The organism is Sporolactobacillus shoreicorticis, from assembly GCF_024125445.1.
Taxonomy (GTDB): Bacteria; Bacillota; Bacilli; order Bacillales; family Sporolactobacillaceae; genus Sporolactobacillus; species Sporolactobacillus shoreicorticis.
In genome coordinates, this window is record NZ_JAMXWM010000002.1 from 57,672 (window position 1) to 171,574 (window position 113,903).

A 113,903-nucleotide genomic window follows, 5' to 3' on the forward strand; every position below is an offset into this window, starting at 1 on the left:
GGGTTACGGACTAATCATTCTCTTTATCGTGGTATGGGGGGGTTCGTACTTCATTTGGAAATGTCTCCATATTAGTCGGCGCTGGAAGCAATACTATTTCTGACCGATTGCGCCAAAGTGGTTATCACGTAAAAGAAAAGCTGCTCTCTCATGGATTAAGGGCAGCTTTTTTTGCATTCCTTTTAAGTGGCCAAAGCCTGATCTTTGCTGCTCACAGAAAATACAATAGCTTCACGCTGCTCTGTTTTGCCAAGTGCATAAACTTTACTGTAATTCTCCTCATTAAAAAATCGGAATGGAACTTTTCGATTATAGGCATAAGGAAATCCATCAAGCAGTACGATTCCATCCGTATACTTCAAGTTTTCATCCAGGTAAGGATCAAACAAATAGAGATACTGTTCGGCGATGGCTGCCTTCGTAGCCAGCGCATAGTGTTCACCACCGTAGTTTAGCCGGAGAATGGCTACGCTGCCATTCTTAATCGCAGCAATGATTGCGCTGCTTTCACTTAGATAAACCTGCTTCCCAGCATAATAGGTTCCATTGATGGGCAGTCCTTTAATGGGGCCATTATGATTCAGCCACTGGGTGATAAATTTCATTGCCGCTTTTGATGTGCCGCTCTTGCCGATTTCACCGTCTGTGTTATATGTATCAAGGGAATACGTTGTAATTGCCTTGATTATATCAGGCGGAACCACTTCTCGCGGAAAAAGGTAGTTAACTGCATTTAACAGTGTTACTGTGCCGCAGTCATACTCAGACATTTGATAATAGAGTGGTGTCTTCATGCATTTTCCTCACTTATAATGGTTATTTGGGTTAAAGCTTTCTTCAAAGGTCACCAATGAAATTGCTTGCCAGCACGAGCAGAATGATTGCAACGCCGGGCGATCTTCAAAGCAACAACGTTTCAGTTCGAATGGTCAGGCTTTCCGCACTATTGAGCATGGTGGTGAGGATCATTAGCTAAATTATAATTCATAGTGAATGAATGTAAATAAGTCGGATGAAATTACTTTTTTTAGGCTTCGGATGCCATCAAATTGTCAAAGATTAAAATGTTGGGTGCTACTGTTTTTTTTAGGTGATCCGTAAACTCATTTGGTAAAAGATGACTATCCCTTTCATGTTCAAAAGTCGCAACCATTTCAGTGCGCCTAAAAAAACTGTCCCTATTTAGCTGTACCGTGGGCAACTTTTTTGTTACCATAAAACAGTTAATAGCTAAAGATACTGCATTCATAATAGGACAGCTGGTCAAGTTTCGGACACCTGAGCGGAGTGGATTGTGTTGTGGGGAAGAAGTATTGGCACAAATGTGCGCTATAATTATATTTATAATTTCTGTTCTTTTTTTGGGGTGGCGGCACTTTGGGTGCTTTATCTGACACATCGCGGGATGTCGCTGGTCGAAGTAGGGCTGCTTGAGAGCATCTTTCATATAAGCAGTTTCATTTTTGAAGTGCCGAGCGGGGCGCTGGCCGATCGTTTGAGGTATCGTACAGTATTGATTCTGGGCCGCATCTGCGCAATCGTGAGCAGCTTCATCTTAATTTTTGCCCATGACTTTATTTGGTTTGCTGTTGGGTTCATTGTTTCTGCATGGTCTTATAATCTTAACTCTGGCACGAATGAGGCTTTGGTCTATGAGTCGCTGCGCAATCTGAAGCAGGCAAGGAAATACATCAAGGTATCAGCGAATATCAATGCGATCTATGAATTTACGGACACATTGGGCATTTTTGTAGCAGGCTGGTTTGTCAATGTTTACTTTGAAGGTGTGTACTGGATCCAGATCGGCATTTCATTGCTGGCGATTCTATCCGTTATGATGATGGTTGAACCGGAAAAATTGGAACGAAAGACTGAAAAAGTAACCGGTTATTTCGCCATTTTGAAGAGTGCTGCCGTTTTTCTGAAAGAAAATGCTCAGCTGCGCTTTCTCATGTTTTTCCTTGCCCTGTTTCAAGGAATTGCTGCAACCTACTACTTTTATTTTCAGTCATTTATGGATGGACATGGGTTCAAAGGAATTCAGATCAGCTTGCTGATGATCGTTTCAGCTGTATTTCAAATCATTGGAGCGAAAATCTCACCAACAATAGAAAAAAAGATCGGTCAAGTCCGACTGATCAAGTATTTTTCCATTCTGTTGTGTTTGCTGCTTATCCTTTCCTTTGTGAACCAGCTGGCAATGCTGCTCGGCTGCTTCATCGCAATGAACACGCTTGTGGCGATCAGTGCGCCAATTTTCAGTAACTATTTCAATAAATTGATCCCATCCTCCAGTCGTGCAACCCTGCTAAGCGTTTCCAGTATGATGTTCAGCGTGACGATGATTCTCTTGTTTCCGCTTACCGGATGGATGATTGAGAAACTGAGCTTTACGCTGAGTTTTGGAGTAATGGGCAGTATGGCAGCAGTTTTGTTGATAGGATTTCCACAACTGACGAAGAACAGGTGAAATCAGCAGTGATTGATCAAGGAAGATATCGCTGCCATTTGATTGCGTCAAGATAGGCTTCCATATATGCCCGTTTTGAAATTGCGGATTGCTCTAAATAGTCGTTAAGTGCGGTCCAATTCGCTTGTTCGAGTAAGAGAACGCCATTAAGATGGATTCTGAGTTCATTTTCTTGGCCCATCAGTGCTTCTTTTACATCGACAGGAAAAGGGAGTGTAGCGAGAATCGTTTCCATCTTTTGATTTGTAAGCGCATCAATCGAGGAAAAGAGTCCAACGAGACAGTAGTTGTCCTCGTCTTGTGCATTCAAAAGCGTTGCCAGTTTTTCCAGCATGCGTCCACGAATGATGCACGCCTTGATTAACTCTGCATTAGGCAGAGTTTGAAGCTCTTGAAGGAGAAAGAGGTGCATCCATTTTGATAAATCCTTTACGCCGATCCGTGTGAGAGCATTCTGAATGGACCGGACCGGAATCATCGCGCCGTAATGAAGCGTGTTCGCAATCCGCATGATTTTATAGGCAAGTCCAAGGTCATGCTGAAAATGTTTGGACAGTGATCTTAAGTTGACATCCTTTTTTTTCAATTCTTTAATGATATGCAGCACATGGTGATTGAATGACGGGATGTCGGTACCGTTAAGCATCGCAGGTTTGCTGAAAAAATAGCCTTGAAAGAGATGGTAGCCGACCCGCAGTGCTGTGTTGTATTCTTTTTCCGTTTCAATTTTTTCAGCTAAAAAAACTTTTTGCTGTCCGTATTTCTTGATCAGGCGAATCTGCTTATGCAGCGCGTGCCGATTGAATTCAATCTTAATTATATCGGCAAGTGACATCAGCGGGGAACGCATCATTTTCGGATCAAAAGTAAAGTCGTCCAGAGCCAGTATATAGCCGTCTTTTTTTAACCGCTTGCACGCATCAATGACCGCTTGAGTCAAGGGAACGTTTTCCAGAATCTCCACAATGATTTTATTGGGAGGCAGCAATCTTGGAAAGTCATTTGTGAGAAAATTTTCCGAGAAGTTGATGAACCCTCTTGTTCCATCAATGAGTTGGTCGAAGTTCATGACCAGTATGGAGTTTGACAGCAATGCTGCTGTAGCCTGATTGTCATCAGTACCTTCAAAATAATTATTCATGCTTTTTCGATAAAGCAGTTCATAACCATACAGATTTATTTTCCGATCGAAAATCGGTTGTCTGGCAACATAGACGTCCATCAATTCTCAGCTCACATTCAGACAGCGCAAAGATGCAATTCTCTATCTATATTAGCTTGAAAAATAGAAAAAGACAATGATTGGTATGGCGTAGGGAGAAGCTGATTTTGAGAAATGTATCGGATCCGGAACGGGTGAGGAAGCGCGCTTGCCTGGTGAAAAGCAGCGTTCACAGTCGTTTCACTTTTCATGTCATGGTAGCAAAAATGCGGATCGTGTTGAGGGATGCAGGCGGAGTCTGGATTTGATTTTGGCGTCATAATCCGCATTCATGGAATTGTCGGATTTATAGACAGGATTCGCGGATTTTGACGCCGAATTTTTTACACAATAGGTGCAAAATTTTTGAAGGTCGCCCGGCAAATAAGAGACACTAGTCCACGTTCGGTGACGCGGTAGTCGCTGCATTTTGCGGAAACGCTTTCTCCGGCCCAACAGATACCTGACCGCTTTGCCAGTGACTCGGCAGAGCCAGGTTTACTAATGAAGTGAGGCGATGAATTGTTCATCAATCCCATCTGAATCCCCTACCACATCCGGCAGTATGAGGTGCTGACCCATCGAATGAAAGCAGACAGCAAACGCGATTATGTGCTTTCGCTTTACAAAAGACTAATGGCCGGTACTGAGGAGAGCAGTCTATGGACTATGCGCTCAGCCATCTCCCCGACAAAGACTTCCACATTTTTCACAATCTCCGTTTGTACGATCATGTGGATTATTTTCAAATCGATTTTCTTGTACTTTGTGATCGCTATGCACTAATCCTTGAGGTGAAAAGGCAAGTTAACTTTTGACACGGAGATGCGTCAGCTTATTCGTAAATTGGGTGATGATATCGATATTTTTGATGATCCAATTACTCAGGCACAGTATTTAATGGGGGCGCTGCAACAGTGGCTGAGCAAACTCGGCTGTTCCGGCATCGCGGAATGCGACAACAAGATGATTATTGTTGACAAAACGGGCAGTCCATATATTTATCGTTATGCCCGAGGCAGCCAAGAAGCGGGTGAGTCACTGCTCGACATGCTCCACAGAGAATTTAATGAGGAAACCGGCATGACGGTTTCCGGCTGCATGCAAATTGGCACCTTCGATTTCTTTTTGCCGTGGAAATGAAAGCAGTATACGCATGTTCATCATGTCGCGGTCTTCTATCAGGTGACTCAGATGAGCGGTCAATTTAAGGTCTTGCTGAATTTGACGGGCAGGACTCGGTGGGTGCGCACTGGGTCAGCATTGATGCTGAACATCAATAATGCGTCCCCGCTCGCGTTGAAGGCGGCCGACTGGCTGCGCAACACGACACGGCCTGATCAGGCGACCATTTACCAATCATGGACGGTGCTGTAACTGCGCCCAAGCTTCCTGAACGGCCCATGCCTGGTGTTCGTGGAATAACAGCTGATCACATGCCAAGACATCAATCCATTCTAAGAAGTTGTCGTGTTCAGTCGGCTGCTGCACTTGCTCGCCAAGCCGTGCGGTATAAAAATAACCGTCGCCGACCATCGGCCGAGCAACGGGCAGCGTTGACAGAAAATAACGTTGTGCATAGCCAAGGTAGCGAATCTCATCAATGGTACAGCCTGTTTCCTCAAGCAGCTCGCGCTTTAGGCACTGCTCATTTGTTTCTCCGCACTCAATTCCTCTGCCGGGAAGAAAATATTGATCGCCGTTTGCGCGAATCAATGCGGCATGGTTTCCTTTAAATATTACAGCATAGGCGCCTTTTCTCAGCATATAGCTCACCCGCTTTTCTTGATTCCGAAAATGCGCACCGTTTTCACCTCATGAAAAAACAAGATTAAGTTCATAATAGCATAGAGAATATGTTGTGGAGGGCTTGCCATGGTCTTTTTTAAACCATTAACCGCAGAAGACGCGAAGCAGTATCGAGCGCTGAGACTCGAAGCAATGACAAATAATCCTGAGGCATATGCATCTGACTTGAAAACCGAACAGAATCGAACCATGGATCAGATTCGTGAACATCTATCTGATCCCGATGTTTTGACAGTGGGAGGATTCGACGGAGAGCGACTGATCGCTATTGCATCGCTGCATCGGGAAACCTTGCCGAAAATGGCGCACCGGGCGACGCTTACCAGCGTTTATGTCGCGCCCGAATACCGAGGCCAGCGCATTTCCCGGAAAATCATTGAATTTATGATTGACGATGTGAAAAGGAGTGGTGTCACCAAACTTTATTTGTTTGTCGTTACAACCAATGAACATGCGATTCATGCCTACAAAAAATTCGGATTTAAAATCTACGGTGAAGATCATGACGCGATGAAGGAAGACGACGGATTCGTCGATGAATACCTCATGGTGAAGTATATCTAGGCCCATTGAGCGGCCGCTGCTGAACCGTTCAGATCAGCATTGGATGACCAATAATTGCGCATGGTCCCGGAATAAAGGATTTCCGCCTCATTCAGTTTGAGAAAATCAGAGGGCTTGATAAAACAGGCGGGCTTGCTGAAGCAGTACGCACCGCTTTTTTCCAGCAGCGTTGAAACAAACTGGGAGCAAAAATAGGCGTTTTTTCCGTTTATCTTGCGATGAAGCATGATGCCGACAATTCCTTTAAAATTATAATGATAGCAGTCGCTGTAATCTTGAAAATAGGCAAGCAGAATACGTGCCCGGTAATAGGCTTTTTGAGTCATTGGAAGACGCAGGATGCTGATTTGTGTCTCTGGGTCCATAGTGGCGAACTGTTCCTCAATAAATCCACCGTTAAGAAAATTCAATTTGCTTTTCCGGCCGAAACTGTAGGCAATCATTGGCGAATCAAGAGAAACAGCTACATGCGAATAGACATCGCCGGTCCAGAGCCGGACGAGTTTTGCCGGTACTGTGTTTGAATGAGTAAGTAAAATATAAGCATACATAACTTGGCAGTCCTTTCAATTCGTGTATGTATACTTTACCGTGCAGGAGGGACTCTGGCAATAAGCTTCAGTCATATTTTCCGCTAAGACTTAAGGTCGATAGCTAAGGGTATCATACCTGCCCGAATTTAAAATACCGACCGGCAGAACCGATCGGTATCCATTGATTAATGGGTCTTGCTAAAGGCGGATTCATCCTTTATTTCTTCACGCAGTCCTTTGACACTTTCATCGCGACGCTTGTTCTTTTCACGCAGCTGACGCTTCTCTTCCTCGTCCATTTTATCACCGTGTGCCTTTAAATAGTCATTAGTCTCGTTTATGTTTTGTAATGTGTTGCCGATGTTGCGGCTAATTTTCTCCCAATTGTCGGAACGATCATCCGGTTTTGCCATTGTTCTCCCCCCTCTCCGTCCTTATTATGTGATCGATAACTAGGTCGATACCTACCAAACATGGCCATTACCGTTGGACGCAGAAAAATTTTCATCATATAATTGTCCGTCTTATTCAGCTGAAAAAACATAAACAAACTATTGACCGGGTGGTCAACGCATGCTATAGTGTCATTGACCAAGTGGTCAATGCACTATTTAAAGGAGGTTCACTGAGATGCCGGTTATTGAATTGAGTCATATCAGTAAACGTTTTGGCAAGTTTGTTGCTGTAAATGATCTTTCTTTCTCTGTTGAACAAGGCGAATTTTTCGGATTCATCGGTCCGAACGGAGCAGGCAAGTCGACAACGATGAATATGATGCTGAATTTTATTAAACGAAACGGCGGGGAGATCTCGCTTCTCGGGAAAAGCGTTCCGCAGCATGATCTTGATGTAAAAAAAAGAATTGGATATGTACCGAGTGACGTGCGTTTTTATCCGCAACTGCGTGTTCAGGACCTGATCCGCTATACGCTTGACTTTCATCATATGGAAGGTGATCAGGCAGAGATTGATCGTTATTGCGAGCTGTTTCAAATTGACCGCAAGAAAAAATTCGGTGATCTGTCTTTGGGAAATAAGAAAAAGGTCGCGCTGGTTTGCGCGCTCATTCACCATCCAGAGTTAATTATTATGGATGAACCGACAAACGGGCTTGATCCGCTGATGCATGCTCGGCTGTTCCGAGTGCTGAAAGACAAGCAGGAGCAAGGAGCGACCATTTTCCTCTCCAGTCACAACCTGAAGGAAGTTGAAGATTATTGTTCCAAAGTTGCGTTTATTCGCAGCGGTCAGCTGGTCGGCGTTGAAGATTTATCTCAGGTCAATAAAAAAATGAAAATCGTGACCTTGAAAGGAAGCAAGCTGCCATTCGATAAAATGAAGGCGATTGGTGCGACCTGTATCAAAAAAGAGGAACAAGAAGCGCGTTTTCTTTATGAAGGCGGTCTGGCACAGCTGTTCTCAACCTTGTCAAATCTGTCAACGGATCTTGAAGATGTGACTGTTGCGAACCGCGATTTGGAAGAACAGTTCATGTCTATGTATGAATGTCAGGAGGGTGAACGGTTATGACCTTATTCAGACTTGAATGTAAAACGCATATAAAAACACTATTGACTTGGATTGTTGTGGTTGGTGTACTGACTCTTGGACTCGTGTCGTTATTTCCGGCGATGAAGGACATGGGGCTGCAGCAAATGGATTTGAAGTCAATGCCGAAAGATATGTTGAAAGCATTCAATTTATCGGATATGGCGGCTTTGGCTACAATCAAAGGCTATTTCGGTTATGAATACCAATACGTTATGATTGCCACCGGCATTTTCGCGGCGATGCTCGGAACGAATGCGCTCGCCAGAGAAGAGGCGGAAGGAACGATCGGCTATCTCTATGCTCAGCCGATAACGCGTCTTTCAATCGTTGGATCGAAAATGCTCGCAAATAGCTTGCTTTATACATTATACTGGGCAGTATCAATGGCAATTGCTTTTTTGGGGTGTATCCTCTTCAAGGAGTCGGGAGCATCCGTTCATGAACTTTTTAAGAGCTTTGCACAATTAGCTTTTTCCGGATGGGTCATGGGTCTTACTTTTCTTGTGTTCGGCTTTCTTATATCGGCGTTCCTGTCCACAAATAAGTCTGCGACTTCGTTGTCTCTCGGTATTGTATTTCTCACATTTATATTGGGTGTCGTGGGTAAGATGAATGATGATTTTCAGGCGCTTGTTTTCTTCTCACCGGTAGACACGGCGCTCCCAAGCACTGTCTTTAAGAATGGAATTGAATGGAAATACATTGTGACCGACTTGATTGTCATCATTGTTTCCTGTCTGCTTACTTTTTGGAGTTATAAGAGGAAGGATTTGAAGGTGTAATGGATGAACCGAAAGAAAAGGCAATTTTGGACGCGGCGATTCATGAATTTGCGATAAAAGGATTTGACCGGGCATCGACTAATCAGATCGCGAAATCGTCAGGCGTTTCAAAGGGTCTGATCTTTCATTATTATGATTCTAAAGAAAAACTCTTTGAAGAGAGTGTGGATTACGCCATTCGTTTTACCATGAAGGAGATGGATTTCGAAAACTGGAAATTATCCTCCGATATGCTTGCGGATATCCGGAAAATATGTCAAATGGAAATTCGCGTTTATAAAAAATATCCTGACATTTACCAGTTTATGATGAATGCATTCGCCCAACCCCCGGAACGACTGACGGACAAAATGATCAATTTGTATAATGAATTGAACGCGATGACTCCGGGATTTATTGAAGGTATGATCGGAAGACTTGATTTGAAGGACGATGTGAACCGTGATCTGTTAAAATCAGTATTTCTCTGTCTTTTTAATGATTACAGTAGTCAGACAATGGCTTATTTAAAGAAAAACCCGAATTCAACTATTGACGATCTCAGACCGATCATCGACAGGATAATTTCCATGATTGAAATGATTTTGCGTGGGTTGACAAAAAATAATTAAAATGGAGTGGGACAGAATAATCGCGCGCGGCGTGGTTACAGTTCCGCTTCTTTTACTTTTCGCTTAAGGCGTTGAACATCTAATGAAGTGTTTAAAGTATCTTCACGCAGAAGATCAATGTGGTCCAGTACATCAAAATGCTTGTCTTTAATCTCTTGTTTCAATGCTGAAAATCCGGAATGCATCTCCTGTTCTATGTGGTCCATTCTCTGTTCAAGTTTGCCTATTTTATGCTCCAACTTGCCTATCCGTCCATCGAGCGTGCTGATGTTGTTTCCCAGCTCTTTAATGGCTTGCATCACCATTTGCAACTCGTTTGCCATGTGATCGTCTCCTTGCTTTCCCACCATTATAACAGTGAATTGATCCACTGAACAATATGAAAATGAGATCGTTTGACGAACAAACGATCTCATTGAACATGCTTTTTGTGCTTATTTTATGGGCTGTTCAACGCGGTTCTTACTTGTGCCGGTTTCCAGAACTTCAACCACGCAGTCGAGTGCACCTTCAACAATATTTTGAATCGCAGTTTCCGTAAAGAAACCAATATGCGGTGTCAGCAGGACCTGATCCATAGCAATCAGCTTGGAGAGAAGTGGATCATTAAGCGACTGTCCGTTCAAGTCTTTGTTAATCACGGTTTCATTCTCAAATGTATCAAGTGCTGCCCCGGCAATTTCGCCGCTTTCAAGCGCATCAATCAGATCCTCTGTGTTAATGAGCCCTCCGCGTGCGATATTGATGAGAAACGCGCTTTTTTTCATCAGCTTTAACGTATTTCGATTAATCATATGATGGGTCGAGTCAAACAGCGGCGTATGCAGGGACACGATGTCTGCTTCCTTCAGTACTGCCTCCAGCGATGGGCGATACTCGAGAATCGATTTAACGTGATCATTCGGATATTGATCGAAACCAATGACTTTTGCCCCGAGTCCTTTGAAAAGCTGGGCAGCGGTTGCTCCGATGCGTCCCGTGCCGATAATGCCTACGGTTAATGAACGAATTTCTTTCGAAAGCAAACCTGACCAGCGAAAATCCTTATTGACGATTCGTTTCTGAAATTGCGGAATGTGGCGGACGAGCTGCATGGCCTGAGTGACTGCAAGTTCTGCGACCGCATAAGGTGAATAGGCCGGAACATTTGTGACAATCAGGTCATTTTTCTCCGCCTCATTCAAGTCAATCATGTCATAGCCTGCAGTGCGTGTTGCGATCTGCTTGATTCCATAACTTTTCAACTGTGCATACAGCGTTGATCCGCCGAGCGCGATCGGCTGTTGAATGCAGATACCGTCAAAACCCTTTGCCTGGGCGACTGTCTGTTCGGAGAGAAAATCAGGTGTGGTTGCGATTTTGGCTTCATGGGACTCGGCCCAATCCGCGATAATCTTCTTTTCATGATCTTGTACACCATACATTAAAATGTTCATGAGCTTGATTCCTCCTCGTTGCACTTCGCTGTTGCAATAATGGCTGGTTCCACAATTATTCTAGCCGATTTATCTATTTGTGTAAACGATTCCAGTTTAAAGCATAGCCGCTGTTATGTGGTAAAGTTCGGATGTTAGTTAAAATATGACAAAAAGCGCCTGGTCCTTACTTTCACAGGATGTGATAACTTTCGCGTTGCATACAGAGGACGTATGCGTATTTAGCGAAAGTTCCCTTTACAATTGCGAAAATCCCTTTGCTCCACATGCAGTTTTGAATCATCAACCTTGTGTTTGAACAGAAAACATTCCCTTCTTTATTAAGTAACGGGTAAAATAAGCGAAATTTTTCCGGTTATCTGCACCATGAGACTTCTTTCACGGATGAATAAGGGTGATTTTTCCGCCTATTCACAGAAAAACCCTCCATTTTTACGTTTTTCGATTCGATAGGCGGAATTTCTCCGTCTATTCAAGCGATTTTTTCATTCATTTTTTAATTAAGGGTAATTTCTCAGATTGGGCGCTAACCTGATTGTCTAACCGAATTTTATGACGCTGATCATCGTACCAGCAAGACAAAAAACGATAAATTTTTTTACCCGTTAGGAAACTTGGTTTCATCAAACCTTTGGAAAAGGCGAAGTCTTAGCAGCACTTACACTAAAATTCCTCTTATTGTGTCAAAAAAACCACCCGCTAAAGAGAGCAGGTGGTGAAAAACTGATTTCAATCAGATGCCTTTAAACGCCTGACGGTAAATTGCTGCGAGTTCGGACACGAGCGGCATCTTCGGATTGGCGGTGGTACATTGATCGCCAAAGGCACGGTCGGACATCTTGCTCACCGCTTTGTCGAAGGCGGCTTTGCTGACGCCGTTTGATTCAATGCTCATCGGCATATTCAATTCCTGAGTCAGCTTTTTGATTGCCTGAACTAAATTTTCCACACTTTCTTCAGTTGTCTTGCCGCCGACACCAATGATCCGCGCGATTTCTGCGTAACGCTCATCAGCGATGAAGTGTTTGTATTTCGGGAATGACGTGAACTTCGTCGGCTTTTGCGCATTGTAACGGATCACATGCGGCAGAAGAAGCGCGCAGCAGCGGCCGTGTGCCAGGTGAAATTCATTGCCCAGCTTGTGCGCGAGACTGTGATTGATTCCCAGAAACGCATTGGAGAATGCCATGCCGGCGATGGTCGACGCATTGTGCATCTTCTCTTTTGCTAATTTGTCGCTGCTATCTTTATAGGAGCGCGGCAAGTATTGAAACACAAGCTGGATTGCTTTGATACAGAGACCGTCGGTAAAGTCATTGGCCATGTTGGATACATAGGCTTCGATCGCGTGTGTGAGCACATCCATTCCGGAATCGGCGAGGACGCGCGGCGGTACGGTCATGACGAATTCCGGATCAATGATCGCCACATTCGGTGTCAACGCGTAATCGGCGAGCGGATATTTCATATCATTCTCTTTGTCCGTGATTACGGAAAAAGAAGTCACTTCCGATCCGGTTCCCGACGTGGTTGGAATCGCGACAAATTTCGCTTTTTTACCGAGATCGGGGAATTTAAAGACGCGCTTGCGGATATCCAGAAATTTTTGTCTGAGGCCAAAGAACTCGGTTTCCGGGCTTTCATAGAACAGCCACATGCCTTTTGCCGCATCCATTGCTGAACCGCCGCCGATCGCAATGATCACATCAGGTTTAAAACTGCGCATCATTTCTGTTCCCTTCATGACTGTTGCAACGGATGGATCCGGTTCTACATCGGAAAACATTTCGTAGTGAATCGGTTCGTTGCGTTTTCTCAAATAGTGAACGACGCGGTCGACATAGCCGAATTTAACCATTCCCGGATCAGCGACAATAAAGGCGCGTGTGATATCCGGCATCACAGACAAGTACTTGGTTGAATTTTTTTCAAAATAGATTTTCGGTGGAACCTTGAACCACTGCATGTTGTTGCGGCGATTGGCCATCGTCTTAATATTGATCAGATTTGCTGTGCCAACGTTTGTGGCCACGGAGTTGCCGCCGTATGTGCCGCAGCCCAAGGTGAGCGACGGAATAAAGTGGTTGTAAATATCTCCGATACCGCCGAGTGAAGACGGCGCATTGATGATCAGACGTCCGGCTTTCATTTTCATAGCAAATGTGTCAATCACTTTTTGGTCATTTGAATGAATCACCGCCGAGTGCCCAATCCCGCCGAATTCGAGCATTTCTTCACAGCGCCGCAACCCTTCTTCCGTCGTTTTTACCTTGAAGCAGGCCAGCACCGGACTCAGTTTTTCACGTGAAAGCGGCGATTCAGGGCCGACACTGCTGAGTTCGGCGATGATCACTTTGGTATCATTCGGAACCGTAACGCCCGCGAGCTTGGCGATGTATGCTGCCGACTTGCCGACAATTTTCGGATTGACGGCACAGCGCTTTTCATCAATAACGAGCTTCTCTACTTTTTTCTTTTCTTCATTATTTAAGAAATAGCATTTATTCGCGATCATTTCCTGCTTTACCGTTTCATAGATTGCCGCGTCTACGATGACTGCCTGCTCCGATGCGCAGATCATGCCGTGGTCAAAGGTCTTGGAAAGAATCAGATCGTTAACCGCCTGTTTAATATCGGCTGTTTTTTCAATGTATGCAGGCACGTTTCCGGGACCAACGCCGATCGCCGGTTTGCCCGAACTGTAAGCGGACTTTACCATGCCGGAGCCCCCGGTTGCGAGAATGAGGGAGACGCCGGGATGGTGCATCAACTGCTGAGTCGCCGCAAGTGACGGCGTCTCAACCCATTGAATGCAGTTTTCCGGCGCACCGGCACGTATCGCCGCGTCGCGAACGACACATGCGGCCACACTGCTGCATTTTTGCGCAGACGGATGGAAGGCAAAGATAATCGGATTCTTAGTTTTAATTGAGATCAGGGACTTGAACATCGTCGTTGATGTCGGGTTGGTCACCGGCGTAACACCAGCGATGACACCAACCGGTTCGGCGATTTGGACAATTTCTTCGTAAGGGTCCTCGTTAATGATGCCAACGGTTTTGTTGTTTTTTATTGAGTTATAAATGTATTCCGTTGCAAAAATGTTCTTAATCATTTTATCTTCGTAAACACCGCGCCCAGTTTCTTCAACAGCCATTTTGGCCAGCTGCATATGCTGATCAAGTCCTGCCAGAGCCATCTGTCGCACAATCTCGTCAATTTGTACTTGGTCAAGCGCTTTAAATTCATCCAGTGCGGTCTGAGCATTCGTCACCAATTGATCGATCATTGTTTCCAACGTTTCTTTTTTCGAATCTTTTGGGTTTAGTGATTGTTCTTCAATAGCCATAGGATGTTCCTCCTTCAGAAAATAGAAATCAGAATCTTTGTGAATTGTTTCACATATATAACTTACTTTATAACCAACGGATTGGCAACAATTACGAAAACGCTGTCACAAAGTAGCCATCTGATTTTGTCTGATTTGTGTCGAGCAAATAAATGAGGTTTTAAGTGAACATAAAGTGGGTTAATCCCAGACTGGCTCATTAGCAGAGTTATTGGAGTATACTTTTATTAATAAAGAGAGTTTGTTTATTATGGAGGCTTGCGAATGAATAAAAGAAGTGAGCAGCTTATTCGTCTAGCAAAGGAAATGACCGATGAATGGCCTGATCGAATCGAGTATGCGTCAGTCAGCGGTTCTGCTGCCCGAGGTGATGCAGATAAATATAGTGATCTGGACATTCATATTTTTGGGAGACGGTTCACCGGTGAGCAGGAGCAAAATCATTTATACCATGGGGAAATTGTACAAGTGCATGCCGGACTGCTTCCGAATCGTGGACAAATCATCCGCTCACCATGGGAGGAGCGGGCATGGGCCGAATTAATGATTATTAAGGACAGAGACAATCGTTTAGGCAAAATAAAAAAAGATGCACTCAATTATTTTTTCTCATCGGCCGGGAGAAAGAAAATTCTGGGACAAGTTGCGCAGATTGTAGATCAGCGCATTCATTTTGCTTATTCATGTCTTGGAAAAAAGCAATGGTTTTCAGCAACGCATGCGGCAATGGGAGCATGGTCCGAAGCAGCGTTTTGCCGCATGTTTTTAAAGACACATCAATTATCGACGGGACAGTTGATTCCTTTTTACAGGAGGGAAGGGTTGTATCAGGAGTTCCTTGACTGTTCGATCATAAATGGGCTCAGGTATGAAAATTTATCCTCTGTTCTGTGTAAACTCAGGAATTATCTCAAAGATAAAGGGAGTTTGTCCCCCTTCAATAAAGATCCGTTGCAACATGAATTATGTAAGCGAAAAAACGAACGGTTCGTCAATAAGGGTGATTTCGTCAATCTTCAGTGGCAGATGTATGGGGAAGCGCTGTGGCTGTTTTTTGATTCAGCGGGGAAAGAAAATTTTGAAATGTTTCATCAAAAATTACCCGATTCTTTGAAGCACGAATTGAGAAAAGTAGGTTTTGTTCCACTTGACAGATCGAGGGTTGAGCTTTTATGTGGACTGAGCAGGAAATTACTTACACTATAGAAAAGAGTGGGGAGGCCGAATGATGAAACAATGGATTGTCACTGTTGTCATATTGCTGTTTCTCACCGGTTGCGGTGCTGCTTCGCAAAAAGAGAACGGACAGAATCTAAAGATGTCTCCCTATACGCAAAATGATTTTAAGCATGTTAAGGGCATCCGGATTTATATGAGTCAAGGCAATTATCCGGTAAAATCAAAAGATTTCACGCTGATTATCGAGAATAACACGGAACAGAGCGTCATATTCGGTGTTGATTATACATTTGAAATAGAACGGAATAGAAGTTGGTATGCTCCATTTCGTAAAGATGCGGCTTTTATTGAAATAGGACAGCAGCTGAACCCGTATAAAAAGGTTAAAAAAAAATATCGATGGATCTTTTGACTGATCACCCGAAAAAAGGAAACTACAGGGTCATTAAGAAGATCGGCACGCAGCTGTTTGCAGCACCGTTTCATTATAAACTAAAATCTGCTTGAAAAATCAGCACACATGAATTGATGAGAGCTTAAACTTGATCATCGAAGAGTTGAAACGTTTCTAAGTGGCTTGTCTGACAGGATAATCGCAAAAACCGAATTGAACCTATGTCCGCTCAATTCGACCTTGTCTCATGAACGATTGCTAACTTTAATAGCCGCCGGTCATATCGCTGAGTAGTCCCTCGCAATCGTAATTGACCGTACTCTTTTGAGAATCTACCTTCCATTTGTTTCCTTCTTTTTGCGGCTTGATCTTGTAGCTGTCTTCGGATGTCTGTGCGTCGGTATTTTTAAATACTTCTCCGATATTTTTAGCCATGTACACGTACCAGCCTTTGAGCGCGGCATCATGGTTTGAGTATTTGCCGCGGTTGTCCTCAATAAACTGATCCTTCAATTTCTCAATTTCATCATACATGTCATCAAGGAAAAGTACTTTGGGTGTCACTTCGACCACAGCAGAGTCCGGGAGCACGGTGTCAACCTTTAGGGTGACGCTCCCCTTCTCACGATTGGCACGTTCAAATGCTTCATAAATTTGATTGGTTTGCTCATCAGATAACTGCTCATCGAGCTCGCTGCCCATATTTTTTATGAACACGCCTTTCATTTGCGCTTTATCTTTATTTGCGTCGTTAGCGACAAGTGCCATATACTTTGTGTCGTCTTTTCCAAAGAAAACGGTTTGCACATAAGCGTTCATCGCGTCCTTGATCTGCTGTTGATCGTCCTTAAAGTTCTTAGTGTTGATTTTTACAATAATTTCATCAGCCTTTTTATCATTTTTATAGACATTCGGCTGATAGTGCAGTTCGTAAGTTTTGTTCTTCGCGACTTGAAATGGAATGTAGCCGATTACGGTCTTATCCTTAGCGCGAGAGTCCGTTTCCAGCATGGCGGAGTTTGCCAAACTGACGGATCGGCTCGATGAAATACAATCCGCCTATTTAGGAATGGTGATCGATCCGGACAGTCTGACGCTGACGCATTACGGCGACTCCTATCAGCGTGGGATCAAATTCCGGCTGGTTTATGATAAAAGTCAGAAACAGTGGCTGGTTGACGGCATTTCCGATAATTATATAACGTGGCATACAGCTTCATTTTGGACACATAAAAAGGAGCTGACTGTTCCGAATCCGATTGTCCGCACATGGCCCGCAAACAAGCAACCGAATTTGTAGGAACAGAAGCACCTTTTATCCATGATTATAAAAATGTTGAATCGAACGGTCGATATACGTCCAGCCCATGGGACCGACATGCATGGTGTCTTGCAAAAAGAACGGTTTGCTATCATAGCGTGTAAAATCTGCCAAATGGAATCCATTTTTGCGGATTTCATGAGCTATCTTTTTATAACACCGTTCACGTCGCTGTCTCGGAACACCCGCATAATCGTACCATTTGCCATTGAACGGAACAGAGACAAAGAGAACATCGGCATGCTTTTCTTTTAAGAGATCCATAACAAGCTGTAAGTCCTTATATTCTGGAGAAACTGAGTAGTTCTCATTCTTGCGGTAATTTTTAAAATGCCTGAGATGGTGCCTGATGAATGCATTATAGAGCCGTGTATCAATATGAAAACGATTGGAACGTGTTTCCTGAACCGCGATCTTTTTTGCGGATTGCCGTAGCTGCTGCCAGCTGTCCTGGCGAAGATGCGGGTCCGGCGGCTGATACTGGCTTTTTTTGTACCCTGGATGAATGCGATGCGTCTCTAAAAGATCATGTAGCGTGAGCACTTTATATGTCGCACGGCCCATGAGCTGATCGGCAAGACGCAGAGTCGGAGCACGCCGCCATGGATCGGCCGTGTCTTGGATCAGTCTGCCTAGATTGCCGTCCTTGCGAATAAATGAAAAATGAAGCAGACGCCTTGCTGCTTTCTTTTTCAGGGACGGCGATATGGCTGAGCTGAAAACAAATTGATACGCCTGCTCTTTTGAAAAATTGGGCTTAAAATGCAAATGATCCAGTCCGGTTTGCGTAAACCATTCAGGCGATAGGATAAATACTAATTTACGATTCTTCAATTGATCGGCATTTGCTGAAAGACTGAGAAAATGAACGAGTGAGTACATGCCGCCACGCCCCACCAGAAACGGTGTAAATCCATCCGGCTTCACCATGAAATAATTGCTTGGGTGATAGCGGTCCAGCCGGTACAGTTCGGAGGAACCGTAGATGGGCAGATACTTCTTGTCGGCAAGCATTTTCTGCTGTGCAAAAATGCCTTGAAAGACATCAGGATCCAGACTGCTTGCAGCCTGAGCCACATCATGGTCACTGATCATTGCCTGTTCAATTGATGTGGGCATGAAAACAAAGGCAGAGACAATCAGAACGGCAAGAAGCATCGGACCGAATCGGCTGAATGTCATTGCAGCTTCGCCAACTGCGTAATGATCATTGCCGGAGTTGCCCACTCGTCTCGATTGAAATCGGAAATCGGAACAGAAATCCCCAGCTCTTGTTCAAATGCGACAATCAACGAGATTGTGCTGAACGAGTCGAGCAATCCTTCATCAAAGAGACGAATGTTGGGATTGGACTTAATTTCATTACAATCACACGCATCTTCTAGTATCGAATAAACTTTTTGTTTGAAGCTGTCTTTTACTTCTTTCATCATATACCCCCGCTTTTTTTAGTGAATGTCGGATTACCAGAGAAAATTAAGCCGCCCTGAGAAAATCAGGAAACCAAAACAGATCACATGGAACGTAATAATGACCGACAGGCCATGCACCCATGGGTTGTCCTTCATCCAAAAATGATGTGCCTTGTTGAGACGTTCAAATTTGTTAAAAAGAATGAACGCTGCTGCGTGATAAAGGCCATAAATAATGTACTGAGGTAAAAAGCCGTGCCAGAATCCCATGATGAGAAAATTCACTGCAAGGCCGATATCGGAAATAAAATATCGGTTGCACAGCCATTTATTTTTAACGGCTGTATAAACGAAACGCATATAGACGTAGTCGCGGAACCAGAAGGAAAGGGTCATATGCCAGCGATTCCAAAAATCTTTGATATTCCTGCTGAGAAACGGTTTATTGAAATTTTCAGGTGTCCGAATGCCTAGTAAATAGCTGACGCCAATCGCAAATTTGCTGTAGCCGGCAAAATCGAAAAAGAGATACATGCTGTAGCCGTACATATAAAGCCAAATACTTGAGATTGAATTCGCATCAAGAAACGGAGAACCCAACCAGTATTTGTGAACCAGATAGCCGATAATATACTTATACAAAAACCCAAGAAATACGTTGTGCAGTCCCATTTCAAGCAGACGGTGATACTCTGCCGATGTCGACACATGGTCGGCATCTTTTTTAAAACGTCGGTAGCGGTCGATTGGTCCGGACGAAATAGTCGGGAAGAATGTAATAAACCGCAAGAAATTGATCATCGGTATTTCTTTTAACAGCCCGTCTCGAATATCCATAAGGATCTGAATCGATTTAAAGGTCACATAAGAAATGCCGAGAAATCCGAGAATACTTAGTGTCGGCAGGTCAGCTGAGAGTTTGACGAGAAACAGAGGCAGGATCGAAAGACCAACGGACAGATAAAATTCAAGAATCTTATTGGTTTTTCTTCTCTGCGCAAGATAAAAGCGAATTAACAGTGCCTGCCAAAGGATAAAAACAATGAGTGAGATGAGCTGATTCGGCTCGGCCGCAAAAATGAGAAAAGTCATCAGAATGGCGACGGAATCATTATAAATTTGGCAGCGCCTGCCCAGCAGGCCAAGGGTAATAATAGGAGCAAGCAGCAAAGCAATTAGTCCGAAAAAACGAAAAGAGGCATAGGGAATAAAAGAAATCATCGAGAAACCTCTTTTAGCGGCGCACCGCGATCGATTTTTCCATTTGCCGTCATCGGCAATGATCGGCGATAGATGAATTTTCTTGGGATCATATAGCTGGGAAGAACCGATGAAAGTGCTTTGCGTAGCACTGCCGAAAACGCGTAATCTGAATCAAACGGGTGCTTGCCGGCAACGACTACCGCAGCAAGATGATCATAGCGATCACCGCGTTTTATCGGAGTGACAATCGCGTATTTGACATAACGGCAGGATGAGAGCGCGTGTTCGATCTCTTCCAGTTCCATGCGGAATCCGTGAAGCTTTATTTGATGATCGATTCTCCCGAAATAATAGAGCATACCCTCGCACATGATACCTAAGTCGTGCGTATGGTAAGCAAGCATTTCATTTAATGTGTCAAAGCTTGCTCTCGTTTTTTCCGGATCATTCAAGTAACCACTGCCGACACTTGGTCCGCAAATCACAATTTCTCCTTTTTGCCCATCCTTTTTGGGCACGCCGTCTTCGCCCAGAATGTAAATACGGCAGTCTGGTTTGCAGCGGCCGACGGGGAAGGGGGATTTGCAATTGATCATCTTCTGAGTAATGGACACCTTGGTTACGGCTACTGTTGTTTCTGTCGGACCATAGGTGTTGATGATTTCTGCCTCTGGAAAACGCTGCTTCAGTCGGGAGGCAACGGAAAGAGGCAGTGTTTCACCGCAAAATAAGAACTTCTGCACATGTGGCAGCATCGTTCTGGAAAAGCTCGGTTCCATCAAGCACATTTCTGCAAACGATGGAGTCGATGTCCAGATGTTGATTTCAGACTGAGCGAGTAATGTAAATAGTTCTTTCGGATTGGCAATCATTTGTTTATCAACCGCCCATAAAGTGCCCCCTGTAGTGAGCGAAGGATACAGATCCATAACCGAAAGATCGAATGAGTACGGTGCCTGATTCATGAATGTCAGCCCTTCTTCAAGTCCGAAGTCGTGCTGCATCCATTCAGTGAAACTTGTGAGTGCCCGACGAGAAATTTGTACCCCCTTTGGCCTTCCCGTGCTTCCGGAGGTGTAGATGATGTAAAAGGTGTCTTCATTTTTCACTTCATAACTACGGGCAGGCACGCCTTCATTTTGGATGATGATCTGATCGAGCTGGCCGAAAGCGATCACTTCTGTCGCATTTGTTTCAGGGAGCTGCTTTGGTGCAGCACTGAAGATCAGTTTTGTTTTTGCGCCTTCAGTAATCATTCGGATGCGTTCGGATGGTATGGATTGGTCTGCAGGTATATAGGCGTGACCCGATTTTGCACAGGCAAGGAAAAGTACCAGCATCATCGGCTGCATATGTCCGTGCACAATTACTGGGGAGTGATCGTCGCCAAACCGGTTGATTAGCCAGCAAGCCAAGGCATCGGAACACTTTTTCAGCAAACCGAAAGTCAAAAGCTCCTGACGGTGGGTGTAGCAGATGCGACGGGGTGTTTTAACGGCCTGATTTTCTATTTGATCAAGAATGTCAATCACGAGAATCCCTCCTTAAAAATCACTGTAAATAAAAGTACCGGTGTGTGCTGCAGAAAAACCGTAAATAATGATTAAACCTAATAAGACAGCAGTGTAAAAAAGCGTATGAAAGAGCCACAAAAACAGTGGCCTGTTTAGGCATTCTTTGAACATTTTCATATAATCGCCTGCCTTTACTGATCCAGGGTTTGAATAATGAATTGATTCAATTTGCGGAATACAACTTCAGATCGTTTCTCATTGGAGAGAAGTACGATGTAATTCTGCTTGTTTGCAGAAATTGCGTTGCTTCCGTTCCATCCTCCGAGAACACCATGACTGGTATATGTATCCCGTCCCCACCCTTTGCGGTTCAGATACCAGCCGCAGCTGTAAGAAACATCTGAGAAATGACGACTGAAAATCTCTCTTGTCGCTGCCTTGCTAAGCAGTTGATCATGTGCAAGCGCATGATCAAACAGATACAAATCCCAGACGGTAGTGTATACGTCACCGCATCCGAGGAGCTGCGAGAACGAAGGAATGCGTTCTTGAAAGGCGTTGGCTCCTTCAATGATATATCCTGAAGATGGAGAGACGGCCTGATCCATTTGTTCCCCGAATCCTGATCGCAGCATACCTGCCTGTTGAAAAATGTATTGCCGAATATAAGCATGCAAGGTTTGATGCAGATGCTCTTGTGTCAGCTGATCAAGTATCGCCGCAAGCAGCGCATAATTCGAGTCTGAGTAATGCCAAACGGTACCGGGTTTCGAGGCAGGATGAAGCGAATGAAGTGCAATTCTGTTAACAAGCTCGTTTCGCGTCATGAACTTGGCTGTTTCAGTTGTATCTCCAATTCCGGAAACATGGCAGAGCAGATCGATCATCGTGATTCTGCGTCCATTTGGAAAATGGGGAATAAACTGCGACACCGGATCATTGAAATGAATGAATCCGCGTTCGCGCAATTGCATGAATGCAACGGCAGTGATCGATTTGGTAATGGATCCAATGTAGTATGCTGTTAAAGGCGAATTATTTCTTCGATCACGAATAGTGCTGAAATAGTAGCCTTTGCTCAGAATGACTTTTCCATGGCTGACGACAAGCACACTGCCGGAAAATCCTGTCTGCTTCAGCCTTTTGTCAATGGCATCATGCTTTTCTTTGACCGAATCAACTGTCCATTTTGTGATTTCTGATGTCTGGGCAGATGCCTCCTTCCTCCTTGTTTGCAAGGCACTGTGCTGTGCATTTGTTTTTGCTTGATGAACAGTTAGAAATGTCGCGAAAGCCCCGCCCCCCAGCACAAGAATACAGATTAAAGCAATAAAATACTGTTTTTGGTTCATTTTCTTCCTCTCTCAGCACATGTACCCGTAAATACAGATATTTTGAGACCTTGAGCTTCATCAGCCACAACATACATTAGTCAGCTCAGCTCGGAAAATGTCTTAAATTCGAAGATCGTAACTTTTTTGTTACCCATTTGTACGTGATTTTCTTTATGATGAATACTGAAAAATTCTGAGATGTTGACGGTCTTACGGCGCAACGATACATTTAGAGAAGGAGTAGTGATCGGAAACGTGGATCTATTTAGGCACTCTCTTTATTGTGCGGATCAATCGATTAAAAGGAAAATGGAAGATGATCAGTGATGAGAAACGTATGTTGCAGGATTAGTGTTCTTGTTTTGACGTTTCTTTTACTCACAGGCTGTGCTCTGACTGATCAGCCGCGACAGCTGATCAGTCAGCCCAGACTGTCAGCTCAAAATCAGGACTTGCTGCATGCAGTGGCGCGGATTGTTCCCAAAAAGGCACGGCTGATCACTCCTGTACACTCAAATGAGAAGGGAAAGGTTCTTGTTGCAAATACAGACGGCTTGGGAAGGATGGCTGCGCTTTTTTTTTATCAAACCGATCAGGACCTGATTCATATAGCCATAATGGAAAAAGGCAAACGGCAATGGCATAAGATCTATGATGAAGCAACTGAGGCAGCTGGTATTGCTAATGTGGCAATTACAAATTTCAGCGGTCACGGCACAGTAGCAATTTTCGTTGCCATGACCCATGCTCCAATGAATCAGTTGAATGTCTATACATTGAACCGAGAAGGGGTTGTCAAACGGCTTACAGAACCATTCATCGGGATGATTGCGGAACAAACAAGTACAAACCCCTTTCTTCAGTTTGGGCTTCTTAGCTTAAACACACGCACGGATACATTGAATACGACTGTCTACCGATTTGCCCCGAATGATGAACTCGTCTTAATGAAGCAAAGCCGCTCAAGGCATTCATTTGATCAGTCGGAGAGACCACTGAATCTTTTGAGAAATCAATTGAATGACGGCTTTGTGATTCGCAGCCTCTCAACAGAACTATTGAATGATCCGGAAGAGCCACCTGAATCAATCTTTAATACAAAATCTGCGGTAATGTTTTGGGAGGACCCCTTTCCGATGCAGCGAAATTCTTTGCTCAAACATAATCGTTACATAAATGGAACGATGCCTGTTATTGAAAGATATTATGACAGTTTGAACCATTTTTTTATTGATTTGCCTATTGGAACGGCAAGAAAAGTTAAGGCGGTTAGATCAGACGGTAATCATGTCACGTTTGAGTCGCACGATGGCTCGACGATGTTTGTCGTGTATCGGTTCAGGATACACACGAGAGAATCCGTAAATAGGTCCGCATGGGTACGGATCGGATCTTCCAAACATTATATCTATGAGATTCGTGATAAAGATCGCCAAACAGCGGGGCAAGTAAGAGCCGGCTCTTATTTAGGGCAATGAACAGTTAATTACTTCTGAGGTGATGAACATGGATAAGATCATGGTTGTTGAAGATGAAGCGTCCATAAGAGACTTCATTGTGCTAAGTCTGAAGCATGCGGGTTACGAGGTCTTGACGAGTGAGAGCGGTGAACTGGCGCTTCAGCTTTTTTCTCAGAACCCGGATATAAAAATAATTCTGCTTGATGTAATGTTACCGGGAATAGACGGATTTGAAGTGTGCCGACGTCTGCGCGTCGCGTCAGATTCTATCGGTATTATTTTACTTACGGCAAAAATACAGGAAAGCGACAAGGTCCAAGGTTTGGGACTCGGCGCGGACGATTATATTACAAAGCCGTTCAGTCCGGCCGAAATGATCGCGCGACTTAAGGCATTGAGGCGCAGACTTGGTCTTCAGGGAAAAAAAGATCAGGCGGAGACTATTGTTTCCTCCATATTTCGCTTATGTGAGGATAACGAACAGTTCTTTAGGAACGGTCAATTGATTGAACTGACGCCAACTGAGTTCCAGCTGGTCAAAGTATTAATGCAGCATGCGGACCAACTGCTTTCCCGCGACGAATTGCTCGATAAAGTATGGGGAAAGAATTTCGTCGGAGATGCAAAAATTGTTGATGTCAACGTGCGCCGTTTGCGGCAGAAAATTGAGGATGATCCTTCGAACCCGCGCTATATCGTCACCCATTGGGGGAGAGGCTACTTCTGGCATGGTGACAAACGATGACGCACCGGGTTGTTCTGCACTTCATGATCATTATTATGCTCACACTGACATTGGGCGAGACCGTACTTGCGGTGGCTGTACATCATTATTTCTATGGTGGCATCAGGGATACGCTGATTGAGCACGCGGAGGATGCCAACACGCTCTATCGGCGATTCAATGACCGCATTATCCTGAATCATTGGAGCAATTCTCTCTCTGAAGTCATGGATAATTTTCGTTTGAAAGGTACGACCTTATTTATTTATAATGCGGACGGCAGCATGATCGCTTCTTCAACAGGCGTGATCAGTTCGTCGTCTATTAAGACGGATTCGGAACTGCTCGGAGGAAATCCCTTGTCGCGGGTGGAGTATTTGCCACAGACCAAAGAGAAAGTCATGTCGCTCTATTATCCGATCCAAATAAAAGGAAAGTTGTTTATTCTCAGGTATGTCTCCTCACTTGCTCGAGTTGATCGTGACTTGCTGCTGATTTTGATTGTGTCGCTGCTCAGTGGTGTCGGAATAGCTTTGCTTGTCTTTTTTGTCAGCCTGAAACTTGCGCAGTCCATTGTCATGCCGATCAAGCACATTATCAATGTATCATCAAAAATGGCCGTTGGTAATTTTTCCATACGAATAAAACAGGATTATCGTAATGAATTGGGCGTCTTGGCGAGAACGCTAAACGCAATGGCTGATGAAATCCAAAAAAACGAACGGTTACAGAATACCTTTATTTCGTCCGTTTCACATGACCTGCTGACTCCGTTAACAGGAATCAAGGGCTGGAGTGAAACAATGCTGATGAATAAAGACACAACACCAGAAGAATTTCGTGAAGGACTGAATGTAATCAGCAAAGAGTCAGATCGGCTGAAGCAGCTGGTTGGCGATCTGCTGGATTTGTCCAAGCTAAAACAAAATACACTTGCACTCAATCGACAAAAGACAAGGCTTGATGAAGTGTTGAAACAAGCCGTTGCTTCAGTTCAAATTAAGGCAGCGGCCAAAGGCTGTCAAGTTATTGTAAATTCCAGCAAAAAAATGATAGCCGAAGTTGATGGGAACCGATTACAGCAGGTTATCGTTAATCTGCTTGATAATGCGATCAAATTTTCCCATGCAGATACACAGATTATTGCAGATCTTGCAGAGGATGAGGCAACGATTCGTCTGTCTGTTAAAGATTGGGGAATTATTGTGGATGCGAAGGAGATTCCGAAACTGACTGACCCTTTCTATCAAACGCGTGCCAATGGCCGTGGATCAGGATTGGGACTTGCTATTTCAAAAAATATTGTTGATCTTCATGGCGGTCGGCTCAGTATTAAGAGTACACCCGAAACGGGCACTGACGCAGTGATTGTTTTACCAAAAAACATAAAGCCGAATTGAGTTTCAGCAGGCTTTGCCTGAATTACCTATTCTTTTTTCTATTTCCGAACATTTTCAAGAAATATACATATAGTGTTCGCTGTTTCGTTGACGGCAGCTCCGATCTGCTGATATAATGAACGATGTAAAAAAAGAGTTTTGTTTTGTCTGCATGCGTCGAAATTAATTTTCAGCGATATCATCACGAGTATTGCATTTATTCTATTCGCTTCAATGGCTTTGAAGCTTTTTTATTTTGGTTTCATAGCTGGCACAATTGATAAACAGTCGGCGGATGCGGACAAAATAGAAGAATGAGGGGGATTATTGTGAACGAGAATTGGTTGTCACGCTATTTTCAATTTTCTGAGTTGAAAACAACTTTAGGCCGTGAAACGCTGGCCGGTTTGACTACCTTTATTTCCATGGCGTACATATTGTTCGTCAATCCGAGTGTTCTTAGCGCATCAGGCATGGACAAGGGTGCCGTATTTACAGCAACGGCGATTTCCAGTGCGCTCGGCTGCCTGATCATGGGGATTGTTGCTAAATATCCGATTGCTATTGCTCCGGGTCTCGGCGTTAACGCATTCTTTGCTTATTCGGTATGCATTGGTATGAAAATCCCGTGGGAAACGGCATTGGCCGGCGTCTTCATCGCATCGGTAATCTTTTTCCTAATCACAATTTTCAAGCTGCGTGAAATTATTATTGATGCGATTCCGCAAAGCCTGAAGCTGGCGATGGCAGCTGGTATCGGCCTGTTCATCGCATTCATCGGCCTTCATGAAGGTGGTTTGATCGTTGCCGACAAGGCGACAACCGTTGCATTCGGACCGCTGAACGTCGGCACGACTTGGCTGACGATCTTCGGCTTGATCGTAACAGTTGTTCTTATGGTTCGCAAAGTTCCGGGTGCTATTTTCATTGGTATGGTTTTGACTTCTATTGCAGGAATTATTTTTAAATTAATTCCGCTTCCGTCTTCGATTATTTCGAATGCGCCTAGTCTTGCGCCGACCTTCGGCAAGGCTATTACACATGTTCCGGATATCAATACGCTGCAGCTCGGCGTTGTTGTCCTGACATTCCTGCTTGTCACATTTTTTGATACGGCCGGTACGCTGATCGGACTTGCTGAACAAGCCGGATTTATGAAGAACAACAAAATGCCCCGCGTCGGACAGGCGCTGCTTGCCGATTCGACATCAATGCTTGCCGGTTCCGTACTCGGTACCTCGCCGACTTCTGCTTATATTGAATCATCAACGGGTATTGCCGTTGGTGGACGTTCCGGATTCACTGCGGTTGTCACAGGTATTTTGTTCCTGTTCGGCATGCTGTTCTCGCCGCTGCTGTCTGTGGTTACCTCACAAGTAACCGCCCCTGCGCTGATCATTGTCGGTGTATTGATGGCATCTGCCCTAAAGCAGATTCCTTGGGATAAATTCGAAATTGCGGTTCCTGCATTTTTGACCGTGCTCGGCATGCCGCTGACCTACAGCATCTCTGACGGAATCGCGCTTGGTTTCATTCTTTATCCGATCACAATGATCACAGCGGGACGCTGGAAAGAAATTCATCCGATTGTCTACGTTCTGTTCTTTGTTTTCATCATATTCTTTGCCTTAATATAAATACGGTAATGCAGAAGTCTTCCTCATCTGAGTGGGGAAGACTTTTTTTACGTGAACGAGAACCGTATCACAGCGAACTGAGCCACCTTTTTGAATGAATTCGGTCATGACACAGCATATTCTGTTCTTCACCCCTTTTTTACTCTTTATCATGCCTGAATACCTGTCCTTCATCGGAGACATGATAAGAATAATCTATCCTGAGGGGCGTGAACTAAATGGCTGCTTTAATCATTGCAATTTTGTTTTGGATTCTTGGAATGGCTGCACTTTGCGCAAGCTTTTATGTGACAAAAGAGATGAGAGAGAAAGGTGAGCACTTGCTTAAGGAATCCGAACATGAGAAAGGGAAGGACGACTCTGCCAGTATCGCCATGGCGATTGAAGCGGGCTTTCTCAAGCGCATTCCAAGCTATGTGATTCACTTGGTGACCGGAACGGTCGGCGCTACGTTGATTGTATTTGGTTTTGTCGCGCTTGCTTTTTATTTTCATTAACAGCTTCTCTTGCTTCTGTCGAAGCCGGCAACAAATTGATATAATAAAAGAATCAAAAGCGACATAAAACGTCAAAAAATGTGCAGAATTTTTGAAACGGTGATTGATTTGAATAAAAAGAAACGCAAACCAGATGAGAAAGTTGTGACGAAAAAGCAATTTTTCGTCAAAGAAAATGAGACCATCAGTCAATGTCTTGAACGGATGAAAGCCGAAGGATACGTGCCGATCAGGCGGACAGAACGTCCGATTTTTCGCGAAACGGCATCCGGTCCAGAATGTGTCGGTCGGCAATGCGTTTTCGAGGGGAAATTAATCTTATCAAAAGGCGAACAATAGTATGCAGCATTTCATTTAATGTTCGATAATCCGGTTGACATGCAGTGAATGTTGTTGATATGATGAGAGGGTCAAAAAGAAAAACGAACCCTCATATATTTTTGGGAATATGGCCCAACTGTTTCTACCTGGCGACCGAAAATTGCCGGACTATGAAGGGGAATAGCAACGTTTTGTTGGAAGCCGCTGCCCGCGGTAAAAGACCAGACGGCTGTTTTCTCTTCATTTTCAGGAAAACAGCTGTTCTGGGCTTTTTATTGTCTGGATTTTGACAGTGTTTAAAGAGGCTGAGAGACAGAAAAAGAACTGATGGTGTCGATTCGGCATGGCAATATGCTCGTTCACCTCTTTGTAAATGCTCTATTTTGGGGAGGCAGGATTGTGAGTCAAGCTGTAGTTGGTGTGATTATGGGAAGCAGTTCGGATTGGGAAACCATGAAGAACGCGTGCGACATTTTGGATCTGATGGGCATTCCTTATGAGAAAAGAGTGGTGTCCGCGCACCGTACACCTGATTTAATGTTTGCGTATGCGGAGACTGCACGGGAACGCGGAATCAAAGTGATTATCGCAGGTGCTGGCGGAGCCGCACATTTACCGGGTATGACTGCGGCAAAGACAACCCTGCCGGTTATCGGCGTCCCTGTGAAAACGCGGGCGCTCAGCGGTATGGATTCATTACTATCGATTGTACAGATGCCGGCCGGCATTCCGGTGGCAACTGTGGCGATTGGGGCGTCCGGTGCGACCAACGCCGGACTACTCGCCGCTCAGATGCTCTCGGCATTTGATGATCAGTTGAAGGATCGCTTAGAAGATTATCGTGAATCTCTGGCCAAGAAGGCAAAGGAAAGTGATCTGAAATGAAGCAAAAAATGATTTTGCCGGGACAAACGATTGGCATTCTCGGCGGTGGTCAATTAGGACGGATGATGGCGCTCAGCGCCAAACAAATGGGCTATCGCATTGCTGTACTGGATCCGGTTAAAGATTGCCCGTGCGCTCAAGTTGCGGACATCGCGATTGTCACCGGTTACGACGATCCGGAAGGTGCAAAGAAAATGGCTGAATGTGCCGATGTCGTGACTTATGAATTTGAAAATGTAGATGTTCAGACGGTGGACTACCTGCAGGAGAACAGCTATCTTCCTCAGGGCGGTCACCTGCTTGAAATAACCAAGGACAGGCTTAATGAAAAAGCGGCAATCCGCGAGGCGGGGCTGCCGGTTGTTCCCTATATGCCTGTCCGCAATCATGATGAATTGAAAAAGGCGATAAATGGGATTGGATTTCCTTCCGTATTGAAGACAACGCAAGGCGGTTATGATGGCAAAGGACAGTACATTCTTAAATCAGAAACAGATTTAGAAGAGGCACTCCCTTACATTGGAAAAACGCCTTTTGAACTCGAAAAATGGCTCCCTTTTGAAAAAGAGATTTCTGTTATTGTTGTGCGCAGCACGATCGGGGAAACCTCAGTATTCCCGGTTGCTGAAAATATACATCGTCATAATATTTTGCATCATACTCTAGTGCCGGCGAGAATATCGGACAGTCTCCGCGTTGAAGCAACCGAACATGCGTTGCATCTTGCGGAAGCCCTCAATCTCGTCGGCACGCTTGCCGTCGAAATGTTTGTCGGCACGGACGGAAACGTGTACGTCAATGAGACGGCGCCCCGTCCGCACAACTCAGGGCATTTTTCAATCAATGCCTGCGAGACATCGCAGTTTGAACAGCATGTGCGTGCGATTTGTGGATTGCCTTTATCCAGCACGCAGCTGCTGAAGCCGGTGATTATGATCAATATTCTTGGCGAGCATGTCCAGCCGGTTTTGGAAAAAATTGATTTATTGAAATCCGCGCATCTTCACCTCTATGGGAAAGACGTCGCGAAAACCGGACGCAAGATGGGTCATCTGACGATTCTTGGCGACACGGTTGATGAAGCGATTGAGCAAGCAGAGAGATTAGAGATATGGAAAATGGAACAGGAAGTGGGTAAGCATTCATGATTGATCGGTATACACGGCCTGAAATGGGCGCAATTTGGACAGAAGAAAACAGGTACAGGGCATGGCTTGAAGTTGAAATTCTTGCCTGTGCCGGCTGGTCGGAACTCGGAGAAATACCAAAGGAAGACGTTGAAAAGCTGAGAAAAAATGCGACATTTACGGTTGATCGCATTCATGAGATTGAACAACAGACGCGTCATGATGTCGTTGCGTTCACACGAACCGTTTCCGAATCGCTAGGCGACGAAAAGAAATGGGTCCATTACGGTCTGACCTCAACGGATGTTGTGGATACCGCTCAAGGCTACCTGCTGAAGCAAGCAAACGAAATTTTGGAAAAAGACATTGAGCATTTTATTGAAGTCATCCGCCAGAAGGCGAAAAAGTATAAGAATACCGTTATGATGGGCCGTACCCATGGCGTTCATGCCGAACCGACAACCTTCGGCCTTGTTTTGGCCCTGTGGTATGAAGAAATGAAACGCAACCTGGAACGCTTCAAACGCGCGGCGGACGAAGTGCAGTACGGCAAAATTTCCGGTGCGGTCGGCACTTACGCCAACATTGATCCAGCAGTTGAAGCCTATGTGTGCGAACACCTCGGTATCAAACCAGCGCCGATCTCGACACAGGTGCTTCAACGTGATCGTCATGCACACTATATGTCCGTACTTGCGCTGATCGCGACCTCAATTGAGAAATTCGCCGTTGAAGTACGCGGCCTTCAACGTTCAGAAGTGCGCGAAGTTGAAGAATATTTTGCAAAGGGTCAGAAGGGCTCGTCAGCAATGCCGCATAAGCGCAACCCAATTGGTTCGGAAAACATGTGCGGACTTGCCCGCGTGATTCGCGGTTATATGGTGACTGCCTACGATGATGTGCCGCTTTGGCATGAACGTGATATTTCCCATTCTTCAGCGGAACGGATCATTCTTCCAGATGCGACCATCGGACTGGATTACATGCTGAACCGTTTCTCAACGATCATTGAGAAGCTGACCGTTTTCCCTGAAAATATGAAACGCAATATGAAGCGTACTTTCGGACTGATTTTCTCTCAGCATGTTTTGCTTGCCCTGATTGAAAAAGGCATGAGCCGTGAAGCTGCTTATGATATCGTTCAGCCGAACGCAATGAAGTCATGGGAGACGGAAACGCCATTTAAAGAGATTGTTGAAGGCGACGCTCGTATTACTGATCAATTGACTCAGGCTGAAATCGATGCCTGCTTCGATGAAACCTACCACCTGAAAAATGTTGATTTTATCTTTGAACGACTCGGTTTGAACGACTAAATCTGTATCTTCAGCGAAAAGGGGAAAAACAAATGAGTCAGCTTTTATATGAAGGAAAAGCGAAAAAAATGTTCACGACGGATGAACCGAATGTGCTGCGCGTGGTCTATAAAAACGACGCAACAGCGTTCAATGGCCAGAAAAAAGCTCAATTCGAAGGGAAAGGCCGTTTGAACAATGCAATTTGCACCAAGATTTTTAAAATGCTGCAAGAAAAAGGCATTCCGACTCATTACATCGACACGATTTCCGACACCGAACAACTTGTTAAAGCGGTGAGCATTGTTCCGATCGAAGTCGTTGTTCGCAATGTTGTTGCTGGCAGTCTGTCAAAACGTCTCGGTGTTGATGAAGGCGAGACGCTTAGCCGCACGATTGTTGAATTTTATTACAAAAGTGACGAACTCGGCGACCCGATGATCAACAGCGATCACGCATTGGCGATGGACATCGCGACAAAAGAAGAGCTCAAGGAAATCCGTCGTCTCGCGCTCAGCATTAACGAGTCGCTGCAGGCGTTTTTCGCTGAAGCAAATATCCTGCTTGTCGATTTTAAAATTGAATTCGGCAAACTGAAAGAGACAGGCGCTATTGTCCTTGCCGATGAAATTTCACCGGACAGCTGCCGCCTGTGGGATAAAGAGACTCATGAAAAGCTTGACAAAGATGTTTTCCGCCGCAATATCGCTGATCTTCCCGAAACCTACGAAAAACTTCTCAAACGTTTGGAGGATGTCAAATGAAAAAGGTGAAGGTGTTTATTACTTTGAAAGAAAGTGTGCTTGATCCTCAAGGCCAGGCCGTGATGCAATCACTGCACAATATGAACTACAAGAATGTTCAGGACGTGCGCATTGGTAAATATATTGAACTCCAAATGGAAGACTCTGCAGATGTTGCCGGACAAGTGGATACAATCTGCGACAAGCTGCTTGCAAATACTGTCATTGAAAACTACCGCTATGAAATCGAGGAGGAGGTACACTCGTGAAAACCGCGGTCATTGTGTTTCCGGGCTCCAACTGCGATCAAGATATGTATTACGCGATTAAGGATGGACTGGGTGAAGAAGTAGACTATGTGTGGCATGCGGAAACGTCGCTGGACGGCTATGACGCGATCATGATTCCGGGCGGTTTCTCCTATGGCGACTATTTACGATCAGGCGCTATCGCACGTTTTGCCGGAATCATGCCGGCAGTCATCAAGGCTGCTCAAGAGGGCAAGCCTGTACTGGGCGTGTGCAACGGCTTCCAGATTCTCCTCGAAGCGGGACTGCTTCCCGGAGCGATGCTGAAGAACAAACATCTGAAATTCATTTGCGAAACCGTTAATCTTCAGGTAAAAAATAACGGGACACAATTCACGACACGTTACAATCAAAATGAAGTAATCCGCATTCCGATCGCGCACGGTGAAGGCAATTATTTCTGCGACGATGCGACGCTCAAGGAATTGCAGGACAACAATCGGATTGTCTTCACCTATTCAGGAGAAAATCCAAACGGCTCAAGAGCGGATATTGCCGGTATCATTAACGCAGCGGGTAACGTGCTCGGCATGATGCCGCACCCGGAACGCGCCGCGGACGCCCTGCTCGGCAGTGATGACGGTCTCCGTCTGTTTCAGTCGATCCTAAACCATTGGAGGGAATCTACTCATGCCGCTTACACATCTTGAACCATCACCGGAGCAGATTGAACAAGACAAAGTGTACCAAACGATGGGTCTGACTGAGGAAGAATATCAAAAGGTCAAGAATCTGCTCAGACGCAAGCCAAATTATACGGAGACTGGATTGTTTTCCGTCATGTGGTCGGAGCACTGCAGCTATAAGACTTCAAAACCGGTACTTAAATATTTTCCGACTACTGGCGAACATGTTCTCCAGGGTCCCGGTGAAGGTGCCGGTATTGTTGACATCGGTGACGGTCAGGCGGTCGTGTTTAAAATCGAAAGCCACAATCACCCATCAGCGATCGAACCTTACCAAGGCGCCGCAACAGGCGTTGGCGGGATTATTCGTGATGTGTTTTCCATGGGTGCGCGTCCTGTAGCACTGCTTGACTCACTTCGTTTCGGGAATTTGGACAATGCGCGTGTCCGCTATTTGTTTGAGGAAGTAGTCAGCGGCATTGCCGGCTATGGCAACTGTATCGGTATCCCGACGGTTGGCGGTGAACTCCAATTTGATCCGTGCTACAACGGAAATCCACTTGTCAATGCGATGTGCGTCGGCATTATGAATCATGCCGACATCCAAGTCGGCCAGGCGCGCGGCATTGGCAACACAGTGATGTATGTCGGTGCCAGCACCGGACGTGACGGCATTAACGGCGCGACTTTTGCTTCTGAAGAGATTTCCGAAAAATCGGATGAAAAGCGTTCAGCGGTACAGGTTGGCGACCCGTTTATGGAAAAGCTGCTCGTGGAAGCCTGTCTCGAATTGACGAAGCATCAGGCACTTGTCGGAATTCAAGATATGGGTGCGGCGGGTCTTGTTTCCTCCGCAAGCGAAATGGCGGCCAAAGCCGGTGTCGGCATTCACATGAATCTGGATCTGATCCCGCAGCGCGAAACGGAAATGACGCCGTATGAAATGATGCTCTCCGAATCTCAGGAACGGATGCTGATCGTGATTAAGAAGGGCAGTGAAGAAGAGATCAAAGCGATTTTTGCTCGCTGGGGCCTGCACGCGGTAGCGGTCGGCGAAGTCATCGAAGAAGAGGTGCTTCGCTTGGAACATAAAGGCAAAATTGTTGCCGATGTTCCTTCGGATTCCTTAGCGTCTGCTCCGGTTCGGCATATGCCGTCAAAGGTTCCGGCGGCTTACCTTGCCAATCAGGCAGCTCCGGCATGGAAGCCTGAAATCAGTAACTACGCGAAAACAATTAAGAAACTGCTCGGTCAGCCAACCTTAGCCTCAAAAGAATGGGTGACTCGCCAGTATGACTATATGGTACAGACGAACACGGTCGTTGCACCGGGTTCCGACGCCGCAGTTGTCCGCGTGCGCGGAACCAAAAAAGGACTCGCCATGACGACGGATTGCAACGCCAAGTATTTGGCGCTTGACCCGAACGAAGGTGGGAAAATCGCAGTCGCTGAAGCGGCGCGAAACATTGTCTGTTCCGGCGGCATGCCGCTCGCCATCACGGACTGCCTGAACTTCGGTAGCCCTGAGAATCCGGAAGTATTCTGGGAAATTGATGAATCGGTCAAAGGAATGGCAAAGGCGTGTGAGATTTTAAAAACGCCGGTGATCAGCGGCAACGTCTCCCTCTACAATGAGACGGACCGCGGCGCCATTGACCCGACTCCGGTTGTCGGTATGGTCGGACTGGTTGAGGACCTTGATCATGTGATGACCGCTTCCTTCAAGAACGCAGGCGACGCAGTCTATGTCATCGGCGAAGCGAAAGCCGAATTCGGCGGGAGTGCTCTGCAAATTCTCATGGATGGTGAAGTAAGCGGCAAGGCTCCGGCACTTGATCTTAAACTGGAAAAGAGCCGTCAAGGTAAAGTTCTTGAGGCGATTAAATCCGGTTATCTCGCTTCGGCTCACGATATTTCCGAAGGCGGTCTTGCCGTAGCTGTTGCTGAAGCGCTATTTGGCACGGAATTCGGCTGCGATCTTACATTTGATACTGATCCTGCGGCTGAACTTTTCTCGGAAACTCAGTCCCGTTATTTGATTACTGTTCCTGAAGCAGCAAAAAAAGATTTTGAAGCATTAATAAGCGACGCTGTGTTTGTCGGCAATGTGACACGCAGTGAAACCATAAACCTAGCCTTTGCATCGTCCACTGTCACTCTGAATCGGAATGAACTCGAGAACGAATGGAGAGGGGCTCTGTCATGCATTATGTCGGCAAAGAACTGAATGAAGAATGCGCCGTCTTTGGAATCTGGGGCCATGAGAAAGCAGCCAAATTAGCTTATTACGGACTGCACAGCATGCAGCACCGCGGACAGGAAGGTGCCGGTATCGCAGCTACCGACGGTAAGGTCATCTATGATCATAAAGGACTCGGCCTCGTCAATGATGTGTTTGATAACGAAAAGCTGGATGCGTTGGACAAAGGATTTGCCGCGATCGGACATGTCCGCTATTCGACGCAAGGCGGCAACATCTATGCCAACGTTCAGCCACTTGTTTTTCGTTCGCAGAAAGACTCACTTTCCATTGCGCATAACGGAAATCTGGTCAATGCCCATAAGCTGAAAGGCGAGCTTGAAGAACGCGGCAGTATTTTTCAGACAACTTCCGATACCGAAGTCATTGCTCACTTGATTAAACGTGATTATGCCGATAATTTCCTCGAAAGCGTTAAGCATGCGCTTTCGATTATTAAAGGCGCCTATGCACTGACAATGCTGACGGAACATCAAATGATCGCCGCGCTTGACCCGCACGGACTGCGCCCGCTCTCACTTGGCAAGCTTGGTGATGCCTGGGTCGTTGCTTCGGAAACATGCGCTTTCGATTTAATCGGTGCAAAATATGTCCGTGATGTTAAGCCGGGCGAAGTGATTGTGATTGACAATGAAGGCCTTCACTCAGACTTTTTCACCACGCGGACGGAGCCGGCAATCTGCAGCATGGAATACATTTACTTCTCTCGTCCCGACAGCAATATTCAAGGCGTTAATGTCCATGCCGCGCGTAAGAATCTCGGCCGTATGCTGGCACAAGAGGCGCCGGTTGAAGCCGACGTTATCACCGGAGTTCCGGATTCAAGTATTTCTGCCGCAATCGGTTATGCCGAAGCAACGGGCATTTCTTACGAACTGGGGATGATCAAAAACCGCTATGTCGGCCGTACCTTCATCCAGCCGTCTCAGGAACTCCGTGAACAAGGGGTAAAGATGAAGCTGTCTGCCGTGCGCGCCATTGTTGAAGGCAAGCGTGTCGTGATGGTCGATGATTCGATTGTTCGCGGAACAACCAGCCGCCGCATCGTTGGCATGCTGCGCGAAGCCGGGGCATTAGAAGTTCATGTGCGCATCAGTTCACCACCGATTACACACCCATGTTTTTATGGAATCGATACATCAACGTCGTCTGAACTCATTGCATCTACCCACTCGGTCGAGGAGATTCGCGAAATGATTGGTGCCGATTCGCTCGTTTACCTGAGTACGGAAGGAATGCAAAAAGCGATCGGACGCGACCCGGCGATGAAAAACTGCGGACAGTGCATGGCGTGCTTCACCGGCAAGTATCCGACGGAAATCTATCCGGACACGGTTCTGCCGCACGAAAAAGAATCGCTTGTCTGAGGAGGAAATCATGGCGAACGCATATAAAAAAGCCGGCGTGAACATTGAAGCCGGTTATGAAACAGTCGGTCGGATTAAAAAGCATGTTCGGCGCACCTTCCGTCCGGAAGTCATCGGCGGTCTGGGTGGGTTCGGCGGTGCGATCGACTTATCACAATTGAATTTGAAAGAACCGGTGCTTGTATCAGGAACGGACGGTGTCGGCACAAAATTAATGATTGCCATCGCGACCGACCGTCACGATACGGTTGGCATCGACGCCGTGGCAATGTGCGTGAACGATATCATCACCCAAGGTGCGGAACCAATCTATTTTCTCGATTACTTAGCCTGCTCCACACTGAAACCGGAGAAAGCAGAAGCGATTGTCAAGGGAATTGCCGATGGCTGCGCTCAGGCAGGCTGTGCGCTGATCGGCGGCGAAACCGCGGAAATGCCGGGCATGTACGACGAAAATGATTACGATATCGCCGGATTTTCCGTTGGTGCCGTTGAAAAGGCAAAAATGATTACCAACGGTAAAGTGCAGGCAGGAGATGTTTTGATTGGGCTTGCCTCAAGCGGCATCCACAGCAATGGCTTTTCGCTTGTCCGCAAGCTTGTTGCCGATGCCGGGCTAATTTATAGTGATGTCTATACACCTGATCCGGATAAAACGATCGGTGAAGTTTTGCTCACACCGACGAAAATCTATGTCAAACCGATGTTGGAACTGTTAAAATCTGTGGATGTCCATGGTATCGCACATATCACCGGCGGCGGTTTCTATGAAAATGTGCCGCGTATGTTCCCCGACGGTCTGACGGCGGAAATGGATGTCTCCGCGTGGAGCTGGCCTGCCGTATTTAATTGGCTGAAGGAACTGGGTGATCTGCAGCTTGATGACATGTTCCATACCTTTAACATGGGGATTGGAATGGTGCTGGCGGTTGCCCCGGAGGATGCCGATAAGACCCTGGCAGTGCTGAAGACATTCGGTGAAGCAGCGATCCTTGCCGGAAAAGTTGTCGAAGGTCATGAATTGACGTTGGTGAATGTCAATGAGGCATAAAATAGCGATTTTCGCATCCGGACATGGTACCAATTTTGTCGCCATCAACCAAGCGATTCAAAACGGACAAATTCCCGCAACCATTGAGCTGCTTGTCTGCGATCAGCCGGGAGCGGCTGTTATTGATCGGGCAAAGCAGGCAGGCGTTGACACGCTGGTCATTTCAAGAAAAGATTATCCATCCAAAGCGGCTTTTGAACAAGTGATTGCCGACGCATGCAAGAAACATGAGATTGCCTATATTTTTCTCGCAGGATACATGCGCATTCTCGGTAAGGTAATGCTTGCCGCGTATCCGCACCGGATTATTAACATTCATCCGTCCTTGCTGCCGTCGTTTACTGGACTGGATGCCATCGGACAAGCCTTCAACAAGGGGGTCAAGATCACAGGCATCACGATCCATTATGTGGATGAAGGCATGGATACAGGGCCGATCATTGCTCAAGCAGCAGTTCCGGTGGAAGACAACGACACCGTTGAGACATTAGAAGCACGGATTCATGAAACAGAACACAAAGTGTATCCCGCAACCATCGCGAAACTACTGAGTAAATAACGGAAGTTACGTTTAACTGCGAAAAGTAAAAGCAAACAGCGGGGAAGAGAAAGCTAATCAAATGATTAACCAGCACTATATAGATTAATGAACTTCATAAACAGACTTATTGCGGATTGAAAAGAGAAAGGAAGGATTGAAGTGGCAAAACGAGCATTAGTCAGTGTTTCTGATAAAACAGGGCTTATTGATTTTGTGAAAAAATTGGTGGACGCCGGGATTGAAATTATCTCAACCGGCGGAACAAAAAAGGCGATCGAAAATGCGGGCATTCCCGTTATGTCGATCAGCGAAATCACAGATTTTCCGGAAATTCTCGACGGACGCGTGAAGACGCTCCATCCGGCGGTTCACGGCGGCCTTTTAGCTGTTCGCGACAAAAAAGAGCATATGGACGCGATCAAAGAGCTGGGCATTCAGCCGATCGATTTTGTCGTCGTTAATCTTTATCCGTTCAAAGAAACCATTTCAAAACCGGATGCTGTTTATGATGACGCGGTTGAGAACATTGATATCGGCGGACCAAGCATGCTCCGCTCTGCCGGAAAAAATCACCGCAGCGTGACCGTTGTCTGTGACCCTGCCGATTATGATTTGGTTGCTGGCAGTCTCGACGCGAACGCTGATGTTCCGTTTGAATTAAAGCAAAAGCTCGCAGCTAAAGTATTCCGTCACACCGCAGCTTATGATGCGCTGATCGCCGACTACTTCACGAAACAGGTCGGCGAGGAATTTCCGGAAAAGCTGACCCTGACTTATGAAAAGAAACAGCCGCTTCGTTATGGAGAAAATCCGCATCAAAAGGCGGCCTTCTACAATGATCCAATCGAAGACGAATCGACGATCGCCGCAGCGAAACAACTGCATGGCAAAGAGCTTTCCTATAACAACATCCGCGATGCAGATGCCGCGCTCGGTATTGTCAAGGAATTCAAACAACCGGCCGCGGTTGCTGTCAAACATATGAATCCATGCGGTATCGGCATTGGCGAATCCGTTAATGAAGCCTATGATAAGGCTTATGAAGCAGATCCTATGTCCATTTTTGGCGGCATTGTAGCGCTGAATCGTGAGGTAAACGCCGAATTGGCAAAGAAGCTGCACAGTATATTTCTCGAAATCATCATTGCTCCTTCCTATTCTGAAGACGCATTAGCGATACTTGAAAAGAAGAAAAACATTCGCTTGCTGCAAGTTTCGATGAGTGACGAACCGCAGAATTTTGCACAATACACATCCGTTCGCGGCGGGATGCTTGTACAGGACTTGGATACCAAAGGTTATGCCGATATAGAAGAAAATCTGAAAATAGCCACCAACCGCAAGCCAACCGAAGCGGAAATGGAAAGCCTGAAGTTTGCTTGGACGATTGTCAAACATGTGAAGTCCAACGCCATCGCGCTTGTCAACGACGGCCTGATGGTCGGCATGGGCGGTGGCCAGACAAACCGTGTCGGTGCGGCAAAGATCGCACTTGAAGAGGCAGGAGAAAAAACAAAAGGTGCTGTGCTTTCATCAGATGCTTATTTCCCAATGAGCGACACGGTTGAAGAAGCCGCGAAGGCTGGTATCACAGCAATCATTCAACCGGGCGGATCGATTCGTGACCAAGAATCGATCGACATGGCCAATAAATATAACATCGCGATGGTATTTACTGGCATGCGTCACTTTAAACATTAAGTTGATTCGTTTATTGAAAGGGGTACGATCATGAACGTGTTAATTGTTGGCGGCGGTGGCCGCGAACATGCGATGGCTTGGAAAGCATCACAAAGCAAGCGGATTGAAAAAGTTTATGCGGCACCGGGCAGCGACGGTATGGCTGCTGTGGCGGAATGTGTTCCAATCGATGCGATGGATTTTGGAGCACTTGCGAATTTTGCCAAAGATCATGATATCGCGCTGACGCTCGTCGGACCGGAGCAGCCGCTCGTCGGCGGAATTGTCGACATTTTCACCGCAAAAGGACTGAAGGTATTCGGCCCGTCAAAAGCGGCGGCACAAATCGAGGGCAGCAAGTCGTTTGCCAAAGCATTGATGAAAAAATATAAGATTCCAACATCACATTATCAAACGTTTACCGACTACGAGAAAGCCAGTGACTATCTGCAAAAGGTTGGCGCACCGATCGTGCTGAAAGCCGACGGTCTCGCTGCCGGAAAAGGTGTCATCGTCGCGTTAACGATGGCGGATGCCGAAGCCGGATTGAAAACGATCATGAAGGACAAAAAGTTTGCCGAAGCCGGATCACGCGTGGTCATCGAGGAGTATCTTGAAGGTGAAGAATTTTCGCTGATGGCCCTAGTGGACGGTCATAAAGTCGTTCCGCTCGCCATCGCGCAGGATCATAAGCGTGCGTTTGAGGGTGACAAAGGTCCAAACACCGGCGGTATGGGCGCATACTCACCGGTTCCGCAGATTGCTCAGTCAATTGTGGACGAGGCAGTGAAAACCATTTTGCAGCCGACGGCCGACGGCATGGTCTCCGAAGGCTTCACGTTTACAGGCGTACTCTATGCCGGATTGATCCTCACTGAGGCCGGTCCGAAGGTGATCGAATTTAATTGCCGCTTCGGTGATCCGGAAACACAGGTCGTACTGCCGCGCCTGGAATCGGATTTTGTACAAACAGTACTCGACGTGTTGGACGGCAAACAGCCGCAACTTGCATGGAGTGAAAAAACAGCCGTCGGCGTTGTCCTCGCGTCCGAAGGATACCCGGGTAGCTATGAAAACAGCCAAAAACTCGGTGATCTGGATGCACTCCCGAAGGAAGCTTTGCTTTTTCACGCAGGTACCAAGAAATCTGGTGCTGATTGGCAGACGAATGGTGGCCGCGTGTTACTCGTTACGAGACTTGGCCATGATCTCCGTTCCGCCCGCGACGCAGTCAATAACGATCTCGAAAGTATCAAAACCGATGCCGTGTTCTTCCGTAAGGATATCGGGCATCACGCGTTGGAAGCTTCGGAATAATCGATAAGTAATAAAAACTGTCTTTGCCTAAAGAGGTGAAGGCAGTTTTTTTGATACAAAAGAAAGTAGATAAAATTTAAGGAAAATAGTAAGCGCGATGGTAACTGAGCCTTTGCTGGAGATTTGGGGAAGCCAAGTTTTCTAATACACTTGTGTTGAAAATGTTGAGATTGTTGAATTATTTGATTTTATGTGAAATAAAATGATCTTGTCTCCCTCATGGTTAAAATTTCAAATTAACAAAACGACCTGCAAAAAACTTAAAGAGGTACCCGCATAAACGGATGCCTCTCTTTAAAGTTCACTCCTTATGATTTTGTGCAACAATTAAGAAGCGATGCTCATTTGTTTGTACATATCCTTGCCGTTCAATCTGTTTGTGCAGCAAATATAGCGTGTCAAAACAGCGCTCTACTGAAAATCCGGGGAATTCCCATGAAATGATCGTGGCATAATACACGATTGCGCCAACATCATAAAAACGCAGATAGGGAAAGTATTCAAGCTGCTGCTCAATTTGAAAGTCCGCTTGTTTTAAGTCCTCAACCACTTGTTTCAATGTATTATGCGGATAGGGGCGTTGATATTCTGGAATTAATCGCTTGGATAACGTATCGTTGTTATCCGCACCCACCTGTTTTGTAATAAACAAACCATTAGGCTTTAAAGTCCGTTTAATATCGCTAATGTTCATACCTGCATGCTGGTTAATGATGAGATCGAACATATTATCCTGACAGGGAATATCTTCTTCATTCTCAGACGTATAAATGTGAATACCTAATGGAGCGAGTTGTTTTTCGATTAACTGTATGTTTGGCTCCCAGGCCTCTGTAACCGAGGTATTGTGATAGGGGTGATGCAAGGAGAGAAGGAATTCTCCACCACCGGTTCCCATATCAAGTAATTGGTCAGTTGAATTTAAATGATCCAAGACTATTTCTCGATAATTCCACGGCAAATGCTCACTTTCCCATCTTCCTGTAAGGTGTGAAAAATCCCACCCTTGAAAATCAGCTTTTTCTTCCTGTTGCCACAATTTTTTTAAAGTATGCTTATCCATAACTACGCCTCCGTTTTCATTTGATAACACGGAACGGTGCAGTTAACTGCTTACCTATTTTATTCGTTGATCTATTACTCGATACAGACTGTAAGCAGATTAAATGAACTGCACCGAGTAGCTACTTAGTTTCAGAATCATATTTTAACCCCCTCTTAGTATTAGTAATTGATATTAGCATGCAACCGATTGCGTCGCAAATGCCAGATGGTTTACGGTTTAAGGGTATTTGCATGATTGATTCTTTTAGGTTTCTGTTATCGTCAACCTTCAATTAGTCTTGCGAAGGTTCAGTTCGAACACATTCCCCGTTCGCTTTTGCTTGGGAAAAAATTCTTGTTCCTGAAAAACAAGTTTTAGATCAGGTAATTCATCAGGAATTGCCGGGGTAATAATATAATTTCTGATCCACAGTCCTTCGCTGCCGGAACCATCGTCTGAGCGGCAGTCATAGCTGGAATCAGGAATTTTCAGTTCATAATCCAGTTGACGCTGATCATCGTGTTCCTTGTAATCGAACGGACTGGCGACCGTTAGCGAAAGTACGCTCGCATTTTCATATTGACGCAGATGAGTCACGCAGATCATTTGATCGCCAAACTTCTGCCCACTCATTACAGGCACAAAACAACGAAACTTTTTCGGTTCGACTCTTGGCCTGAATACATCTTCATTCTGCATCATTGTAAAAATTTCTCGAAGCATATCCGGATAATGACCGAATTTCTTTCCCCAGCTTTGAAAAGTTTCCTCACTGGGGAGCTCCGGGTTGTCTCCGGCAATCTTTTTACGCTCCTGAATCAGTGCGCAAATCTTTTCATCAATCTGCTCAAGCTGTGGACTGTAATAAGTTGATATTGGTTCTCCTCGAAACATCGTGAATCATCCCTTTTCTTAAAAGAATACCATACTTAAGACAAGCATCTTTCAATTTAAATCCAGATCTTTTATAAAGGCCTGCAACCTTCGACGCAGTTAGGGTTCCTTTTTCTTACGGTCCCGCCATGCATACTGTAAGGAAGAAAAAGATAAAACTGTCGATGATGACCATAAACAGCAAAGCAGGTAGGCTTTGCATGTATTGTTTTGCTTTGCTTTGCTGATACAACAATCACCGTCATAAGATTTGGTTGGGTGATCAGGCAAGTACCCAATCTAAGAAATAGACGGAAAAATTCCACTTAATTAGAAAATGAATGGAAAAATCGCTTAAATAGACGGGAAAATTCCGTTTATCAAATTAAAAAACATGAAAATGGGGGGGATTGTTTTGCATAGGCGGAAAAATTACCCTTATTTACCCGCGAAACAAGCGCTATGATGCTAAAACCGGAAAAATTCCGCTTATTTTACTCGTTACTTAATAAAGAACCGGAATGCTTTCTGTCTAAGCACAAGGTTGATAATTCAAAACCGCATGTGGAGCAAAGGAAGTGTCGCTAACTGTAGAGGAGCTGTTGCACAGAAAAGGAACTTTTGCTAAATACGCATACGTCCTGGCGGACAGGATTCGTGGGCATGGCCACTTTTCTCAGAATGAATACGATTGATTTCTATGCGGAAAAAGATGAAATTGTCTCTTTCACGGTAAAAATTTCAGATCAACAGAACAAAATAAGCCTTAATGAAATCAGCAGATGGATTGAAAATCACTCTAGAAAAATAATGAACGATTAAAACCATGACTTTTTTCTTGTCATGGTTTTGATTTAATGCCAGGCAAATGGGCTAAACAGGGCGAAGAAAAAATTCATAATCTTATTTGAAGATCAATTCTCGCTTATTTTGATCACTATACATGTTCCAGTAGGCTTGTGCGATACGTTCAGGGTCATATTTTGTGTTTTTTTCTATTTTACCCATGATTGTAACCGTACCCACATATATATTCTTTGTTTGCAGCTCCTCACCTAAAGAAAAAATAAAATTGCGCAGGGCAGCTTTTCCAAGCGACATTGATGAAAAGTCAATTGAAGGATGAAGGGCGAATCCACCGCCTGTAACCAAAAACGTTCCTTTTTTTTGCTTCACAAAATCAGGAAGGACCTCTGTTATACAAGTCTTTGCCCCAATGACATTCACTTTAAAATCATTCATTAATTCTTCCTCGGTCAAACAAGACGGAGCTTTTTTTCTCCTTATCACTGCATTGTAAATAAGCACTTCAGGCACCCCGTATTTTGTTCTTATTTGCTCAAATGCATTTTTAACAGATGAAGGATCTGTTGAATCTGCGGGGACACCAAAAGCGTTGATTCCTAAGTTCTTTAATTCCGAAACACATTGGTGAAGACGATCTTTCTTGCGAGCAACAAGTACAACGCCAAATCCATTCGAAGCAAATTTTCTGGCAATACTCAGTCCGATGCCTGAACCAGGACCAACAATAATAGTCAGTTTATGATTCTGCTTCATATCATCCATCAGAAATCTTCCTTTCATTTACGACCAAATTTCGATTACCGAATAAAAAAGCAAGGCTGCCATGGCGATCGTCACCGCACGTTCATAGTGGTTAAAGAAGTTTTTAAATAGGGAACCGAATGAAGCCCAAAGCAGATTAGAACAGGTCCCGGCAAAACACAAAAAGAGTCCGAGAAGCAAAGCAATCCAAATGTTTTCATAGGCGGGCAGAATGAATGCTATGTATCCGGTCAAAAAGTAGAGCATGACTTTTACATTGGATAAATTTAGAATCAGGCCGGAAATAAATAATTGCCGATTCGATTGATTTGTACTTTCTTTTTCACTTGATTTCCTAAATAGTCCCCAAATCAAATAGAAAATGTAGAATGAACCCACGATTTTCATATAAGGCTCGAATGAAGGGATGTAAGTCATTAAGCGATCTGTAAATACGAGTGTGATGATGGCTAATACTAGAAATCCGGCAAGAAGGCCTTCCATAAACGGAAAGGATCGTTTGAATCCAAGACGTTTGCTTTCTTCCAGTGCCATTAAATTATTGGGACCGGGAGTAAAAGCAAGAATAACAACATACGACAGAAAGGCAATGAGGTTCATGAACTCAACTCCTTAAATGGGTACAGATTCACTTGTTTTGATATTTTTTGATATTGAGCCAACCGTTTTTCCAATTTTTTTCAAGGGCTGAGCAAGCTTGATTCCTTTCTGATCTTTCAATGAATCTGATGATTTCAGCGTGTTCTTCACAGGAAGAAAGCAAATGGTCAAGCTCAGTGAAATAAAAAAGTTCGATTCTTTTTAACTTTTGCTTCAACCCTTCCAGCATTTCAATGAGGGGTTTATTGCAGGAACTTTTAACGATAACATCATGAAAAGCAGTATCGTAAGCGTTCGCTTTTACGGCATTATTCTGGATAATTGATTCTTTCAAGTTTCTGTTATTGGCAACCATTTCCTCAAGTTGTTCTTTTTTGATATGCTCGATTCCTTGCTCAAGAGCCAGCTTTTCCAACGTCCAGACAATGGAATAGAGAGAATAGACTTCTTCAAAATCAATATTGGAAACTTTTGTTGAACGATTGGGTTTTGTTACGATAAAGCCCTCATTCTCTAATTTCAGCAGTGCTTCGCGAACAGGGGTACGACTTACACCTAATTGTTCCGCCAAATCCAAATCTCTAAGCAATGTGCCGGGTTTCAGCGTCCCCTCCACAATCCGGTCTCTTAATCGCACATAGACCTCATCTTTTACAAATCGACGCTTAATTTTTGTTTCCTTGTCAGGTATCAAGTAATCACTCCTAAAAAGTGAGTAATGTGTAATATATCACTTGATTGAAGTATAGCACTTTTTTAATTAAGATCAATCGAAACTTTTATTGACGTTCTTTAACGTGTATGACATTATCCCTTTAAATCATGGTTTGGCAGAAAATGTGCATAGGTCTACGTATCGACCCCATGAATTTTATACGAACCTCATTTTTCACTCTCAGTCTGCAATGTAATACCGTTAGGGTCCAATTCATTTTTTAAGGTAATATGATTCATTACTGCCCGAGTTAGTGTTGTTTTTTCTCCAAGGATCGGAACTATTTCCGGTATCTCTTTCTTGAATAGCTTACTAAAGAACTTTGGCAAATCTTTCGATACTGTGCTTATTTCCGATTTTTTAATTTTAATTGAGCTGTCTTCTGATTCTACGGCATCATGATGGGTTTGCAGCCCAATTTGAAATCCATAAGGCGTTCCAACAAAGGTTCTTCTTTCATTTGCAAGAACGTTTAGATGCATTTTTTTTGCACAGTCAATGATTTTTTGGCAATCATTATCCGACATTAGAAAGCCAATATGATCAAATTTAATCTTTTTTCCAAAACCAAATGTGATGTTTATTGCCCCTTTTTTCATTTCTATGATTCAACCGAATATTCTTATTTCTGAAATCTTTCCACGTTAGCGGAGGATTAAATGTTTGAAAGTCATCTTGGTATTTTCCGATTCTTTGTGATACATAAAAACCATTTGCTGTATAAAATTCTTCGGTTTTTTCAACAAATGGAGTTCAAAAATGATAAAAAAAAGCATGTAAACGTCGCCTTCTTATTAATTTTATTTTGAATCGAGGGAGAGGTGAAGACATATTAATTTTCTTAATTCTAAGGGTGTGCGTTTTTCTTTTATAGAGTATTGTTTAAATCCCAAATGACTCCAAAATTTAAGAGCAAGCGGATTATTTTCTAAAACAGCGACTTGTATATTGAAAAATTCCTGACGCCTGCACCATTCTAGAAATGCTTTTATAATCTCCAAATCAAAACCATGCTTTTGAAATTCTTTATGAATCATGATTAATCCGATTGATCGTTTTTTGTTATCCGTTTGTTCCATATAATCTAAGACGCCGATAAGCTGCATACTGCTGCGCAAAAAGATACCCATGTTTTTTCTTCCCATCATTTCAGCTATCTGAAGGTCTCGCAACATTTGCTTTTTCGTGTATCGACCTATTTCACCGTTAATCCCTTCACCTAATGGTCAGATGTTTTTCTCATTAATGCTCAAGTTTCGATAGATGAGGTCTTCACGCTTTGTGAAACCGATCGATTGCCAAAACGCATTACCTGTTTGGTTTGTGGCGTAAACAACAAGAGCGACTTTATTAATATCTTCTTCGCGCAAGGCATTAATGACGGCATTAACTAATTGCTGGCCAATCCCGAGACGACGGTAGTTGCTGTCTACGGCCGTATGATAAATGTAGCCTCTGCGTCCGTCATTGCCGCAAAGGATGACTCCGACAATCGTTTGATTTTCCTCGGCGATGAAATTTGTCTTTGGGTTTCTTTTTAGAAATTTTTCAATGCCTTGGGCGGAATCATCGAGGCTGCGCATCCCCATTCCGTCAGTATGCGCCCACAGTTGATGTACTTCGGCGTAATCCTCTGTTTGCATTAAGCGAATTTCCATTGAATATTCTCCTCAATCATTGATCTCTAAATCATAATCCACATAATTATCCTTTGCCGTAAATCCGTAGCTTCTATAAAGAAGTTTGCCCATTGCCGATGCTGTGATTGTTACTTTTCCGCATTGTCTCTGTTGCGCCTCGTCGATCACATGATCCAATAGCCTCTTAGCGATTCCTTTTCTTCGATAGGCGCTTAGGGTGTGCATCAGGACAGCGTACCGACATAGCCGGACGGATTTCCGTAGTAGGCAGGCCGCTGGCTGAAGGACATGCCGCTGGTTGCGATCATCTTCCCGTCAACGAGAGCGATCCATGAAATAAAACTGCGTCCGCAAGTGCTTGAGTAAACTATTCGCTGAGCGGTTTTGTGAGATCGCTGGTCGGCACGGCGCCTTCCTCAAGCAACTGCAGCTTTCTCATTTCAACGAATTCCGGAATGTCTTCTTTTTTAAGCCTTCGAAACTCAAAAGCATTCATGGCTCCATCTCCATGGTGTTTTAAATTTTATAATAGCGCGGACAGAATAAGAATTGGAATCTGAGCGTCTTTCTTTTTCAAACGTTGCCCGATTGTAAATCCATCGAGTCCGGGGAGCATCACATCGAGAATGACCAGATCCGCAGATGAAAAGTGTTCCATCACGTGTTCGGCCGATTTCAGCCAAGTGACCAAGTAGCCTCGTTCGTTCAAATAGCGGCTCACCCAATTGCCGATATCCTGATTGTCTTCAATATAGAGAACTTTTTGCATTGCAGCCACCACTTGTTTGAAATTTAGGGACAAAAGCAAACAGGTTTATCTTTGCACTGCCAGTATACCATGGAGGCGCTCCATGACTGAATCACTTTGTAAATAAGAGAAGTATTTGATTTGGGAAAGTTTAATAATGGATTAACAGAAAAAATGGATTGATAAACAGCGACAAGAAGATTTAGTCACAGAACCATTATGCTTGTTTAAACGTATTGATTTGTTTACTTGAGAAAAGTCAAGAAGTAGATAAGATAAGCGGGCATTTGTCTATTGACAATCGTTCTTTGTTTGTTATGATTATTATACATACCGACCGAATGTATTAATAGGAGAATGGAAAATGGCACGAAATAAGCATCCTGAAGTGACTGTGAATCGCATATTGGATACCGCGCTCAAGCTTTTTCTCAAGAAAGGCTATGAGGAAACAACGATACAGGACATCGTCGATCATCTGGGCGACCTGAGCAAAGGCGCGATCTATCATCATTTTCGATCAAAAGAAGAAATCATCAGCGCTGTGACGAATCGGATGGTACAGCAGCAGCCACTGAATCAAATCACGGAAGATCATTCTTTAACCGGATTGCAGAAGCTGAAGAAAGTTTTTGTTGTTTCATTATCCAACAGTGAGCAGCGTCAGCTCTATCGCTCCGCATCGGCTGTGATGAAAAATCCGAAATTTTTATCGGAACAGCTTAATGAGTACATCACCGTACAAGCTCCTCAATTGCAAAAAATGATTCGTGAGGGCGTTGAGGATGGCTCGATCGCATCGAATCCATCAAAAGAGCTGTCGGAGGTTGTCATTCTTTTGTTTAATGTGTGGTTAAATCCGGGTTTATTCGCGGCAGATAAAGAGCAATTTACGAACAAATTCTTTTTTCTTAAAAGACTGCTGGATCATCTGGGTGTACCTGTTATTGATCAAGAAATAAGTGATGCATTCAAGGACTTTTGTGATGGAGTCTTTGCCTGACACAGAATCAATTTTTTGTGTTGGGATTTTTTTTACTCTTTTACATACCGTCGGTTGGTATTGATATAACAAAAATTCTTGCTTCATAAATCAATCTTTTATCAAAAAAAGATCGGAGTGTTAGACATGGAAATTAGTAACAGTTCAACAATACAATTTCTGAAAAAAATCGGGCTTTACGTGTTAATCGGCTTTACGGGGATGTTTCTTATTCCGATTTTTGCCGTTGTGACTGTTGGGTTTACTCTTTGTGCTGCAATCGCAATTATTGGTGGTTTGCTGCGAACCTTTGGCGCAGAGTGGGTGAGTATGGATCTTAGCTTCTACTATGAGATTCCAAGAGCCTTCAGCCTGATCGCAGCAATTTTGTTGAGTAGTATTCTGCTTTGCATTGCCTGGCTTTGCTCCATTGGATTAAGAAAATATTTAGGCTGGGCAGGGGCGCAACTTCGGAACAGCAGAATCATACGGAAATGAAGTGGGTTTGGTGGGCTGTTTTAGCTTTTCAAAACGTGCAGATCGAGGAGGCAGATGAATGATGAAACGTCACAATGAAAAATTAATTGTGGCATCGAGAAAATTATCCGCGGACGCATTGCGTCGATCAAAACAGACTGTGAAAAAAATGGCTCATCCATCGAAGAACGTAGATCAGGTAGGTTCTCGTATTGGTCGGACTATGGGCATTGGGTTGATTTTGACGGGCGCAACCGGATTGTTTATTGGGAGCGGTGCTTGGGCAGTGGGCAGCATCGCAGCCGGCAGTGCCACGATTATTTCTTCTGTTGTCCGCCAAAAAAGACAACAGAAGTGATTGGAGTGGTTTGTGTTATGAATCAGAGAAAATTAAGTCTATTGGAAATTAATAATCTATATTGATTCCTCCTCAAATAAGGTGTAAAATGTACGTCACTCATAGAGAAAAAAGGATCGATTAGAAAGCAAAAGGAGAGGATTGAAGTGAACGAGACAGTGAGAAGAGTAGGGATTGTCGGAATCGGCAATGTCGGAAAAGCGGCAGCTTCTGCCATTGTGCATGAAAATGTAGCGGATGAACTGTATATTTCCGATATTGATTCCGAACGCGCGAAAGGTGAGGCGTGGGATTTTGCGGACAGCATTGAGTTGACACCGTCGTGCACGCGGGTTATTGAGGTACCGCTTGAAGGGCTGGCTGTATGCGATGTCGTTCTTGTCGCTGTAACGGAAAGAGCTCAGATTCCAAGCAGCTCCCGTCTGGAATTGCTCAAAGGTACGGCAGCAATTACCTATGATATTGTACCGAAGCTGCGGAAAGCAGGATTTAAAGGAAAATATGTCATTGCGACTAATCCTTGCGATATCATCACCTATTTGTTTTACAAACTATCCGGACTTCCGAAAAATCACGTAATCGGCACCGGTACTGCATTGGACAGCATGCGCCTGCGCCGTCAATTGTCCAAGGTAATCGGCGATGTCGATCCGCGCAGTATCAGTGCCTTTATGGTCGGAGAACACGGAGACTCGCAAATTGCCGCATGGTCGCATGTGACCGTAGGCGGACAACCGCTTGATCAGTATGAAGAAGACAACGTTGATGAATTCGGCAAAATTGACCGCGATCAAGTAGAAGATGCAGCTAGGCATTTTGGCTGGGAGATCCATAAACGCAAAGGGAATACACAATTTGGCATCGGCAATCAATTAGCCTTCTTTGCAAAATCGATCTTGAACGACGCACGCAGCGTCACGGCTGCATCCGTCATTCAGGACGGCGAATATGGCCAGCATGACCTTGCGATTGGTGTTCCAATCATTCTAGGAAGAAATGGCGTTGAACAGATCATTAAATTCCGCCTGAGCGAAAAAGAACAAAAAAGCTTTAATGCGTCGGCCGAACTGATCAAGAGTTATATTAAGAAGACGCTTGATGAGCATGAAGAACCGGCTGTAAACTGAACATAGATGAAGAAAAGCCTTCCGCCTGGAGTCATTCGCAGCTCCTGCGGGAGGCTTTTTGGTTTGAAATCAGCAAAACGCTTGATAAAAATTTCGAAACATTCGATAAATTAGCGGAAACGTTCGATAAAGCTAAGCCAATCCTCTCACAGGTGCACGCAATCAAAGAATTCATCATAGCTGTCAATGTAAAAATCTGCGCCCGTCTGGTGATTTTGAAATAAGCAGGTTTTCTTTCCCAATTTTTTTGCCGGAATGATATCGAGCGTGCGGTCGCCGACAGCAAGATCAAAACCATGGTGTTCATCCAAATAAATATATGAGGCCGGGTCCGGTTTGCGCGGGAAGCCGTTATCTCTTGTTACGAACTCGCTGAAATAGGTATCTAATCGATAGTGCTTTAAAATTGGAATGAGTGAATCATGGCTTTTATGCGTCATGATAACGTTTTTATTGGCAGCAGCAAGAACTTTTTCAATAAATGGAAAAGGCTTAAATGCATCCGCGGGACATGTTCTGACCAGTTGATGATAGCGGCGAATCTGTTCGTGGTTGACTTGAAACGTTGCAAGGGCAGTGCTTTCCGATATTTTTAACTGTCTGTAAATGTCCTGTTCACTAAACTTATTGCCGATCACTTGTTTTAATAGTTGCGTGTACACCGGGTACGTATCACAGATCGTCCCATCAAAGTCCCAGAGAATGTTCACATCGCTCACGTCCTCGCTAAGTATAATCTTCAAGCATCTCTAGGCTAACATAATCATGAAAACATAACCACATAGAGCAATCTTTATGAATAATTAGTTTTAATTGCATCAATGGTCAATTTCATACGGTAAAGGGCGAAAACATTTACTGCTTCGACTTTATCGCAAACCATATTTGAGGTAAGATGTTATAAGTAGCGGTTTTGCAAGTTTTAGACGAATCTCCTGCGTTAATTAAAAAAAGAAAAAGGGTGCCTGTATTCGTGTCATTTAATCAGCACGATCGGGTGATTATGCATACAGAAAACGTGATGAAGTTACGGATTCAACCGACGAGAAAGGAATGGACAAGGTTGCAAATTGATAAATTAAGAGGCAAAGCGCTTGACCAGCTGTTTGACGCCATCTTGACATTGAAAGATCGCGAGGAATGCTATCGTTTTTTTGACGATCTGTGCACTATGGGCGAAGTTCAATCTTTATCGCAGCGGCTTCAAGTGGCGAGAATGCTGATGGAGGGGCAGACCTATCATCAGATTGAAAAAGAGACCGGTGCCAGCACGGCGACTATTTCTCGTGTGAAACGCTGCATTAATTTTGGTACGGACGGCTATAAGATGACGCTTGATCGACTGGAAAAAGAAAATTAAAGCGAGTTGCTTCGTTTTTTACGTTGAAGAAACGATGTATTGAGGCGGCGATGTTCTGGGAAAATGAGTCATTCAGAATACGCCGACTTTGCATTTTGAGCATTTTTTACATAAATGGCTGATATGGATTCTATTTTTAGGAAGTGATCTGAATGGAACGACTTTCACAGGAATTACTGGAAGGACTTAATCCGGAACAATTAAAAGCAGTGAAGCACCACGAGGGGCCGCTGTTAATCATGGCCGGAGCAGGAAGCGGAAAGACACGTGTACTGACGCATCGCATGGCTTATTTGATGATTGAACGGGATATTGCACCATGGAATATTCTGGCCATCACGTTTACCAATAAGGCAGCTAAGGAAATGAAGGAGCGGCTGGCAAAATTGGCAGGACCGCTTGTTGAGGATACATGGGTGTCGACCTTTCACTCAATGTGCGTGCGGATTCTGCGCCGAGACATTGATCGCATGGGGCTCAGTCGCAACTTTACCATTTTGGACAGCACCGATCAGTTGTCGGTTGTTAAGCAGATTCTCAAAGAAAAGAACTTCGATCCGAAGAAGTTCACACCGCGCAGTGTTTTAGGCGTGATCAGCTCCGCTAAAAACGAACTGAAAACAGCTGCCGATTTCGCAAAAACGGTGCAGGGACCTTTTGAAGAGGTGGCCCGCGATGTTTACCAAGATTATGAGAAAAAACTGCTGCAGAATCAGTCGCTCGACTTTGACGACTTGATTATGACAACGGTCCATCTGTTTCAGCGTGTGCCGGAAGTGCTGGTATTCTATCAGAAGAAGTTTCAATATATTCATGTCGATGAATATCAGGATACGAACCGGTCGCAGTACTTGCTTGTCCATATGCTTGCCGACCGGTTTAAAAATCTGTGTGTCGTCGGCGACTCCGACCAATCGATCTATGGCTGGCGCGGCGCAGACATTCACAACATACTTTCATTCGAGGAAGATTATCCGAACGCGCAAGTGATCAAACTGGAGCAAAACTACCGATCGACGAAGAAGATTCTTGACGCGGCGAACCATGTCATTCAGAACAATCATGATCGCAAGCCGAAAAATCTGTGGACGGAAAATGCGGACGGCAAGGAAATAGCCTATTACCGAGCACCGACCGAACGCGAGGAAGGCTACTATGTTGCGGGGAAGATGCGTGAGCTGTTCAATAACGGCTTTAAGTACTCGGAATTAGCCGTGCTGTACCGAACGAATGCTCAATCCCGTGTGATCGAAGAGACGCTTGTCAAATCGAATATTCCCTATCGAATGGTCGGTAGTATCAAATTCTACGACCGCAAGGAAATCAAGGATGTGCTCGCCTATTTGCGCCTGATTGCCAATCCTGAAGATGAGATCAGCCTGGCGCGTGTGATTAATGAACCGAAGCGCGGTATCGGTGCATCCTCTATGGATAAGCTGGCCGACTACGCAATTGCGGCGAATCTATCATTAATGCAGGCAATTGACGATGTCGAACAGACTGGTATTGCGGCACGCACTGCGGGCAAAATGAAAGCCTTCGCTGAAATGATTCTCAACTGGTCGAAAATGCAGGAATTCTTATCTGTAACCGAGCTTGTTGAAGAGGTTCTGGATAAGTCCGGTTATCGTGAAGCGCTCAAAGCTGAACGTACAATTGAAGCACAGAGCCGTTTGGAAAACCTGGAAGAATTTCTGTCGGTAACAAAGGAATTCGAAAGCGGAAATGATGATAAATCACTGATTAATTTTCTGACCGAGCTGGCGCTTGACGCTGATATCGACCAACAGGACGATCAGGTATCACAAGACGCGGTGACGCTGATGACACTTCACTCTGCTAAAGGACTGGAATTTCCTGTTGTTTTCCTTGTCGGCATGGAAGAGGGCATTTTTCCGCATTTGCGTGCTTTAGATGACGGTGATGAGATGGAAGAGGAACGCCGGCTTGCCTATGTCGGCATCACCCGTGCCAAGCAACAGCTTTTTCTGACGAGTGCGCAAGTGCGCATGCTGTTCGGCAAAACGATTGCCAATCCCGCATCGCGTTTTATTAAGGAGATTCCGCAGGAATTGATCGCGCAGGAGGATTCGGAAGAGGAACAGATCTCCGGCCGATTTTCAGCGAAATCCGCCTCTCCCTTTGAAAAACGATTTGCTCCGGCCTACACGAAGCCGAAGCCTGTTTTGCAGAGGAACAATCATAATAATGAAGAATGGCGTGCAGGCGATAAAGTGGCACATAAAAAGTGGGGACAGGGTACGATTGTCGCCGCCCGAGGAACGGGCGACAGCGCCGAATTGGATATTGTATTTCCCAGCCCGATCGGCTTGAAACGGCTTCTCGGAGCATTTGCCCCGATTGAGAAAGTTGAATGAGGCCATACTAGTGAAGCTGTGTCTTTTTATTGGCGATAACGAATGGAACCGTGGTTATTGCGAAAATCGCTCTTTGACGCGAACAAACCGATCATTAACGCATACCATTCAGTCGTTACTGCGGGAAATCCGGTCAAAATCATCTTAATCCGGCCGCATGAACGCGCAGCTTTTAATTTGCTTATGGATTATTGGCATAAAGGAGTAACGAACCATGGAAGAGCGACTGCCGCAACATGTCATTGATTTGCACCGGCAACTGAATCAATACAGCTATGAATATTACGTGGAAGACAATCCAAGTGTGCCCGACAGCGAATACGATCGGTTGATGAACGGGCTGCTTGCGCTGGAGAAGCAGCACCCTGAGTGGATCACACCGGATTCCCCGACACAGCGCGTGGGCGGCAATCCGCTCAAAGCCTTCACTAAGGTGACGCATGAAATTCCCATGCTCAGTCTCGGGGATGTGTTCAGTGAAGAGGAGCTGCTGGACTTTGACCGCCGTGTTCGACAGGCGGTTGGTGATGACGTGACCTATGTCTGTGAATTGAAAATCGACGGTCTGGCAATCTCACTTACCTATGAAAAAGGAAACTTTGTGCTGGGTGCGACGCGCGGAAACGGAACGGTCGGAGAAGATATTACCCACAATTTGAAGACCGTTCGTTCCTTGCCGCTTGTTCTTCCGGAACCGATTGACATTGAAGTGCGCGGTGAGGCTTATATGCCAAAAAAATCGTTTGACAAGCTTAATGAGGAACGTAAAAAAAATGAGGAACCGCTTTTTGCCAACCCGCGCAACGCAGCAGCCGGTTCACTCAGACAGCTTGATCCGAAAATATCGGCGAAACGAAGGCTTTCCGTTTTTCTATACAGTGCCGGACGATTTAATCGTGATAGGATCAAAACACACTATGATCTGCTCGAATCCATCCGCGCGCTCGGTCTGCCGGTCAATCCGGAATCACGGCGCTGTCGGACGATGGAAGAGGTTTTTGATTATATAAAAGAATATACCGAAAAAAGAGACGCACTGCCGTATGGCATCGACGGCATCGTCGTCAAGGTAGATGATATGGCGCAGCAGCAGCAGTTGGGCAATACCGTCAAATCGCCGCGCTGGATGATTGCTTATAAATTTCCCGCAGAAGAAGTTGTGTCCACACTGGAAGCAATCGAAGTGAGTGTCGGCCGTACGGGGGCTGTTACACCGACAGCCGTACTTACTCCGGTATCTGTTGCCGGAACAACGGTCAAAAGAGCCTCCCTTCATAACGAAGACTTGATTCGGGAGAAAGATTTGCGGATTGGTGATCGTGTTGTCATTCGAAAAGCGGGTGATATCATTCCTGAAGTCGTGAACGTGCTTACGGAGCAGAGAACGGGCAGCGAGCTGCCTTATGCGATGCCGACGCACTGTCCGGAATGCGGCAGCGCGCTTGTGCGGCTTGAAGAAGAGGTCGCACTGCGCTGCATCAATCCCAAATGCCCGGCGCTGATTCGGGAAGGACTGATTCATTTTGTCTCTCGAGGTGCGATGAACATTGACGGTTTAGGTGAAAAGGTGATCACCCAGCTCTTTGAAAAGAAGCTGATTGCTGACGTTGCCGATCTTTATAAACTGAATCGCGATGACTTGATTTCCATGGAACGCATGGGTGAGAAATCAACCGACAACCTGCTGAGCGCCATTGAACGGTCTAAAGAAAACTCGCTTGAACACTTGCTTTTCGGACTTGGCATCCGCTATATCGGTTCCAAAGCCGCGAAACTGTTAGCTCAATCGTTTAAAGATATCGATCACTTGGCATCTGCCAATATGGACGCACTGGTCGCCGTCGATGAAATCGGTGAGAAAATGGCCGACTCATTGATCGCCTATTTCTCAAAACCGGAGGTCGGCGCGCTGATCAATGAATTGAAAAGTGCCGGCGTGAACATGACCTATCTCGGTCCGGATCCGGAGGCTGCCGCCCAATCGAATTCGCCGTTTAACGGAAAGACCGTTGTGCTGACTGGTAAACTGACGCTGATGACACGAAACGAAGCCAAAGAAGAGATTGAACGACGCGGCGGCAAGGTAACCGGGAGCGTCAGCGCCAGCACCGATCTTGTCGTTGCCGGAGAAGCAGCCGGATCAAAGCTTAAAAAAGCGCGGGAACTGCAGATTGAAGTCTGGGATGAAGCGCACTTTGCTGAAACGCTCAAGGAATAGGGGATGCTCCAAATGAAATGGAAAAAAACGGCGGCGGCTTGTTCCGTCCTACTTGGCCTCCAGCTGGTACTTTCAGGGTGCTGGTTTAACAATTCAAACAACAGCACGGTTAAAAATAGCAACGGAAAGACTGAAAATGCAAGCCTGATCCCGAGCGCGAATGATTCGGATTATCAAATGCTGCGCCCGAAATCCGACAGTACAACGCGCGGTTATATTCAATATGGACCGAAAAACCGAGTGGATATGGATCAGATGGAGACCGGTTTGATGGACTTGTCCAAAGATGTGTTCAGCCCAAATGATTATGTCTTTCAAATGGGACAATATATGAAAAACACGGATATTAACAGTATACTCTATCGAAAAGGGTCGGAGCCGCAGCGTGCTGCGAATAAAAGCCTGCCAAAAGATCAGCAGAAAACCGTCATTCCCGGCATCAACCCGGCGCTTGGAAAAGGGAAAAATATTGTTGAACAGTCGAAAAACAGTCCGAAGTATATCAATTATGTACTTGAGCAGGACTACATGAAGAGAAATAGCAAAGGGCAATATAAGATTGCCGGCATGTCCGTTGCTGTTTCACTGAATTCAGTCTATGCGGACAATATCAACTATAACGGCAAGATCTATCCAATCTCTGAAAAATTGAATCGTGCAAAGGTTGAAGGCTGGGCCAAGGCACATGCCCAGCAAATCGTTCAGCGAATACGAGACATCGGAAAGGACAATAAAGATTCAAGCGATAAGACCTATGAAGATCTGCAAAAAATCCCGATTTTTTTAACGCTTTACGTTACTGCGGAACCGGAATCCTATGTTCCGGGCGACTTTGTCGCTAAGACGGAAATTTCCGCTGGATCCAGTTCAATCAGCAAATGGACTAGTGTAAATGAACACCATGTTCTGTTTCCTTCCGACAATGCTACCAACAGCTATAAAGGTGATCTGGATAAGTTTAATCAAATCAAGAATGATGTACAGAAATACTATCCAAACTATGTCGGGGTTATCGGTAAAGCATTCTATCGAAATAAAGAACTTAGTGATTTGACTTTAAACATAAACTTTAATAAATTTGTTGACGAGTCGGAAATGATCGGCTTTACGAACTATGTGACCTCGCTCGTGGAAAAACGGTTACCATTTGAGCGAAGCATCCCGATTCACATTTACATTTCAACAAATGATATACCTGAGGCACTTATTGAACGGACGGAATCAATGGACCAGCCCTATGTTCATATTTTCCAGCATTAAATAATTACGGTATGCGATCATGAAGTGAAACTGCTCCGCGGCGGTTTCACTTTTTTTGCAAAAAATTAAAAATTAGTATATAAAGTTTAAAATAATATGGAAAATACCTTTAATACAATGTATATTAACTAATATGATGATAAAAATTAATATAATAAAGGAGATGAGGTGTTGGATAAGCTTGATTTAAAGATACTGCGCATATTAATGACACAGGGACGGGCGACTTGGTCCGATCTGGCCGGAGAAGTTGATCTGTCGTCTCCGGCAGTAGCAGAACGTGTCCGCCGATTGGAGGAAAGAGGAGTGATCAAGGCGTACGAGGCGATGATTGACCCGGAGCTTGTAGGCAATACGTGCACGGCCTTTGTCGCAGTTACTCTTGAAAAAACCGAGCAGCGTGCGGCATTCCTTGAATTGATCCATGAACTGGTCGAAGTTCAGGAATGTCATCATATTGCAGGGGACTACGATTATTTGCTTAAAGTACGCGCCCGTGATACCAAAGATCTGGACCGTGTCATCAGCAGTGAGTTGAAGAAGCTTCCGGGCGTGAAAACACGGACGACCATCGTCATGAATTCACTCAAAGAAACGGCGCGGCTCCCGATTCACGCCGAACGTTTTTCATGAGGTGCCGTTTATGGATTCATCCATTCTTTTTAAAGGAATTCTATTAGGCTTCGCCATTGCCGCGCCGGTCGGTCCGATTGGTGTCCTCTGTATTCGCCGAACACTGGCTTTTGGCAGACTTCATGGTTTGCTGTCCGGAATTGGCGCGGCTAGCGCAGATGCTATTTATGGTGCAATCGCCGCCTTCGGGCTGACGGTTATCTCTCACTTTTTGCTTGATCAGCAGATTTGGCTGCACGCACTCGGCGGCAGTTTTCTCTGTTTTCTCGGCGTGCAGACATGGCGTGCAAAAGTTGCGGATAAACCGGCAAACCTCGCAGGAAGCAGGCAGCTTTTCAGTGCCTACACAACAACATTGGTATTGACGCTAACCAATCCAATGACGATTCTCTCGTTCATCAGCATTTTTGCGGGCATTGGAATTACTTCCAGCGAGGTACGATCATCCCTTTTCTTAGTTTTCGGCGTTTTTTGCGGTTCTGCCGCTTGGTGGCTGCTTCTCAGCGTATGTGTCGGTCATTTTCGGGAAAAGATGAACAAAAAGATGCTGGTCTGGGTGAATCGCTTATCTGCCGGCATCATTTTCAGTTTTGGAATGGTTTCGCTGTGGCAGGTCATAGGAAATTTACTTTAAGGAAACCTGCATCGAATCATATTGTTTCAGGTCCGATTATTGCATAGTGTCAATGGTATTTGATATGATTAGAACAGTGTTGGAACTTGCCAAGAGGTGGCAAATGAAGCCGATTGGCGGAGGTGAAAAAGATGAGCAGAATTAACGAAGAACAGGTTAAGTACGTTGCGGATTTGGCACGACTTTCGTTTACCGATGAAGAAATTAAGACCTTCACAACACAGCTCGACGATATTATCGGTTTTGCCGAACAGCTGAACGCGCTCGATACGGAAGGCATCGAACCGACGACGCATGTGCTTGATATGTACAATGTGATGCGTGACGATGTTGTTGAGCCCTCGCTGCCACGCGAAGAAGCGCTCAAGAACGCGCCGCTGCAGGAAGAAGGACAAGTGAAAGTGCCGCTGATTATGGAAGCGGATTGACCGAATAGAAGGAGGATGAAGTGATGCCACTTTTTGAAGAAGGCCTCGTGTCTTTGTCTCAAAAGTTACATAACAAGGAAATTAAGGCATCCGATCTTGTCGATGAAGCGTTCGCACGTATTCATGAAGTCGATGGGGACGTGAAGGCGTTTCTGACCTTGAATGAAGAAGCAGCTCGCAGTGAAGCTAAAGCGCTTGACGAGAACGGTACGGCAGAAGAAGCGATTCTTTCCGGAATGCCGATTGGCATTAAAGATAATATGGTGACAAAAGGGTTGAAAACAACCTGTGCCAGCCACATTCTTGAAAACTATGATCCGCTCTATGATGCTACTGTAGTGGACAAGGTCAAGACGCAAAAGGCGATTACGATCGGAAAATTAAACATGGACGAGTTCGCGATGGGATCGTCAACAGAAACGTCATCGTTCGCAATTACGAAAAATCCGTGGGATCTGGAACGCGTTCCCGGCGGTTCCAGCGGCGGTTCGGCAGCGGCAGTTGCTGCGGGCGAAGTGCTGTTCGCGCTCGGGACAGACACCGGCGGTTCCATCCGTCAGCCGTCCGCATTCTGTGGTGTGGTCGGCATGAAACCGACCTATGGCCGCGTGTCGCGTTATGGTCTGGTGGCGTTTGCTTCGTCACTGGATCAGGCTGGACCGATCACGCGTACGGTTGAAGACAATGCCTATCTGCTTGAAGCCATCGCAGGTCTTGATCGCCATGATTCAACCAGTGCGGATGTACCGGTTCCGCACTATGCCGCTGAGCTGACCGGCGACATTGAAGGTCTGCGTGTTGCCGTACCAAAGGAATATCTGGGCGCCGGCATTGACGAATCGGTTAAAGGGAAGATTCGTACGGCGATCAAACAGCTTGAATCACTTGGGGCGATTGTTGACGAAGTGTCCCTGCCACATTCGAAGTATGCCGTTCCTGCTTACTACATTATCGCTTCCTCCGAAGCATCGGCGAACCTCGCCCGTTTTGACGGCGTGCGCTACGGTGTGCGCGCGGAAACAAACGATCTGATTGAGATGTACAAGAAGTCAAGAAGTGAAGGTTTCGGCGACGAAGTCAAACGCCGGATCATGCTTGGTACCTTCGCGCTCAGTTCAGGCTACTACGATGCTTACTACAAGAAAGCGCAGCAAGTTCGTACACTGATCAAGCAGGATTTTGAAAAAGTGTTCCAAAATCATGACCTCATTGTCGGACCGACGACACCGACACCTGCGTTTAAGATCGGTGAAAATATTGATGATCCATTAACGATGTACGCAAACGACCTTTTGACAATCCCGGTTAACCTTGCTGGTATTCCGGCAATCAGCCTGCCGTGCGGTCTTGCTGGCGGACTCCCGGTCGGCCTGCAGATGATCGGCCGACCGTTCGGCGAAGAGACACTGTACCGCGCCGCGCATGCCTATGAGCAGACAGCCGGATTTACATTAACGCCTGCCAAAGGGGCGATGAATCAATGAGTAATTTTGAAACCGTCATCGGACTTGAAGTCCATGTCGAACTGAAAACGAAAACGAAAGCGTTCTGCGGCTGCGCCAACCAATTCGGCGCCGAACCGAACACCAATACGTGTCCGATTTGTCTTGGACATCCGGGCGTGCTGCCGATTTTGAATCGTGAGGCAGTAGATTACGCAATCAAGGCCGCACTGGCACTGAATTGCGAGATCTCCCGAGAGACGAAATTCGACCGTAAAAACTATTTTTATCCGGACAATCCGAAAGCGTACCAGATTTCTCAGTTTGACCAGCCGATCGGACGCAATGGCTACATCGAAATTGAAGTCGATGGCGAAAAGAAGCGAATCGGTGTGCACCGCCTTCACCTCGAGGAAGATGCCGGCAAGCTGAGTCACCTTGAAGACGGTTCCGGCTCTCTCGTCGACTTTAACCGTGTCGGCACGCCGCTGATTGAAATTGTATCCGAAGCAGATATGCGCGACCCTAAAGAAGCCTATGCTTATTTAGAAAAGTTAAAAGCGATCATGCAGTATATTGATGTTTCCGACGTTAAGATGGAGGAAGGATCGCTTCGCTGTGACGCCAACATCTCGATTCGTCCATACGGACAAAAAGAATTCGGTACAAAGACTGAATTGAAGAACCTCAATTCGTTCACTTTTGTTGAAAAAGGTCTCGCCTACGAAGAAATGCGTCAGGAACGCGTACTGCTTTCCGGCGGCGAAGTTGTTCAGGAAACGCGTCGTTATAATGATGCGACGAAGACGACAACGGTTATGCGTGGAAAAGAAGGCTCCGATGACTATCGCTACTTCCCGGAACCGGACATTATCAAACTGAAAATCGATCAGAAATGGATTGACCGCATCAAGGCTGAGATTCCAGAATTGCCGGATGCGCGCCAGAAGCGCTACGTCGAAAAACTTGGTCTTCCGGAGTATGATGCAATGGTGCTCACGCAGACGAAGACGATGTCCGACTTCTTCCAAGCTGCGGTTGCTGAAGGCGCCGACGCCAAGCTTGTTTCCAACTGGCTGATGGGCGAAGTATCCGCGTATCTCAACAGCAATTACAAGACTATTGACCAAGTTCCAATGACAGCGCAGGGCCTGGCCAAGCTTATCCAATTGATTGAAAAAGGCACGATTTCCAGCAAGATCGCCAAAAAGGTCTTCAAGGAACTGATTGAAAAAGGCGGCGATCCGGAAGAGATCGTTAAAGCCAAGGGGCTCGTTCAGATCTCTGATGAAGGCGCACTGCGCGACATGTTGACGCCAATCCTTGAGGCCAACAAGCAATCGATGATTGACTATAAGAATGGCAAGGATCGCGCACTCGGCTTCCTCGTCGGCCAAGTCATGAAACAAACCCATGGCAAAGCAAACCCGAAAATGGTCAATAAAATTATTATTGATGAAATTAACAAACTGTAAAAAAGTGACGAAGCGGGATTCCTGATTGCTCAGGAGTCCCGTTTTTTTGATTGTAGCGGCAGATTCGGGATCAAGACCGAATGCCGATGTTTGGAATACTCGTCACACAGTGACTGTGAACTGAACGTTCGATAAATCGTGACAAAAGCTTTGCGATTCCCAGCTTGCGGCTGGCCCTGTCGTTATTTTTTCATATGATCGATTTTGATTTTAAAAATCGTTTACAATATAATAAAATAAGAAGGCTGAGCGCGAAATCTTAAACAGCGCCTGACTACGTAAACGCATCCAGACACAACCGGATGATTGTTGATTAGTGATTATTCGTATCGGACAGAATGAATGAAGAATGATCATCGATGAGCCAACAGAAATCATTCATACGGCATAAGAACCGGGCCGACATGAGTAGGCTCCTTTTGTACTATAAGTATATAAAATTTAAGGAAAATAGTATAAGTGCAACTAAGGATTCGCCTTCGTCAGAGGCTTGGCGAAGCCAAGTTTTCTAATGTTTCTGTTCAATGGAAAATCTTCATATAGAGATTGATTGGGTGATAATCATGAAGAAGGCTAGAATCATTTACAATCCCACATCAGGCCGGGAGCTGGCGAAAAAAAACATCGCCTATATCCTGGACCGGCTTGAAGATGCGGGATATGAAGCATCTGCCTATGCGACCAAAAGAGAGGGAGATGCAACGAAAGCTGCACGTAAAGCGTTTAAACGAAATTTTGATCTCGTTGTCGCGGCCGGCGGTGATGGTACCATTAATGAAGTGATCAGCGGACTCGCGGAGAAGGAATACCGCCCGAAGCTCGGAATCCTGCCCTTAGGAACAACCAACGATTTTGCACGTGCCATCGGTATCCCGCGCGATATCGTCAAGGCCTGTGATGTGCTGTGCGACGGCCATGAAATGCCGATTGATATTGGGAAAGTCAATGATCGTTATTTCGTGAACATCGCTGGAGGCGGCAAACTGACAGAACTGAGCTACGATGTGCCAAGTAAACTGAAAACAATGATCGGTCAATTAGCCTATTTTATTAAAGGAATTGAAATGCTCCCATCAATCCGACCGATAAAAGTGAAAATTGATTATGACGACCGCACCTTTGAAGGCGACATCATGCTTTTCCTTGTCTCCAACAGCAATTCAGTCGGCGGATTTGAAAAATTAGCGCCGGATGCTAAGCTGAATGACGGTCTCTTTGATCTGATTATTTTGAAGGCGGCGAATCTTGCTGAGTTTATCCGCCTCGCATCGATGGCGACCCGCGGCGAGCACATGAAAGATCCGAAAGTCATTTATGCACAGGCCAGCCGAATTAAAATCGAATCCGAAGAAAAAATGCAGCTCAATATCGACGGTGAATATGGCGGTGACCTGCCCGGTGAGATCATCAACCTCTATCACCATTTTCATTTAATGGTCCCGAAAGAAACCGAGGATGCGCACCTTCTCGAAGCCGAGCAGGAAGTGAAACAATACCAATAAGATTGAGTCGCTCACAAAAAAAGGTACGATCACGCGGTGTTTTTTTGAGGAAAAATAGATCGCACAGGACAAACGGGCAAGTTTTCATCACTTACAAAATGGCGGATAAGGGAAATTAAATATGGAAAATAGTGTAAAAGAACAACTTTTGGAAAGAAATAGAAAAATTATTCAAATTGTCATTGAACGCGTGAAACGTGATTGCCCTGATGCTGTTGCGCTAATTGGTGTGTGCGGTTCTTTTTATACCGGGGAATTTTATGAAAAGTCGGATCTTGATTTGCTGATTGTCATCAATGATAAAAAGGCATGGGAAATCGCTTCCTGCTTTATTCTGGATGATATCGGTTATGACATCTATTGTTCCTCGTGGGAAAGTCTGGAAAAGATGGCTTCTTACGATCACCCGCTTGTATCACATGTCGTTGATGTCGATCTTGTCTATTGCGCCGCAGAAAAGTATAGGGAACGTTTTGAACGGCTGAAGCAACAGGCACTTGCAGTTCTGCAAGCGCCTTTGACCAAAGAGATTTATGACAAAACGGAACCCCAGTTGCAAAATGCCATGTTAAAATATGCCAAACTTATGTTGACAGATGACCTGAGCCTTTGTCGCTATTACGCAGCAAACATCTTGGACGGAGTTAAAAATGTCATTTGTTTATTGAATCATAGTTATTTTAAATACGGTGTGAAGGATCATTTGCGTGAGATACTGCAGATGGAGACCGTACCCAATGATTTTGAGAAAAATGTGACCCATTTAATTCATGCGCGGAGCATGCAGGAGATCAAAACCGCTGCTACCCATATAATGAAATCAGTGAAGCAGCTACACGTTGAGGCAGGTAAGCCGTTTGCAGAGAAATCACCAATTCCAACGTCAGATGCTCTAACGGGAACATACGAAGAAATCTATTCCAATTGGCGAAACAAGGTACATTTTGCAGTGAAAAACAATGACGTTCATTTATCGTTGATGACGGCTATGGCTTGTCAGCAATTTTATGATGAGATGCATGAGGAATATGGGACTGTGAAAATTAATTTGCTGAAGGCATTCGATCCGCGTGATCTCGAAGGCTTTGCGGCAGCCTTTGATCGAATGATGGAACGATATCGCAACGAGTATGTGAAGCTACGGAAGGCCTGTAAAACACTACACGTCGTTGAAGGACTTTGAGAAAGATTATCTTAGTTTATAAACGGAAAAAACAATAACTCAGCAAATCCATGCAGCAATAAAGAGATAAACATAAACAAAAGGCAAGCAGCTTCAATCATACAATGTGCCATGAACTTTTTGCGGTTCATGGCACATTTCGCATGAGTGTGAGCACTTGTTTTAGCATGTGTTTACCGCTATCTTATAGAGAGATGCAACGTGTTGAGACCGCGCGATTAAGAGAAACGACCGATAAAATACGAAAAGAGACCGATAAATCCTGCGTCGCCTCATATCCCTGCAGATGAAGAATAACGATACAACGATTAGGAGTTCGAAAAATGTCTGAATCCAACATACCTGTAGCGAAAAATGAACAGCTTGAAGTCAGCTTCAGCGATCTAACCCAGGACGGGTCTGCTGTGGCAAAGGTGGACGGTTATACACTATTCATTCCCGGAGGACTGCCCGGTGAAAAGGCAATAATTCAAGTCATCAAAACCAAAAAGGGCTATGGGTACGGCCGCTTAATCGAGCTGACCAAAACCAGTGACCGTCGTGCCGAACCGCCATGCCCATACTATGACCAGTGCGGCGGCTGCGCCATCCAGCACATCAGCTCCGAGGGGCAGCTCGCCTACAAACGCGAGATCGTGCAGAACGCACTGGAGCGGATCGGTGGTCTGACCGACATTTACGTTGAATCAACGCTCGGCATGGCCAAACCGTGGCGTTACCGCAACAAGATCCAAGTTCCTGTCGCCCAACAAAATGGAAAATTCGCTTTTGGCTTTTACAAGAAACGCAGTCATGATATCGTCACCATGGATCACTGCATGATCACCGAAGCGATTATCGATGACATTGTTCAGACCGCGCGCCAAATCGCCGAAGAACATCACGTCATGCCTTACGACGAAACCAAACATCGAGGCGTACTCCGTCATATCATGGCCCGTGTCGGCAAGAAAACCGGTGAAGTCATGGTTGTCTTTGTCACGCGTACTGAAGAACTCCCGCACCGCAAGACGCTGATCCGGGAACTGATTGAGCGCTATCCGCACATCAAATCGATTGCTCAGAATATCAATACGAAGCGCACAAACGCAATTTTCGGCGACACAACAAAAACACTCTGGGGGCGCGATGTCATCTACGACCAGATCGGCGGCGTCACCTTCGCCATTTCAGCGCGCTCGTTTTTCCAAGTCAACCCCACCCAAACCGAAGTGCTCTACGGCAAAGCATTGGAATACGCCGAACTGACCGGACAAGAAACGGTGATTGACGCCTATTGCGGCATCGGCACCATCTCCCTGTTTCTCGCAAAACAAGCGAAGCACGTTTACGGCGTGGAAATCGTTCCCGAAGCGATCGAGGACGCGCGGAAAAATGCCGAGCTCAACAAGATCACCAACGCCACGTTCAAAGTAGGAAAGTCGGAAGATGTGATTCCGGTATGGCGCGATCAGGGCATCAATCCGGACGTTATCGTCGTTGACCCGCCGCGTAAAGGCTGCGACGCCTCACTGATCGACACGATGACCGCCATGCAGCCGCAGCGGATCGTCTATGTTTCCTGCAACCCTGCAACCCTTGCACGCGACCTTAAGTTACTCACCGCCGGCGGGTATCAGGTGAAAAAAGTGCAGCCGGTTGATATGTTCCCGCAGACGATGCACGTGGAGTGCGCGGTATTGATGACGAGGGTGGATAAGTAAAAATACGGAAAGTCCTGGTAGATAAGCCATTTCTGTAGTTTTTAGATTTTCAAACTGTACACTCAAAACGTGATTTTGCTTGTGGATGGGAATCAGTCTATTGAGGAAAATCCCGTTCGCAAGTGTATAGGCTTGATAACAGGCTTTGACGACAAGACAGGATAGATGTTTCAGCTTTTTGGGGCTTGGTGAGAAAACAGGATAGATGTTTTTCGGATTTTCGCTTGTACACGGGAACAGGTCAGAATATGGATGACTTTTAATTTGAGGATGATAAAATGGAAATATTGGATGTATATCAAAACTATTATAGCTACATTTATAACTATGCCCTGAAATTGACCTGCCACCCGGAAGATGCCCTCGATTTGACACAGAACACCTTTTTGAAGGCAATGGAAAAGCTGGATACCTTAAAAAGCGAGCATGCACTGGCAAGCTGGTTAGGAACGATATGCTTTCACGAGTTTATTAACAAGGCAAAAATGGATTCTCATAAATATCTGGCTGAAGTAGAAAATTGGGAACAATTAGAGAAGGAAGGAACCCTATTGTCCGATATTGCTCCCCAACTGGAAGATGAGGTTATTGTAGCGGAAGAAATTAGGGATTTACAAAACGGGTGTTTTATGGCAATGGTACGAAAACTGACATTAAATCAGCGTATCACTTTTTCACTGGTGGATATGTACGGACTGCCTATTGAATATGTTGCGAATCTATTAGATATCTCTATAGGAGCGGCAAAAGGTTTGCTCTATCGTGCAAGAATGAATATCGATTCTTTTTTGGGAGACCATTGCAGTATTATTTATGAAAAAAATCCTTGTAGTTGTAGGGCCTGGATAGATTTTTCAACAAACCGTTCTAGTCTGCAACGTCAATCCCATAAGTTACTGGAAAAATTAGATTATAATAAAAAGGGCTATGTATATAATGAACATGTTAGAAAAAGAGTTCAGTACCTTTATCACCATATGCCTGAGAAAAAGCCCCCGGCGGAATGGTATCAAAGTGTTTTAACAATTTTGGCACATCAAAATTAAAAAATTATCTTTAAACCGTATCTTTTAAATTGCTATTTTGTCTTTATGATTGTAACCGTTAAAATTCGGTACAAATCAGAAAAAAGGATGGATAGTAATGGAAAAAGTTACAGACGGATTTAAAATGTTTATGAAGGAAACGGACGGTATAGGCAAAGCATTTATGGGTTCTATTTTTAAAATGTCAGAAAAAAGCGCGCTTGATAAAAAGACTCACGAACTCGCCTATATTTCCGTATTGGTATCAACGAAAATATATGGGGGGCTGCCATTTCATATCCAGAAAGCAAAAGAACATGGGGCAAGCGTAGATGAAATAAAGAGTGCTATTCTTGTGCCACTACCAATTATGGGTATTCAGATTGCAGATGCATTACCATACTTGAGTGAACTTATCGAAAAATAATCATTACAAAAGGCACCCTGCGTTGTGATTTCGTAGAGTGCTTCGTTCATTTTTGCCCTTATTCATCCACATCCATCGTTACGCCGGATTTGAACTCCATGGTGAATTTGTCCTCGTAGACGGTGATTTTTTCAATCAGCCACTGGACAAGCGGTTCGTCGTATTCGGTTAGGGCGGTGGGCTGTTCCCGCAGGAAAGGTACCCATATCGGCAATGCGTTTTTCTGTTCATCCCACCCGGCGCTTTCCAGCTGAAGCTTCTGCTCCATTGATAGGCTTGATAGTTGGAACGGAATAAAAAAGGGCAAGGCAACTCGTTTGTTTTTTCGTCTTACTCCATGTATTAATTTTTGTAAATGGTAGCTAGATCATATATTCTACGCTTCATTTCTGCGCGGATATGTAACGGCTCTAAACACTCGCATTTATCCCCAAAACTGAAAAGAATAGTGTAGTAGTAATCATTCTCTATGAAAGGAAAACGAACAATGTAATGCTCATCACCATCTGGAGAAAAATCTTCATAAGAACAAAAATCAAGTACCCTGTCCATGACAGATTTATGAATACGAATTTTGATTTTTGTTTGCAGCGTTTCCAAGATTTCTTCAAAGTCTAAAATCGGTTTTTGATAATCTCGTGGCGTAAAAGTTTCCTCTTGCATTTGTAGGTTTGAAATGCGGGATAGTTTGAATAAGCGAAAATCATTTCTTTTATGACAATACCCTTGCCAGTACCAATGACTGCTTTTCAATACAAGCTGATACGGTTCGGCTGTTCGTACGGTTTTATTTCCGTAGCGGTCTGCATAGTCAAACGAAAGTAACTTGCTTTCCTGTAAAGCTGTTTTGATAACCTCTAAATAGGGTTGTATGTTCCTGTTGCCCATCCACGGACTTAAATCAATATATATTTGATTTGCTTTTAATTCAATGTCTTTCGCTCTGTCGGCGGGGATAAAACTCTTGACTTTCGCAAGGGCGTTTACCAGTTCATCACCTCGTATCATGTTGGAAAGACTGGAAAGCCCCATCAAGATAGCAGAAAGGTCGGCAGTCGAAAAAACCTTTCGATCAATCTTGTATTTTTGCATGATTTCAAATCCACCTCCCACTCCCGATGCTCCGCAAACAGGAATACCCGCCATGTTGATTGAGTCTATGTCGCGGTAGATTGTGCGGGGTGAAACTTCAAACATATCTGCTAACTCCTGTGCGCCTATACGCTCTTTATCAAGGAGTATCATAATAATGCTAACAAGTCTGTCAACTTTCATCTGATAGCCGCCTTCCAAAATTTCTTGTTATCCTTGTAGATTGTTGCCACACTGTTGTCAACAATTGTAAGGCATAATAAAAAAGCAAGCAAATCAATGTATCTATCAATGAAAATGGGAGGGAAATTATGTTTACAATTTATGTCTACGTTCTTGATACTTTAGCCGATTGGGAACTGGGGTATGTTACTTCGGAGCTGAATTCTGGTCGATTTTTTAAAAAGGGTGAGCAACGTGTATCGCTCAAAACAGTTAGTTATTCTAAAGAGCCAATCCATACAATGGGCGGGATGACAATAGTGCCCAATTGCTTAATTGATGATATTGTTGTGAGTGAAATAAGCGTGTTGCTATTACCGGGCGCAGATACATGGAACGACCCAAAGAATGGCGCTATCATCGAAAAAGCAAGTGAATTTCTCTCTTTAGGCGCTACGGTATGTGCAATCTGTGGGGCTACCGCTGCGCTTGCTAACTTTGGGCTATTGGATAAGCGTCCGCATACTAGTAATGGACCGGGATTTCTTGAAATGGTTTCTCCTAGTTATAAAGGTCAAAGTTTTTATATAGACAAGCCATCTGTAGCGGATAACAACCTTATTACTGCAAGTTCCACCGGAGCTTTGTTGTGGGCGAAACAAATTATTGAGCATTTAGGCGTTTTTCAATCAAACACACTGGAATCTTGGTATGACTATTTCAGTACCGGTGAGCCTAAACATTTCTTTGCCCTTATGCAAACTTTGCCGTCTAGCAATGAAAGCTGATCCACCTAAGTCATAAACAGGACATAGACCATATGATAAGTGATTTCAGAATATGGGTATCATATAAATTTCGATTAAAAATTCTACTTGATTAGAAACTTAAAAAGTAAACAAGGCACTCTACGGCTGCAATGATTCCGTAGAGTGCTTTGCTCATTTTTGTCCTTATTCATCCATATCCACCGTCACGCCGGATTTGAATTATACGGTGAATTTGTCCTCGTAGACGGTGATTTTTCAATCATCGGACAAGCGGCTCGTCGTATGCGGTCAGAGCGGTGGGCTGTTCCCGTAGAAAGGTGGTCATATCGGCAATGTGCTTTTTCAGCTCGTCCCGCCCAGCGCTTTCCAACTGAGGCTTCTGCTTATCCTCGCGCAGGTGGTAAATCTCCTCGGCGATGTCCTCATGTCTGGTTCGGACGCCGAATCCGCTTCAAAAGCTCCTCTTGCAGTTCTGCCAGTCGCTTGTCGACGTCGGTAAGCGGCTATCCTGTTTCGGATTCCAAAACGGCTTCAATGTTTCTTTGCAGGATGGCGAGGGAGGTGTCCTTGCCACACCATGTCTGATTAATGGCGGCAACCAATACCTGCTCAATCTGACTTTGCGGCACGGTGTTGGATCGCAGAGCAGACCGGTATTCTCAAGATGGCTGATACATTGCCAGACGACGGACTTCTTGCCGCCACGATTGTACCAATGAATCCTGCGGTAAAACGCTCCACAGCAGCCGCAGAAAATGATGTTCGGCAGGCAGTGGTTGCTGAAGAGCCGGTTCTGCCCATTCGGGCTGGTGTGGACGATGCGACGGTGCGCCAATTCCTCCTGCATCCGCATGAAAATTTCACGCGGAATAATGGCTTCATGTCTGTTTTCCACATAATACTGTGGCACAAGGCCGTTGTTCTTGACACGCTGTTTGGTAAGGCAGTCAACGGTGTAGGGTTCAAGGTATTCCCGGTAAATACGCTTGACGATTTCGGCCTCCTCCGGTATGTATATTGCCATCAAGAAAGTCTGCATGCCCGCTGGCACTATTCAATTGTAAAAATATGCTTAAATGTTTATTATCCATTATACTGAATAGAAGATGAATTAATATTTATAGAAAATAAGCATTTCGACAGATTTGAATTTACCAAATATAAGTATAAAGAAGGCGAACTTATGGGAAAAACAGATCAAATACGAGAGGTGCTATTGACCACAATTTGTTGCGATAAGAAACAAAGTAAAATATCACGTGAAGATAATATAATTTTGTCTGGTCAAAAATATTATTCATCTACTGATGCTGATATGTCTAATTTCGCAGTAGGGTTTTATGAAATTGTATATAAAGATATTTTAAATTCCAAGCCGCTCTTAAAACATAATGGATCTTTGTGGAATAATGAATATGCTGGCGATACAATGAACAGCTTTAATACCGTTGCGAATATTACTCCTAGAGCAGGAAAATCTCGTGTACAAAGAACGGCTATGGAAGAATGGCCGGAATATTTACAGAATTATTATAGAAAATATCATTGCTTGGCGAATTTCTGGATTCTTCCCATGGAAATTGGACGAACGACAAAAGGAATTTTAAATAAAGCAATTAATCCAACAGGTGATTATATGGATCGCTTTTTAGAAATGGTACATTCAAAAATCAGGTTTTATGGATATGACAGGGAGTATTTCAGATGCTTTAATTGTTGGGGTGAATTTACTGATAAACATTTCCTTATAAATAGTTATCTAAATGAAGAGCTAAAAATTGAATTGTATAGCAATTTCAACGAGGATAAAAGTCGGAAATTTATAAAAAAAGCATTAGAAAAAATTGGACAGAGAGCAGAATGCATTGCAGAATCTGAATATGCAAATAAATTGTGGGAGTACTTTAATGAGTGGAATTTATTTAAAGAAATAAGATCCGTGTAAATTCCAATTTATTTAAAATCTATGATAACGGAGGTTTTGTCGGGGCTGATGATAACAAAACAATTCACTATATCCCATTAATGCCTTAAGGTGAGAAACGCGTTGTAGTATTTACTGCCGTGTAAGTACAAACAGTGCTGAACAGTTGAAAAGTTTAATTGCCCAAGTGTCGTCGCTAACAAGATAACAGCAGCTAATCCCAAATGGCTACTAATGGAGGATAGGAGACTTCAAATGGATAAAATGATTAAGATCAGAAATGAAGAAGAAGCGGATTACGCGAGAGTTGAAGAAATTACAAGGAAATCTTTTTATAATCTATACATTCCAGGGTGTAATGGACACTATTTGGTTCATATTATGAGATCCTATAAAGATTTTCTGCCGGAGCTCGATTTTGTAATTGAACTTGACAATCAGATCGTTGGGAATATCATGTACACAAAAGCAAAACTGGTTGATGAGTCTGGGGAAGAGAAAAAAATCCTTACCTTCGGCCCGGTTTGCATTATTCCTGAATACCAAAGAATGGGTTACGGAAAAATGCTAATAGAGCATTCGTTTGATCAGGCGATTGCGCTTGGTTATGATGTGATTGTAATATTTGGAAACCCGGGCAATTATGTAAGCCGTGGCTTTAAGAGTTGTAAAAAGTACAATATCTGTCTTGAGAATGGAACATTTCCAGCAGCAATGATGGTAAAAGAGCTGAAGCCGGAAGTTTTGGATGGAAGGAAATGGGTTTACTATCACAGTCCGGTGATGAAGATAGACGAACAAGAAGCCGAGCGGTTTGATGAGAGCCTGGAAAAAATGGAGAAGAAAATCCAGCCAAGTCAGGAAGAATTTTATATTCACAGCCATTCTCTTATACATTGAGTTTCCTTTAATGGTATAAGGATAAGCTACAACTTCTAATGCACGGGAAATAAGGTGGTTTGACTACTATATTACTATATATAGTGGTTGGGAGCATTAAATGCGCTCAAAAAGTGTAAATTCCGCCTTCATAGATAACAATGTCCATCGTAGCCAGATAGACAATCTTTCGCAATGCATCATCGATAGGATAAGCATTCTTAAACTTAGTGACTTTTCTGAGTTGACGGTGAGATCTCGCGCAAACGAGCGTTCTGTAGTGGAGTTGAGGCAATGTTGTCCATTATGCAGCGGACAGTTCATGGAAAGACGCCTGATAAGGGCAGTGACAGATCCTTGGGAAAACCGTCAAATGAACGAAAATTCACGTACTTCCATGCGTTCATTGCTTCAGTTGACGTAATTGGATGGCGAAATTTTAAGCCTCTGAGAAAGAATGCTAAAGCAAGAGTACTTCTGATAAATTATCCTGCTAATAGCAGTCCTGTCACATGTTGAGTGTGTAGCGTTAATGATATGGATATCCTTGTAACCGTAGGGTTTGTGAGAGATCAATAAAATAAAAAAAATCGCTGAATGTCTGTTTGATGGGCAGAAGGCGATTTTTTGTGTTTAGGGAGAAGTATTTTTTATGTGACTAGACTACACGTCTATTCACAATAACAACTAGAAATTATAATTTAGAAAGCAAATACTAATAAATCGTGATATGGTAGTAGTTAGGAAGTCGCGTTTCTAATAGTTTATATTATTATTTAGCATCTCTGCTTCTTCAGGGCTGACATACCAGTCACATTTTGAAAGTGAAAGACTTTTTGTAGATATAGCTGATCCAGTTCTATTTTCGATGGTATTGCAGTGAAAAAGGCTTTAGCCTTTTTCACATCCCCAAATTATAATTGAAGCAAATATAATTGTGATATAATGTGATTATTTACTGAAGACCGGATTATTGATTCAATTACCTCTAAACGGATGTTTTTATATGTTTGGAAACGAGGAAACAGATCATGAATAGAAAAGAAGATATTTTAAATGCGTGGATTGTGGTGGAACAGCTATCTGAAGGTTCTATTAATAAACGAGACAAAGAATTAAATCCTCTTAAAACAGAAACAAACGATTGGGCTACGTTTTTCTTGGATTTTATAAATACACAGAAGAAACAGCAAAAGATTTCAGAAAAAGCTTTTAAGAAATCCGGTTTGGTGTTATACTTCGCTATTTTTAATTTCCAAGAAATTGTTGATATTTTGAGGAGAAAGTACAACATCCCCGCAACCTATGAAGAAACAACTAAGTCTGATAAATTCACTTTTTCTTTGTATTTTGATAATGAATTGAACTTTCTTGCAGATAAGTTGTTCCTTACGATGAGTGGCTACATTCGATATAAAGGTAGATTACCTAAAGATTTCCTAAAAGTAGAAGATGAGTTTCGCAATGAATTAAGCAGGGAATTCGATGAAGATTTTAACAAAAAAATTTCTGAACTATTCAAAAAATATAAGGTTTCTTCGGAAAACTTTCGCTATTCATTTGTGAAGAATATAGACAATGGTGATGTCAATTTACATTCATTTTTTATTGATGATTTACAAAAAGCAAAGGAAATGCATCATAATAAAAACTTGAATCGATATTTCGACGGGTTTTCAGGACGAAGACAAAATTTGAACGGTAAGAAAGATTCGCAGAATTTTAATCCGCAAATTTTTGAAGAAGTGTTACAACCCAAACTCTACCCGTTAGGTCGTTTCCCAAGTAATCCTGATCATGCACTTTCATTTATGCAACAAGTTGCAGTCAATTTAGCTTTGAACGAAAAAAATGACATCCGTAGTGTAAATGGTCCACCCGGAACAGGAAAAACCACACTTTTGAAGGATATTTTTGCCGATTTAGTTGTGCAACAAGCGGCGGAAATTTGCAAACGTTCAGATAAACATATTCAAGGTACTCTAGTCTATTGGAAAGAAGCAAAACTTGGTATTTTACCTCACAACATTTCAGATAATAATATTGTTGTTGCAAGTTCAAACAATGGAGCAGTCCAAAATATTGTTAAGGAATTGCCTCAAAAAAAGGAAATTGCTGGCGAATTCCAAAAAAAAATAGCAGAGATTGATTATTTTCAATACATATCTAATTTGGAACTATCCAGTGAAGGGTTTGGGAAAAGTCGGGAGATTAAGACAAAGCTTCTTGGGGAGGAAAATTGGGGAACGTTCTCACTAGAGGGCGGGGCGTCAATTAATGTCAACAAGTTAATGCTGAATGTTGAATGTATTGAAAAATCTTTTGAAGAGAACAATCAATTGGACTTGAATGTTTACCAAGAATTTTCAAAACTACGTGATGAATTGAATGCTGAAAGAGAGAAAATTCAGCAATATAGTGAACAGATAAGACGGCTTCTGGAATTGAAAGATCAATATGAGAAGCAAGCAATTAATTTTAAACAAGGAGAAAACAGGAGACAAACTGAGCTGGCAGTACTTCGTGAAAAAATAACAAGTGATCTTAACATGTTGCGCCAAGAAAGTGACATACTTCAAGAAAATTTGTCGGATATTTCCATCAAGCTCAGAGAGTTAGATCATGTGCAAAGCCAAGCGGAAAGAAATTTTGATGTTGTTAAGTCACAGAAACCGAGTTTGCTATGGATGCAAAAAATTTTTAATAAGTCTCAGGTTAATCAATATTTGGAGAAGCTGAATAACGCCAATGAAATGTTGAATCATCTTTCTGAACAGAGAAAGAATTTGTTAGATAAACAGGTCAATCTAAAGAACGCTTTAAGAAAACATGTTAGTAAAAGTGAATCGAATCAACAATACCTTCAAAATGCTGAAACTGTGTTTGATCAATGGACGGTCAAGCAGCAAAACATTTTGCAAGATTTGAAACAAAAAATAGTGACACTGGAGAAAATCAAATCTAAAAGTGACATCAAAGCACTTGATTTTTCGCAATCATACGATGATCTTCAAAAGTCTAATCCGTGGTTTACCAAGACGTTTCGTGTACTGCAATCAGAACTTTTTATCTCAGCATTGAAAGTAAGAAAGAGATTCTTGTTTGAAAACAAGAAGAATTTGAAAGCCGCGAGAATAATTTGGAATAGCCAAATGAAGTATATGTCAAAAGAAAACGGACAACAATTAGTAACAGAATCATGGCAGTGGTTGAATTTTGCTATTCCTGTTGTTAGTACGACTTTTGCCAGCTTTGGTAGAATGTTCAAGAATCTTAATGAAAATTCAATCGGTAATTTATTTATAGATGAAGCAGGTCAGGCATTACCACAGGCCAGTGTAGGTGCAATCTTTAGAAGCAAAAGGGTTATGGTTGTTGGCGATCCCTCGCAAATCACGCCGGTATTGACCATAGATTCAAATGTTTTGAATATCATAGGAAGACATTATGAAGTCAATGAAAAATTTGTTTCTGCTGATGCGTCCACTCAAACACTCGTGGATGCAACCAGTCAATATGGGTTCCAGAGAAATGAAGGTGAATGGATCGGCATTCCACTTTGGGTACATAGACGTTCGGATTATCCGATGTTTACAATTTCAAATGAAATATCATATGACGGATTGATGGTTCAAGGAAAACCAGAAGAAGATGCGCAAGGAAAATCAGAATGGTTTCATTCAACAGGAAAAGCGAGTGATAAATTCGTGAAGGAGCAAGCTGAACTGTTGAAAAATCTGATTGATAAGCGAGTGCAGAAAAATCCTGAGTTAAGAGACGAAATTTATGTCATTTCACCATTTAGACACGTGGCGTATAAGTTAGCACAAGCTTTGGATGAAATTCATTTCACAAAGCGAAAAAAAGGAAAATTAACAAACATAGGAACGGTTCATACATTTCAGGGGAAAGAAGCAAAAATTGTATATTTTGTACTTGGCGCTGATACCGATAGTAAAGGTGCTGCAAAATGGGCGGTTTCTGACCCAAATATGATGAATGTTGCGGCTACGCGCGCAAAAGAAGAATTTTATGTCATAGGTGATAAAAAATTGTACGCTTCCCTAGGTAGTAAAGTAGCAAATACAACGATTTCAATCATTGACAATTATAATAAGCAAGCAAACTAACAAGCTGATTTTGAGATAACGCTTTTAATTTTTGGTGTGCAAAATAGTTGCAAAGCTATTATGCTGTCTCAAGCCACATTGAAACAATAATGATGACGAATAGTGATTTGAAGAAAAGAAGATAGTTTGACTACTAAGCAGGCATTTACTGATATCAATAGTTAAGTAGATTGGAGAAAAGAATGAAATCATTCTTACTAATTGGACAATCAAATATGGCAGGTCGTGGATTTAAGCACGAAGTGCCTCCGATTTATAATGAAAGAATTATGATGTTGCGAAATGGCAGATGGCAAATGATGACTGAGCCCATTCACTTTGACAGACCAGTTGCGGGCGTAGGACTTGCGGCGTCATTTGCAGAGGCTTGGTGTAAGGATCATGCAGGAGAAAAAATTGGTCTCATTCCATGTGCGGAAGGTGGCAGCTCCATTGATGAGTGGTCGCTGGATGGAACATTATTTCGTCATGCAATAAATGAGGCTAAATTTGCAATGGAAGATAGTGAATTGGCAGGAATACTATGGCATCAGGGGGAAAGTGACAGCCAAGATGGGAAGTACAAAGTATATTATGAAAAATTATCAAGAATCTTTAATGGAATAAGAAGAGAACTATCCGTACCTGATAGTCCATTTATTATAGGTGGTTTGGGCAATTATTTGGGTAAGGTGGCATTTGGTGCAGGGGGCGTGGAATATCAGCTCATTAACGATGAACTTCAAAAATATGCACAGGATAATGGAAATTGCTATTATGCTACTGCCGAAGGACTTACATCGAATCCAGACGGTATCCATCTCAATGCAATGTCCCAGAGACTATTTGGCATAAGATACTATGAAGCGTATCGTAAAAAAAAGCATATAGATGAACCATTGACAAATGAAAAAGAGCTAGTAAATCAATGCCATAATAGAATGAATACATCAGCGGAAAAAACATATATAGCACTAGAAAAATTTACTTTGGGGAAGATTTCTTATGAAGAGTTGGTGAAGGCTTTTTCGCAATGACAGGACCGCAATAAATTCCATGTTTCGTCTACGGTCAACACACCTACTCGCGACTTACTTCAGGTGATAAAATAGGCTTAAGTTTTCCCCCTATTGATTATTTGATACTTACGTTGAACTAGGTGTACATAACCCTAACTGATCCCTCCAATTAAGTAACCTATCTATGTTAAAGCCGTTCTGAATCGATCATCAGGGAGACATTCCCTTGAATCATTGTTAAAATGAATTCGTTGTGTGTTGTAACAATCAATAAAGAAGTATTTAGCAGAAGGTGAAGTTAGGTGAAGAGAGAGAAGTTAAAGAGAGAGAAGTTAAAGAGAGGCCTTAGTGCGCGCCATATTCAGATGATCGCGCTGGGCGGAACGATTGGCGTTGGTTTGTTCATGGGCTCAGCGAGTACAATCCAGTGGACGGGCCCGTCCGTGCTGCTTGCTTATGCGATCAGCGGATTGTTTATTTTCTTCATTATGCGGGCGATGGGGGAGATGTTATACGTTGAACCGAGCACCGGATCATTTGCGACATTCGGACGCGAGTTTATTCATCCGCTCGCCGGTTATCTGACCGCGTGGAGCAACTGGTTTCAATGGGTCATCGTCGGCATGTCTGAAGTGATCGCCGTAGGAACCTACATGAAGTTCTGGTTTCCGGGGCTGCCGGCCTGGATTCCCAGTGTTCTGGTTGTGATCATTCTCGGTGCGGCGAACCTGATTTCTGTCCGTTCATTCGGCGAATTTGAATTTTGGTTTGCAATGATCAAGGTGGTTACAATTATTTTGATGATTATTGCCGGAATCGGACTGATCTTTTTCGGATTTGAAAATGGGGGACGAGCGATTGGCTTGTCAAATCTCTGGGCACACGGCGGTTTTTTTACAAAAGGGTGGACAGGCTTTTTCTTTTCGCTGTCGCTCGTCGTTGCGGCTTTCCAGGGGGTTGAACTGATCGGCATCACTGCCGGTGAAGCGAAGCATCCGGAAAAAACAATTGTCCGGGCGATTCAGAGCATCATCTGGCGTGTCCTGATTTTCTATATTGGCGCAATCTTTGTGATTGTCACCGTCTACCCGTGGAATCAGCTTAATGAATTGGGCAGCCCGTTCGTTATTACGTTCGCGAAAATCGGCATTACTGCTGCAGCCGCGATCATTAACTTTGTCATCATTACGGCAGCGATGTCCGGGTGCAACAGCGGTATTTACAGTGCCGGACGGATGCTCTACACGCTGGGTGAATTCGGACAGGCACCTAAATGCTTCAGTAAAGTTTCCGGAAACGGAGTGCCGCTTTTTGGCACGATTGCGGTGCTCATCGGTCTTGCTATTGGTGTTGTCCTGAATTTTGTCGCACCGCCGAAAATTTTTGTGTATGTCTACAGTGCGAGTGTTCTTCCGGGGATGGTCCCATGGTTCATCATCCTGATCAGCCATCTCAGGTTCAGAAAAATAAAAGAAGCTGAGCTGCGGGAACATCCGTTCAGAATGCCGCTTGTACCGTTTTCAAACTATCTGACGATTGCCTTTTTAATCATTGTATTAATCGGGATGTGGTTCAATCCAGATACACGTCTGTCGCTGATTGTCGGGATTATTTTCCTGTGTCTCGTCGTCGCCAGCTATTATGTTTCCGGCACTGGAAAACGGGATTCTCAGGAAAATGAAGCAAAGTAATTTTAGCCAAACAGGTGATCTGATTGATTCAGAAGATGATAAGCAACGTTACAGCGGATCGAAGAAGATTTTAAAAAGTTGAGGCTTTGTTGGCGTGTTGCCATATACCATTTTCACTCTGAAGGGTACCATCAATGGATCTATTTGATTTCATTGATTGGTACCTTCTTTTTTTGTTAAGGTGATGGAGAGGAAAGATCGCAAATTTTCTTCTATAATCACCGTTTCTTCAGATTATTCCTTTGATCGCGACAATACGTTTGTTAATGCTTTGGTAATTCTCTCAATCGAGTGATCTTCCTCATCTTCGAGCCAACTTAAAATGGCACTAACCGTTCCATTGGCAAAATAGGAAAAATAATACTTTAGGATGTAAGGATCCTTCTCGTTAAAAACCTCTTTAAATTCCTCAATTGCTTGTTCCCGAACTTCAGAAAATAGCTCACTGACCATGATTCCATTACGGTAATTTGCCAAAATCATTCGGCCAACAACTTCGTTATCTTTGAATATAATTGTCAGTCTCTTTAGCCAGTCATGAATCTGTTCTTGTGGGCGGATCGCTAAAACCGGTCTGATTTGATCGACGAACTCTGCTTCAATCTTATGAAATAGATCAAGCGGGTCATCAAAGTGCAAATAAAAAGTTCCTCGATTGACATCCGCCTCTTTACAAATTTGAGTAACCGTTATCTTTGAGAGCTCATTCGTGTTTAGAAGGTGTAAAAAGGCTTCCTTGATTACTTGGATTGTATATTGAGTCCGCCTGTTGTTTTTTGTACCCGCCATCAGATTCACCTTATCCCTCATTTATTCAACACCACGTGATGTACTTGTTTATTCAATAACAAAAAATGAAAAATTACATATTGAACTTGGTTTTCACGTTTACTATACTATCAACATGATGTCAAATCAACACTGTGTTCAATAAATATCAAGAGGGAGAATAAAAGAGTTAGTTAGAAGTAAAGAACACATTGAAACCAAGAGGGAATTCGATGATCGTTGTTTTTCCATAAAAGAAACAAATTGACTGAATATACGATTTTGATAGAGAAAAGACGATTGATTACGAGCAGATAAACTTCATTTTGTTTTTGCGGGGAGGATCAGAAGTGAGAGGAATCATTAAAGCACGGTGGATCATTTTATCCTTATGGCTTGTTGCAACGGTCGTGCTCGTTGCTTTGCAACCGGATATCAATGCCATTCTTAGAGATCGAGGTCAGAAGGCATTAAACGAAGACAGCCCATCGGTACAAGCCGATACCATATTGAGTAAAATGGAAAAATCGAAGGGAACCAATAATCTTGTCGTCTTTTATGACAAGAATAAGATTTCCGATAACGAGTTGAAACAAATCAAGCAGGGTGTGGAACGATTCCATGATGATGCAAATAAGCTCGGAGTTGCTGAGATCATGGATCCCTTCAGCGTACCTGAAGCAAAAAAGTCGCTTATTTCGAAGGATAAAACAACCGTAATGGTGAGTTTCAAGTTAGACAAAAAGTCTCGAGAAATCGATGATATTCAAAAAGCAATTGATCAGCGCTTGAATAAAGTGACGGTCACCCATTACTTGACCGGTGAGGATTTCATTAATAATGACTATTTAAAGGCGTCTCAGGGCGGTGTTGAGAAGAGTGCGGCACTGACCGTTCTGTTCATCTTAATTGTCCTTGTCATCATGTTCCGATCCATTGTGACGCCGATTATTTCTTTACTTGCGGTTATGTTCTCCTACCTTTGCTCAATGGGGATTGCCGCGCAGTTGATTGACAAAGCAGGCTTCCCACTTACAAGTCTGACGCAGATGTTGCTTATTTTGATCCTGTTCGGCATTGGGACCGATTATAATATATTGCTGTTTAACCGATTTAAGGAAGAGCTGTCAAAAGGGTTGTCCGTTGACAATGCGATTGTTTCGACCTATCAAACGGCCGGAAAAACGATTGTCTACAGTATCCTGACTGTCTTTATCGCTTTTGCGGCACTTATATTCTCTCAATCGCCAATCTATCGGTCGGGCATTGTCGTGGTTATTGGTGTTGCGTTTCTGTTGCTCGAGATGATCACCTTGACTCCGTTTGCGATGAAGCTACTCGGTCAAAAGCTGTTCTGGCCATCCAAAAGTGCTAAAGGACATGGAGAGAACAGGATGTGGGCAGGGACAGCAACGATCGCCACCAGGCATCCAATCATTTCCGTAATCCTGGTGGCCGTACTCATTGTACCGGCTGTGTTTTTCTATCAGGAAAAATTGAACTTTGATACGATCGGTGAACTGGGTAACAGTTACCCTTCGTCTAAAGCCATGAATATTGTGGCGGATCATTTTGGCAAAGGCAATGCAATGCCAGCGACTGTTGTCATTGAGAATAAAAAAGCTCTGGACAATAACGAATCGCTGGCAGCGATTGATCGGCTAACCGGACAGCTGGAAAAAATGAAAGGCGTCAAACAAGTTTCTTCCATAACAAGGCCTCAGGGGCAAGAAGTGAATGGTTTTTACATCGGTGATCAGACGAAGTCGGTCACAAACGGATTGTCCGCGACGCAGAAGGGCGTCGATCAAATCGGCGGCGGTCTGACAACGGCTCAGAAAAAGCTTGCCGCGGCTGACTTTTCTCAAGTCAATAAGATGGTCGACGGAACAGCCAAGCTTGAGACCGGCATGACTGCTTTGACCAGCGGGCTTAAGCAAATTCAAAATGGGATCGGAGGTTCCGGTCAATCACAAAATATCAGTGATGGGATCGGACAAATAGAAAGCAATCTGGAAAAAATGAGCGGTGCTGTGACTACACTTGCCGATCACTATAATCAGATGCAGACCGGCTATGCGAAAATGGGTACCAGTTATCAAGACACTGCAAAGGCGCTGCTCGGTGTCAAGAATGCACTCGCGCAGATGCAAATGCTGACATCGGCGCTCGGTGACAGCAGTCCGGGTGTTGCCGATGATCAAAATTATCTACGACTAAAAGCGAGCTTCGATCAGTTGTCTGCATCGTTGGCCAAGATCACACCGGAAGGCATCGACGCATTGAACAAGAACTACAATACACTGACGACAGGATTTAAAACGGCGAACAGTCATCTGTCTGAGATGAGTGATGGTCTGTCCCAAATGGCGGAAGGACTTGAAAAAACGAAAAGCGGTCTTGACAGTGCTTCCTCAGGCATCGGAAAGATTGTCACCAATATGGATCAAGTAACGGACGGACTGGGGCAAATGAAATCCGGTCAGCAGAAGCTGGCAGATGGTCTTAACGGATTCCATACTTTCAGCGACAAGCTGGCGGATGTCACGAAAGGATTGGATCAACTATCCGGTGGTCTTGGAAAAACCAACGATTTCCTTTCACAACTTAATACAAATCGAAGCTTCTCGATACCGGATGAAGCACTGAAAGATAAGCAGTATCAGCAGGCATTGGATGCGTTCATGTCTAAAGACCGGACCATCACCAAGATAACGGTGATTCTTAACCATGACCCATATTCAAAGCAAGCTTTAAATACAATCAAGCACATGAATACAACGGTGAAGAACGGAATGAAGGGAACGGCTTTGGCTGATGCAAAGGTAGCTGTTTCCGGGCCAAGTTCGACAACCTATGATACAAACAATGTTCTGACAAAGGATTTGAATCGCTTAACGGTTATTGTACTCATTGGTGTTCTGCTCGTTCTGCTCGTTGTGATGCGTTCCTTCTGGATTCCAGTGTTTATCACGGTGTCGCTCATGGGGGCGTACTATGCGGCCATGTTTGTCTTGAATGCTCTGTTTATCAATTTGATTGGTCTGGAAGGTATTTCTTCATTCGTTCCATTCTTCGCCTTTATCGTAATCGTTGCTTTGGGCGTAGACTACAGCATTTTCCTACTGGCACGTTACAAGGAATATCCGCTGATGTCAGGAAAAGAAGCGATTGTCGAAGCAGCCAAAAGAGTGGGTACCATCATTTTGTCGGCCTTCGTGATTCTTGGGGGAACCTTCGCGACACTGATGCCGTCGGGAATTGTGCTGCTGATTGAGCTGGCAACGGCTGTCATTACCGGTCTGATCGTGCTCTGCTTCATTATGCTTCCGATCTTTGTCCCGACGATGATTTCACTCTTTGATTCTCCGCCAAAGTTTAAAAGAAGCACTGAGTCATCAGTGAGCGAATAAATGAATCCAAATGTGAATGCAGAACATAAAAATGAAGATGTCTCAAGGCTTATGCCGATGAGACATCTTTTTTTCGTGCCAAGATAAGCATATTTCGAGTGATCGGGATAGTCGCGCGTAGCAAGGGGGAAAGGATATCATCAATACGTGTTGCTCCATTGATCGGTACCTTTGTTTTTGTTAAGGTGGAAGCATTCAAAATGCATGCCGTTTGATTTCAACGGCTCAATCATGCTATAAGTGTTATGAACGTATTTTTGGGGATGCGGATTTTGGACGAGCAACTCATAATGTGAGGATTTGAATGTAACGATGATTAATAATTTTTGGCGTGATTTGCCACGACCTTTTTTTATACTGGCACCGATGGAAGAGGTGACGGATGTTGTTTTTCGCCATGTAGTGAGTGCGGCAGCCAGGCCTGATGTGTTTTTTACAGAGTTTACAAACACGGATAGTTATTGCCATCCGGAGGGAATTCAAAGTGTGCGGGGACGCTTGACGTTTACAGAGGATGAACAGCCGCTTGTTGCCCAAATATGGGGGGATAATCCGGAGCACTTTCGGCAAATGAGTATCGGTCTGGCGAAACAGGGGTTTCGTGGTGTGGACATCAATATGGGCTGTCCGGTTCCCAACGTGACGGCGAATGGAAAAGGAAGCGGCCTGATCCTGCGCCCCGATGTTGCAGCCGATTTAATTCAGGCGACAAAGGCGGGGGGACTGCCTGTCAGTGTGAAGACAAGGCTCGGTTACTCGGATGTAGATGAATGGCGGGACTGGCTGACACATGTGCTGAAACAGGATATTGTGAATCTGACCATTCATCTGCGTACGCGAAAGGAAATGAGCAAAGTCGATGCACACTGGGAACTGATTCCGGAGATTGTGAAACTCCGCGATCAGGTGGCACCGGAAACACTTTTGACGATCAATGGCGATGTCACTGACCGGCAAACCGGCTTGATGCTCGCTGATCAATATGGTGTGGATGGGCTGATGATTGGGCGCGGTATTTTTGCCAATCCATTTGCCTTTGAAAAAGAAGCAGAAGATCATAGTAGTAAGGAGTTGCTTGATCTCTTGAGGCTGCATCTGGATCTCTATGATCACTATTCCGCGGAATTAGAGTTGCGCCCGTTTACAGCGCTCCATCGCTTTTTTAAGATCTATGTCCGCGGTTTTCGCGGGGCAAGTGAATTAAGAAATCAATTGATGAGTACGAAGTCAACAGATGAAGTGCGTACATTGCTTGATCGCTTTGTACAGCAGCAAGATCAGTAAATAACCCAGAATAAGTAAAGGCAGACAGCTTAAGCGACTGTCTGCCTTATATTATAACTGATTGAGTTTGCTTTCAGGTTCGCTGCCATTCGCTACACGTTTTATGTTGCTCACAAAGAAATCATACCTTTTCTTGTGGAATTTGAGACCGTCAGGCATGCCCGCTGTATGAGGCGTAAGGATCACATTACTCAGGTTACGAAGCTCACTGTCAGTTGGAAGCGGCTCAGATTCAAATACATCCAGACATGCGCCTGAAATATCCCTGTTTTTTAATGCATCTGTCAGATCACTTTCATTGACAATCCCGCCACGGGCTGTATTGATAAAGAGCGCGGTATTTTTCATTTTTTTGAACACCGCTTTGTTGATCATCTGTCTGGTCTGCTGATACAGGGGAATATGGACACTGACTATGTCCGATGTGCGAATAAGATGATCGAAATCCGTCATTTTTACAGAATTGTTGGATGGTACAACAGCACGTCTGGCATATGCCAGCACATTCATACCGAAAGCACTGCAAAACGCAGCTACTTTTTTACCGACAGCACCCAAACCGATAATCCCAATCGTTTTGCCGGCCAATTCACTTCCGGTGTAGCTCAATTGATTTTCATTCATCTTGTTTTTCATGAAAGCATCGAGAAACGGTATGTTTTTATAATAGGACAACATTAATGCCATGACATGCTCAGCCACTGCCTGTGCATTCACGCCTGCAGCATTGGCAGCCCAAATGTCGAGCTGCGTGCACGCATTGATATCAACATTATCAAATCCGGCCCCTGTTTGTACCAATTTTAATTTTTTCGCTTTAGAAAGCAGGCTGTGATCCACTTTTATATGTTCAGGTATGAGTACCTGACAATCTGCAATATGATGCAGCATTTCTTCTCCGTGGGGGACGATGACGATGTCCCAGTCTTGCGGAAAATACCTTGCAACCATTGCTTTTGAGGTCTCGGTAAAAGAGCCGACGATTAGAATCTTCACTGCTGAACCACCTTTCGTGTTCTGTATCATGCTTCGAAGAAAAAACGTTTGATGTTTTCAGGCCTGACGTTTTTTTGTCAGTTTTCCTATTAATTGTACCTATTATTATTAAAGAAATTGTACCTTTTAATCGTTACAATTAAATTATATACTATAATTCACATCGTTTACTTGTGAAATAGAGTTGCTAAGGAAATTGATTGGAGATGTTTCATCGATGTACAGAGAAATGAGAAGAAAAAATAAAAAGCTCTCAGAAGAAGAGATGCTCCAGATTTTGAATACAGGCCTCTATGGTGTTTTATCTACGGTTGGGGAAGACGGTATCCCTTATGGCGTGCCGATTAGTTTTGTTTATAAAGAGGATCAACTCTATTTTCACTCAGCGCTCGTCGGACATAAATTAGACAACATAAAAGCAAATAACCATGTATCTTTTTGCGTTGTTAATGATGTAGAGACAGTTCCAAATAAATTTACAGCAAAATTTAAAAGTGTGATTGCCTTCGGAACAGCTGAAGAAGTAATCGATAACGAGAAGAAAGCTGCTCTATTAAAGTTGTTCTTAGAAAAATATTCGAATGATTTTATCGAATCCGGTGTGAACTACATTGAAAGAGCGATTAACGCCGTCAAAATAGTTCAGGTCAACATCGATCATATGACAGCAAAAGGAGGAAAATGACACGACTTCATGGGATTATGGTTCTTGCACAGCGCCGGCCGGATGCTCGATTTTAACTGGTTTACTTTCCTCACTGTTATGATCCTAAAAATGACTATATGCTTGATTAAATCGATACACTGTTTCTTGATAATCAAATCGGGAAAATGTGATCACTGTAGCTTGTCTTGGGATGGGTGCCGATATAGTATTCCGTTTACGTTGATCTTAGGACACAGAATTCGCTGGAATGGTCGTAAGGTTTACTTTTCAAAAAATTAACATGATGGAGGCAAGAACATGCGAATAAACGTGTTACAACATACACCTAACGAAGGACCGGGTTCAATTAAAGAGTGGTCGACAAGCGGAGGACATGAGCTGTATATCTATCATCCTTATCAATTTGATGGTATTTTACCAACTGCTGATCAGACAGATATGCTGATCATTTTAGGAGGACCAATGAGCCCCAACGATTCCAATGAATGGATTTTGAATGAACGCAAGCTTATTCAAAAGTTATTAAATCAGAATGTTCCTATTTTCGGAGCGTGTTTTGGCGCGCAACAAATTGCGAAAACACTAGGGTACACGATTGGAAAATCACCTGCAAAAGAAGTGGGGTGGGCTCCGGTGTACTTGAAAAGCAATGCTATTCCTGATCTTCCTAAAAAACTGGTTGCGCTGCATTGGCATGAAGAAATGTTTGAGATTCCAGAAGAAGCGGAACTGCTGTTTTCAAGTGATTTGCTAGAAAATCAGGGTTTTGTGATGAATCATAGAGTCATAGGATTACAGTTTCATTTCGAACCGCAAGCGGATGATGTACGCGAGATTGTTGTGAACGATGGTCAGTACACAGAGGGATCTTTATTAAAGCAATCACCTGAGGATATTTTGAACTACCCCATTCCAAAGGAAAATAGGGAAGTTATGTTTCAGTTATTAGACTATATTACAAATTGAATGGACATTGGATTGGACAAATCGTGGACATGGCTCCAATGAGGCAAGGCATTTTACACGAATGCATTTTGAAATTCTCCGAACCTGCCTCGCTTTAGTGTCGGGCATGGCAGAGGGATTTAGTCTGTTGTTTGATTCATAATGACGATTGATATGGCGCATACGGATGATCAACTCAATGAATTTGTATTTATCTTGCTTATCTGATAAACAATTATCAACCGAGAAATTGAAATTTTCAGGCTAATATTCATGATTTTTTTATATGCGATTATTTTAGAAGAAAGAGAAAGTGATAAAATTGGAAGCAATGATCCTTATCCTTGCGGTAGCGGACGAAAGGATAAGAAATGCTATGGAAAGTGATGAGCAACTTCGCTGTGTGAAAAAGCATGTGCATTCATTTTTAAACACGTAAATTATGGATCAGCACGGTACATTTATTAATAAAAGTTTTTTTTACCAACTCGAAACAACGGAAAGATGCAGCAGGTCACGAGAATCGATTAAGTGAGGACAATACAATGAAACAATTATTGATTGTTGAGGATGATTTATCCTTAGCAAATAGGGTCGCACTTGCCTTAAAGGGCAGCGAATATAGTTTTGTACAGGCGCAGGATCTGCTGTGGCTATGGCGGAATGTTTTCAAAATGGATTTTCAGCGACGATCCTCGACCGTACGACAGCTTTGGAAACGGTGCGGCGTGCGCATAAGTCCGGTCGGTTTCGCAGCTGAGACAGAAAGTGAACTTCGCCGGCTCTCTGAAGCGGTAACCGGCGTCACTCATAATTATGACGAGGGATTAAAAGGTGCCGATTTAAATGATGAGCTGCTGCTTATTTTTAATGACTGGTCAAAATTCACAGGCGACAACGGGGCGTTGAGCAGGTTTCATGTGCTTACAAAATATATCGGAAAAATTTCTGAAGCAACATCGTTTGGCAAATGGTTGATCGATAAAGAAGGTGATGGAAAGCACGAACATCCATTTCGGTTGCCCTACGTAAAATTCAATTAACTTGTCGATCAATTTGTTGCCGATTTTTATCAGTTTTCGGCGTGTCATCCTGAATATCGGCTTATAGATTATGGAGAGATACTGAATCGTTATGGCCTGAAATGGGGAATAGATTCGATGGGACACGCTCCCGTTGATGTTCTGGATGAACAGTGTATTCTTGCGTTGATCATGGGTGCCATTCGGGCCGAGCGGTTCTGCGATGGAACCTTCTAAGTCTTTTTAAGAATGATTGTGTCTTGAAATGGCTGAAACGCTTGAAAGCCATCGATCAGATTTAATTTTGAGGACGTTCAGACCAGTGAAGCTATGGAAGCCTTTGCCCGGTCGGCAGTGATATTTGTCGTTGTATTGAAAAACAGGGATGTCAGCTTTTTATTGAATGCAAAAGCTTTACAGTGATTGAAGCGAGTAAAGACACTTAATGAGAGGGCAATGATATGAGATCGGAACTAACGAAAATCCCCGGTATTGGAAAAAATATGGCGGAGCATTTGACAAAGGCGGGGTTCCCAACGATTGAATCGCTGAGAGGCAAAAATCCTGATAATGTCTGCATCGCCGATTGTACCGCGCAAGGAATAACCGTGGATCGATGTGCTTTGTACTGTTGCCGGCTGGCGGTGTATTATGCCGACCACGGCGGGCAGTTATCATCTGATAAACAAAACTGGTGGGATTGGAAGGATTAACTATGGATACAAAAATCATTGATGATATTGCTGTTGTCACGAGTGAAGCGCCGCTCATAACCGACGCGCGGTCTGCGCTCGACTTCATTGCGTCAGTCGGATACAGGCATAAGGTTACGAAAATCGCAATCAACAAGAGCGTCGTTAGCGAGGATTTCTTTCGGCTGTCATCAGGCTTTGCGGGCGAGGTCATGCAGAAATTCGTCAACTATGGCTATCGGCTTGCCATCATAGGAGATTTCTCGAAATACACAAGCAAGTCACTTCGTGATTATATGTACGAATGCAATAAGGGCCAACACCTATACTTTGTTGCGGACGAGAACGAAGCCGTGAGAAAGCTGGGAGGTACCTATGAGCCGCTGTGAGTATAGGTATTATGACGTTTTAGATGCGGAGTTTCTTAATATCTATAGATTCCGGTTGTCGATTATCGCTAGTTTAAGTTCGTGCATGCTTAATAGCCGCCATCTTATCGGTGGCGGCTATTTTATATTATGTGAATCGTGTGAATAGTTGGGTCTGCATGCTGCCTTTTATCGCCGCGCGTAATCAATGCTCTGCTTTTAGATAGGCGGCCAATTCGTCGGCGCTTTGCCGCACTTCCTTGTTTGAGAACAGATTCACTCCTGTTTTTTGGAAAATGGGCAGGAAGCGCATCCCTGTCAGATTGGCCATCGCCTGGAATGGTTTGACGAGTTCACTGACACTGAATTGATTGGCACCACCGGCCTGATAATTATTCCCTGAGCCACCAATGGATATAGCGAGCAGGAAGTCTTTTCCTCTAAGCTCTGTTCCGTTTGATCCATAGGCCCAGCCATGTGTGAGTACGACATCCTGCCACTCCTTAAGCAGAGAGGGACTGCTGTACCAGTACATCGGAAACTGAAAAACGATTCGATCATGTTCGGTCAGCAGCTGCTGTTCTTTTGCCACATCAATGATTTTATTCGGGTAGGTTCCATAAAGATCATGGACGGTGATCTGCGGTTCTCTTTGCAAACGATTCATCCATGCTTTGTTTATCACGGATTGTTCTAAATGAGGATGAGCGACAATATCCAATAGTTTCATTGTGTTGTAAAGCTTCCTTTCATGTTTGTATATGCAAATGATTAATTAAAAAAACTAGTAATTCTGTTCTAGCTTTACGCTTGCTTCGTAAAGTCGTTTACTTAAATTAGTGCTGAACTCACTGCCAAGAATCGCAGAATAACGGGCAAACAACACTTCAAGAGACTGTTGAAAACGGCTGTAAACGGCTTCTCCTGAATCGGTTAGTGTAATATAGGTGTCCTTCCCACCTGAAGTTCGTGTCACCAGCTTTCGTTTTTCCAGCTTACTGACAAATCGTGTACTGGTTGAAGGAGCAATGGACAATTTACGGCACAATTCTTTTTGCCGGATACCGGGATTAAATTTGACGATCATGATTAAGTAAAGATAAGTCGGGGCAAGATCGTCGGCCTCAAACGTTTTCTCAGCGAGCCTTGTCATATTTCGGGCAAACCGGCTGGCGGTAAAATAGAGACAACGGGTCAGTAGCTGGTTTTCTTCGCTCATTTTCTCAACCTCAATTCGTTTGCATATACAAATTACTATATCATTTAATAGAGGTCAATAAAAAGGCATTTGGTGAAAATTAATTGAACAGAAACGACAACTCAGTCAGTTGGATTGACGTTTCGCGGCTGGGTCAGGAGGCGAAGGTATTGACTTATCAAGCACAGGAAAGGATTAAGCATCGCCGCCCATTTTGTGTGATCTAAATGGTGCAATCGTATACGGTGAAATGAGCCGCTGTTGAGCTCGCCGCACACTTGAGAAGTGCTTTTTTTGGTATGATGAAACAGTTGAACTTTGCTCATCATTGACTCACTGCGAGACTGAGGGAGCTAAAAGGAAAGCAAAAATCGGGCTCAAAATGCAGCCTTGAGCCCGATTTTCATAGATGGTTAGAGATCTGCACTTGCGTTCAGAGATGCAATGGGCAATTTTTAAACCCGTTTTTTATATGCGCGCATTGCGAAGATATAGGCTACAAGCATAATACCGATGCACCACGCAAGCGCGACCCATAGATCGTTTCCAACTGTCTGACCGGACAGTAGCGCACGGATAGCATCCACAATTGCAGTCATCGGCTGGTTTTCGGCGAAGGCGCGAACGGCAGGCGGCATTGATTCGGTGGGCACAAACGCTGAACTGATAAACGGCAGGAAAACAATTGGATAGGAGAAAGCACTTGCACCATCCACCGATTTTGCGGACAGGCCGACAATCACTGCGGTCCAGGTCAGGGCCAGTGTAAACAATGCGAGTATACCGGCTATGGCAAGCCATGAGAGCACTCCTGCTGACGAGCGAAAGCCCATAACAAGTGCGACGAGAATAATGACGGCAACCGAAATTGCGTTGGATACCAGTGAGGTCAGGACATGTCCCCAAAGTGTGGCCGAACGTGCAATCGACATGGACTTGAATCGTTCGAAGATGCCTCTTTGCATATCCATAAACAGACGATAAGCCGTATAAGAGGTTCCGGTTGCTATGGCAATCAGCAAGATGCCGGGCAGCAGGTAATTGACATAGTCGTCCGTACCGGTTTGGATGGCACCGCCGAATACATAGACGAATAGCAGCATAAAAGCGATCGGCATGATGGTGACTGTGATGATGGTGTCCATGCTGCGGGTAATATGCCGCATGGAACTTCCAAGCATGACCCCGATGTCGCCAAGAAAATGGTTCTTTACAGTTTCCATTTATTTTTCCTCCTTTTTGCCGATGATGGCCAGGAAGATTTCCTCCAGGCTCGGCTGTTTTTCAATATATTCCACCTTCGCGGGCGGAAACCGTTTTTTCAGTTCTTCGAGCGTACCGCTCACGATAATCCGTCCTTCATGCAGAATGGCGATTTGATCCGCAAGCTGTTCGGCTTCCTCTAAATATTGCGTGGTTAAAAATACCGTTGTGCCGCTGTTTGCAAGTTCTTTGACAACGTTCCAAACTTCGATGCGTGCCTCGGGGTCAAGCCCGGTGGTCGGCTCGTCGAGAAAGATGAGCCGCGGTTTCCCGACTAGGCTCATAGCGATGTCGAGTCTGCGGCGCATACCGCCTGAATAGGTAGAGGCTCTGCGGTCGGCGGCATCGACCAAACCGAAACGGTTCAGCAAATCATCTGCCACCTGACGTGAATTTTTCAGGTGGCGCAGTCTGGCGATCATGATCAAATTTTCCCGCCCGGTCAAAATTTCATCCACGGCGGCGAATTGTCCGGTCAGGCTGATTGACTGCCGCACCTTTTCGGATTTTGCCGTTACATCAAAGTTGTTGACGGCGGCGTTTCCCCCATCCGGTTTGAGCAGCGTGGCGAGTATTTTGACAATTGTTGTCTTGCCCGCGCCATTGGAACCAAGCAGGGCGAAAATACTGCCTTTTCCCACATCAAAAGTTACACTTTTGAGAACCTGGTGCTGTTTAAAGGATTTTTTAAGCTCTTTAACTTGGATTGACTTTTCCATCCTGAGATCCTCCTTTTTACTTCTTTTTGTCCGTAACCTTTTTCATTGCCTTGCTGACTTCTTGATTAACAGCTTCTTGATAGATGTCAGTGTATGTTTTTGAATCTTTGATTAGATCGTCACAGAAGGCCGCTACATCTCTGCCGGTCACTTCGAGCACACCTTTTCCCAAGGACGCGCCTTCTTCAAAAAGATCGACAATTCCCGAGAGTAAACCCGTATCATCAGTCATCTCAACAGGACCGACCTTGAAGAAATATTTTTGAATCTCTTTATAAACAATCTGATAATCTTTCGGAAGCACTTTGACACGTGCCATATGCGCCCGCCACTTTTTTTTACCTTGAATGATATCCTGTATGCTCATCTTATCCTCCTATTTACTTAATTTTTTGGTGATATTATTATTGAGCTGCTGGCGCCACCTTTCACGAAAAGACCTTGCGCCTTCTTCACCGGCCAGGGCTGAACAGAAGTCTTTGATATCCTCACCCAAAGCCTCTTGAACGCTCTGACCGTCCGCAGCTGTTTCCTCAAGAAGACCAAGCACACCGTCAAGAATTGGCATGAGGTTGCGACCGGTGAAGTCGGAGTGCGACCAAAGATTGGTCTTAATTTGTTCCCATGCTGCTTGGTAATCAGCCGGCAGTTCTTTGGCCCGCGCTTCAAATGTTTTCATTTCTTTAGTCATGTCGCTGCCGGTGACCATTTCCCAAAAATTCATTGCTTTCTCTCCTTTAACTCATTCATTTTTGAAGAGGCGAACGCCCGCAGTTCTTTGCGCGCCGCGCTGTTGGATGGAAATCTCGCCATACCAAAAAGTCGACTCCTTTTAAAACTTAAATTCTTCACTTGAATTGTGATTTCTATTATTTAGAATCACTTTTCTTTCCGAGTTTTTTCAGTATGTCGCGGTTAAGCGCCTCGCGCCAATCTTCCGTGTATGTTCTGGCGTTGCGCATAAGCGCGTCGCAGAATGCGGCCACGTCTTCGCCTGTAATCTCCAAAACATGTTTACCTTCCGCCACACCTTCTTCGAACAGTCCGATCAGATCATAATGGATCTTCATCATGTCATAGCCAGGTCCTGCTGCGAACATCCACATGTGTCTCTCAATTTTTTAAATACATATTGATAATCATCGGGGAGAGCTTTTACTCTTGCCATCTGTTGCTTGTACTCGTGCTTGCTTTCAATTATTTTTTTGATATTGAGATAATTGTTAAAAAACCCAGACATTTGTTTATTCCTCCTTTAACTCATTCATTTTTGAAGAGACGAACGCCCATTTTTTCCAGAATATCCGCAGTTCCTTACGTCCCGCGTCGTTGAGCACGAAAAATTTGCGCGGTGGCCCCATATCGGATCGTTTTTTTTCTGTATTCACGAGTTTATTTTTCTCAAGCCGTACCAAAATGGTGTAGACAGTTCCCTCCACAACATCGGTGAAACCGAGCGCATTCAGCCGCCGCGTGATTTCGTAGCCGTAGGTTTCTCCGCGGTTTATAATCTCAAGAACACAGCCTTCAAGCACACCTTTGAGCATTTCCGTTAGATTTTCCAGTATAATCACCTTTTACTATTTTGTATGACTTGTATGCAGTATCACTTATTACTACTATATAGTAATACAGAGTAGATTTTTTGTCAAGTTTGCTCGTAATGTAAATTTCAACGATTATGATTTTCTCAGAACAGGAAAAACGATGATGTAACCTTTTTCATCATCAAATGAAGGTGGATTATTGTGTAATGATCATAGCTATAGACTAATAGAACTTTTTGATGGTGTTGCTGCCCGTTGCGTAAAGAAGGGGTAATTTAAAAAGAATTTGAGTGAGTTTCAAAACCGGTAACGATCATGAGTGTGAAGATGCTTTTTTGCCCCAATCATTTTTACTTTCCTGAAGCTGCTCACCCCATTCTTTGATCGTCAATAAAGCGGGGATTAGTTTTTCACCTTGTTCAGTCAATGAATAGTTCACATGGGGAGGAATCTCTGGGTATTGAACACGTGTAACAAGTCCATCTTCTTCCAGCTCTCTTAGTGAGCGTGTCAGCATAATGTTTGTGATGCCATCCAGTTTTCGCTTCAGTGCATTATACCGAATGCCGCTTTGGTTATTAGCCAAATGCCACAGCAAAGGCAATTTCCATTTACCGCCAATAATGGTCAGAGCATCGATTACCGGACAGTTTCCTTTATAGATCTTAGTTGTCATTTTTTCTCCTTCTTAGGGCACAAAAATGTGCGTACTTACTTTTTGAATACCAAAACTTATACTAATAGTACAGAACGAAATAGACGATGTAAATGCAAATGATTTAAGAAGTGAGAGGGGAATAATGACGATGAAAACAATGGCTATCGTTGGGGCGGGCAGACTTTTAGGACTGTCATTAGCCCGCCAATTCGGGAAACATGATTTTCAAATTGCTTTAGTCGCTCGCAATGAAAAGAAGCTGTCGGAAATGAAGTCTGAATTGGAACATGACGGTGTAAAGGCATCCTATCATATTGCCGATATTTATGATAAAGATCAAATCACCAGTGCCTTTCAGGTCATTTATAAAATGTATGGCGACGTTGATCTATTAGAGTTCAGCCCAACGGCCGGTCATTATCGACCTACTTCGGTATTGGAGCTACAAGCGGAGCAAGCAGAAGATGCTTTTATTGGAAATGTTGTGGCCGCTATTCGCTGCACCAATCAGGTTTTGCCGTCTATGCTGAAAAGAAAAAGTGGGGCTTTGCTTTTTACAACCGGACTCTCCGCCATTTACCCCAATCCGCAGATGGCGGATTCAAGTATCGCGAAAGCAGGATTAAGAAGTTATATCAGCAATCTCCAGACTGAATTAACCGAGAAAAACATTTTTGTCGGGCATATTTCTTTGGGCATATTCCTGAAAGCAGGTACGGGAGAATTAAATGATCCTGAATCGGTTGCGAAATTATGGTATGAAAAATATTCGGAAAATCGTTATGGAGAGGAAGTATATCCTGAAGGAGTGACCCATGAAACCGTTATTCGATAAAACCTATCCAAAATGCTCTTAAGTAGAATGAATATGAAGATTCAACATGACGGATTTTACAAAGATAGGTTTTATCTGCATTAAACTAACTTTTGTTCGGTAGGAATCACATGCGTGCGATATTCTTCAATTTTTTTACTCAAACTGTGCTCGGCCGCCTGCAAGCCGAAAATATGTGCTTGAAGTTTGTGCAACTCGTCCGTTAGCAGTTTAATTCTGCTTTTAATAGAGGAACCTCCTTCTTTGAACAGTGAAATATAGCGAACCAAGGCTTTGATTGAAACATTGGCTCCGCGCATTTGTTTCACAAATAACAGCCATTCAATATCCGTATTGTCAAATACCCTTACTTCATTTTTATTGCGCTTAATCGGTGGAACGATATTAAGCTTTTCATAGTAGCGTATCGTTGATTTTGGCAATCCTGTTTTTTTGCTGGCCTCGTCAATAGTCATTTCTTTCCTCCCTATGATCAACTTTTTCTTGCATTAAACCTTACTTTAAGGTGTACATTGAAACCGGTCAAGAAATAAGTTCATGAAAGAAAAGAGGAGTTTAGAATGGCGAATAACTTACAAAATACGGTGGCCATTGTTACAGGAGCTTCGAGTGGTATCGGGCGGGCGATTGCTAAAAATCTGGCTGCTGCAGGGAGTAACGTTGTGGTGGTTGCTCGTCGAAAACAAAAATTAAATGATCTGGCGGCTGAAATTGAGAATAACAATGGACAGGCACTTCCTATCGAAGCGAATCTGACGTCCAACGATGAGGCGATTCGGGTTGTGGACGAAACGATTAAAAAATATGGAGCGCTTGACCTTTTGGTTAATGCTGCAGGTGTTATGCTGAATGGAGATTCCATTGAAACACCTGTGGGGGATTGGGATGCGATGGTGAATATTAACCTTCGCGGTTTGATGTATCTAACTAAAGCGGCTTTGCCCTATCTCAGAGAAAGTGCTCAGAAAAACGACAGGAGAGTCAGCGATGTCGTCAACATTTCTTCGGTTGCCGGTCGTTTCGCGGCGTCGCAGGTGGCTATTTATTCGGCAACTAAATTTGCTGTAACAGCGGCTACTGAAGCCTGGCGCCAGGAATATGCCCGTCAGCATATACGCTTTACAGTTGTTGAGCCTGGAAAAACGGCGACTGAACTGTTTGATCATCGAGTTGGTGAAAATGAAGCATTCGAACAGATGTTTGGCAAGGTTGAGGAGCTGCAGGCCGATGATATTGCCAATACGGTTCGTTTCATCGTAACGAGTCCACGTCGAATGGCGATCAACGAAGTGGTGATTCGACCGACGGATCAAGCTTGACAGTGGATAATTACGCCAAAATCATCTTTGATGAGTCCAAGTGCGGACATACCGAGTACTGTTGAAACCGGTGTTGATGAATAGGACGCTGAACCTCAATGTTTCATTATAAAGCAAGGTATTCTACGAATTGAATATTCTGTAGAGCACCTTGCTTGTTTTATGGGCGGGGCAGCCCCTTTGATCTGTTTGTTTGGAAAATTAGGGTGATCGTTTATGGAACATTTGCTGCTTCAACGCGTTATAGTTTCTTTTATCGTGGAGGAATTCCTGTTTAGACAGAGTTTTTTATAGAGACCTAATTATGAATATCGGCGATTCAGAAACAGATCAGCTGGACATCTACCGCATGCAAACGGCTTCCAGGATTATTGAAGGACGTGCGCGTGTGACTTTCAACATCGATGATGCCAATCTGGAAGAAGGCTCAAAATATACATATTATTTTAATTTTTTGTTGGGATGGAACGTGCATATGAAAAATACTGCATCATTAGAAAAAATAAAAAAGCAAATAAATGTTCTCTATTGTTTTGTTAACGGTTGCATGTTATACTTTAATCGCAAATAAAAGAACAATATAGAACTTAATAAAACATTTTGAATGAAAATTGAGGTGATAGATGGGAAAAACATTTACGAATATAATTTGAATTTAATCGCAGGATAAGTAAAGTAATTTTTTGTCAATCGAAAGGAGAAAATAAAATGAAGGTCATTTTAGGAGCAGATAAGCAAGGCTATGCGTTAAAAGAACACTTGAAAACATATTTGGAAAACAAAGGGTATACGGTGATTGACAAAACCCCGGAAGATAATCTGGATTTTGTGGATTCTGCCTCCCGCGTTGCAAAGGCGATACAGGCAAAGGAAGGCGATCGAGGAATCGCCATTGACGAATATGGTGCCGGTTCATTCATGGTTGCAACGAAGTTTAAAGGCGTTATTGTTGCAGAAACATCAGACGAGCATTCGTCAAAAATGACTCGCGGCCACAACAATGCCTCGATGATTACGCTCGGATCTGGCATGGTCGGTGAACGCTTGGCAGAAGGCTGCGCGGATGCATTCATTGAAAATGAGTACGCCGGCGGACGTCATCAAGTTCGTGTCGATATGTTGGATAGAATGTGCTGAGTAAAGAAAAAAATTTAAAGGAGCGTATAAGCATGAAAGTAGCTATTGGCTGTGACCACATTGTTACGGAAATTAAGGATCATATGGTAGAGTACCTGAAGAAGAAGGGCTATGAAGTCACCGATGTCGGTACGTACGACAAAGTGCGAACCCATTATCCGATCTACGGACGCAAGGTCGGCGTTCTGGTCGCCACGGGAAAGGTTGATCTTGGGATCACGATTTGCGGCACTGGTGTCGGGATTACAAACAGTGTCAACAAGGTGAAAGGGATTCGGGCAGCGCTTGTGCGTGATGTCGGTACGGCGGTTTACGCGAAAGAGCATCTGAATGCCAATGTGATCGGTATGGGCGGTCGTATTTCAGGTGTCGGCCTGATTGAAAACATTGTGGATGCTTTCCTTGAAGCGGAGTACAAACCGACGGAAGAAAGCGAAGCGTTAATCAAGAAGATCAGCGCGATTCCGGTGAGCGATGAAGCGATTACGAATGACCACATCTTTGACGAATACAACAAGAAATGGGACGAAGGCTACTATCACGATTAATGAAATAGGCTGTTTCCTCTGCCTTTGTCAATGAACGCATAATGCATTGCTTTTTTACGGGAGGAATTGTATTGATACTAACCTTGACTTTGAACCCGGCTATTGACATGAGCTATCAGCTTGATGAACTGAAAATCGATACGGTGAATCGATGTGACCGTGTGATCAAAACAGCAGGCGGAAAAGGTTTAAATGTGACCCGTGTTCTAAAATGCGTGAACGCGGATGTTTGCGCTACGGGTCTGCTTGGAGGAAAAACTGGCGAGTTTATTGAACAGGAGCTTGACTGGTCATCCATTCATCATGATTTTGTACACATCAAAGGCAACACGCGTCATTGTCTTGCTATTATGCACGAAGGCAACCAAACCGAAATTCTTGAAAGCGGTCCCTCCATCGATGAAGAAGAAGCTGAGGCGTTTTTTCATGAATTTGACCGACTTCTTGATCAGGCGAGCATTGTTACGGCTTCAGGCAGTCTGCCTAAAGGGTTGTCCAAATCGTTTTATCAGAAATTGATCGAACGGGCAACGAAAAAAAACAAAAAATTTCTGCTTGATACGAGCGGAGAAGCACTTGAATTAGGGATTAAGGCTCATCCGTACCTCATTAAACCGAATCAGGAAGAACTTGCGGCCATTATGGGCACGGAAATTAATACAGAAGCCGATGTACTTGCAGGCGTGAAAAAACTGGCAAGTATGGGTGTAACCTATGTTGTCGTATCTCTGGGAAAGGACGGCGCTTTGGGTTATGTTGACGGCCGGGCATTTGTTGCGAAGCCCCCGAAGATTTATGCGGTAAACCCTGTTGGTTCCGGTGATTCTATGATTGCCGGCCTCGCTTATGGGTTGGACAGAGGCCTTTCACCTGAGGAGGCATTGAAGTACGGAGTTACCTTTGGCACATTAAATGCTACTGAAGAGAAGACCGGGTACGTTCAGGCGGATCAGGTTGAGGACTTCAAGGAAAGAATTACGCTACGCGTTCTTGAGTGATCGGAGGAGAAAAAATGGCGGATGCAGAAAAATTATTTGATCCGGATTTGATTTTTTTTGAAGATGTTTCTTCATTTGAAGAACTGTTTCAATCAGTCGGCTCAAAATTGCTTGAGAAGAAACGGGTCAACCCGGGATATATCGAAGCGATGACGGAACGAGAAAAAAAGTTTCCGACAGGGTTGGACTTAAGTGTTGTGAATCCTGATTCATTAAGTGTGGCGATTCCGCACACAGAAGTAGACTTTTGCAATTGGAAAGGCGTTGCCGTGGCACGTTTGGAGAAACCGATCGAGTTTCATAATATGATTTCACCGGACAAGACAGTTCCTGTAAAATATGCTTTTTTCATTTTGAACGATGAAAAAAACAGTCAGACCAATTTGCTTTCTTACTTAATGGGATTCTTCACAACTGGAGATAAAGTATCACAACTGAACACTTTGAAAACCAAGGAAGAAATATATCAGTTTATTACAAATTGACCCAGTTCGGTTATTAATACAAATTCAACTAATTTGAGGAGTGATTTTTTATGATTAAGGTTTTAGCTGCATGTGGTGCGGGAGTAAATTCGAGTCATCAGATTAAGGATGCTGTTGAAGAGGAAATGAGAAACCGTGGTTATGATGTTCAGGCCGATGCGGTGATGATTAAAGATGTTAACGAAGAAATGATCAGCAAATACGATATCTTCGCGCCGATCTCGACCCCTGATCTCGGTTTTGACATTTCGATTCCAGTTGTCGAAGCTGGTCCGATTCTTTACAGAATGCCGGCAATGTCCGCACCGGTTTTCGATGAATTGGAAAAGGTTATTAAGTCGATTAGTAAATAAAGACTGTTATTCATTCTGTTTCGGGAGGAACTATATCTATGAACACAATTATTGAGTTTGCAAACTCGGTGTTTAAGCCAATTATGAGTCTTGGGGCTCCGCCATTAATGTTTATCATTTTGACGGTACTTGCTCTGTGCCTCGGCGTTAAATGGACGAAGGCCGTTGAAGGCGGTCTGAAATTAGCCATCGCCTTGACCGGTATCAGTGCAATCATTAATATTTTGACAAGTGCTTTTTCAAAAGCGTTGACTCAGTTTGTCGAGTCTACAGGCATAAATCTATCTATCACGGATGTCGGCTGGGCCCCGGTCGCGACGATTACATGGGGTTCTGCTTACACGCTTTATTTCTTGCTTATCGTTGTGCTGATTAACTTAGTGATGCTGACGTTGAAAAAAACAAATACGTTGGATGTGGATATTTTTGATATCTGGCATCTGTCTGTTGTCGGTCTTCTTGTTTTGTATTTTGGACACAATCTCTTTATTGCAACATTACTTGTAATACTCATTGGGATTTTGAAAATTATCAACTCGGATTTGATGAAGCCAACTTTTAATGATTTATTGAATGCGCCAAAAACGAATCCAATGACGACGACTCATATGAACTATATGATGAATCCAATCATTATGGTTTTTGACAAGTTCTTTGACAAATTCTTGCCATTCTTAGATAAATATGATTTTGATGCTGCAAAATTGAACAAGAAAATTGGTTTTTGGGGCAGTAAGTTTGCCATTGGTGTTTATCTCGGTATTTTCATCGGTATTCTGTCTCACCAGTCCGTTAAAGATACGGCAACGCTTGCGTTCACAGCAGCTGTCTGCCTTGAGTTGTTCTCAATGATCGGTGCTTGGTTTATCGCTGCCGTTGAACCGCTGTCACAAGGTATTTCGAACTTCGCCAGCAAACGTTTGAAAGGCAGAACCTTTAACATCGGATTGGACTGGCCGTTCATCGCCGGTCGTGCGGAAATATGGGCGGCTGCCAATGTTTTGGCACCAATCATGCTCCTTGAAGCCCTGGTTCTGCCGGGCAACCGTATCCTCCCATTGGGCGGAATTATCGCCATGGGCTTTACACCGGCATTGCTTGTCGTGACACGCGGCAAACTGATCCGTATGATTGTCATTGGCGCGATCGGTCTTCCTGTATTCTTAATCTCCGGTACGATGATCGCGCCGTTTGTGACGGCCACCGCAAAAGCGGTTGGCGCATTCCCGGCAGGCATTCCGTCAACGCAAATGATTTCACATTCGACGATGGAAGGACCGATTGAAAAATTACTGGCTATTCTTGTCGGTCATGCATCACAGGGAAATATTCAATTCATTTTGTATTCATTACTAGCAATCGCCGCGTATATTCTGATTTTCATCTGGTACGCTTTCCAAATGAAGAAAAGAAACCGCGCTTATGCTGAAGCAGAACAGAATAAATAATGATTACGAATGTGCAGAATTATCTCCTGCACATTTCATTTGGGAGTGATGAACGGATGAAGCAAATTTCTAAAGGTAAATTTACTGCACTCAACAAATTATCAGATAAGAACGGAATTATTGCGGCTTTGGCCATTGATCAGCGTGGCTCACTTCGGAAAATGATTGGTGCTGCCCAGGGCAAAGAAGCTACGGAGCAGGAACTATCTGATTTTAAAACACTGGTTTCCAAAACTTTGACCCCTTACGCAAGCTCCATTCTTCTGGATCCTGAGTTTGGACTTTCGGCAGGAAGAAACCGCGATGTCAACTGCGGACTAATTACTTCGTATGAAAAAACAGGGTATGATGTAACAGAAGTCGGCCGCCTTCCTGACTTGCTGCCATTGTGGTCGGCAAAAAGAATCCGCGAGGAAAACAGTGATGCCGTTAAAATCCTTGTCTATTATGATGCCGATGAAGGCGAGAAGATCAATGATAAGAAAAAGGCATTTGTTGAACGGGTCGGTTCTGAATGTGTGGCTGAGGATATTCCATTTTTTCTCGAACTGCTTACTTATGATGCGAATGTATCCGATAAAACAGAGTATGCAAAATTAAAGCCTCAAAAAGTGATTAAAGCAGTCAAAGAGTTCACACAGACGCGTTACAATGTTGATGTGCTTAAATTGGAAGTACCTGTTGATATGAGTCGTGTGGAAAGCATTGGCGAGAATCCTCATGTATATACCAAGGAAGAGGCAACAGGCTACTTTAAGCAATTGAATGATGTAGCAACAGTTCCATATATATTTCTGAGTGCAGGAGTTACTGCGGAGCTGTTCCAAAAAACGCTTGTGTTCGCTCGTGAAGCCGGTTCGCAATTCAATGGTGTGCTTTGCGGCCGCGCTACATGGCGTGATGGAATCGATGCTTATGGCAAGCAAGGCGAGAAAGGCGCAATTGAATGGTTAAGCACCGTCGGCAAAAAGAATATTGATGACTTGAATCGTGTTCTTGCCAAAAGTGCCAAGCCTTGGTATGACGCGTATGGGGGAAAAGACAAAATTATTGTTGACTGATGTTCTCTTAATGAATGCATCAAATCAACAAATCAAGTCAATTTCTTAACAGGTACGCGATTGGCTTATGGTTTTCTTCAATTGATCTTCCATCTTGAGGTCAGAAGAAATCATAAGCTTTTTGTATTATAATAGATCATTATCTGTTATGAAATCTGCCCAGAATGAAGTGAGGATGCGATGTTAAAAGAAGAGAGATATCAAGCAATTCTTAGAGACCTTGAGATTAATGAAGTGGCCAGTGTTTCGGATCTGGCTAAAAAGCTGGATGTGACTGAAATGACGATTCGCCGGGATCTGGCTGATCTTGAAGAAAGGAACTTAATTGACAGAATCCATGGTGGAGCAAGAAAGAAAGGTGCGGTCAGTTATCACGAATTGTCCCATATTCAAAAAAGGGAAATCAATGTCGAAAAGAAAAAGTACATTGCGCAACGTTCGTCAGAATTGATTGAGGACAAGGATGTTGTATTCATAGGTCCGGGCACGACTGCCGGTTTTATTCATGATTACTTAAATAGCATTCAGTTCAAACATTTAGATATTGTAACTAATTCAGTGTCTGTATTTGAACAGTTTAAAAATGATGCACCACGATTTGAATTAATTTTGGTTGGTGGCCGCTATCGTGCCCGTACAGAAACCTTTGTCGGCTATTTTACAAACAAGATGCTGCAGGAGTTTAATGTGACTAAAGCATTCATTGGAACCAATGGTATTTCTGAAATGAATGTAACCACGGCGAACGAGGATGAGGGTATTGCCCAAAAAATTATTCTGGATCATGCAGCTGAAACATTTATTTTAGCAGACAGCACCAAATTTGGTGTGGAGGCTTTTCACAATTTGTATGATGTTCGCCAACTGACCGCTATCATTACAGATCCCTCCATTGATCCTCAATTTGTACGTTACTATAGCAACAAAGTTAAGCTGATCAAATGATTCAGTCGACAAATGTGTATAAAAGAGACGGGAGGCAATGGTGCTCCTGTTGTTTTTTTTTGTAAGAAAAGAGAGCGAGTATATATAATTTTACAAGGCAAAGGGTGTGAATCAAACGTGCGGGTAACGGACTCCTGCGAACCAAGAGAGTCCCGCAGCAATTGGCTTGCTTAAAAAGGGTTCCCGGATTGCCCCCAGTTGCACACTGTTGAAAACGGATTCAAAGCCATATCTCCAAGGTAAAAGGAATTTTTGCTAAGCATGCATATATCCTGTATGCATGCGAAAACCACCATATCCTGAGGAGTAATAAACGGCGCTTTTTGCATGGTTTTTCGTATTACTTGCCAGTTTCCTTATCATGAGGCGATTGGAGAATGAAGCACCGTTTTCTACGTGTATGGTAATTATCCGAAGCACGGTTCGACGAAAATGATGAATAGGTTGCACCTTAGCATACAAACGACAAATTCACGTTTCTGATAAAAATTATTACGAAACAGTGAATGTGACTGTTTTCGGTGTTCTCTTTTTTCAAAAAGTGGTATGATAAAAATGAAACATAAGTGAACAAAATAAAACATTTATGCACAGATGCTGCTGTACCAAACCGCGTTCACAATAATTTGAAGAAAGAGGAGGAAATGGATGATGAAAGTAATTCTAGGAGCAGATGCGAAAGGTTATGCCTTAAAAGAGCATTTAAAGACGTACTTGGAAGGTAAAGGCTATACGATCATTGATAAAACACCTGAACAGGATATTGATTTTGTGGAATCAGCGTCACGAGTGGCGAAAGCGATTCAAGCAGGTGAAGGAGATCGCGGAATTGCGATTGACGAATACGGTGCCGGCTCATTCATGGTCGCAACGAAGTTTAAAGGCGTCATTGTTGCAGAAACCTCGGATGAACATTCTTCCAAGATGACACGGAGCCATAATAATGCTTCGATGATTACACTCGGATCTGGTGTTGTCGGGGAACGTTTGGCAGAAGGCTGCGCGGATGCGTTCATTGAAAATGAGTACGCAGGCGGACGTCATCAAGTTCGTGTTGATATGTTAGACAGAATGTGCTGAGTGAAGAAAAAAAGAACTTAAAGGAGCGTATAAGCATGAAAGTAGCTATTGGCTGTGACCATATTGTTACGGAAATTAAGGATCATATGGTAGAGTATCTCAAAGAAAAAGGTTATGAAGTCACTGACGTGGGTACGTATGACAAAGTGCGGACGCACTATCCGATTTACGGACGCAAGGTCGGCGCTCTGGTCGCCACAGGCAAGGTTGATCTTGGCGTCACGATTTGCGGCACAGGTGTCGGGATTACAAACAGTGTCAATAAAGTCAAGGGAATCCGAGCAGCGCTTGTTCGCGATGTTGGTACGGCGGTTTATGCGAAAGAGCATCTGAATGCCAATGTGATTGGAATGGGCGGCCGTATTTCCGGTGTCGGCTTGATTGAAAACATTGTGGATGCTTTCCTTGAAGCGAAGTACAAACCAACGGAAGAAAGCGAAGCGTTAATCAAGAAGATCAGCGCGATTCCGGTGAGCGATGAAGCGATCACCAATGACCACATCTTTGACGAATATAATAAAAAGTGGGATGAAGGCTACTACCACGATTAATTTTTCCAAATAACAGCTGAGCAAAGGGGTATATGTATGTCTAATTATGAAGTTTCAACATATGAGGAGAATGGGTTGACCTTTATTCGTTTGTCCGGGAAAGGAGCTTTCGCTGACATCTGTCCGGAAAGAGGCGGAATCGTCAGTGCCTTTCGAACCTTAGAAAGAGATGTGCTCTATATTAATACGGAGACGCTCTTTAATCGTTCAAAAAATGTGCGCGGAGGTATTCCCGTGCTTTTTCCAATGGGCGGACAATTAACGAATGGCAGCTACCCGCTGGATGGAAAGTGCTATAAAATGGCAAATCATGGACTTGCCCGAACACGACCGTTCACATTCATTTCATCAAATGCGAATGATGACCGGGCAAGCCTGAAACTTTCCTTTGCAAGTGATGACGAGACGTTTGGTTCATTCCCTTTCAACTTCAATGTCATCTTTACCTATGAGCTGGCTGAAGGAAAATTATCCGTTCATCAGGAAATTGAGAACCGCTCAGATCATCCGATGCCAGTATACCCGGGTTATCATCCGTACTTTGGAATTAAGAACAAGCAGTTAACGGTTGAAACAACTGCTGATCAATATCTTGATTACAATGATTTGAAAACAAAACCTTTTGACGGGCACATTGACATGGCGCCGCTTGTGGAACCGGTCGTTTTCCAGGATACGTCAAAACGTATTGCATGTAACTTCGATGATTCCACTCGGCTGGTTATTGAAAAAAGTCCGGAGTATCGCTATATTGTCCTATGGACTGAAGAAGACAAAGATTATGTTTGTGTTGAACCGTGGACAGCTAAAAAAGATGAGTACAACTCCGGAAAAGAACTCATTTACGTACCATCCGAAGCGTCAATCCAATTGTCGGTTACGTATTCTTTAGAAGCCGTCTGAGCAAACTCACTCGTTAAGTCTAGTAAGAATCAGTGGATTTCGCTTGCGGCAAGATAAGGTATAATCGTGCAACAACGATGTCACTGCAGAAAAACAAACAAACCTTCAAAAGCGACCAAATGTTCACTTTTGGAGGTTTTGCTGTATATAAATAGTTAATGAATTCAATCAAACATGAATAGTACATGAGCTTGATCTTACGCTAACATAATAATAATGAATGATAAAAAAACCGAGAGAAAGATACTTGGTTCCTCTCAGCCCGGTTAATTAAATTGCATGATCTTTGTGTTTCCATGGTGTTTAAATCCCATCATCATCTTCGTCGGGGGTAAACGCGTCAAATATATCCGCCGTCGCCCCAAAACGTGAAACTGAATTTTGAGTGGAAGTCACAAGTTGATCGGCAAGTTTGTCGAGCGACAGTTTTTCTTTAACAAAAATACTTTCGAGAAGCGAGCCGGTATTGCATCCTCCGACCAACGCAACCTTTTCCGATTGAGCGGCGAACTCGGCCGCCACTTTATATGGCGTGCCACCGGGAATGTCTGTGAAAAACAACATCTCATTGCCCTGCTCGAACGCTTCATCAATGGCTTTGGAAAATTGATCGCGCAACTGCTCCTGAGACATGGTTTCTTCAAAATCAATCCATTGAATTGAATCCTGTTTTCCTGCCAGCATTTCAAGAGATCCCCTGATTCCGGATGCGAAGGTGCCGTGACCTGAAACAACAATTCTTTTCATGTTACAGAATCCCCAGGTACGCACACAGAATAGCAATAACAAAGGTCACGACAATCAGCCAGAGGGGATTGGCTTTCTTTTTAAGCATCCAATAAAGGAACATGGTGAACCCGAATGGCAAGATATTCGGAAAAATATGATTCAGAAAATCCTTTTGAATTGAAATCGCTGTTTTTGCGCCAAAATGAATGGTTGTCAGCACATCCATTTTTACGTACGCTGAGATCAATGCGCCAATGACAGTAAGGCCGAGTATTGATGCCGCTTTACTGATAATAATTGAATTATCGCGAATGACATCAATGGCCTTTAAACCCAAATTATAGCCTAAATGGGCTTCCGGAATACGAATCAGGAAGATGCCCATATAGACGGCGAAGAACATAATCGGGCCGAGAATATTTCCGGATGAGCAGAAGGATGCGGCAATACCGCCTACAATAGGAAGAATTGTGAACCAAAATATTGCGTCGCCGATACCGGCCATCGGTCCGAATAATGCATTCTTTAATCCGCGAATCGTCTCACGAGGTGCATGCTGTTCTTCAAGATTAACGAGCAGACCCATCAGAATCGCTTCAAGCGGCGGTGACGAGTTGATGAATTCCATGTTTTCACTCATCACTGTAGACAAACCTTTTTCATTTTTCTTATATAACTTTTTGAAAATCGGTAATTGGGCCCAGGTCCAGCCAGGCGCATGCATACGTTCATAACTGAATGTCGCCTGAACAAGATTGGAACGGATGCCGAGCATCGTTAAATCGTGTTTTGATATTATCTTTTTTTGATCTTCAACTTGGTTAGTTTTTTCAGATGCCATCTTCTTCACCTCCAGAGGCTGTTCCTGCTTCTTCCAATCGTTTTTCCAGATTCTGAGTGTGCTTATCTCTAAAGAATTCGATCATTGCCAGGGCGGCGCCAATTGCGGCGGCAGGCAGTACGTTCGAATAAGGAATCAGGCTGGCAATCACAAACCCGATAATCAGATAAGGAACCAATGAACCTTTCAACATAACTTTGAGCAGCATCGCGAATCCGACTGCCGGAAGAATGCCGCCGGCAATTCCGAAACCATGGGACAGCCATTCCGGAAGTGAATTAACGAGCACTTTCATCGGCGCCTGAGCTGCGTAAGCGCTTAAAAAGACAATGACCACATAAGACAAAGAAACGATAATCAAAGGTGTGTACTGAATGCGTACAAACTTCTTGGTATTGGCTTCTTTTGCCGCTTTGTCCAGAGACGGCATAAAAAGCGAGAACGATGAGTAATAGAAAAGCAAAATATATTGCATCAGAAAAGCAAATGGCAGTGACATTCCGATTGCGCCGGCAGGACTTGTACCTGTGGTATGAGCAATAACAACAGTCATAATTCCACAAAGAACCGGGTTTGGCGGCTGAGTACCGCCAGCCGGTGTCAATCCGGCGAAAGCAAGCTCGGTCAACCCTCCTGCGATAACGCCAAGCTGCATATCACCAAGAATCAGTCCGGCAAGTGTACAAACAATGACCGGGCGGAAAATATAGAATGCCTGCAGCCAGAAATCTAATCCGGTAATCAGTCCGAGAACGGCCAGAAGAATACCTTGTGTCAACGTGATTTCCATTAAATTCACCCCTCTTTAGGAAATAATGTATTAAGCACAATTTTTCAGTTATAAATGATCGGACTTTTTTTACCGTCCGGATAATCTTGAATGAATACATGGACACCTCTGCCTTCAATATATTTAAACGTGTCAAGATCGTCCTGATTCACATAGACCTTTTTTGTAATCGATTTCTTTCCTTCGGAAAAATGCATGTTCCCAACATTCAGCTCACTGATCGGCACGTTGCCGTCAATCAGTCGTTTCACGTCCTGCGGTGTTTTCACGACAAGAAATATTTTCTGACGATCCGCCGCTTTGTGAATCACTTCAATCGTTTTCTGGATGGAAAAAAAACGAATCCCGGCTCCGGAGGACTTTGCGGTTACACCCATCAGATCCTGCATCAATTTGTCCTTGGCCGATTGATCGTTGGCAACAAGGATCAAATTTGCACCGAGTGCTGTCGTCCAGGTTACTCCCACCTGTCCGTGAACAAGTCTGTTATCAATACGAGTTAGCAAAATGTTAGGCACTTCAGTCACTCCCTAAAATCATCACATATTTTAATAGAAAACTTTGTAATTCCGTGATTATTGAATTTGGATTTTGTACCATCAAATAATAGTCATTGGCATCGAAAAAAATAAATTGTAGTTGTTTATCTGATCTTGTTTGCTTTGCTGAGCAGCAAGATCTTTTTTCTGTCTGTTTACGGAAAAAGATGTATTACCTAATCAGTTGAGTCAGGTGCTCATAATAGCGAATGTTTTGTTGACTGACTGCGGGATCTGTAACAATAGCGGTCAGGTCGGATACCTTGTAGAAATGATGGAAGGCTTCCACGCCAAATTTTGTGTGATCGGCTGTAACATAACGCTCATCGGCGTTATTCAGGATAATTCTCTGCCCGTTTCCTTCTTCTTCGTTTGCAATGGTCACTGAAGTACCCATCACTCCGTTTACACCAACAAATGCCTGACCGACTTTTATCTCACTCAGCATTTTATTGGCGAAGTAACCAATAAAAGTACCGGAAGACATGCGATACCTGCCGCCAATGAGAATGACGTCAAAGCGCGCGTCATTTTTAAATCGTTCAAAAATGGTGATTGCATTGGTGATCACATCTAAATGGTGGATGTGATGCAGGTAATCGAAGATCAGTTCGTTTGTTGTTCCTGGGCCAATAAAAACATAACCATCATCATGAATAAGCTGAGCGCATTTTTGTGCAACATGCTTTTTTTCGTTAATATTGATTGTTCTTTTTTGTTCATGCGAGAGCTCCATATAACTGGGAACGGTTTTCTTTGCGCCACCATGAATGCGAACAAGCAATTGTTTGTGCTCCAAGTCGTTCAAATCACGCCGAATGGTCATTTTTGTGACCCCGAGACGTTCGGCCAGAGCGTTGACGGATACGGTTGCGTGCTTGTCAACCAGATCGATAATTTTTTTAAAACGTTCCTCCTTCAGCATCACTCCCTTAAGCTCCTTTCGTCTCAAACCAAGAAAAACCCAAAATTAAATGTTCAAATTTGTTCAATTATTTATTTTATGAACATACTAGCACGATAAACGAACATATGCAATCGCTTTCATTTTATGTTCACAGTAAATACATAATTGTGGTTGTGTATTCATATTGCTTCGTAAATGAGATGATAAAGGAGAATGATTCAAAAAGAAGCCAACTGATGCTGTGCGGTTGGCCGGCACCAGTCATAAATGATTGATTTTAAAATTTTGTGACCTTTCGAACTTAAATTAACCGAACGATTAAGAGGAAATGCCCGTTTGAACGATTTTTACTTGAACACGGCAATGAAAGTCGGCGTTAGGATAGCGTTCATCCCATGTCTTTCCATCAAAATGATGAGTGAAACTACGAACGGTGTCTCCAAGCCGGAGCGGGTCTGTCCCGCGTTTCTGAAATTGACAAACCATTTTTTCAGCATTAGTGCTTAAACTTTCTGCTATTTTCCTCTCCATAGCTGATGTTGATTTTGTATTTATTGTTTTCGGACTTGCTTGCCGGATATACCCCTTAACATTTACGAGTGCGATGATTTTAGGCGATGCGCTGTTCCCGCCTACTACATGATATTTTACAGATGCTTGGACATTTCGGATCGCGACATGTTTTCCGGATGAGAACTGGTAATCATAAACGCCTTGATTAAACTTTTCATACAGCATTTTAAAAAGAAACATTTTATTTTCGCCGATACGCATGACATACTTGGCCTTCCTGAAAAGTGCGAGCCCATCTATTTCCAAATGGTCACCGTTTTTTAGGATGATTGGCATGAAAGGGTCCATGTAATCTCCATAGTAACTATCCAGAAAGTATCTCAAATTAGTTGTGGGATAGTTCTGCTGGCTGTTCTGAGCAATCATATGCTGAATATAGCGAGCGATAGGAATTTGGGTCTGGTAATCTGTTGCAGTAAGAATTTTTTTGGTGCTTCCTTCCACAACCGCGACAGATATCGCGCTGGGCACATCGGGGTCACGGTTTCGAAAAGACATTTGTCGACTTAAGCCGTGTTCCGCCATTTTTTTATTGAAAAGCATGACTTTCATGGAACCAACTCGCATCACTTCTTGACCTTGCGATTGAAACTTATCGACCAATGATTTTCCGTCATAAGTCACCCCGGACAGATTGCGTATCATTGATGCGGTTGCCGGAATCCCGGTTCCCTGACTTCCCTGGGTGCCGGTATCGATAAAACTTGGCATGACGACAGTACCCATGACTTTTCCATGTCCGATATAGTCAAAGCCCTCTCCTTCAACCATAAGCGTTTGATCGAGCGTATTGGTTGGAATGCACCCACAAAGCAGAGGAAATAAGGCAAACAGGATGAGCATTTTCACTTTCATTTTACTGCTTTCCTCACTTTCTTATGCAGCCACTGACAGGCTAATAATACGGGAAGATAGACATAAATGATAATTAATCCGGATGTCCCGAAAATCTGATTGATAATTCTTATTTGATTGCCACTGGTAATTGATGT

The 113,903-nt window shown here is 43.9% G+C and carries 125 protein-coding genes, 1 pseudogene and 1 riboswitch (2 of these 127 cut by a window edge); of the genes and pseudogenes, 78 read left to right on the plus strand and 48 right to left on the minus strand.

The genetic code is table 11. The annotated features are described in order from the left end of the window. A protein-coding gene (locus tag NIE88_RS01865) for a HoxN/HupN/NixA family nickel/cobalt transporter (RefSeq protein WP_373689392.1) crosses the window boundary here: on the plus strand, positions 1 to 103 show its final stretch. It extends 929 nt beyond the left edge of the window; the window shows 103 of its 1,032 coding nt (coding positions 930–1,032); the start codon falls outside the window, past its left edge; it ends in the stop codon at positions 101 to 103. A 79-nt stretch (positions 104 to 182) separates the two neighbouring features. On the opposite strand, the gene NIE88_RS01870 is transcribed toward NIE88_RS01865, so the two are convergent. After that, positions 183 to 794, minus strand: a complete 612-nt coding sequence (locus NIE88_RS01870) for a hypothetical protein (RefSeq protein WP_253058088.1) — start codon at positions 792 to 794, stop codon at positions 183 to 185. Positions 795 to 1,297: 503 nt separating this feature from the next. On the opposite strand from NIE88_RS01870, the gene NIE88_RS01875 reads away from it, so the two are divergent. Beyond that, positions 1,298 to 2,470, plus strand: coding sequence for an MFS transporter (locus NIE88_RS01875; protein ID WP_253058090.1), 1,173 nt, complete (start codon positions 1,298 to 1,300; stop codon positions 2,468 to 2,470). 16 nt (positions 2,471 to 2,486) lie between these two features. On the opposite strand, the gene NIE88_RS01880 is transcribed toward NIE88_RS01875, so the two are convergent. After that, entirely contained in the window at positions 2,487 to 3,692 is a 1,206-nt protein-coding gene (locus tag NIE88_RS01880; protein WP_253058092.1) for an EAL and HDOD domain-containing protein, read from the minus strand. Between the two features lie 641 nt (positions 3,693 to 4,333). Between NIE88_RS01880 and NIE88_RS22720 the strand changes: the two genes are divergently transcribed. Genes NIE88_RS22720 through NIE88_RS01890 form a run of 3 tightly spaced genes read left to right on the plus strand, consistent with a single transcriptional unit; the run spans position 4,334 to position 5,048 of the window. Further along, positions 4,334 to 4,489: a nuclease-related domain-containing protein gene (locus tag NIE88_RS22720; RefSeq protein WP_373689393.1), complete on the plus strand. Its 156-nt coding sequence runs from the start codon at positions 4,334 to 4,336 to the stop codon at positions 4,487 to 4,489. A 7-nt stretch (positions 4,490 to 4,496) separates the two neighbouring features. After that, on the plus strand, positions 4,497 to 4,814 hold the full coding sequence (locus tag NIE88_RS01885; protein ID WP_253058094.1) for an NUDIX hydrolase: 318 nt from the start codon (positions 4,497 to 4,499) through the stop codon (positions 4,812 to 4,814). A gap of 51 nt (positions 4,815 to 4,865) precedes the next feature. Beyond that, complete coding sequence (locus NIE88_RS01890) at positions 4,866 to 5,048, plus strand: hypothetical protein (RefSeq protein WP_253058096.1); 183 nt, start codon at positions 4,866 to 4,868, stop codon at positions 5,046 to 5,048. On the opposite strand, the gene NIE88_RS01895 is transcribed toward NIE88_RS01890, so the two are convergent. Continuing rightward, a complete protein-coding gene (locus tag NIE88_RS01895; protein WP_253058098.1) occupies positions 5,031 to 5,438 on the minus strand; it encodes an NUDIX domain-containing protein in 408 nt (135 codons plus the stop codon). The two genes, NIE88_RS01890 and NIE88_RS01895, sit on opposite strands and share 18 nt — an antisense overlap. Positions 5,439 to 5,546: 108 nt before the next feature. On the opposite strand from NIE88_RS01895, the gene NIE88_RS01900 reads away from it, so the two are divergent. Next, complete coding sequence (locus NIE88_RS01900; protein WP_253058100.1) at positions 5,547 to 6,044, plus strand: GNAT family N-acetyltransferase; 498 nt, start codon at positions 5,547 to 5,549, stop codon at positions 6,042 to 6,044. Here NIE88_RS01900 and NIE88_RS01905 read toward each other — a convergent pair. Further along, positions 6,041 to 6,595 (minus strand): hypothetical protein, encoded by a 555-nt coding sequence (locus tag NIE88_RS01905; RefSeq protein WP_253058118.1) that lies wholly within the window; start codon positions 6,593 to 6,595, stop codon positions 6,041 to 6,043. The two genes, NIE88_RS01900 and NIE88_RS01905, sit on opposite strands and share 4 nt — an antisense overlap. A 167-nt stretch (positions 6,596 to 6,762) precedes the next feature. Beyond that, entirely contained in the window at positions 6,763 to 6,990 is a 228-nt protein-coding gene (gene tlp, locus NIE88_RS01910) for a small acid-soluble spore protein Tlp (RefSeq protein WP_253058120.1), read from the minus strand. 217 nt (positions 6,991 to 7,207) lie between these two features. On the opposite strand from tlp, the gene NIE88_RS01915 reads away from it, so the two are divergent. Genes NIE88_RS01915 through NIE88_RS01925 form a run of 3 tightly spaced genes read left to right on the plus strand, consistent with a single transcriptional unit; the run spans position 7,208 to position 9,521 of the window. Next, positions 7,208 to 8,107 (plus strand): ABC transporter ATP-binding protein, encoded by a 900-nt coding sequence (locus tag NIE88_RS01915; RefSeq protein ID WP_253058125.1) that lies wholly within the window; start codon positions 7,208 to 7,210, stop codon positions 8,105 to 8,107. Next, the gene (locus NIE88_RS01920) at positions 8,104 to 8,910 is read left to right on the plus strand and encodes a DUF2705 family protein (RefSeq protein WP_253058127.1); all 807 of its coding nucleotides are present in this window, start codon (positions 8,104 to 8,106) and stop codon (positions 8,908 to 8,910) included. The genes NIE88_RS01915 and NIE88_RS01920 overlap by 4 nt, the downstream gene beginning before the upstream one ends. Beyond that, complete coding sequence (locus NIE88_RS01925; RefSeq protein ID WP_253058129.1) at positions 8,910 to 9,521, plus strand: TetR/AcrR family transcriptional regulator; 612 nt, start codon at positions 8,910 to 8,912, stop codon at positions 9,519 to 9,521. Before NIE88_RS01920 ends, NIE88_RS01925 begins: the two co-directional genes overlap by 1 nt. A 35-nt stretch (positions 9,522 to 9,556) precedes the next feature. Here NIE88_RS01925 and NIE88_RS01930 read toward each other — a convergent pair whose 3' ends face one another. The 3 genes from NIE88_RS01930 to adhE all read right to left on the minus strand — a co-directional run bounded on the left by NIE88_RS01930 (position 9,557) and on the right by adhE (position 14,306). Beyond that, complete coding sequence (locus NIE88_RS01930) at positions 9,557 to 9,844, minus strand: hypothetical protein (RefSeq protein WP_253058131.1); 288 nt, start codon at positions 9,842 to 9,844, stop codon at positions 9,557 to 9,559. A gap of 111 nt (positions 9,845 to 9,955) precedes the next feature. Next, positions 9,956 to 10,957, minus strand: coding sequence for a D-2-hydroxyacid dehydrogenase (locus tag NIE88_RS01935; RefSeq protein ID WP_253058133.1), 1,002 nt, complete (start codon positions 10,955 to 10,957; stop codon positions 9,956 to 9,958). Between the two features lie 733 nt (positions 10,958 to 11,690). Beyond that, positions 11,691 to 14,306, minus strand: a complete 2,616-nt coding sequence (gene adhE / locus NIE88_RS01940; RefSeq protein ID WP_253058135.1) for a bifunctional acetaldehyde-CoA/alcohol dehydrogenase — start codon at positions 14,304 to 14,306, stop codon at positions 11,691 to 11,693. Positions 14,307 to 14,570: 264 nt separating this feature from the next. Between adhE and NIE88_RS01945 the strand changes: the two genes are divergently transcribed. After that, on the plus strand, positions 14,571 to 15,512 hold the full coding sequence (locus NIE88_RS01945) for a nucleotidyltransferase domain-containing protein (protein ID WP_253058137.1): 942 nt from the start codon (positions 14,571 to 14,573) through the stop codon (positions 15,510 to 15,512). Positions 15,513 to 15,534: 22 nt separating this feature from the next. Further along, entirely contained in the window at positions 15,535 to 15,897 is a 363-nt protein-coding gene (locus NIE88_RS01950) for an immunoglobulin-like domain-containing protein (protein ID WP_253058139.1), read from the plus strand. A gap of 246 nt (positions 15,898 to 16,143) precedes the next feature. Here NIE88_RS01950 and NIE88_RS01955 read toward each other — a convergent pair whose 3' ends face one another. Next, positions 16,144 to 16,890, minus strand: a complete 747-nt coding sequence (locus NIE88_RS01955) for a DUF5105 domain-containing protein (RefSeq protein WP_253058141.1) — start codon at positions 16,888 to 16,890, stop codon at positions 16,144 to 16,146. Here NIE88_RS01955 and NIE88_RS01960 point away from each other — a divergent pair. After that, positions 16,889 to 17,179 (plus strand): hypothetical protein, encoded by a 291-nt coding sequence (locus NIE88_RS01960; protein ID WP_253058143.1) that lies wholly within the window; start codon positions 16,889 to 16,891, stop codon positions 17,177 to 17,179. The genes NIE88_RS01955 and NIE88_RS01960 overlap by 2 nt on opposite strands. Before the next feature lie 15 nt (positions 17,180 to 17,194). On the opposite strand, the gene dltD is transcribed toward NIE88_RS01960, so the two are convergent. From dltD to NIE88_RS01985, 6 genes are read right to left on the minus strand one after another with little or no spacing between them, the layout of a single operon-like run. Beyond that, positions 17,195 to 18,382 (minus strand): D-alanyl-lipoteichoic acid biosynthesis protein DltD, encoded by a 1,188-nt coding sequence (gene dltD, locus NIE88_RS01965; RefSeq protein ID WP_253058145.1) that lies wholly within the window; start codon positions 18,380 to 18,382, stop codon positions 17,195 to 17,197. Next, positions 18,379 to 18,630 carry a D-alanine--poly(phosphoribitol) ligase subunit DltC gene (gene dltC / locus NIE88_RS01970; protein WP_253058147.1) on the minus strand — a complete coding sequence of 84 codons (252 nt, stop codon included), beginning with the start codon at positions 18,628 to 18,630 and terminating at the stop codon, positions 18,379 to 18,381. Before dltC ends, dltD begins: the two co-directional genes overlap by 4 nt. A 33-nt stretch (positions 18,631 to 18,663) precedes the next feature. Beyond that, entirely contained in the window at positions 18,664 to 19,833 is a 1,170-nt protein-coding gene (gene dltB, locus NIE88_RS01975; RefSeq protein WP_253058149.1) for a D-alanyl-lipoteichoic acid biosynthesis protein DltB, read from the minus strand. After that, the gene (gene dltA, locus NIE88_RS01980; protein WP_253058554.1) at positions 19,830 to 21,344 is read right to left on the minus strand and encodes a D-alanine--poly(phosphoribitol) ligase subunit DltA; all 1,515 of its coding nucleotides are present in this window, start codon (positions 21,342 to 21,344) and stop codon (positions 19,830 to 19,832) included. The genes dltB and dltA overlap by 4 nt, the downstream gene beginning before the upstream one ends. A gap of 15 nt (positions 21,345 to 21,359) precedes the next feature. Continuing rightward, positions 21,360 to 21,506: a teichoic acid D-Ala incorporation-associated protein DltX gene (locus tag NIE88_RS22300; RefSeq protein ID WP_373689394.1), complete on the minus strand. Its 147-nt coding sequence runs from the start codon at positions 21,504 to 21,506 to the stop codon at positions 21,360 to 21,362. A 14-nt stretch (positions 21,507 to 21,520) separates the two neighbouring features. Continuing rightward, a complete protein-coding gene (locus NIE88_RS01985; RefSeq protein WP_253058151.1) occupies positions 21,521 to 22,681 on the minus strand; it encodes a serine hydrolase domain-containing protein in 1,161 nt (386 codons plus the stop codon). A 305-nt stretch (positions 22,682 to 22,986) separates the two neighbouring features. Here NIE88_RS01985 and NIE88_RS01990 point away from each other — a divergent pair, with 305 nt between their 5' ends. The 18 genes from NIE88_RS01990 to purD all read left to right on the plus strand — a co-directional run bounded on the left by NIE88_RS01990 (position 22,987) and on the right by purD (position 41,881). Next, a complete protein-coding gene (locus NIE88_RS01990; protein ID WP_253058153.1) occupies positions 22,987 to 24,141 on the plus strand; it encodes a hypothetical protein in 1,155 nt (384 codons plus the stop codon). A 28-nt stretch (positions 24,142 to 24,169) separates the two neighbouring features. After that, entirely contained in the window at positions 24,170 to 24,868 is a 699-nt protein-coding gene (locus tag NIE88_RS01995; protein WP_253058155.1) for a response regulator transcription factor, read from the plus strand. 23 nt (positions 24,869 to 24,891) lie between these two features. Then, a complete protein-coding gene (locus NIE88_RS02000; protein ID WP_253058157.1) occupies positions 24,892 to 26,247 on the plus strand; it encodes a sensor histidine kinase in 1,356 nt (451 codons plus the stop codon). A 323-nt stretch (positions 26,248 to 26,570) separates the two neighbouring features. Next, entirely contained in the window at positions 26,571 to 27,863 is a 1,293-nt protein-coding gene (locus NIE88_RS02005; RefSeq protein WP_253058556.1) for an NCS2 family permease, read from the plus strand. A 218-nt stretch (positions 27,864 to 28,081) separates the two neighbouring features. After that, positions 28,082 to 28,360 (plus strand): hypothetical protein, encoded by a 279-nt coding sequence (locus NIE88_RS02010; protein ID WP_253058163.1) that lies wholly within the window; start codon positions 28,082 to 28,084, stop codon positions 28,358 to 28,360. A 78-nt stretch (positions 28,361 to 28,438) separates the two neighbouring features. Beyond that, the gene (locus NIE88_RS22305; protein WP_373689395.1) at positions 28,439 to 28,699 is read left to right on the plus strand and encodes an NETI motif-containing protein; all 261 of its coding nucleotides are present in this window, start codon (positions 28,439 to 28,441) and stop codon (positions 28,697 to 28,699) included. A gap of 71 nt (positions 28,700 to 28,770) precedes the next feature. Then, positions 28,771 to 28,872, plus strand: a riboswitch (purine riboswitch). A gap of 160 nt (positions 28,873 to 29,032) precedes the next feature. Continuing rightward, complete coding sequence (purE, locus tag NIE88_RS02020) at positions 29,033 to 29,566, plus strand: 5-(carboxyamino)imidazole ribonucleotide mutase (RefSeq protein ID WP_253058560.1); 534 nt, start codon at positions 29,033 to 29,035, stop codon at positions 29,564 to 29,566. After that, positions 29,563 to 30,714 (plus strand): 5-(carboxyamino)imidazole ribonucleotide synthase, encoded by a 1,152-nt coding sequence (purK, locus tag NIE88_RS02025; RefSeq protein WP_253058167.1) that lies wholly within the window; start codon positions 29,563 to 29,565, stop codon positions 30,712 to 30,714. The genes purE and purK overlap by 4 nt, the downstream gene beginning before the upstream one ends. Next, a complete protein-coding gene (purB, locus tag NIE88_RS02030) occupies positions 30,711 to 32,009 on the plus strand; it encodes an adenylosuccinate lyase (protein WP_253058169.1) in 1,299 nt (432 codons plus the stop codon). Before purK ends, purB begins: the two co-directional genes overlap by 4 nt. A 32-nt stretch (positions 32,010 to 32,041) precedes the next feature. Then, entirely contained in the window at positions 32,042 to 32,752 is a 711-nt protein-coding gene (gene purC, locus NIE88_RS02035) for a phosphoribosylaminoimidazolesuccinocarboxamide synthase (RefSeq protein ID WP_253058171.1), read from the plus strand. Then, entirely contained in the window at positions 32,749 to 33,000 is a 252-nt protein-coding gene (gene purS, locus NIE88_RS02040) for a phosphoribosylformylglycinamidine synthase subunit PurS (RefSeq protein WP_253058173.1), read from the plus strand. Before purC ends, purS begins: the two co-directional genes overlap by 4 nt. Further along, positions 32,997 to 33,689, plus strand: coding sequence for a phosphoribosylformylglycinamidine synthase subunit PurQ (purQ, locus tag NIE88_RS02045; protein ID WP_253058175.1), 693 nt, complete (start codon positions 32,997 to 32,999; stop codon positions 33,687 to 33,689). The genes purS and purQ overlap by 4 nt, the downstream gene beginning before the upstream one ends. Continuing rightward, positions 33,670 to 35,892 carry a phosphoribosylformylglycinamidine synthase subunit PurL gene (purL, locus tag NIE88_RS02050; protein WP_253058177.1) on the plus strand — a complete coding sequence of 741 codons (2,223 nt, stop codon included), beginning with the start codon at positions 33,670 to 33,672 and terminating at the stop codon, positions 35,890 to 35,892. The genes purQ and purL overlap by 20 nt, the downstream gene beginning before the upstream one ends. Next, on the plus strand, positions 35,868 to 37,292 hold the full coding sequence (gene purF, locus NIE88_RS02055; RefSeq protein ID WP_253058179.1) for an amidophosphoribosyltransferase: 1,425 nt from the start codon (positions 35,868 to 35,870) through the stop codon (positions 37,290 to 37,292). Before purL ends, purF begins: the two co-directional genes overlap by 25 nt. A 10-nt stretch (positions 37,293 to 37,302) precedes the next feature. Next, complete coding sequence (gene purM, locus NIE88_RS02060) at positions 37,303 to 38,343, plus strand: phosphoribosylformylglycinamidine cyclo-ligase (protein ID WP_253058184.1); 1,041 nt, start codon at positions 37,303 to 37,305, stop codon at positions 38,341 to 38,343. After that, positions 38,333 to 38,902, plus strand: coding sequence for a phosphoribosylglycinamide formyltransferase (gene purN, locus NIE88_RS02065; RefSeq protein WP_253058186.1), 570 nt, complete (start codon positions 38,333 to 38,335; stop codon positions 38,900 to 38,902). The genes purM and purN overlap by 11 nt, the downstream gene beginning before the upstream one ends. Positions 38,903 to 39,043: 141 nt before the next feature. Next, entirely contained in the window at positions 39,044 to 40,585 is a 1,542-nt protein-coding gene (gene purH, locus NIE88_RS02070; RefSeq protein WP_253058188.1) for a bifunctional phosphoribosylaminoimidazolecarboxamide formyltransferase/IMP cyclohydrolase, read from the plus strand. 30 nt (positions 40,586 to 40,615) lie between these two features. Next, positions 40,616 to 41,881, plus strand: a complete 1,266-nt coding sequence (purD, locus tag NIE88_RS02075) for a phosphoribosylamine--glycine ligase (protein WP_253058190.1) — start codon at positions 40,616 to 40,618, stop codon at positions 41,879 to 41,881. A gap of 301 nt (positions 41,882 to 42,182) precedes the next feature. Here the strand turns inward: purD and NIE88_RS02080 are convergent, their stop codons facing one another. Both NIE88_RS02080 and NIE88_RS02085 read right to left on the minus strand, forming a co-directional pair. Then, on the minus strand, positions 42,183 to 42,944 hold the full coding sequence (locus NIE88_RS02080; RefSeq protein WP_253058192.1) for a class I SAM-dependent methyltransferase: 762 nt from the start codon (positions 42,942 to 42,944) through the stop codon (positions 42,183 to 42,185). A 270-nt stretch (positions 42,945 to 43,214) separates the two neighbouring features. After that, entirely contained in the window at positions 43,215 to 43,820 is a 606-nt protein-coding gene (locus tag NIE88_RS02085; protein WP_253058194.1) for a hypothetical protein, read from the minus strand. 642 nt (positions 43,821 to 44,462) lie between these two features. Between NIE88_RS02085 and NIE88_RS02090 the strand changes: the two genes are divergently transcribed. Continuing rightward, positions 44,463 to 44,621 (plus strand): hypothetical protein, encoded by a 159-nt coding sequence (locus NIE88_RS02090; RefSeq protein WP_253058199.1) that lies wholly within the window; start codon positions 44,463 to 44,465, stop codon positions 44,619 to 44,621. An 81-nt stretch (positions 44,622 to 44,702) separates the two neighbouring features. Here the strand turns inward: NIE88_RS02090 and NIE88_RS02095 are convergent, their stop codons facing one another. From NIE88_RS02095 to NIE88_RS02130, 9 genes are all read right to left on the minus strand, one after another. After that, positions 44,703 to 45,368, minus strand: a complete 666-nt coding sequence (locus NIE88_RS02095) for an SDR family NAD(P)-dependent oxidoreductase (protein WP_253058201.1) — start codon at positions 45,366 to 45,368, stop codon at positions 44,703 to 44,705. 18 nt (positions 45,369 to 45,386) lie between these two features. Next, positions 45,387 to 45,968: a LysE family translocator gene (locus tag NIE88_RS02100; protein ID WP_253058203.1), complete on the minus strand. Its 582-nt coding sequence runs from the start codon at positions 45,966 to 45,968 to the stop codon at positions 45,387 to 45,389. A 28-nt stretch (positions 45,969 to 45,996) separates the two neighbouring features. After that, positions 45,997 to 46,605, minus strand: coding sequence for a GntR family transcriptional regulator (locus NIE88_RS02105; RefSeq protein WP_309247007.1), 609 nt, complete (start codon positions 46,603 to 46,605; stop codon positions 45,997 to 45,999). 245 nt (positions 46,606 to 46,850) lie between these two features. Continuing rightward, complete coding sequence (locus NIE88_RS02110) at positions 46,851 to 47,282, minus strand: hypothetical protein (protein WP_253058207.1); 432 nt, start codon at positions 47,280 to 47,282, stop codon at positions 46,851 to 46,853. Positions 47,283 to 47,483: 201 nt separating this feature from the next. Continuing rightward, positions 47,484 to 47,858 (minus strand): GNAT family N-acetyltransferase, encoded by a 375-nt coding sequence (locus tag NIE88_RS02115; RefSeq protein WP_290446270.1) that lies wholly within the window; start codon positions 47,856 to 47,858, stop codon positions 47,484 to 47,486. 51 nt (positions 47,859 to 47,909) lie between these two features. Beyond that, positions 47,910 to 48,341 carry a GNAT family N-acetyltransferase gene (locus NIE88_RS02120; RefSeq protein ID WP_253058211.1) on the minus strand — a complete coding sequence of 144 codons (432 nt, stop codon included), beginning with the start codon at positions 48,339 to 48,341 and terminating at the stop codon, positions 47,910 to 47,912. Between the two features lie 12 nt (positions 48,342 to 48,353). Beyond that, positions 48,354 to 48,548: a GNAT family N-acetyltransferase gene (locus NIE88_RS02125; RefSeq protein ID WP_253058213.1), complete on the minus strand. Its 195-nt coding sequence runs from the start codon at positions 48,546 to 48,548 to the stop codon at positions 48,354 to 48,356. A 142-nt stretch (positions 48,549 to 48,690) separates the two neighbouring features. Continuing rightward, complete coding sequence (locus NIE88_RS22310; protein WP_290446271.1) at positions 48,691 to 48,819, minus strand: hypothetical protein; 129 nt, start codon at positions 48,817 to 48,819, stop codon at positions 48,691 to 48,693. A gap of 27 nt (positions 48,820 to 48,846) precedes the next feature. Next, positions 48,847 to 49,092 carry a response regulator gene (locus NIE88_RS02130; protein WP_309247005.1) on the minus strand — a complete coding sequence of 82 codons (246 nt, stop codon included), beginning with the start codon at positions 49,090 to 49,092 and terminating at the stop codon, positions 48,847 to 48,849. A 343-nt stretch (positions 49,093 to 49,435) separates the two neighbouring features. Here NIE88_RS02130 and NIE88_RS02135 point away from each other — a divergent pair, with 343 nt between their 5' ends. The 4 genes from NIE88_RS02135 (at position 49,436) to NIE88_RS22560 (ending at position 52,015) form a co-directional block, all read left to right on the plus strand. Continuing rightward, positions 49,436 to 50,074: a TetR/AcrR family transcriptional regulator gene (locus NIE88_RS02135; protein WP_253058215.1), complete on the plus strand. Its 639-nt coding sequence runs from the start codon at positions 49,436 to 49,438 to the stop codon at positions 50,072 to 50,074. Between the two features lie 126 nt (positions 50,075 to 50,200). Continuing rightward, a complete protein-coding gene (locus NIE88_RS02140; RefSeq protein ID WP_253058217.1) occupies positions 50,201 to 50,551 on the plus strand; it encodes a hypothetical protein in 351 nt (116 codons plus the stop codon). A 58-nt stretch (positions 50,552 to 50,609) separates the two neighbouring features. Next, the gene (locus NIE88_RS02145; protein WP_253058219.1) at positions 50,610 to 50,888 is read left to right on the plus strand and encodes a hypothetical protein; all 279 of its coding nucleotides are present in this window, start codon (positions 50,610 to 50,612) and stop codon (positions 50,886 to 50,888) included. A gap of 146 nt (positions 50,889 to 51,034) precedes the next feature. After that, entirely contained in the window at positions 51,035 to 52,015 is a 981-nt protein-coding gene (locus tag NIE88_RS22560) for an L-lactate dehydrogenase (RefSeq protein WP_253058221.1), read from the plus strand. A gap of 146 nt (positions 52,016 to 52,161) precedes the next feature. On the opposite strand, the gene NIE88_RS02155 is transcribed toward NIE88_RS22560, so the two are convergent. Then, positions 52,162 to 52,725, minus strand: coding sequence for an HAD-IA family hydrolase (locus tag NIE88_RS02155; protein WP_253058223.1), 564 nt, complete (start codon positions 52,723 to 52,725; stop codon positions 52,162 to 52,164). Positions 52,726 to 53,078: 353 nt separating this feature from the next. Here NIE88_RS02155 and NIE88_RS02160 point away from each other — a divergent pair, with 353 nt between their 5' ends. The 15 genes from NIE88_RS02160 (at position 53,079) to NIE88_RS02230 (ending at position 69,683) form a co-directional block, all read left to right on the plus strand. Then, entirely contained in the window at positions 53,079 to 53,375 is a 297-nt protein-coding gene (locus NIE88_RS02160; RefSeq protein WP_253058562.1) for a YerC/YecD family TrpR-related protein, read from the plus strand. Positions 53,376 to 53,527: 152 nt separating this feature from the next. Next, positions 53,528 to 55,753 carry a DNA helicase PcrA gene (gene pcrA, locus NIE88_RS02165; protein WP_253058227.1) on the plus strand — a complete coding sequence of 742 codons (2,226 nt, stop codon included), beginning with the start codon at positions 53,528 to 53,530 and terminating at the stop codon, positions 55,751 to 55,753. A 42-nt stretch (positions 55,754 to 55,795) separates the two neighbouring features. Beyond that, positions 55,796 to 55,999, plus strand: coding sequence for a hypothetical protein (locus tag NIE88_RS02170; protein ID WP_253058229.1), 204 nt, complete (start codon positions 55,796 to 55,798; stop codon positions 55,997 to 55,999). Further along, the gene (ligA, locus tag NIE88_RS02175) at positions 55,968 to 57,971 is read left to right on the plus strand and encodes an NAD-dependent DNA ligase LigA (protein ID WP_253058231.1); all 2,004 of its coding nucleotides are present in this window, start codon (positions 55,968 to 55,970) and stop codon (positions 57,969 to 57,971) included. Before NIE88_RS02170 ends, ligA begins: the two co-directional genes overlap by 32 nt. A 12-nt stretch (positions 57,972 to 57,983) precedes the next feature. Continuing rightward, positions 57,984 to 59,231 carry a CamS family sex pheromone protein gene (locus NIE88_RS02180; RefSeq protein WP_253058233.1) on the plus strand — a complete coding sequence of 416 codons (1,248 nt, stop codon included), beginning with the start codon at positions 57,984 to 57,986 and terminating at the stop codon, positions 59,229 to 59,231. 168 nt (positions 59,232 to 59,399) lie between these two features. Continuing rightward, on the plus strand, positions 59,400 to 59,864 hold the full coding sequence (locus NIE88_RS02185; RefSeq protein ID WP_253058235.1) for an Lrp/AsnC family transcriptional regulator: 465 nt from the start codon (positions 59,400 to 59,402) through the stop codon (positions 59,862 to 59,864). 10 nt (positions 59,865 to 59,874) lie between these two features. After that, the gene (locus tag NIE88_RS02190) at positions 59,875 to 60,498 is read left to right on the plus strand and encodes a LysE family translocator (protein WP_253058237.1); all 624 of its coding nucleotides are present in this window, start codon (positions 59,875 to 59,877) and stop codon (positions 60,496 to 60,498) included. Between the two features lie 131 nt (positions 60,499 to 60,629). After that, a complete protein-coding gene (gene gatC, locus NIE88_RS02195; protein ID WP_253058239.1) occupies positions 60,630 to 60,926 on the plus strand; it encodes an Asp-tRNA(Asn)/Glu-tRNA(Gln) amidotransferase subunit GatC in 297 nt (98 codons plus the stop codon). 23 nt (positions 60,927 to 60,949) lie between these two features. Next, positions 60,950 to 62,410 carry an Asp-tRNA(Asn)/Glu-tRNA(Gln) amidotransferase subunit GatA gene (gatA, locus tag NIE88_RS02200; RefSeq protein WP_253058241.1) on the plus strand — a complete coding sequence of 487 codons (1,461 nt, stop codon included), beginning with the start codon at positions 60,950 to 60,952 and terminating at the stop codon, positions 62,408 to 62,410. Next, positions 62,407 to 63,843, plus strand: coding sequence for an Asp-tRNA(Asn)/Glu-tRNA(Gln) amidotransferase subunit GatB (gatB, locus tag NIE88_RS02205; protein ID WP_253058243.1), 1,437 nt, complete (start codon positions 62,407 to 62,409; stop codon positions 63,841 to 63,843). The genes gatA and gatB overlap by 4 nt, the downstream gene beginning before the upstream one ends. A gap of 563 nt (positions 63,844 to 64,406) precedes the next feature. Further along, positions 64,407 to 65,345 (plus strand): diacylglycerol kinase, encoded by a 939-nt coding sequence (locus NIE88_RS02210; protein WP_253058245.1) that lies wholly within the window; start codon positions 64,407 to 64,409, stop codon positions 65,343 to 65,345. Positions 65,346 to 65,466: 121 nt separating this feature from the next. After that, the gene (locus NIE88_RS02215) at positions 65,467 to 66,528 is read left to right on the plus strand and encodes a kanamycin nucleotidyltransferase C-terminal domain-containing protein (protein ID WP_253058247.1); all 1,062 of its coding nucleotides are present in this window, start codon (positions 65,467 to 65,469) and stop codon (positions 66,526 to 66,528) included. A gap of 323 nt (positions 66,529 to 66,851) precedes the next feature. Next, positions 66,852 to 68,231, plus strand: coding sequence for a 23S rRNA (uracil(1939)-C(5))-methyltransferase RlmD (rlmD, locus tag NIE88_RS02220; RefSeq protein ID WP_253058249.1), 1,380 nt, complete (start codon positions 66,852 to 66,854; stop codon positions 68,229 to 68,231). A 278-nt stretch (positions 68,232 to 68,509) separates the two neighbouring features. Beyond that, positions 68,510 to 69,277, plus strand: coding sequence for an RNA polymerase sigma factor (locus NIE88_RS02225; protein WP_253058251.1), 768 nt, complete (start codon positions 68,510 to 68,512; stop codon positions 69,275 to 69,277). Between the two features lie 97 nt (positions 69,278 to 69,374). Continuing rightward, complete coding sequence (locus tag NIE88_RS02230; protein ID WP_253058253.1) at positions 69,375 to 69,683, plus strand: carboxymuconolactone decarboxylase family protein; 309 nt, start codon at positions 69,375 to 69,377, stop codon at positions 69,681 to 69,683. A gap of 58 nt (positions 69,684 to 69,741) precedes the next feature. On the opposite strand, the gene NIE88_RS02235 is transcribed toward NIE88_RS02230, so the two are convergent. Together NIE88_RS02235 and NIE88_RS02240 are read right to left on the minus strand one after the other, a co-directional pair. Further along, positions 69,742 to 69,951: a resolvase gene (locus tag NIE88_RS02235; RefSeq protein ID WP_253058255.1), complete on the minus strand. Its 210-nt coding sequence runs from the start codon at positions 69,949 to 69,951 to the stop codon at positions 69,742 to 69,744. Positions 69,952 to 70,025: 74 nt separating this feature from the next. Then, a complete protein-coding gene (locus tag NIE88_RS02240) occupies positions 70,026 to 70,958 on the minus strand; it encodes a helix-turn-helix transcriptional regulator (protein ID WP_253058257.1) in 933 nt (310 codons plus the stop codon). A 128-nt stretch (positions 70,959 to 71,086) separates the two neighbouring features. On the opposite strand from NIE88_RS02240, the gene NIE88_RS02245 reads away from it, so the two are divergent. The 7 genes from NIE88_RS02245 (at position 71,087) to NIE88_RS02275 (ending at position 81,329) form a co-directional block, all read left to right on the plus strand. Further along, positions 71,087 to 71,725, plus strand: a complete 639-nt coding sequence (locus NIE88_RS02245; protein ID WP_253058259.1) for a type 1 glutamine amidotransferase family protein — start codon at positions 71,087 to 71,089, stop codon at positions 71,723 to 71,725. A gap of 646 nt (positions 71,726 to 72,371) precedes the next feature. Beyond that, entirely contained in the window at positions 72,372 to 72,806 is a 435-nt protein-coding gene (locus NIE88_RS02250; RefSeq protein ID WP_253058261.1) for a hypothetical protein, read from the plus strand. A gap of 84 nt (positions 72,807 to 72,890) precedes the next feature. Next, entirely contained in the window at positions 72,891 to 73,652 is a 762-nt protein-coding gene (locus tag NIE88_RS02255; protein ID WP_253058263.1) for a hypothetical protein, read from the plus strand. 234 nt (positions 73,653 to 73,886) lie between these two features. Then, a complete protein-coding gene (locus NIE88_RS02260) occupies positions 73,887 to 74,531 on the plus strand; it encodes a GNAT family N-acetyltransferase (protein ID WP_253058265.1) in 645 nt (214 codons plus the stop codon). 1,010 nt (positions 74,532 to 75,541) lie between these two features. Next, positions 75,542 to 78,640 (plus strand): AAA domain-containing protein, encoded by a 3,099-nt coding sequence (locus NIE88_RS02265; RefSeq protein ID WP_253058267.1) that lies wholly within the window; start codon positions 75,542 to 75,544, stop codon positions 78,638 to 78,640. Positions 78,641 to 78,822: 182 nt separating this feature from the next. Further along, positions 78,823 to 79,656, plus strand: a complete 834-nt coding sequence (locus tag NIE88_RS02270) for a sialate O-acetylesterase (protein ID WP_253058269.1) — start codon at positions 78,823 to 78,825, stop codon at positions 79,654 to 79,656. Positions 79,657 to 80,003: 347 nt separating this feature from the next. Continuing rightward, entirely contained in the window at positions 80,004 to 81,329 is a 1,326-nt protein-coding gene (locus NIE88_RS02275; protein WP_253058564.1) for an amino acid permease, read from the plus strand. A 234-nt stretch (positions 81,330 to 81,563) separates the two neighbouring features. Here NIE88_RS02275 and NIE88_RS02280 read toward each other — a convergent pair whose 3' ends face one another. Beyond that, positions 81,564 to 82,139, minus strand: coding sequence for a TetR/AcrR family transcriptional regulator (locus NIE88_RS02280; protein WP_253058271.1), 576 nt, complete (start codon positions 82,137 to 82,139; stop codon positions 81,564 to 81,566). A 308-nt stretch (positions 82,140 to 82,447) separates the two neighbouring features. Here NIE88_RS02280 and NIE88_RS02285 point away from each other — a divergent pair, with 308 nt between their 5' ends. Then, positions 82,448 to 85,510, plus strand: coding sequence for an MMPL family transporter (locus NIE88_RS02285; protein ID WP_253058273.1), 3,063 nt, complete (start codon positions 82,448 to 82,450; stop codon positions 85,508 to 85,510). Positions 85,511 to 85,822: 312 nt separating this feature from the next. Then, entirely contained in the window at positions 85,823 to 86,794 is a 972-nt protein-coding gene (locus tag NIE88_RS02290; RefSeq protein WP_253058275.1) for a tRNA dihydrouridine synthase, read from the plus strand. A gap of 51 nt (positions 86,795 to 86,845) precedes the next feature. Here NIE88_RS02290 and NIE88_RS02295 read toward each other — a convergent pair whose 3' ends face one another. Further along, a complete protein-coding gene (locus NIE88_RS02295; protein ID WP_253058277.1) occupies positions 86,846 to 87,790 on the minus strand; it encodes an NAD(P)-dependent oxidoreductase in 945 nt (314 codons plus the stop codon). Positions 87,791 to 88,007: 217 nt separating this feature from the next. Between NIE88_RS02295 and NIE88_RS02300 the strand changes: the two genes are divergently transcribed. The 5 genes from NIE88_RS02300 to NIE88_RS02320 all read left to right on the plus strand — a co-directional run bounded on the left by NIE88_RS02300 (position 88,008) and on the right by NIE88_RS02320 (position 91,505). Then, positions 88,008 to 88,475 carry a pyridoxamine 5'-phosphate oxidase family protein gene (locus tag NIE88_RS02300; RefSeq protein ID WP_253058279.1) on the plus strand — a complete coding sequence of 156 codons (468 nt, stop codon included), beginning with the start codon at positions 88,008 to 88,010 and terminating at the stop codon, positions 88,473 to 88,475. Between the two features lie 279 nt (positions 88,476 to 88,754). Continuing rightward, positions 88,755 to 89,423 (plus strand): type 1 glutamine amidotransferase, encoded by a 669-nt coding sequence (locus NIE88_RS02305; RefSeq protein WP_253058281.1) that lies wholly within the window; start codon positions 88,755 to 88,757, stop codon positions 89,421 to 89,423. A gap of 524 nt (positions 89,424 to 89,947) precedes the next feature. Continuing rightward, positions 89,948 to 90,445 carry a hypothetical protein gene (locus NIE88_RS02310; protein WP_253058283.1) on the plus strand — a complete coding sequence of 166 codons (498 nt, stop codon included), beginning with the start codon at positions 89,948 to 89,950 and terminating at the stop codon, positions 90,443 to 90,445. A 440-nt stretch (positions 90,446 to 90,885) separates the two neighbouring features. Further along, a complete protein-coding gene (locus NIE88_RS02315) occupies positions 90,886 to 91,137 on the plus strand; it encodes a helix-hairpin-helix domain-containing protein (RefSeq protein ID WP_253058285.1) in 252 nt (83 codons plus the stop codon). A 2-nt stretch (positions 91,138 to 91,139) separates the two neighbouring features. Further along, on the plus strand, positions 91,140 to 91,505 hold the full coding sequence (locus NIE88_RS02320) for a DUF4180 domain-containing protein (protein WP_253058287.1): 366 nt from the start codon (positions 91,140 to 91,142) through the stop codon (positions 91,503 to 91,505). Between the two features lie 184 nt (positions 91,506 to 91,689). Here the strand turns inward: NIE88_RS02320 and NIE88_RS02325 are convergent, their stop codons facing one another. The 9 genes and pseudogenes from NIE88_RS02325 to NIE88_RS02365 form a co-directional block, all read right to left on the minus strand. After that, complete coding sequence (locus tag NIE88_RS02325) at positions 91,690 to 92,214, minus strand: NAD(P)H-dependent oxidoreductase (RefSeq protein WP_253058289.1); 525 nt, start codon at positions 92,212 to 92,214, stop codon at positions 91,690 to 91,692. A gap of 54 nt (positions 92,215 to 92,268) precedes the next feature. Next, positions 92,269 to 92,703 (minus strand): MarR family winged helix-turn-helix transcriptional regulator, encoded by a 435-nt coding sequence (locus tag NIE88_RS02330; RefSeq protein WP_253058291.1) that lies wholly within the window; start codon positions 92,701 to 92,703, stop codon positions 92,269 to 92,271. Positions 92,704 to 93,137: 434 nt separating this feature from the next. After that, positions 93,138 to 93,905 (minus strand): ABC transporter permease, encoded by a 768-nt coding sequence (locus NIE88_RS02335; RefSeq protein WP_253058293.1) that lies wholly within the window; start codon positions 93,903 to 93,905, stop codon positions 93,138 to 93,140. Beyond that, complete coding sequence (locus NIE88_RS02340; protein ID WP_253058303.1) at positions 93,906 to 94,664, minus strand: ABC transporter ATP-binding protein; 759 nt, start codon at positions 94,662 to 94,664, stop codon at positions 93,906 to 93,908. Positions 94,665 to 94,680: 16 nt separating this feature from the next. Continuing rightward, a complete protein-coding gene (locus NIE88_RS02345; protein WP_253058305.1) occupies positions 94,681 to 95,031 on the minus strand; it encodes a DUF1048 domain-containing protein in 351 nt (116 codons plus the stop codon). Positions 95,032 to 95,040: 9 nt separating this feature from the next. Then, positions 95,041 to 95,388, minus strand: a complete 348-nt coding sequence (locus NIE88_RS02350) for a DUF1048 domain-containing protein (RefSeq protein WP_253058307.1) — start codon at positions 95,386 to 95,388, stop codon at positions 95,041 to 95,043. 145 nt (positions 95,389 to 95,533) lie between these two features. Next, positions 95,534 to 95,904 (minus strand): annotated as a pseudogene (locus tag NIE88_RS02355) (DUF1048 domain-containing protein). A 4-nt stretch (positions 95,905 to 95,908) separates the two neighbouring features. Further along, complete coding sequence (locus NIE88_RS02360) at positions 95,909 to 96,229, minus strand: PadR family transcriptional regulator (RefSeq protein ID WP_253058566.1); 321 nt, start codon at positions 96,227 to 96,229, stop codon at positions 95,909 to 95,911. Between the two features lie 295 nt (positions 96,230 to 96,524). Then, positions 96,525 to 96,887, minus strand: a complete 363-nt coding sequence (locus NIE88_RS02365) for a winged helix-turn-helix transcriptional regulator (protein ID WP_253058309.1) — start codon at positions 96,885 to 96,887, stop codon at positions 96,525 to 96,527. Positions 96,888 to 97,017: 130 nt separating this feature from the next. Here NIE88_RS02365 and NIE88_RS02370 point away from each other — a divergent pair, with 130 nt between their 5' ends. Then, on the plus strand, positions 97,018 to 97,704 hold the full coding sequence (locus NIE88_RS02370) for an SDR family NAD(P)-dependent oxidoreductase (protein WP_253058311.1): 687 nt from the start codon (positions 97,018 to 97,020) through the stop codon (positions 97,702 to 97,704). Positions 97,705 to 97,784: 80 nt separating this feature from the next. Here NIE88_RS02370 and NIE88_RS02375 read toward each other — a convergent pair whose 3' ends face one another. Further along, positions 97,785 to 98,159 carry a MerR family transcriptional regulator gene (locus tag NIE88_RS02375; RefSeq protein ID WP_253058314.1) on the minus strand — a complete coding sequence of 125 codons (375 nt, stop codon included), beginning with the start codon at positions 98,157 to 98,159 and terminating at the stop codon, positions 97,785 to 97,787. Positions 98,160 to 98,264: 105 nt separating this feature from the next. Between NIE88_RS02375 and NIE88_RS02380 the strand changes: the two genes are divergently transcribed. The 13 genes from NIE88_RS02380 to NIE88_RS02440 all read left to right on the plus strand — a co-directional run bounded on the left by NIE88_RS02380 (position 98,265) and on the right by NIE88_RS02440 (position 108,532). Then, entirely contained in the window at positions 98,265 to 99,023 is a 759-nt protein-coding gene (locus NIE88_RS02380) for an SDR family oxidoreductase (RefSeq protein ID WP_253058316.1), read from the plus strand. A gap of 304 nt (positions 99,024 to 99,327) precedes the next feature. Next, positions 99,328 to 99,594 (plus strand): hypothetical protein, encoded by a 267-nt coding sequence (locus NIE88_RS02385; RefSeq protein WP_253058318.1) that lies wholly within the window; start codon positions 99,328 to 99,330, stop codon positions 99,592 to 99,594. A 137-nt stretch (positions 99,595 to 99,731) separates the two neighbouring features. Then, positions 99,732 to 100,160: a galactose-6-phosphate isomerase subunit LacA gene (lacA, locus tag NIE88_RS02390; RefSeq protein ID WP_253058320.1), complete on the plus strand. Its 429-nt coding sequence runs from the start codon at positions 99,732 to 99,734 to the stop codon at positions 100,158 to 100,160. Between the two features lie 32 nt (positions 100,161 to 100,192). Next, positions 100,193 to 100,708, plus strand: coding sequence for a galactose-6-phosphate isomerase subunit LacB (gene lacB, locus NIE88_RS02395; protein WP_253058322.1), 516 nt, complete (start codon positions 100,193 to 100,195; stop codon positions 100,706 to 100,708). A 71-nt stretch (positions 100,709 to 100,779) separates the two neighbouring features. Continuing rightward, positions 100,780 to 101,706 (plus strand): 1-phosphofructokinase, encoded by a 927-nt coding sequence (gene pfkB / locus NIE88_RS02400; RefSeq protein WP_253058324.1) that lies wholly within the window; start codon positions 100,780 to 100,782, stop codon positions 101,704 to 101,706. A 14-nt stretch (positions 101,707 to 101,720) separates the two neighbouring features. Then, positions 101,721 to 102,191, plus strand: a complete 471-nt coding sequence (locus tag NIE88_RS02405; protein WP_253058327.1) for a PTS sugar transporter subunit IIA — start codon at positions 101,721 to 101,723, stop codon at positions 102,189 to 102,191. Between the two features lie 50 nt (positions 102,192 to 102,241). Continuing rightward, positions 102,242 to 102,544, plus strand: coding sequence for a PTS sugar transporter subunit IIB (locus NIE88_RS02410; RefSeq protein ID WP_253058329.1), 303 nt, complete (start codon positions 102,242 to 102,244; stop codon positions 102,542 to 102,544). 38 nt (positions 102,545 to 102,582) lie between these two features. Next, the gene (locus NIE88_RS02415; protein ID WP_253058331.1) at positions 102,583 to 103,992 is read left to right on the plus strand and encodes a PTS galactitol transporter subunit IIC; all 1,410 of its coding nucleotides are present in this window, start codon (positions 102,583 to 102,585) and stop codon (positions 103,990 to 103,992) included. A gap of 56 nt (positions 103,993 to 104,048) precedes the next feature. After that, positions 104,049 to 105,053, plus strand: coding sequence for a tagatose-bisphosphate aldolase (gene lacD / locus NIE88_RS02420; RefSeq protein WP_253058333.1), 1,005 nt, complete (start codon positions 104,049 to 104,051; stop codon positions 105,051 to 105,053). A 180-nt stretch (positions 105,054 to 105,233) separates the two neighbouring features. Further along, a complete protein-coding gene (locus NIE88_RS02425; protein WP_253058335.1) occupies positions 105,234 to 105,998 on the plus strand; it encodes a DeoR/GlpR family DNA-binding transcription regulator in 765 nt (254 codons plus the stop codon). A 651-nt stretch (positions 105,999 to 106,649) separates the two neighbouring features. Then, on the plus strand, positions 106,650 to 107,078 hold the full coding sequence (gene lacA / locus NIE88_RS02430) for a galactose-6-phosphate isomerase subunit LacA (RefSeq protein ID WP_253058575.1): 429 nt from the start codon (positions 106,650 to 106,652) through the stop codon (positions 107,076 to 107,078). 35 nt (positions 107,079 to 107,113) lie between these two features. Further along, a complete protein-coding gene (gene lacB / locus NIE88_RS02435) occupies positions 107,114 to 107,629 on the plus strand; it encodes a galactose-6-phosphate isomerase subunit LacB (RefSeq protein ID WP_253058337.1) in 516 nt (171 codons plus the stop codon). A 36-nt stretch (positions 107,630 to 107,665) separates the two neighbouring features. Continuing rightward, the gene (locus tag NIE88_RS02440; RefSeq protein ID WP_253058339.1) at positions 107,666 to 108,532 is read left to right on the plus strand and encodes an aldose epimerase family protein; all 867 of its coding nucleotides are present in this window, start codon (positions 107,666 to 107,668) and stop codon (positions 108,530 to 108,532) included. 303 nt (positions 108,533 to 108,835) lie between these two features. On the opposite strand, the gene NIE88_RS02445 is transcribed toward NIE88_RS02440, so the two are convergent. The 7 genes from NIE88_RS02445 to NIE88_RS02475 form a co-directional block, all read right to left on the minus strand. Then, positions 108,836 to 109,279 (minus strand): PTS sugar transporter subunit IIA, encoded by a 444-nt coding sequence (locus NIE88_RS02445; protein WP_253058342.1) that lies wholly within the window; start codon positions 109,277 to 109,279, stop codon positions 108,836 to 108,838. Between the two features lies 1 nt (position 109,280). Beyond that, a complete protein-coding gene (agaD, locus tag NIE88_RS02450; protein WP_253058344.1) occupies positions 109,281 to 110,102 on the minus strand; it encodes a PTS galactosamine transporter subunit IID in 822 nt (273 codons plus the stop codon). After that, the gene (agaC, locus tag NIE88_RS02455; RefSeq protein ID WP_253058346.1) at positions 110,092 to 110,892 is read right to left on the minus strand and encodes a PTS galactosamine transporter subunit IIC; all 801 of its coding nucleotides are present in this window, start codon (positions 110,890 to 110,892) and stop codon (positions 110,092 to 110,094) included. Before agaC ends, agaD begins: the two co-directional genes overlap by 11 nt. Before the next feature lie 44 nt (positions 110,893 to 110,936). Further along, the gene (gene agaB, locus NIE88_RS02460) at positions 110,937 to 111,410 is read right to left on the minus strand and encodes a PTS galactosamine transporter subunit IIB (RefSeq protein WP_253058348.1); all 474 of its coding nucleotides are present in this window, start codon (positions 111,408 to 111,410) and stop codon (positions 110,937 to 110,939) included. A 193-nt stretch (positions 111,411 to 111,603) separates the two neighbouring features. Continuing rightward, the gene (locus NIE88_RS02465; RefSeq protein ID WP_253058583.1) at positions 111,604 to 112,356 is read right to left on the minus strand and encodes a DeoR/GlpR family DNA-binding transcription regulator; all 753 of its coding nucleotides are present in this window, start codon (positions 112,354 to 112,356) and stop codon (positions 111,604 to 111,606) included. Between the two features lie 300 nt (positions 112,357 to 112,656). Next, positions 112,657 to 113,766 carry a Ger(x)C family spore germination protein gene (locus NIE88_RS02470; protein ID WP_253058350.1) on the minus strand — a complete coding sequence of 370 codons (1,110 nt, stop codon included), beginning with the start codon at positions 113,764 to 113,766 and terminating at the stop codon, positions 112,657 to 112,659. Further along, positions 113,763 to 113,903 carry the 3' end of a GerAB/ArcD/ProY family transporter gene (locus tag NIE88_RS02475; RefSeq protein ID WP_253058352.1) on the minus strand. It continues 969 nt past the right edge of the window, so 141 of the gene's 1,110 nt are visible here — the last part of the coding sequence; the start codon falls outside the window, past its right edge; the stop codon is at positions 113,763 to 113,765. Before NIE88_RS02475 ends, NIE88_RS02470 begins: the two co-directional genes overlap by 4 nt.

Bases quoted from the DNA above. Each gene is read 5' to 3' on its own strand.
- NIE88_RS01870 (WP_253058088.1), bottom strand. From the start codon at position 794: ATGAAGACACCACTCTATTATCAAATGTCTGAGTATGACTGCGGCACA.
- NIE88_RS01880 (WP_253058092.1), bottom strand. From the start codon at position 3,692: ATGGACGTCTATGTTGCCAGACAACCGATTTTCGATCGGAAAATAAAT.
- NIE88_RS22720 (WP_373689393.1), top strand. From the start codon at position 4,334: ATGGACTATGCGCTCAGCCATCTCCCCGACAAAGACTTCCACATTTTT.
- NIE88_RS01885 (WP_253058094.1), top strand. From the start codon at position 4,497: ATGCGTCAGCTTATTCGTAAATTGGGTGATGATATCGATATTTTTGAT.
- NIE88_RS01890 (WP_253058096.1), top strand. From the start codon at position 4,866: ATGAGCGGTCAATTTAAGGTCTTGCTGAATTTGACGGGCAGGACTCGG.
- NIE88_RS01895 (WP_253058098.1), bottom strand. From the start codon at position 5,438: ATGCTGAGAAAAGGCGCCTATGCTGTAATATTTAAAGGAAACCATGCC.
- NIE88_RS01900 (WP_253058100.1), top strand. From the start codon at position 5,547: ATGGTCTTTTTTAAACCATTAACCGCAGAAGACGCGAAGCAGTATCGA.
- NIE88_RS01905 (WP_253058118.1), bottom strand. From the start codon at position 6,595: ATGTATGCTTATATTTTACTTACTCATTCAAACACAGTACCGGCAAAA.
- tlp (WP_253058120.1), bottom strand. From the start codon at position 6,990: ATGGCAAAACCGGATGATCGTTCCGACAATTGGGAGAAAATTAGCCGC.
- NIE88_RS01915 (WP_253058125.1), top strand. From the start codon at position 7,208: ATGCCGGTTATTGAATTGAGTCATATCAGTAAACGTTTTGGCAAGTTT.
- NIE88_RS01920 (WP_253058127.1), top strand. From the start codon at position 8,104: ATGACCTTATTCAGACTTGAATGTAAAACGCATATAAAAACACTATTG.
- NIE88_RS01925 (WP_253058129.1), top strand. From the start codon at position 8,910: ATGGATGAACCGAAAGAAAAGGCAATTTTGGACGCGGCGATTCATGAA.
- NIE88_RS01930 (WP_253058131.1), bottom strand. From the start codon at position 9,844: ATGGCAAACGAGTTGCAAATGGTGATGCAAGCCATTAAAGAGCTGGGA.
- NIE88_RS01935 (WP_253058133.1), bottom strand. From the start codon at position 10,957: ATGAACATTTTAATGTATGGTGTACAAGATCATGAAAAGAAGATTATC.
- adhE (WP_253058135.1), bottom strand. From the start codon at position 14,306: ATGGCTATTGAAGAACAATCACTAAACCCAAAAGATTCGAAAAAAGAA.
- NIE88_RS01945 (WP_253058137.1), top strand. From the start codon at position 14,571: ATGAATAAAAGAAGTGAGCAGCTTATTCGTCTAGCAAAGGAAATGACC.
- NIE88_RS01950 (WP_253058139.1), top strand. From the start codon at position 15,535: ATGAAACAATGGATTGTCACTGTTGTCATATTGCTGTTTCTCACCGGT.
- NIE88_RS01960 (WP_253058143.1), top strand. From the start codon at position 16,889: ATGGCGGAGTTTGCCAAACTGACGGATCGGCTCGATGAAATACAATCC.
- NIE88_RS01955 (WP_253058141.1), bottom strand. From the start codon at position 16,890: ATGCTGGAAACGGACTCTCGCGCTAAGGATAAGACCGTAATCGGCTAC.
- dltD (WP_253058145.1), bottom strand. From the start codon at position 18,382: ATGACATTCAGCCGATTCGGTCCGATGCTTCTTGCCGTTCTGATTGTC.
- dltC (WP_253058147.1), bottom strand. From the start codon at position 18,630: ATGAAAGAAGTAAAAGACAGCTTCAAACAAAAAGTTTATTCGATACTA.
- dltB (WP_253058149.1), bottom strand. From the start codon at position 19,833: ATGATTTCTTTTATTCCCTATGCCTCTTTTCGTTTTTTCGGACTAATT.
- NIE88_RS22300 (WP_373689394.1), bottom strand. From the start codon at position 21,506: ATGAAAATGTTCAAAGAATGCCTAAACAGGCCACTGTTTTTGTGGCTC.
- NIE88_RS01985 (WP_253058151.1), bottom strand. From the start codon at position 22,681: ATGAACCAAAAACAGTATTTTATTGCTTTAATCTGTATTCTTGTGCTG.
- NIE88_RS01995 (WP_253058155.1), top strand. From the start codon at position 24,170: ATGGATAAGATCATGGTTGTTGAAGATGAAGCGTCCATAAGAGACTTC.
- NIE88_RS02000 (WP_253058157.1), top strand. From the start codon at position 24,892: ATGATCATTATTATGCTCACACTGACATTGGGCGAGACCGTACTTGCG.
- NIE88_RS02010 (WP_253058163.1), top strand. From the start codon at position 28,082: ATGGCTGCTTTAATCATTGCAATTTTGTTTTGGATTCTTGGAATGGCT.
- NIE88_RS22305 (WP_373689395.1), top strand. From the start codon at position 28,439: ATGTGCAGAATTTTTGAAACGGTGATTGATTTGAATAAAAAGAAACGC.
- purE (WP_253058560.1), top strand. From the start codon at position 29,033: ATGCTCGTTCACCTCTTTGTAAATGCTCTATTTTGGGGAGGCAGGATT.
- purK (WP_253058167.1), top strand. From the start codon at position 29,563: ATGAAGCAAAAAATGATTTTGCCGGGACAAACGATTGGCATTCTCGGC.
- purB (WP_253058169.1), top strand. From the start codon at position 30,711: ATGATTGATCGGTATACACGGCCTGAAATGGGCGCAATTTGGACAGAA.
- purC (WP_253058171.1), top strand. From the start codon at position 32,042: ATGAGTCAGCTTTTATATGAAGGAAAAGCGAAAAAAATGTTCACGACG.
- purS (WP_253058173.1), top strand. From the start codon at position 32,749: ATGAAAAAGGTGAAGGTGTTTATTACTTTGAAAGAAAGTGTGCTTGAT.
- purL (WP_253058177.1), top strand. From the start codon at position 33,670: ATGCCGCTTACACATCTTGAACCATCACCGGAGCAGATTGAACAAGAC.
- purF (WP_253058179.1), top strand. From the start codon at position 35,868: ATGCATTATGTCGGCAAAGAACTGAATGAAGAATGCGCCGTCTTTGGA.
- purM (WP_253058184.1), top strand. From the start codon at position 37,303: ATGGCGAACGCATATAAAAAAGCCGGCGTGAACATTGAAGCCGGTTAT.
- purN (WP_253058186.1), top strand. From the start codon at position 38,333: ATGAGGCATAAAATAGCGATTTTCGCATCCGGACATGGTACCAATTTT.
- purD (WP_253058190.1), top strand. From the start codon at position 40,616: ATGAACGTGTTAATTGTTGGCGGCGGTGGCCGCGAACATGCGATGGCT.
- NIE88_RS02080 (WP_253058192.1), bottom strand. From the start codon at position 42,944: ATGGATAAGCATACTTTAAAAAAATTGTGGCAACAGGAAGAAAAAGCT.
- NIE88_RS02085 (WP_253058194.1), bottom strand. From the start codon at position 43,820: ATGTTTCGAGGAGAACCAATATCAACTTATTACAGTCCACAGCTTGAG.
- NIE88_RS02090 (WP_253058199.1), top strand. From the start codon at position 44,463: ATGGCCACTTTTCTCAGAATGAATACGATTGATTTCTATGCGGAAAAA.
- NIE88_RS02095 (WP_253058201.1), bottom strand. From the start codon at position 45,368: ATGGATGATATGAAGCAGAATCATAAACTGACTATTATTGTTGGTCCT.
- NIE88_RS02100 (WP_253058203.1), bottom strand. From the start codon at position 45,968: ATGAACCTCATTGCCTTTCTGTCGTATGTTGTTATTCTTGCTTTTACT.
- NIE88_RS02110 (WP_253058207.1), bottom strand. From the start codon at position 47,282: ATGAAAAAAGGGGCAATAAACATCACATTTGGTTTTGGAAAAAAGATT.
- NIE88_RS02115 (WP_290446270.1), bottom strand. From the start codon at position 47,858: ATGTTGCGAGACCTTCAGATAGCTGAAATGATGGGAAGAAAAAACATG.
- NIE88_RS02120 (WP_253058211.1), bottom strand. From the start codon at position 48,341: ATGGAAATTCGCTTAATGCAAACAGAGGATTACGCCGAAGTACATCAA.
- NIE88_RS02125 (WP_253058213.1), bottom strand. From the start codon at position 48,548: ATGCACACCCTAAGCGCCTATCGAAGAAAAGGAATCGCTAAGAGGCTA.
- NIE88_RS22310 (WP_290446271.1), bottom strand. From the start codon at position 48,819: ATGAATGCTTTTGAGTTTCGAAGGCTTAAAAAAGAAGACATTCCGGAA.
- NIE88_RS02130 (WP_309247005.1), bottom strand. From the start codon at position 49,092: ATGCAAAAAGTTCTCTATATTGAAGACAATCAGGATATCGGCAATTGG.
- NIE88_RS02135 (WP_253058215.1), top strand. From the start codon at position 49,436: ATGGCACGAAATAAGCATCCTGAAGTGACTGTGAATCGCATATTGGAT.
- NIE88_RS02140 (WP_253058217.1), top strand. From the start codon at position 50,201: ATGGAAATTAGTAACAGTTCAACAATACAATTTCTGAAAAAAATCGGG.
- NIE88_RS02145 (WP_253058219.1), top strand. From the start codon at position 50,610: ATGATGAAACGTCACAATGAAAAATTAATTGTGGCATCGAGAAAATTA.
- pcrA (WP_253058227.1), top strand. From the start codon at position 53,528: ATGGAACGACTTTCACAGGAATTACTGGAAGGACTTAATCCGGAACAA.
- NIE88_RS02170 (WP_253058229.1), top strand. From the start codon at position 55,796: ATGGAACCGTGGTTATTGCGAAAATCGCTCTTTGACGCGAACAAACCG.
- ligA (WP_253058231.1), top strand. From the start codon at position 55,968: ATGGAAGAGCGACTGCCGCAACATGTCATTGATTTGCACCGGCAACTG.
- NIE88_RS02180 (WP_253058233.1), top strand. From the start codon at position 57,984: ATGAAATGGAAAAAAACGGCGGCGGCTTGTTCCGTCCTACTTGGCCTC.
- NIE88_RS02190 (WP_253058237.1), top strand. From the start codon at position 59,875: ATGGATTCATCCATTCTTTTTAAAGGAATTCTATTAGGCTTCGCCATT.
- gatC (WP_253058239.1), top strand. From the start codon at position 60,630: ATGAGCAGAATTAACGAAGAACAGGTTAAGTACGTTGCGGATTTGGCA.
- gatA (WP_253058241.1), top strand. From the start codon at position 60,950: ATGCCACTTTTTGAAGAAGGCCTCGTGTCTTTGTCTCAAAAGTTACAT.
- gatB (WP_253058243.1), top strand. From the start codon at position 62,407: ATGAGTAATTTTGAAACCGTCATCGGACTTGAAGTCCATGTCGAACTG.
- NIE88_RS02210 (WP_253058245.1), top strand. From the start codon at position 64,407: ATGAAGAAGGCTAGAATCATTTACAATCCCACATCAGGCCGGGAGCTG.
- NIE88_RS02215 (WP_253058247.1), top strand. From the start codon at position 65,467: ATGGAAAATAGTGTAAAAGAACAACTTTTGGAAAGAAATAGAAAAATT.
- rlmD (WP_253058249.1), top strand. From the start codon at position 66,852: ATGTCTGAATCCAACATACCTGTAGCGAAAAATGAACAGCTTGAAGTC.
- NIE88_RS02225 (WP_253058251.1), top strand. From the start codon at position 68,510: ATGGAAATATTGGATGTATATCAAAACTATTATAGCTACATTTATAAC.
- NIE88_RS02230 (WP_253058253.1), top strand. From the start codon at position 69,375: ATGGAAAAAGTTACAGACGGATTTAAAATGTTTATGAAGGAAACGGAC.
- NIE88_RS02235 (WP_253058255.1), bottom strand. From the start codon at position 69,951: ATGGAGCAGAAGCTTCAGCTGGAAAGCGCCGGGTGGGATGAACAGAAA.
- NIE88_RS02240 (WP_253058257.1), bottom strand. From the start codon at position 70,958: ATGAAAGTTGACAGACTTGTTAGCATTATTATGATACTCCTTGATAAA.
- NIE88_RS02245 (WP_253058259.1), top strand. From the start codon at position 71,087: ATGTTTACAATTTATGTCTACGTTCTTGATACTTTAGCCGATTGGGAA.
- NIE88_RS02250 (WP_253058261.1), top strand. From the start codon at position 72,372: ATGGCTGATACATTGCCAGACGACGGACTTCTTGCCGCCACGATTGTA.
- NIE88_RS02255 (WP_253058263.1), top strand. From the start codon at position 72,891: ATGGGAAAAACAGATCAAATACGAGAGGTGCTATTGACCACAATTTGT.
- NIE88_RS02260 (WP_253058265.1), top strand. From the start codon at position 73,887: ATGGATAAAATGATTAAGATCAGAAATGAAGAAGAAGCGGATTACGCG.
- NIE88_RS02265 (WP_253058267.1), top strand. From the start codon at position 75,542: ATGAATAGAAAAGAAGATATTTTAAATGCGTGGATTGTGGTGGAACAG.
- NIE88_RS02270 (WP_253058269.1), top strand. From the start codon at position 78,823: ATGAAATCATTCTTACTAATTGGACAATCAAATATGGCAGGTCGTGGA.
- NIE88_RS02275 (WP_253058564.1), top strand. From the start codon at position 80,004: ATGATCGCGCTGGGCGGAACGATTGGCGTTGGTTTGTTCATGGGCTCA.
- NIE88_RS02280 (WP_253058271.1), bottom strand. From the start codon at position 82,139: ATGAGGGATAAGGTGAATCTGATGGCGGGTACAAAAAACAACAGGCGG.
- NIE88_RS02290 (WP_253058275.1), top strand. From the start codon at position 85,823: ATGATTAATAATTTTTGGCGTGATTTGCCACGACCTTTTTTTATACTG.
- NIE88_RS02300 (WP_253058279.1), top strand. From the start codon at position 88,008: ATGTACAGAGAAATGAGAAGAAAAAATAAAAAGCTCTCAGAAGAAGAG.
- NIE88_RS02305 (WP_253058281.1), top strand. From the start codon at position 88,755: ATGCGAATAAACGTGTTACAACATACACCTAACGAAGGACCGGGTTCA.
- NIE88_RS02310 (WP_253058283.1), top strand. From the start codon at position 89,948: ATGAAACAATTATTGATTGTTGAGGATGATTTATCCTTAGCAAATAGG.
- NIE88_RS02315 (WP_253058285.1), top strand. From the start codon at position 90,886: ATGAGATCGGAACTAACGAAAATCCCCGGTATTGGAAAAAATATGGCG.
- NIE88_RS02320 (WP_253058287.1), top strand. From the start codon at position 91,140: ATGGATACAAAAATCATTGATGATATTGCTGTTGTCACGAGTGAAGCG.
- NIE88_RS02325 (WP_253058289.1), bottom strand. From the start codon at position 92,214: ATGAAACTATTGGATATTGTCGCTCATCCTCATTTAGAACAATCCGTG.
- NIE88_RS02330 (WP_253058291.1), bottom strand. From the start codon at position 92,703: ATGAGCGAAGAAAACCAGCTACTGACCCGTTGTCTCTATTTTACCGCC.
- NIE88_RS02335 (WP_253058293.1), bottom strand. From the start codon at position 93,905: ATGGAAACTGTAAAGAACCATTTTCTTGGCGACATCGGGGTCATGCTT.
- NIE88_RS02340 (WP_253058303.1), bottom strand. From the start codon at position 94,664: ATGGAAAAGTCAATCCAAGTTAAAGAGCTTAAAAAATCCTTTAAACAG.
- NIE88_RS02345 (WP_253058305.1), bottom strand. From the start codon at position 95,031: ATGAGCATACAGGATATCATTCAAGGTAAAAAAAAGTGGCGGGCGCAT.
- NIE88_RS02350 (WP_253058307.1), bottom strand. From the start codon at position 95,388: ATGAATTTTTGGGAAATGGTCACCGGCAGCGACATGACTAAAGAAATG.
- NIE88_RS02365 (WP_253058309.1), bottom strand. From the start codon at position 96,887: ATGACAACTAAGATCTATAAAGGAAACTGTCCGGTAATCGATGCTCTG.
- NIE88_RS02370 (WP_253058311.1), top strand. From the start codon at position 97,018: ATGAAAACAATGGCTATCGTTGGGGCGGGCAGACTTTTAGGACTGTCA.
- NIE88_RS02375 (WP_253058314.1), bottom strand. From the start codon at position 98,159: ATGACTATTGACGAGGCCAGCAAAAAAACAGGATTGCCAAAATCAACG.
- NIE88_RS02380 (WP_253058316.1), top strand. From the start codon at position 98,265: ATGGCGAATAACTTACAAAATACGGTGGCCATTGTTACAGGAGCTTCG.
- NIE88_RS02385 (WP_253058318.1), top strand. From the start codon at position 99,328: ATGAATATCGGCGATTCAGAAACAGATCAGCTGGACATCTACCGCATG.
- lacA (WP_253058320.1), top strand. From the start codon at position 99,732: ATGAAGGTCATTTTAGGAGCAGATAAGCAAGGCTATGCGTTAAAAGAA.
- lacB (WP_253058322.1), top strand. From the start codon at position 100,193: ATGAAAGTAGCTATTGGCTGTGACCACATTGTTACGGAAATTAAGGAT.
- NIE88_RS02405 (WP_253058327.1), top strand. From the start codon at position 101,721: ATGGCGGATGCAGAAAAATTATTTGATCCGGATTTGATTTTTTTTGAA.
- NIE88_RS02410 (WP_253058329.1), top strand. From the start codon at position 102,242: ATGATTAAGGTTTTAGCTGCATGTGGTGCGGGAGTAAATTCGAGTCAT.
- NIE88_RS02415 (WP_253058331.1), top strand. From the start codon at position 102,583: ATGAACACAATTATTGAGTTTGCAAACTCGGTGTTTAAGCCAATTATG.
- lacD (WP_253058333.1), top strand. From the start codon at position 104,049: ATGAAGCAAATTTCTAAAGGTAAATTTACTGCACTCAACAAATTATCA.
- NIE88_RS02425 (WP_253058335.1), top strand. From the start codon at position 105,234: ATGTTAAAAGAAGAGAGATATCAAGCAATTCTTAGAGACCTTGAGATT.
- lacA (WP_253058575.1), top strand. From the start codon at position 106,650: ATGAAAGTAATTCTAGGAGCAGATGCGAAAGGTTATGCCTTAAAAGAG.
- lacB (WP_253058337.1), top strand. From the start codon at position 107,114: ATGAAAGTAGCTATTGGCTGTGACCATATTGTTACGGAAATTAAGGAT.
- NIE88_RS02440 (WP_253058339.1), top strand. From the start codon at position 107,666: ATGTCTAATTATGAAGTTTCAACATATGAGGAGAATGGGTTGACCTTT.
- NIE88_RS02445 (WP_253058342.1), bottom strand. From the start codon at position 109,279: ATGAAAAGAATTGTTGTTTCAGGTCACGGCACCTTCGCATCCGGAATC.
- agaD (WP_253058344.1), bottom strand. From the start codon at position 110,102: ATGGCATCTGAAAAAACTAACCAAGTTGAAGATCAAAAAAAGATAATA.
- agaC (WP_253058346.1), bottom strand. From the start codon at position 110,892: ATGGAAATCACGTTGACACAAGGTATTCTTCTGGCCGTTCTCGGACTG.
- NIE88_RS02465 (WP_253058583.1), bottom strand. From the start codon at position 112,356: ATGCTGAAGGAGGAACGTTTTAAAAAAATTATCGATCTGGTTGACAAG.
- NIE88_RS02470 (WP_253058350.1), bottom strand. From the start codon at position 113,766: ATGAAAGTGAAAATGCTCATCCTGTTTGCCTTATTTCCTCTGCTTTGT.